Below are 115,343 nucleotides of genomic sequence, written 5' to 3'. Positions count from 1 at the left end.
CGTCGTGCACATTGAGCCGCGCGCGCCGCAGAAATCGGTCGACGAGCCGGCCGCCGAACGAAGTCCGGTCGTAACGGATAAACGGCTCGCTCTTCAGCAACTCACGCCACGAGCGCTTGCCGCGCGCCAGCGCTTTCGGCACGAGCAGCACGAAGGGCTCGGTCACGAGCGTGCGCCATTCCAGTTCCGAAGGCAGCGCGAACGGCGGTTTGATGATGACTGCGAGATCGAGTTCGCCCGAGTCGACCTGTCCGAGCAGGTTCAGCGATACGCCGGGCACGACGCGAATGCGCCAGCCTGGACGGTCCTCGCGAAAGCGCGCCAGGGCGACTGCGAGAAACGACACTTGCGCCGATGCAATCGCGCCCACGCGCAGCATGCCGCTCTCCGCTGCGAGCGCGCCGCGTTCCGAAAGGCGCGCATAAAGCGCGATGATTTCCTCGGCAAGCGCGAGCGTTTCGCGCCCCGCGTCGTTGAGCGTCGCGGAGCGGCCCGTGCGGTCGAACAGCGCAAAGCCCAGTTCGTCTTCGAGGCGTTGCATCTGCGCGCTCACCGCCGATTGCGTGAGACCGATGCGTGCACCCGCCGCGGAAAACGTGCCGTACTGGCTGACGGCAATCAAGGTTCTAAGTTCGGCGAGCATGTTTTCAATTGATCGATTTTCGTGTTGGTCAGCTCAAATATATATCGTTTCCCATCATTTTTACTGGTGGTTAAACTTTGCAGTCACAGCACCGTCATTCATCCATCGAGCACCTACAGCGAGTCCATCGTCATGAGCGCGACCACTACCACCGTCCTGCCGCCGTTCCACCTGGCGTTTCCCGTCCACAGCCTCGCCGCCGCGCGCGAGTTTTACGGCGAACTGCTCGGTTGCCCCGAAGGCCGCAGTTCCGAGCATTGGGTCGATTTCAATTTCTACGGGCATCAGATCGTCGCGCATCTCGCGCCGGACGAAGTCGGGCACAGACAAACGAGCAAGGTCGACGGCGACGCCGTGCCGGTGCGCCACTTCGGCGCCGTGCTTTCCATGGAGCAATGGCAGGTCGCTGCGGACAAGCTGCAAAAAGCGGGCATCGACTTCATCATCGAGCCGCATGTGCGTTTCAAGGGCGAAGTGGGCGAACAGGCGACCATGTTCTTCCTCGACCCGTCGGGCAACGCGCTCGAATTCAAGGCGTTTGCCGACATGTCGTCGCTGTTCGCAAAGTAAAACGCACAGAAAACGTGTAGGACAATTGAAATAAAAGCGGCGGCTCGCGCAAGGCAGCGCCGCCCTGCAACGCTTTTTCCTTACGATAAGCTTCCTGACAATTCCGCCATTTTCGCGCCATGCAGGTGTTGGGGCTGGCGATCTAGCATAAGCGCCAGTTAATCTACCCTCCAGCTGCTCGCAGCGGTCTCCCGCACTTAACTCAGGCGCGTTTCATGTGGATTGTCAACGTTGCGCTTAAGCGGCCCTACACGTTCATCGTGATGGCCATTCTGATCGTGCTGGCGACGCCTTTCGTGCTGTTCACCACGCCGGTCGACGTGCTGCCCGAAATCAACATTCCGGTCGTCAGCATCATCTGGACTTATAACGGCCTGTCCGCCGAGGACATGGCTCACCGGATCGCCTCCGTCAACGAGCGCAGTCTCACGACCACGGTCAACGACATCGAGCATATCGAGTCGCAATCGCTCGCGGGCATCACGATCCTGAAGGTGTTTCTGCAGCCGAATGCGAACATCCAGACCGCGATCGCGCAAACCGTGGCCGTCGAGCAGGCGCAGCTCAAGCAGATGCCGCCCGGCGCGACGCCGCCTCTCGTCATCAGCTATTCGGCCTCGAGCATTCCGGTCATTCAACTGGGATTGTCGAGCACCAAGCTCTCGGAGCAGCAGCTCAACGATACCGCGCTCAACTTTCTGCGCCCGCAGCTCGTGACTATTCCCGGCGCCGCCGTGCCGTATCCGTATGGCGGGAAGTCGCGCCTCATTTCCGTCGACCTCAACACGCGGGCGTTGCTCGCCAAAGGGCTGACGCCGCTCGATGTGGTCAGCGCGTTCAACGCGCAGAATCTGATTCTGCCCACCGGCACGGCGAAGATCGGCCCGAGGGAATACACGATCAACATGAACGGCTCGCCGTCGACGCTGGAGGGGCTCAACGATATTCCGGTGCGCACGGTCAACGGCGCCACGACGTATCTGCGCGAAGTCGCTCATGTGCGCGACGGTTTCTCGCCGCAAACGAATATCGTGCGGCAGAACGGCCATCGCGGTGTGCTGATTTCAGTGCTCAAAAACGGCAGTGCGTCGACACTGTCCATCGTCAATACGCTGCACGGGCTGCTGCCGGCCGCGCGCGCGGCATTGCCGCCCGACCTGAACATCACCGCGCTCTTCGATCAGTCGGTGTTCGTGAAGGCCGCGGTGGAGGGCGTGCTGCGCGAGGCCGTGGTCGCCGCCGCGCTGACGGCCGCGATGATCCTGCTCTTTCTCGGCAATTGGCGCAGCACCTGCATCATCGCGATCTCGATTCCGCTGTCGATTCTCTCGTCGCTGATCGCGCTGCATGCGCTCGGGCAGACCATCAACATCATGACGCTCGGCGGCCTTGCGCTTGCGGTGGGTATTCTCGTCGACGACGCGACCGTGACGATCGAGAATATCGAGCGGCATCTGCATATGGGCACGAATCTGCACGATGCGATTCTGGAAGGTGCCGGCGAAATCGCGATTCCCGCGCTCGTTTCCACGCTGTGCATCTGTATTGTGTTCGTGCCGATGTTCTTCCTGACCGGCGTGGCGCGCTACCTGTTCGTGCCGCTCGCGGAGGCCGTGGTGTTCGCGATGCTGGCGTCGTACATTCTGTCGCGCACGCTCGTGCCCACGCTCGCCATGCTGCTGATGGGCCACGCGCACAAGCCGAAGCCCGATGTCAGGCCGAGTCTGTTTCAGCGCCTGTACCGGCGTTTCGACAATGGCTTCGAGCGCATGCGCGCGGCCTACATTGTGATTCTCAGCAGCCTGCTGGTGCGCCGCGGCCGTTTCGGCAGCCTGTTTCTTGGCTTCTGCGTGGTGTCGATGGGACTTGCATTCGTGCTCGGCGAAGACTTTTTCCCGAGCGTCGACGCGGGCAATATCCGCCTGCACATGCGCGCGCCGACCGGCACACGTATCGAGGAAACCGCGCGTCTTGCCGACGAGGTCGAGAAGGTGATTCGCGAAGTCGTGCCCGAGAAAGAGCTCGGCACCATTCTCGACAATCTCGGGCTGCCCTATAGCGGCATCAACCTGTCGTACAGCAATTCAGGCACGATCGGCACGCTCGACGGCGAAATCCAGATCGCGCTGAAAGAAGGCCACGAGCCGACGCAGCGCTACGTGGAGAAGTTGCGCGCGCTGCTGCCGCAGCGCTTTCCGGGCGTCGAGTTTTTCTTCCAGCCCGCCGACATCGTCACGCAGATTCTCAACTTCGGCCTGCCCGCCGCGGTGGATGTGCAGATTGCCGGCGCGGACCAGTTGGGCAATTTCGACGTCGCGCGCAAGCTGTTGAAAGAAGTGCGCCAGATTCCGGGCACGGTCGATACGCACATCCAGCAGAAGCTCGACGAGCCCGCCATCAACCTGCAGATGGACCGCACGCGTTTGCAGCAGCTCAACCTGAGCGCGAGCAACGTTGCGCAAAACCTGCTGGTTTCGCTATCGGGAAGCTCGCAGACGTCGCCGGGCTTCTGGTACAACGACCGCAACGGCGTCGAGTACAACGTGGCGGTCCAAACGCCGCAGTACCGTATTTCGTCTATCGACGACCTGTTGCGCACGCCGGTGTCGGCCTCTTCGACAGGACCGACGCAACTGCTCGGCAATCTCGTGCGCGTGTCGCCGCAAAACCAGTTCGCGGTGGTCACGCACTACAACATCCGGCCCGTGATCGATCTGTACGTGAGCGTCGACAAGCGCGATCTGGGCAGCGTCGCGAACCAGGTCGACAAGCTCGTCGAGAAAGCGCGCGCAACGCTGCCGCGCGGCAGTCAGATCACCGTGCGCGGCCAGGTAGAGACCATGCGCACGTCGTACTTCGGTCTCGGCCTCGGTGTGGCCATGGCGATCGTGCTCGTGTATCTGCTGATCGTGGTGAACTTCCAGTCGTGGGTCGATCCGCTCATTATCGTGAGCGCTTTGCCTGCGGCGCTCGCCGGCATCGTGTGGATGCTGTTTCTTACCGGCACGCATCTGAGCGTGCCTGCGCTCACCGGCGCGATCATGACGATGGGCGTCGCCACGGCGAACAGCATTCTGATGGTCGCGTTCGCGCGGCAGCGGCTTTCCGCCGGTGCGCCGCCGCTGACGGCAGCGCTGGAGGCGGGAGCGAGCCGTATACGCCCGGTGCTGATGACGGCGTTCGCGATGATCATCGGCATGATTCCGATGGCGCTCGGTCTGGGCGAAGGCGCCGAGCAGAACGCGCCACTCGGCCGCGCGGTGATCGGCGGATTGCTGTTTGCAACGGTATCCACGCTGTTTTTCGTGCCGGTCGTGTTTGCGGGCATTCATACGCGTCTCGCGCGTCGTCATCGAAACGAACACGAAGACCACGAAAGCGGCAGCACCGGCGAACCGGCATGAGCGCTGGACCCATGGATTGAGAACGTGAAGAAAACGGCTACCTCGGACCGACCGGGCTAGCTCACCAGAATGGCTAACTGAGATGACCGAAAAAACTCATGCATCGCTGGCAATTCCGTCTCGAGAGACGGAAAGCGGCCACGCCCTGCCGCCGCGCAATCGCGAATGGAAGCGCGCGAAGATCGCCATCTGGATCGTGCTCGTGTTGCTCGCGCTCGGCGCGCTGCGTACCGTGGTCGCGAATCTGATGCAGAACCGCGCCGTCGAGCAAACGACCCGGCAGAACGCCACGCAATATGTCGATGTGGTGAGGCCGACACCCGCCGAAGGCGGCGGCGTCACCACGTTGCCGGGCACCTTGCGCGGCAGCGTCGAATCGCCGATTTATGCGCGCTCCACCGGTTATCTGCTGCGCTGGTACGTGGACATCGGCGCGCGTGTGAAGCAGGGCCAACTGCTCGCGGAACTCGATACGCCCGAAATCGACCAGGAACTCGCGCAGGCACTGGCGCAGCGCCAGCAGACCAGTTCCAGTCTCGCGCTGGCAAAGAGCTCGCTCGAGCGCTGGCAGCAGCTTCGGCAACGGGACGCGGTTTCGCAGCAGGAACTCGACGAGCGGCAAAGCACCTATACGCAGGGCGTTGCCAACCTGGCCGCCGCCGATGCGAACGTGCAGCGCCTGCGCCAGCTCGAATCGTTCAAGCGTATCGTCGCGCCGTTCGCAGGCGTGATCACGCAACGCAATGTGGATGTCGGCGATCTCATCGACGCGGGCAGCGGCACGAGCCGCGCGCTTTTCGCGCTTGCGCAATCGGACCCGCTGCGTGTCTATGTGCAATTGCCGCAGGCGTATGCGCAGAACGTGTCGGTGGGGCAGAAGGTCGTTGTTACGCAGGCCGAACTGCCGGGGCAGCAGTTTCATGGCACCGTGACGCACATTTCGGGCGCCATCGACGTGCCCACGCGCTCCCTGCAGGTCGAGGTGACGCTGCCGAATCCCGACAACACGCTGCGTCCCGGCGCCTACGTGCAGGTCGCGCTGCCTTCCGTCGCCCGCGCGCAGTGGATGGTGCCCGGCAATGCCTTGCTGTTTCGCGCGGAGGGGCCGCGGCTTGCCGTAGTCGACGCGAAGGGCGACGTGCAGTTGCGCAAGGTCGTGATCGCGCAGGACCTCGGGCAGACGCTCGAAATCGAAAGCGGAATTGACGGCAACGACAGAATCATCATCAATCCGAGCGATTCCATTGCGGACGGCGATCATGTGGAGATCGCCGCACCGCAGAAGAGCGCGAAGGGGGCGTCGTGAAGCAGCCATGCTCCGGCCGCGTCGTGATGACGTGTTTAGCCGCGGCGAGCGCGGGCATGCTCGCCGCCTGCACCGTGGGGCCCGACTATAAGCGGCCGCAGGCCGAGGTGCCGCCGGCATGGAACACCGACTCCTACTGGCGCGTTGCCGCTCCCTCGCATGCGCCGATGGACCCGGACTGGTGGAACGTCTATCACGACGCCACGCTCGCCGCGCTGGAAACGCAGGCGCTCGCGCAAAACCAGACGCTCGTCGCGGCCAGCGCGCACTATGCGCAGGCGAAGGCGACGCTCGCGAACACGCGCGCGCAGCAAATTCCCGAAGTGGACCTCGCGGCGTCGGCGTCGCGCTTTCGCATTTCGCAGGACAGGCCGCGCACCAACTACGCCACGCCGACCGTCTCGACCGTGCAGAACAATCTGCAGCTCGGTCCCACCGTCAGCTACGACACGGACCTGTTCGGCCGCATACGCCGTCAGGTGGAAGGCGCGACGGCTTCCGCGGAACAGTCGGCCGACGATCTCGCGAACGCGCGGCTCATTCTCACGACCGAGGTCGCAAGCGATTACTTCTCGCTGCGCGAACTCGACACCGAAATCGACGTGCTCGATCAATCGGTCAAGCTGCAGCAAAAAGCGCTGGACTACGTGAATGCCGAACACGAACTCGGCGCGGTATCGGGCCTCGACGTCTTGCAGCAGAAATCGCTGCTCGACACGACGCGTGTGCAGGCGCAACTGTTGTTGAACCAGCGCGCGCAATACGAGCATGCGCTTGCCGCACTCGTCGGCGTGAGCGCGCCGCAGTTCGCGATCGAACCGAAGGTGTTGACGTTTCAGGTGCCCGCCATTGCGCTCGGCGTGCCGAGCGACCTGCTGCAGCGGCGGCCCGATATCGCCTCGGCGGAGCGCGCGATGGCGGCGGCCAATGCGCAGATCGGCGTCGCGAAGGCGGCGTTTTTCCCGAGTCTCACGCTCACGCCGGGCATCGGCTGGGAAGCCACGCAGTTCGCGAGCTTGCTGAGCGCGCCGACGCTCATGTGGACGCTCGGCGCGGCGGCGGGCCAGGTGCTGTTCGACGGCGGGCGCCGCGCGGCCAATGTGCAGTACGCGAGTGAAGGCTACAAGGCGACGGAGGCCAACTATCGGCAAACCGTGTTGAACGCATTCCAGCAGGTGCAGGACGGCATCACGGGTCTTGCGGTGCTCGACGGCGCCGCGAAGCAGTCGGAAGAAGCGGTCGCGGACGCGCAGCGCCTGCTCGGGCTCGCCAACGACCGCTATTCCGGCGGTCTTGTCGCGTATCTGAACGTGATCACCGCGCAGCAGTCGCTGCTTAACAGCAGGCGCCAGGACGCGCAGATTCGCGGTCAGCAGATGACGCTTTCCGTCGCGCTCGTGAAGGCGTTGGGCGGCGGCTGGGACGAGGGCGCGGCAGCTGTCACTGCTGGACCGGGCGGGTCGCAACAGAGCATGCAACCGAACAAGCAACCGACCGCGCAGCCGAACACGCAACCGCACTCGCAGGCAGACGGCGCGATTCAAACGCGCGCTGCCGCGCAGTGAGACGCAGCGCGGTCGCGGACGCCATCCACCCGTGGGAGAAGCCATGCAAGGCCTTTCGTATAATGCAGACACTAGGGGATGCGCATGAAATTGCTGATTGTTGAAGACGAGCACAAGGTGGTGGACTACCTGCGCTCCGGTTTGACAGAGCAGGGTTGGGTCGTGGATGTCGCGCTCGACGGCGAGGAAGGCATGCATCTGGCCACCGAGTTCGATTACGACGTCATCGTGCTCGACGTCATGCTGCCCAAGCGCGACGGCTTCAGCGTGCTGAAGGCACTGCGCATGCGCAAGTCGACGCCCGTCATCATGCTCACCGCGCGCGATCATGTGAACGACCGCGTGCGCGGCCTGCGCGAAGGCGCGGACGACTACCTCACCAAACCTTTCTCCTTCCTCGAACTGGTCGAACGCCTGCACGCGCTCGCGCGCCGCACGCGGTCGCAGGAATCGACGCTGATTTCGGTCGGCGATCTGTTTGTCGATCTGATCGGGCGGCGCGCGACACGTGACGGCGTGCGGCTCGACCTGACCGCGAAAGAATTTCAGTTGCTGAGCGTTCTGGCCCGCAGGCAAGGCGACATTCTGTCGAAGACGGCCATCACCGAGCTGGTGTGGGACGTCAACTTCGACAGTCATACGAATGTGGTGGAGACGGCCATCAAACGATTGCGCGCGAAGCTGGACGGCCCGTTTCCGTCGAAGCTGCTGCATACCGTGCGCGGCATGGGTTACGTGCTTGAAGTGCGTGAAGAGGCGGAGCCGTCATGAACCGTTCCATCGCGCGGCGCCTTGCATTGATGTTCGCGCTCGTCGCGCTGTTTGTGTTTACGCTCGTCGGCGCAGGGCTCTTTGCGGTGCTGCGCTCGCAGCTGGAGAGCCACTTGCGCGAGTCGCTCGACGACCGCGCGCAGATCGCGCGGCTCATCTGCAATCATGGGCTGACACCCGACAAGTGGCGCATGTCGCGCGAAAAGCTCACCGACATGACGCCGCCCGACCGCAGCACCGTGTATGCGGTCACGAGCATCGAGCCGTCCTACAACTACGGCAAGCCGATAGAAGGCACCATTATCAAGACCCTGCCCGGCGGCTACGCGCGCGTGAGGCCAGTGGGCGGCGGTGCAGACATGCTCACCACCACCGTGTCCATTCCCGGCTATTCGACGCGTCCGCCGATGCAGCTGCAGGTGGCGTCGAGCTACATGCCGAATATTCGCACCATGCGCGTATTCGGCTTCGCGCTCGCCGCGCTGTCGGCGCTCGGCAGTCTGGCGGTGCTGCTGCTCAGCTACTCGGTCACGCGCATCGGGCTCGCGCCGCTCACGCGCCTCACGCGCGACGCGTCCGCCGTCAGTCCCAACAATCGCTCGCAACGGCTCAATACCGCGTCGCTGCCGCACGAGCTGAACGATCTGGCGAATTCGTTCAACGGCGCGCTCGAGCGGCTCGACGGCGCGTATTGCCGGCTCGAGTCGTTCAACGCAGACGTCGCGCACGAATTGCGCACGCCGGTGACGATCCTGATCGGCCAGACCGAAGTCGCACTGACGCGCAATCGTTCCGTAGACGATCTGCGCCACACGCTGCAATCGAACCTCGAAGAATTCGAACGCATGCGCGCGATCATCAACGACATGCTGTTTCTCGCGCGCGCCGACCAGGGCGAGCGCGCGACCGGGCTCATGGAAGTCTCGCTCGCGGCAGAAGTCGCGCATACGCTGGAGTTTCTGGAGATTCCGCTCGAAGAAGCCCGCGTGCAGGCGCGCCTTCAGGGCGACGCCGTCGCGCATGTCAACCGCTCGCTGTTCGGCCGCGCCTGCACGAATCTGTTGATGAATGCGATCCAGCATTGCCAGCCGGGTGCGCAGATCAGCGTGAGGATCGCGCGCGAAGCGGAGCAGGTGCGAATCGAAGTCGCGAATCCCGGCGAGCCGATCGAGCCCGCGGTGCTCGAACATCTGTTCGACCGGTTTTATCGCGTTGAAGCCTCGCGCACCAATAGCCGCGAGAATCACGGGCTGGGTCTTGCCATCGTGAAGGCGATTGCGGAGATGCATCGCGGCACGGTGTCGGTGCAGAGCGCGAACGGCGTAAACACCTTTGCTTTTTCGGTGGCCGCTTCGCGTGTCGAGGGCGTTGGGCAGCCGCCGCGTGCGAATGTGCCGGAGAGTGCGGCTGCGAATGCGCAGAACGCCTCCGTGCCAGGCGCGGCTTCCTATTCGTCGCTCGTGAAGGGCAAGTCTGCCTGAACGGGGAGACGCCGCTGCGGCGGCTCAGCGCTCGCGAGGCTCAGCGCGCTCACGCGCACGCCGAGCAGCCGCAGCTTGCGGTTGAGCTCGACGCGCCGCAGGCATTCGGTGGCCGCGCGGCGTATTTCCGCGGCGTCGGCGGTGGGCGCCTCCAGCGTCAGGTCGCGCGTGACGGTGCGGAAATCGTCATAGCGCAGCTTGATGCCGACGGTCTTGCCGACATAGCCCTTGCGCACCAGGTCTTCCGCGACCCGCACGCACAGGCCGGTAAACGAGCTCGATAACGCCGGCCGGTCGTGGCGCGGATGCAGGTCGCGCTCGAAGGTCGTTTCGCGGCTCATCGATTTCGGTTCCGATTCCACCACCACGGGCCGCTCGTCCTCGCCTTGCGCGACACGCATGAGCCACGCCGAGTAACTGCGCCCGAAGTGGTCCTGCAGCAGGCCCGCGTCCGCCGCGGCCAGATCGCCGACGGTCGCAATGCCGAGCGCCGTGAGTTTTTCCGCCGCCTTCGGGCCGATGCCGTTGACCTTGCGCACGGGCAGCGGCCACACGCGCAGCGGCACGTCAGCAGGCGTGAGAAGGGTGAGGCCGTCGGGCTTGTCGAGTTCGGAGCCGATTTTCGCGAGCAGTTTGTTCGGCGCCACGCAGATCGAGCACGTGAGGCCAGTGGCCTGATTCACCGCCTGCTTGATGCGCGCGGCGATGTCGCGCGGCTCGCCCGGGAGTTCCGTGAGATCGATATAGATTTCGTCGATGCCGCGGTCTTCGATACGGTCGGTAAAGGTGGCCACCGCAGCCTTGAAGAGCCGCGAGTAATGACGGTAGGAGTCGAAGTCCGTGGGCAGCAGGATCGCGTCCGGCGCGAGCACGGCCGCCTTCATCATGCCCATGGCGGAAAACACGCCGAGTGCACGCGCTTCGTAAGTGGAGGTGGTCACGACGCCGCGCCCTGCGTAGTCGCGCAGCTTCGCAAAACGGCGGCTGCCGTCTGCGAGTGTTTGCGGCGCGCCGTTGCGGCCGCCGCCTATCACCACGGCCTTGCCGCGCAGTTCCGGATAGCGCAATAGCTCGACGGACGCGTAAAACGCGTCCATGTCGAGATGCGCGATACGGCGGCTTGCTGAACTCATGGAAGGCGGAAACGAATGGCACCCGTAATAGTACCTTGCTCCGCCTTCGCGGGTGCCGTCTAGAAGCGGTAGCTCACGCCGAGCTGCACGACGGGATAGATCTTGTAGCGCTCCACCTTGTCGTTGATCTTCTGTTCCTGCTCGTCGATGTTCGCCTGCGTCGTGAACATCGAGTAAATGGCGGGCACGTTATAGTGCGTGCGCGGGCGGCCATAGGCGACGCCGAGGTCGAACGTGAGGCCGAAGCCCTTGGAGACCGGCTTGTGTCCATAGCCGATGCCGACGTAAGGCATCACGCGCGGCAGCGTGACGGTGGCCGACGGTGCCGGACCGACGGCGGGCACGAAGTCGTCGCCGATCTTGTAGTTGCCTTGCGCATTCGGCACGGCGTGGGCGGACAGTTCGTCGTCGTTGATGAGCGCGCCGGCCGTCAGGCGAAAGCCGCTCGAATGGAATGGGAACACGTCCATGTACAGGCCGCCTTGCAGCAGCTTCAGGTGGCCGTCGTACTGGTTGTCGTTCACGTTGACCGAGTGCGAGAAGCCGAGCCCCTCGAACTCCGCATGCACGCCCGTCCAGGAGTTGAGCGGCAACGCGGCGCCGATGCCCGCGCCCAGCGTGCCGCCGTGTACATAGACCTCCTGCGCCTGCGCCGTGCCCGCTAATGCAGCCAGCGCCAGCGCAGCCATCGCGGCCGCAGCCGCACTTTTTACTTGCCCTTCGAACTTCACCACCGCTTGTCTCCCGACAAAAATCAATTGCGTGGGGGTGACTTTACGGTTCGGGCGTGCGGTTCAAATGCGGGAACAGCGGGCAATTCCGGCGGCTCTTCCCACTCCATTCGGCGGCGGCGGAAAAAGCGGAAATATCGCCCTGTAATTTGTGCCGAACGCGCGTCGCGTTCGGTCTGGGTCAACCGAATAGCCCTGTTTTCAAGGGCCATTCGGTGAATCGGCCTGGGCGGCGTGCTTCGATCATGTCTTCATGGAAGAGCACCTCGCCGCGCAGGCGAGCGCGGCCGCCATGACATTTACTGCTTGATGCCTTCGGCCTGGATGTGCAGCACGGTTTGCATCTTGAAGCCGTACGTCTTGCCGAAGTCGACGCCGAAATCGTCGCGATTGAACGTCGCCGTCGATTCCGTGCCGCACACTTCGCGCTTGAGCATCGGGTTCACGAAGCACTTGAACGACTCGATCTTCAGATTCACCGGCTTCGTCACGCCATGCAGGGTCAGCGTGCCGATCACTTCCACGGGCTTGTCGCCGTCAAAGCGAATCTGCGTGCCCTTGTAGGTCGCGGTCGGGTACCTGGCCACGTCGAAGAACTTCTCGCCGACCAGTTCCGAATCCAGCTTGTCATTGCCGATATCCACCGAGCTCATGTCGATCGTCACGTCGACGGTGCCGGTCTTGGTCGCGCGGTCCAGCACCACGCTGCCGCTGCTTTTCTTGAACTTGCCGCGCCAGATCGACACGCCGCCGAAGTGGTCCGCCTCAAAGCTCGGGGCCGTGTGCGTCGGATCGAGTTGATAGGTGTCGGCAGCCATTGCGTTGAACGACAATGCGGCGGCCAGTGCGCCCGCGGCGAGCAGGAATTGCTTCTTCAAGATGTTCTCCAGGTTTAAAAAAGGATGATGACGCTTGGACGTTCTGCCGGGATATCGGCAATCACTTCTTCGAGGCGACGAGGTGGAACTTGATGACGACTTCATCGGCGACGACCGACGTGTCTTTCCATTCGCCCGTGCCCACGTCGAACTGCGAGCGCTTGATGGGCAACGAGCCGTCGAAGGTCTGAGTCGAGCCCTGGCTAGCAATGGTGACCGGCACGACGACGGTCTGCGATTTGCCCTTGATGGTCAGCTTGCCGGTGATCTTGTACTGGTTGCCGCCCGCCGGCGCGATTGCGCTGGATACAAAGGTCGCCGCCGGATAGGTGGCGCTGTCGAACCATTCCTTGCCTTGTGCCTGCTTGTTGTAATCGTCCGCGCCGAGGTCGTAGCTGCCGGTATCGATCGACACGTTCGCGCTGCCCGCCGTCGGCTTGGCCGGGTCGAACGACAATTGCGCCGAAAACTTCCTGAACTTGCCGTCGACGGGCACGTTCATCTGTTTCGTGGTCGCGATCACGGTGCTTTTGCTCGTGTCGATGTCGGCATGCGCGAGACTCGCCCCGAGCAGCGAAAGGGCGGCGACGCCCGCGAGAATGGAGTGATGGAGTGTGGTTTTCATGGTGGTACGCATCCTATCGAACCCACGCGCGCTCATTGCACACAGTGGGGAATTTGATTGCCAACAGGCCGTAGCGAATCCGCGCCCGGCAGGAAACGCGGTGACTGCGCATGGTAGGCATGCCGATAACAACCGAATAGCCGTACGCGCGAGAACACATCGTTCTACTGGTGACGCCAATGCGGGCCGGGCTTGCGCATTGCATCGAAGCGGGCAGAAAGAAAGCGCCGCTCACGACTTGGGTTATGCTGCGCACCGGGCGTTGCCCACGTATAACTCTCCATTCAGGACGTTCGTTGTGACTTCGATTTTCCTTTCATGGGGTATCGCCGCGTGTGCGACCGCCGGCGTCATCACCCGTCCTTTCAAATGGCCGGAGGCGGTGTGGGCCGTGGCCGGCGCCGTACTGCTGGTCGCGCTCGGACTGTTGCCGCTCGATCTCGCGATCGAGGCCGTCGGGAAAGGCACCGACGTCTATCTGTTCCTGTTCGGCATGATGCTGCTCTCCGAAGTCGGGCGCCGCGAGGGACTGTTCGACTGGGTCGCCGTGCTCGCGGTCAATCATGCGCAGGGCTCGCCGCGCAAGCTCTTCATGCTCGTCTATCTGGTCGGCGTGGTAATCACCGCGTTTCTCTCGAACGACGCCACCGCAGTCGTCCTCACGCCTGCCGTGTTTGCCGCCGCGAAGAAAGCCAGGACCGATCCGTTGCCGCTCCTGTTCGTCTGCGCGTTCATCGCGAATGCGGCCAGCTTCGTGCTGCCCATCTCCAACCCTGCCAACATCGTGCTGTACGGCAACCACACGCCCGCGCTCGGGCCGTGGCTCGCGCGCTTCGCATTGCCGTCGCTGCTGTCGATCGGCGCGACCTATGTGCTGCTGCGCTGGACGCAGCGCGAGGCGCTGGCCGGCACCTGCGAGGCGAATCTGGAGCCGCTGCGGCTGTCGTCCAGCGGCCGCGTGGCGCTGGCGGGCATTGCAGTGACGGCCGTCGTGCTGCTCGCGGTTTCGGCGTTCGACGTGCCGCTCGGCCTGCCCACCGCGATCCTCGGCGCGCTCACTGCCATTGTCGTGCTGATCCAGGAGCGCAAATCGCCGGTGCCGATGATCCGCGAAATTTCGTGGAGCGTATTGCCGCTCGTGGCTGCGCTCTTCGTGCTCGTTGAAATGCTGGACCACACCGGCGTGATCCGCATGCTCGCCGCGTTGACGCAAGCCGGCGCGGCGCACCATGAAGCGAGCACGGCAGGCTGGGCCGGCGCGGCGATCGCGATCGGCAGCAATCTGATGAACAACCTGCCCGCCGGGCTGATCGCCAGTTCCACTGTGATGCAGGCGCACAGCCCCGAGCGCGTGATCGACGCGCTGCTGATCGGCGTCGACCTCGGACCGAACCTGTCGATCACCGGTTCGCTTGCGACCATCCTCTGGCTCAACGCCATTCGCCGCGAAGGCGAGGACGTGAGCTTCATGCGGTTCCTGAAGGTGGGCGCCGTCGTGATGTTGCCCGCGCTCGTGCTGGCGCTCGGCGCGCGCATTCTGATCGGCTGATGCCGGGCGCGTTATGGCGCCGCGGCGCGCACGATGCGCCGCGGCCCGGTATGTTGGCGCGCGTCAGCGGGGACCGTTGATTTCCGGCGCAATCGCCGCGTGATTGAGGAGCGCGACGAGCGACATGCCGCCCACCGTATTACCCACCAGCGTCGGCACGAGAAAGCGTAGAAAGTAGTCGCCCAGGCTCGCGTCGCCGCTCATCACCGCATAAGCCACTTCCGTCGATCCGGCGATGATGTGCGAAAGATGGCTGACGGCCACCACATAGGTGATCAGCAGCACGGTTAACAGGCGCCCCGAGCGGGCGCTCGGCAACAGCCACACCATCAGCGCGATCAGCCAGCCGGCAAAAACCGCCTTCACCATGGTCGGCAGCATGTGCTCGGAGCCGACGGCCGCGCGCGACACGTCGCCGAATGCCCCGACCACCGCGGGCGCGAAGACATCCGGAATGCGCAGCATGGCGGCGAAAACCCACGTGCTCACCAGGTTGAAGAACAGCACGATGGCCCATAACCGCATGGCTTTTGCGAGTGTGCCGGGATCGCGCCGCGTCAGGACGGGCAGGACGACGGTCAGCGTGCTTTCGGTAAAAAGCTGCTGCCGCCCCATGATGACGAGCACGAAGCCCATCGAGTAGCCGAAGCTCGACACGTGATGGCGCCACGCGGTATCCGGCATGCCGGCTTCGAGCACCGCCTGCGTGAGGAACGAAAACCCCATGGAAAGCCCAGCCGCGAGCGACGACCAGATCAACGCGCCAATGGTCCGCTCGAGCGCCGCTTCGCCCTCTTCACGGACGATCTCGTGCAGCACCAGCGCGTGAGGCGCGGTGTGGTGCGCCGCCTGGTCCTGCTCGCCCTCGTTCAGATGCGGCGAATCCGCGCCGGCGTCCTCGGCGCGGGGCGCTTCGTTTTCCTTCGATCCGGCGGACGGCTGCCGTTGCTTCTCGCGTGTCGCTTCGGTCATGAGCGCACATCCTTCCAGCGCGGGCCGGGTGTTTCGCACACTGCTTCATCGGACTCCCGCAGTGCGGCAAGCGTGGCTTCGAGGCGAGCGAGCCGCGCCCGTTGCGTCGGCACGAGCTGCGCGCGCGCCAGCATGCGCAGGCGGCTGTCCCAGTACGAAAGCGGGATGGGGTCGTTCACCGAGATCCGCCCGAACACCAGTTCGAGATGGGCGATCTCCTTATCCAGGTTCTGGTAGCTCATGTGACGTGTAGAGGAAGAAACCATCAAGCAGAGGGAGACCCTGAGGCAGGTGCCGGAAACCGGCTCTGGCACTCGATTCATGGGGAGCAATCGGCGTTCCCCGATTCGTCAGGACAACGGGAATTCACCAGGCGTGGTTGCTCCCGCCATGTCCTATCCTCCAGCAAGGGCAATGGCTGCGGACGGAACCTGGCCGGATCGCATCTGACGCTTCGCGCGCGGCACGGCGGGCGGGCATTTCATGACATCGAACGACATAAATCTGCAATTGCCTTGCGGCAGCGGTTCAACAAGAATTCGACCTGTCATTGAACGGATCGCGGCACACGCAGGCGACGCTCGGTGGCTCTATCGAAGGAGTCAGTCATGAAAAAGTTGCTCGCCGCCCTCGTGCTGTGCTGCGCGTCCACCGTTACGTTCGCTCAGGCCGCTCCGCAGGCCGCCAATCCGCAGCGTGTCGAGCGCATGGTTCAGCAGCTGCAATCGCGTTTTGCGAACGCCAACACCACGCATGACGGCAAGCTCACGAGAGAGCAGGCCGCCGCCGGCATGCCGATGGTCGCGAGCCATTTCGACGAAATCGACACGCAGAAGACCGGCTACGTCACGCTGGCGCAGATCGAGAACTACATGCGCGAACGCGCCGCCGCGCGCTAAGCGGCACGCCATGCGGCCGCCTCTGCAGCACGCCGGCGCCGCGCCCGACTTCGTTTTCAATCAACACTTACCAAGCCCCTGACGCCCGACACGCGCGATGAAACCCGCCACGTCCCGCCGTTTGCGTAGTGCAGGCGCATCGATCGTCATATCGATGAGCGCGGCGCTGGCCGGTTGCGCGAGCGTCGGACCGGACTTCAAGGAACCCGAGACCACGCTGGAAAAGCAGTGGTTCGAGAGCTTGCCGCCTGCCGCGCAGGCCGCGCCCGCCGCCGAGGCCGCGTGGTGGAAAGCGTTCAACGACCCGGTGCTCAGCGCGCTCGAACAGCGGGCCTACCAGCGCAATCTGTCGTTGCAGGTCGCGGGTCTGCACATCTTCAAGGCGCGCGCGCAACTCGCAAGCGGCGTAGAGAATCTGCTGCCGCAGACGGGCAGCGTCTCGGTCGGCGCGAACCACATCAACACGAGCGGCGTCGGACCGCTGCCGCCCACGCATTTATGGGCCGAGCATTTCCACGCGAATGCCGGCTGGGAACTCGATTTCTGGGGCAAATACCGGCGCCAGATCGAATCGGATCGCGCCCAGCTACGCGTGTCCGAAGCGGCCTACGACAACGCGCTGGTGTCCATGTTCGCCGACGTCGCCAACGCGTACATCGATCTGCGCGCGCTCGAGCAGCGGATCGTGGTGGCGCAGCAGAACCTCAAATCGGTGCAAGACAGCCTCGCGCTCACCAAGGCGCGCTACACACGCGGCGCATCGAGCCAGCTCGACGTCGAACAGGCCGCCACGCTGGTTGCCGAAACAGAGGCGCAGATTCCGCCGCTCATCAAGGCGCGCGCGCAGGACCGCGACACGCTCGCGGTCCTGCTTGCCGATCCGCCGGACGCCGTGGACGCGCAACTGAAGGGCAGCAGCGCGGTCCCGGTTGCGCCGACGCAGATCGACGTCGGCATTCCCGCCGATCTACTGCGGCGCCGGCCCGACGTGCGCCAGGCCGCGCTCAATGCTGCGGCGCAGTCGGCGCTGATCGGCGCGGCCAAGGCCAAGCTCTATCCGTCCTTTTCGTTGACGGGACTTTTTGGGCTGTCGTCCGGGGAACAGCACGGCATCGGACTGTCGCAATGGGGCAGCAAGACGATCGGGTTCTTTTCGGCGGGCGTTTCACTGCCGATTTTCGACAGAGCACAACTGCAGAATGCGGTGCGCATTCAGGACGCGGCGTTTCAGGAAGCGGTGCTCGATTATCAGAACACCGTGCTGCAAGCGCAAAAAGAAGTCGAGGACGCGATTGCCGCGCTGCGCACGTCGCTCGATGCGCTCGCGGCGTCGGCGCGCGCCTCCGACGCGTCTCAGCGCGCGTTGCGGCTCGCCAACGCGCAATACCGGTCGGGCTCGGTCACCTACGACTCGGTGCTCGACGCTTCGCGTTCCGCGTTGCGCGACGGCGACTCGCTCGCGCAAAACCAGGGAATCGCCGCGCTCGCGGCGGTTTCGCTGTATCGCGCGCTCGGCGGCGGATGGGAAGTGGCACAGGGGCAGCAGGTCGTGAGCGAACAGATCGCCGACGAGATGGCACGGCGCACCGACTGGGGGCGTCTGCTCAATCCGCCGGCCAACTCGGCGTTGGCGCGCGCGGGCACGAGCGCGCCGCCGGACGGCAAATGACAGTGCGGGAATAAGAACATGGCCACACTAAAAGGAACCGGCGGGCGAACGGCGCATGCCGCGCTGCACGAAGCGTTGCGCGCGCTCTGCTGCGTTGCATGGCTCGCGGCCTTGAACGCATGTCACGAGAGCAATGCGCCCGCCGCGGAAAATGCACCGTTGCCGCAAGTCAGCGTGGTGCGTCCCGAGCCGCGCGAGGTGCGCGAGCAACTGGATCTGATGGGCAGCGTCGCGCCGTCGGCCACGGTGACGCTGGTCGCGCGCGTGCAGGGCGTGCTGAAAGACATTGGTTTCGCGGACGGCGCCCACGTGAAGCAGGGACAGGTGCTGTTTCGCATCGAGCCGGACACGTATCGCGCGCAGCTCGTCTACGACCAGGCCGCACTCGATAACGCCGAGCAGGAACTCACGCGCCAGAAGCAGCTGACGTCGGATAACGCGACGTCGGAATCGTCGCTGCAAAAAGCGCAGACCACGCGCGACCAGGCGCTCGCAAAACGCGACATGTCGCGCATCAATCTGGGCTACACGGAAATACGCGCGCCGTTCGCGGGCCGCATCGGCGCACGCGCTTTCGACGTCGGCAATGTGGTGGGCGGATCGGACTCGACGAAGCTCGCCACGCTCGACCGCATTCAGCCCGTGTACGTGAACTTCACGCTGAACGAGCGCGACGCGAACCGCATCGGCCTCTTTACGCAGGCACCGCACACCGTGCGCGTGAACGTGCCGGGCACGACCCCGCAGCAAGGCGAAGACGCCGCGCTCGAATTCGTCGATACGCGAGTCGACCCCGCCAGCGGCGCGATCAAACTGCGTGCCGATGTGGCCAATCGCGACGCGCATCTGATTCCCGGCATGTCCGTCGAGGTGCATATTCCCGCGGGCGCGCCGCAAAACGTGCTGCTGGTGCCCGACACCGCGTTGCTGCGCGAGCAGGCCGGCGCGTCCGTGCTGATCGTGAACGCCGGCAACGTGATCGAGAAGCGCAGCGTTGCGACGGGAGGCCTGCATGGGTCATTGCGCGCCATCACGGCCGGGCTCGCTCAAGCGGACCGCGTGGTGACGGGCGGCGGCCTTTCGGTGACGCCCGGCATGAAAGTGCAGACAGTCGACGCCGCCGTGCAGGGCCGCTCATGATCCGCTTCTTTGTCGAGCGTCCGGTATTTGCCAATGTCATTGCGTTGATCGTGATGCTGCTCGGCGCCGTCGCGCTGATCAATCTGCCGGTCGCGCAATATCCGCCGATCACGCCGCCCACCGTGCAGGTCGTCGCGCACTTTCCGGGCGCGAGCGCAGCGACCGTGATCGACCGCGTGGCGTTGCCGATCGAGACACAGGTCAACGGCGTGGAAAACGCGCTGTACATGCAGTCGACCAGCACCAACGACGGCACCTATACGCTCACCGTCACGTTCGCGGTGGGCACCGACGTCGACAAGGCGCAGGTGCTCGTGCAGAACCGCGTATCCGCCGCGACCGCGCAATTGCCGCAAGCGGTGCAGCAGCAAGGCGTAACCGTGAGAAAGCGCTCGACGGCGATTCTGCAGCTGTACACGCTGCAATCGCCGGATCCGAAATACGATTCGCTGTTTCTCAGCAACTACGCGGTGATTTATCTGCGCGACACGCTCGCGCGCCTGCCGGGCGTGGGCGACGTGACGGTATTCGGCACCGGGCAGTACAGCATGCGCGTCTGGCTCGATCCGCAGAAGCTCAGTGAGCGCAACCTTACCGCCGCCGACGTGATGCAGGCCATTCAAAGCCAAAGCAAGGACGTGAGCGCGGGCCAGCTTGGTTCCGAACCGAACGCGGGCGGTCAGGCATTCCAGCTCACGGTGACGATGCGCGGCGCACTGTCCACCGCGCGCGAATTCGACGACATCATCGTCAAGGCCGATTCTAATGACGGCGGCCACTTCGTGCGCATTCGCGATGTCGGGCATACGGAGCTCGGCTCGTCGAGCTACGGGCAGTTCTTTAACCTGGACGGCAAGCCGGCCGCCGGCATCGCCATTTATCAGTTGCCCGAAGCAAATGCGCTGGAAGTCGGCGATGCGGTAAAGGCGACCATGGCGCGCCTCGCGAAAGACATGCCGAAGGGCGTCAGCTACCAACTGCCGTTCGACACCACGATCTTCGTGCGGCAATCCGTGATCGACGTGTACAAGACGCTCTTCGAAGCCGCATTGCTCGTGCTCGCCGTGATTCTGCTGTTCCTGCAGAACTGGCGCGCCATGCTCGTGCCGGCCACCACCATACCCGTCACCATCATCGGCACGTTCGGCGCGATCTACATGATGGGCTTCTCGATCAACCTGCTGACACTCTTTGCGATCGTGCTCGCCATCGGCATTGTCGTGGACGATGCGATCGTCGTGGTGGAAGGCATCACGCAACATATCGAGCAGGGCAAGACGCCGAAGCAGGCCGCTATCGACGCGATGCACGAACTGCTCGGCCCGATTGTCGGCATCACGTTGGTGCTGGTGTCGGTGTTTCTGCCCTCGGCATTTCTGGGCGGCGTGACGGGTCAGATGTACCGGCAATTCGCGCTTGTCGTGGTCGCGACCACCGTTATCAGCGCGATCAATGCGGTGACGCTCAAGCCCGTGCAGAGCGTGCGCTGGTTGCGGCATCAGCGGCCCGGCACGCCGAACGTGGTGTATCGCGTGTTCGATCGCGCGTATGCGCGCGTCGAAAAAGGTTACGTGGGCGTGGTGTCGTGGTTCGTTGCGCGCTGCAAGCTCGCGCTCGTGATCGCGCTGCTGCTCGGCGGGGCGTCCGCCTATCTGCTGACGCGCGTGCCGACCAGCTTCATTCCGCTGGAAGATCAGGGCTATATGCTGATCGCCGCGCAAATCGCCGATGCGGCCTCGCTCGGCAGAACGCGCGAGGCGAGTACGGAGATCGAAAAGCGCATCGGCGCGATTCCCGGCGTGAGTCATGTGGTGTCGATCGGCGGGATTTCGCCGCTCGATAACAATGCGTCGTTGGCCAATGCCGCGCTCATCTACGTGACGCTCGACGACTGGAGCGAGCGTGGCAAGGGCAAGGACCTGCGCTCGCTCTATCAGCGCATGAACAGCGAACTGGCGAAGCTGCCCGACGTGCGCTCGGTCGTGATCGTGCCGCCGCCCATTCAGGGGCTCGGCAACAGCGGCGGCGTGCAGATGCAGGTCATGCTGACCGACGGCTCGCAGAACTATCAGCGCCTGCAAAGCGCCACGGACGCGCTCATTGCGGGCGTGTCGAAACGTCCTGAATTGCAGCGCGTTTTCAGTCCGTTCCGCGCGGCGGTGCCGACCGTCGAACTCACGCTCGACCGTGCGAAGGCCGAGTCGCTGCAAGTGCCGGTCGGCAATGTCTTCGACCTGCTGCAGGACTACGTCGGGTCGAGCTATGTAAATCAGTTCACGACGTTCAATCACACGTTCCCGGTTTTCGTGCAGGCCGACGGCGGCTTTCGCCGCGACACCGACGACATTCGCCGCTTGCAGATTCGCAGCAACAGCGGCCACATGGTCGAGCTCGGCACGTTTATCGATGCGCACACGAATGTCGGTCCGGCAGTCGCCGCGCTTTACAACCTCGCGCCGGCGGCGGCCGTCAACGGCAATCCTGCGAGCGGCTACAGCACGGGCGACGCCATCCGCGCCTTCGAGCAAGAGGCCGCGCGCATTCTGCCGGCCGGCGTCGGCTATGAATGGACCGCGATGTCGTATCAGGAGAAGCTCGTCGGCAATTCCGCTTACTGGGTGTTCGCGGTGGGCGTGCTGCTGGTGTTCTGCGTGCTCGCCGCGCAATACGAAAGCTGGCTGCTGCCCGCCGCCGTGGTGCTCGCAGTCCCGCTCGCACTGCTCGGCACGGCGGGCACGCTTGCTTTACTAGGCATAGCGAACAATCTGTATACGCAGATCGGCCTCGTGCTGCTGATCGCGTTGTCCGCGAAGAACGCGATTCTGATCGTCGAGTTCGCGCGGCATTTGCGTCTGCAAGGCGTCGGCATGACGGAGGCCGCCATTGAAGCGGCGCGCCTCCGTTTCCGGCCCATCATGATGACGTCGTTTGCGTTCATACTCGGCGTGGTGCCGCTCGTGATCGCAACCGGTGCCAGTGCGAGCGCGCGCCGCTCGCTCGGCATTGCGGTGTTCTCCGGCATGCTCGCCTCGACCTGCATCGCCGTGCTGTTCATTCCGTCGTTCTATGTGCTGCTGCAGCGCATGGCCGAACGGCACGCCGCGCGCAAGGCACACGGGGAACAAAAGGAAGCCTGAAACCAGGGAGTTTTCGCATGGATCGCCCCGCGAAGATCATCGTGCTCGACGACGAAATCGAGCTGCGCAACATGCTGCAGCGTTTCTTGCGCGGTCAGGGCTTCGACGTGCGAGTCGCAGAAGACGGCAAGCGGCTCGACCGCTATCTCGAGCGCGAGCCGTTCGACCTGCTGGTGCTCGATCTGATGATCGGCGAGGAAGACGGACTCGCGATCTGCGCGCGGCTGCGCGCGCAAGGCCAGACCTTGCCGATCCTCATGCTGACGGCGAAAGGCGATCCGCTCGACAAGGTGCTGGGACTCGAAACCGGCGCGGACGACTATCTCGCGAAGCCGTTTCTGCCGCGCGAACTGGTTGCGCGCATCAATGCGCTGTTGCGTCGCCAGAAGATCGCTTCCGGCGATGTCACCGTCACCTCGCAATGCGTGCGCTTCGGCGACTTCACGCTCGATGTGGTCAAGCAGCAACTCACGCGCGGCGGCGCCGTGCTCGACATTCATTCCGCGCAGATGCTGCTGCTCGTCGCGCTGGCGTCGTCGCCGAACCGGCCGGTGAGCCGCGACAACCTGCTCGCCCGCGCGCGAGGCCGCGACCACGACGCGCTCGATCGCAGCATCGACGTGCAGGTGCTGCGCCTGCGGCAGATCGTCGAGAACGATCCGTCCAAGCCGCGCTTCATCAAGACGGTGTGGGGCGTCGGTTACATGCTGGTCGCGGACGTCGACTCATGACGCGCCCGCTGCTGCGAAGCGTATTGCCGCGCACGCTGCTCGCGCGCAACATCGCCTTGCTGATCGCGCTCGTCGTGTTGAGCCAGGTGTGCTCGCTCGGCGTGCTGCTGCATTACGTGCAGCGGCCGCGCGTCGAGCGTGCGGCCGCTGTGTTCGCCACTTATGTGACGACGCTCGACAGTCTGCTGCAAAGCACGCCGGCCGGCGCGCGCGACGCGCTGACCGCACGGCTCGACGCGCGGACGCGGCTTCCTGACAGCGCGCAAGCCGAGCCGCCGCCAAGTGTGCTGCGGGCGTATCGCAACTATCAGCGCAGGGTGTTCCTCGATAGTTTGCGAAAGCATCTTCCCGCCGACATGGAGGCGCGCTGGCAGACCGAAGGCGGCCAGCGGCTGTGGATTCGCCTGCATGCGCCGGCCGCTGCGTCGGGCGCCGCGGCGCCTCGCGCGCCCTACTGGATCGCGCTGCCGATTCCCGAAGACGCGCAGGGCAATGGGCTCGACGCGGCGATTCTGCTTTCGCTCGGTCTCGCCGCGCTCGCGGCCCTGACCGGCTATGCGATCCAGCTTCACCTGAACCGGCCGCTTCAGGAATTGACTCACGCGGCGCGGCGCCTGAGTGCCGGCGACACGCCGCCGCCGCTGCCCACCGACGGTCCAGTCGAAATCGCCGCGGTAAGCAGCGCCTTCAACCAGATGACAGAGGCGCTGAAACAAGCCGAGGCGACGCGCGCGCTGATGCTCGCGGGCATCTCGCACGATATCCGCACGCCGCTCACCAAACTGCGTCTTTCGATGGCCATGGCGATGCCCGACGGTAGCGACAGCAGCTTCGTGGTGGCGGCCGAGTCGTATCTCGATCAGATCGAAACCATCTTGCAGCAGTTCATGGATTACGCGGGCAGCGGCGAGCGAGAGCCCGCCGAGCCTGGCGATCTGAATGCGTTGGTCGAACGGCTGGCCGGCGACTTTGCCGGACTGGGGCATGAGTTCGAGCTGTCGCTCGCGCGCCTGCCGCTCGTCGACTACCGGCCCGTGAGCATGATGCGGCTCCTGATGAACCTGATGCAGAACGCGATCGTGTACGGCGGCAGCGGACTCGCGGTGCGCAGCTGGGCGACCCACGACGCGGTGTATGTAGCCGTCGGCGACCGGGGCAAGGGCTTATCGGCGGAGGAGCTGGAGCAGCTCAAGGCGCCGTTCCAGCGCGGCCGCAATGCACGGGCGCATAGCGGCGGCACGGGCTTGGGACTCGCCATTGTCGAGCGAATTGCGCGGCTGCACGGCGGCAGGGTGGAATTCCACGCGCGCGAGGGCGGCGGGTTGGAGGTGTGGGTGGTCTTGCCGGCCCGAGCCGGCTAACGCAGGCTTGCCGCAGAGGCGGCGCGGTTGGCGCGCTGATGGCCGCGCTCCTGGCACGTCCCTGGCCCGCTGCAGCAACGCGTTCAGGTCGACTCGCGATCCAGCCACGCATCCAGTCCCACACGGAACGCCACGCCGGCAATTACCGGTACGGTAAGCATCAGAATGATGCCGAAGTTAGGAACCGGGTCGCCGTAAGCGATCGGCTCATACAGCACGACGCCCGCGACGATCGCGAAAACGATGACGCCGACGGCTACCATCAGAAGATTGCGCGCCGTGATGGAGAGCTCTTTGCGCCCGGCCTTGGCGGGGCTAGGGCTGGCGGCGGGGGCGGGGTCGTGTTGGGCAGGCATGATGGCTCTCGTGACAGAAACGCGGCGCGGGCTCACGCGCGCATTCGGCGGCAAAACAGGGCGCGCCCGGCATCATACCCGGGCGCGGACGGGCCGCGCAGTTCGCCGCGTGCGGTTGCACCGATATCAACCAATATATGCCGCATTGCGCGCCATGGGGCCAAAAGCGCATACGCGGCAACGCTGCGCAGCGTTACCACGACGCGGCTATCGGATCGACCCATTCCGCGAGCTCGCGCCGCAATTGCGCGAGGTCGAACGGTTTGCCGAGTATCCGCGCGCCGGGAATGGGCTCGCCGATCGGCGCGTGCGCGCCGTAGCCCGACACCAGCAGCACGTGCACGTCCGGCTGCTCGTGCCGCACCGCGCGCGCGAGGTTGTCGCCCGACATGCCGGGCAAGGTGATGTCGGTGCAGAGAATGTCGTAGCGCTGCGCCGGCACGAGCGGCAGCGCTTCTTCGGCGCTCCCGACCGGCGTGCAGTCGAGCCCCAGCGCGCCGAGCAGCAGGCTCAGCGCCTCGCGGGAATCGGCGTCGTCCTCGACGAGCAGCACATGAGGCGGCGTGCGCGCCGGCGCTGCGTTGGGCGCGGCGTCAGGCTCGGGCGCGGGTTCGCGCTTGCGTGCGGCGCCGCCTGGCGCAGTGGGACTGCCCTGCGTGTCCGCGCCCGCCGGGTCATAAGCGCCGCTCGGCACGCACGCGGCGATTTCCCGGTCGGTCATCTTGCCGACGGACGCCGCACAGGCCGCTGGCACATGCGCCGCACGCAGCACGCTGCGCACCTTGCGGGCGAGGTCGTCGCGGCGGTAGGGCTTCGACAGCAGCGTGATACCGGCGTCGAGCTTGCCGTGATGGACGATCTCGTCGCGCGTGTAGCCCGAGGTGAACAGCGTCGGCACCGCGGGCACGCGCGCCGCGGCGCGGCGCGCCAATTCGACGCTCTTGATCTTGCCGGGCATCACCACGTCGGTGAACAACAGGTCGATCGGCACGTCGCTGTTGATGAAGTCGAGCGCCGCGTCGCCGCTCGAAGCGGTCAGCACCTTGTAGCCGAGCTGCGCCAGCATTTCCACGACGGTCAGGCGCACGTCCGCGTCGTCCTCGACCACGAGGATGGTTTCGCCGCCGCCTGCCGGCGCGCTGGTTTCGTCGGCGGTTTCCGCGGTTTCGGGCTCGCAGCAGCGCGGGAAGAAGAGCGACACGGTGGTGCCGCGTCCCACTTCGCTTTCGATCAGCGTATGCCCGCCGCTTTGCCTCACGAAGCCGAACACCATGCTGAGGCCGAGACCCGTGCCGTGACCATGCGGCTTGGTCGTGAAAAACGGCTCGAACGCGTGTTCGAGCACGTCGGGCGCCATGCCGGCGCCCGTATCGGTGACGGAAAAGACCACGTATTCACCCGGCGACAGCTCCGGTTTGTCGCTGCAAAACGCTGCGTCCAGCACGCGGTTCGCGGCGCACACGGTGAGCGTGCCGTCGGCCTTCATCGCGTCGCGCGCGTTGATGGCGAGGTTGAGCAGCGCGTTTTCCAGCTGGTTGCGGTCGACCTGCACGTGCCACAGATGCTCGCTCAGCACGGTTTCGATCCGCACGGTTTCGCCGAGCGCGCGATGCAGCATCTCGCTCATGCCGGCGAGCAGGCGGCGCGGATTGAGCACGGTGGGCGAGAGCGGCTGGCGCCGCGCGAACGCGAGCAGATGGGCGGCCAGCTTCGCGCCGCGCTTGACGGCGTCCGTCGCCGCGGACAAACGGCGCAACGTGGCGGGATTGTCGCCGGCGTCGGCGGCCATCATCTGCAGATTGCCGTTGATGACTTGCAGCACGTTGTTGAAGTCGTGTGCGACGCCGCCTGTGAGGCTGCCGATCGCTTCCATTTTCTGCGACTGACGCAACTGTTCTTCAGCGAGCGCGCGCGCAGCGACCGCATCGGCGACGCGCTGTTCGAGCGTTTCCGTCAACTGACGCAGCGACTGTTCGGCGATCTTGCGCTCGTGGATGTCGATCAGCACCGCCGGAAAGCGCATGGGCTGCCCGTGTTCGTCGAACTCGCACCGGCCGTTTGCCTGCACCCACGCATATTCGCCGTCGGGCCGCCGGATCCGGTACTCGGCGCGAAACGGCACGCCTTCGCGCAGTGCGTCTGTCCTCAGACGTTCGAGCAGCGACTGGTCGTCCGGATGGATCATTGTGGTCGCGGCGCTGTGATCGACGCCCTGGGCGGCTTCTTCCACGCTAAAAGAAAAGGTGCGGGCAAAGCGCTCGTCGCCGGTAATCTTGCCGGTCTGCATGTCGACGACGCAGGTGCCGAGCACCGCGCCCGTATTGAGCGCGAGTTGCAGACGTTCGTTGGTCTCGTGCAGCTCGGCTTCGGCGCGTTGCCGCCAGCGCTCGGTGAGCACCCGCCCCGTGGTTTCGACCACGACGGCGAGCACGCCCGCGGGTGCGCCGCTGTCGTCGGCGACCGGGCTGTAGTAGAGATCCATCCACACGTCCTCGGGCTTGCCCTCGCGCAGCAGCACGAGTTCCTTGTCGCGATACGAGAGCGTGCCGCCGGCGAGGCACGTTTGCATTACATGACGGTTGAAGTCGGCGACCTCGGGCCAGCCTGCTTCGACAGGACATCCCAGCAGATAGGGATGGCGTCCGCCCGCGAAAACGGCGTACGCGTCGTTATAGATCATGTAGCCGGATTTGCCCCACAGCAGCACGAGCGGCACAGGCGAAGCGAGCAGCAGCTGCACCGTCGCGGTCAGGCTGCGCGGCCAGTCCGCAATCGCGCCGATGCCGGTGGCCGACCAGTCGAACTCGCTGATGCGGCGCGCCATTTCGCCGCTCCAGCCTGGACAGCCATGATCTTGTGCCGGGAATGGCATGCAGCGCTCCACGTAAATCGCGTTGACGAGTGGGTCTCCAGTCTGCCGTTTAGCATTCTCCACGTAAAGGGCCGATACGCGGCGTACGCGCATTCGTTGCGTGCGCACCGGAGTGCGCGCAACTTTTACCTGCGCCGTTCGCGCACGCGCTTCAAAAAGCGGCAATAAGCGCGTGCCCGCGTCCTTACAGAATGCTTCGCGCGATAGGCTCGATTTCTGCTGATTGTTCATGCATGGCCCGTGCGTGTGACGATGCACGCGACGGGCGCCGGCGACGACGCGTGTCGCGCCGGCTTCGCCTATCGATAAGAGCGGACCGTACGATGTCGAAAAAGCCCGTCGCAACCAGCAAGCAGTCGAAGCAACCCGCCAGCCGGCGTCCAAAGAACGTTCCTCGAGCCGACGGGCGTCAGCGGCTCCTCACCGCGCGCCGCAACGCGCGAATGGCGCGCTCCGCGCATGCGTACGTGCGCGGCAGCACGAGCAGGTTCTACGAATGGCTCGACGGAATCGAGGGGCACGCGCTACCCGAAGGCCCGGCGGTGTGGATTTGCGGCGATTGCCACACCGGCAATCTGGGGCCGGTCGCCGATTCGTATGGGCGCGCGACGGCGCGGCGGCGGACGGCGGCGACCCGTGCCTCATCGACATCAAGGAAGCCGCGCAGGCAGCGGCGCCTCGCTATTCGGGGGTGAGAATGCCGCGCGATAACGCCGAGCGTGTGGTGGAAGGCGCATGGCATCTGTCGCCGTCGCTCGGCGAGCGGATGCGCTCGGCGCGTCTCGCGGACCGGCCGGTCGTATTGCGCGAGCTGCTGCCGCAGGACATGAAGCTGACCATCGAGCAACTGACGCGCGACGAAGCGACGAAGGCGGCGCGCTTTCTTGCGCTGGTGGTCGGCAAGGCGCACGCGCGGCAGATGGACCTCGCCGAACGCAAGGCATGGCTTGGCGAGCTGCGCAAGAACCGCTCGAAGACACTCGACGCCCCGGGCTGGCTGTGGAAAAGCATCGTGCAACTGGTGAGCAGCCACGCGGCCGGCTACCTCGAGCATTGCCGCAAGTATGCGACCGGCGCGGGGGAGGATTGACGCGCCCTGCATGCGGCCGGGGCGCCATGCGCGACCCGGCCGGAGAAGGCAAATGCAGACGCCGTTACGCTAGTTCGACAGCGACAGATACGGCGAGCTGAGCGGCGTCGGCGGGAAGGGCTGCAGGCCGGTCTGTTTCGTGAAGCTGTAGCGCATGTAGACAGCGGCAAGCCACTCTCGATATTGATAAGCATTGCCGAGCGACGCCGTTGCCCCGAACGCCAGTTGCGGCGCGAGCTGATATTCGCCGACGGCGCTAAGCGAATACGAGACGCCGGTCTTGCTTTGGCCGGGGTACTGGGCGTTGCTGTCCACGCTCGTGCCGATCAGCGCGGCGTTCGCCGCGGCCGCCGCCTGCATCCCGCCCGAGTCGCCGAGCGGGAAGTAGTTCGACGCGTCCTGCCGGTAATGCTGCACGCCGATTGAGCCCTTCACGTCGTACGTGAAGGCGCCGTTGCGGCCGGTCCATTCGATCGGCAAATTCAGGATCACATACTGTTGCGGGCTGAAGTAACCGCCTTGGCCATACGTGAAGTACGACAGGTTCTTGTTGTAGCGCATGAGCGTCGTATTCACGCCGATGGTGAACGTCTGGTCCGCGTCCTTGAAGAGACGCGTATAGACGCCGCCGCCGCCCTTCACCGCGTTATTGCTCGCGACGTGATGGCCCTGGTAGTACTGATACGCGGCGTTCACGTAGAGCCCGTTGGTGCCGTCGTCCCAGGCGAGGCTGGCGAGCCCGCCCGTCGACGTCACGCCGCCCCATTCGAGACCCGACGCGGCGTCGCGCGTGCCCGCGTAGGAGAGCAGGCTGTCCGTCACCGCGCGCCGCGCGACGGCCAGCGAATACGATACCTTGTCGGTGATGCCGCCGTTGTACTGTCCGCCGCCGACAATGTTTGTTTCGCGAAAGCCGATCGGCGTCACGCCGATATCGCCGGAAAGCGAGCGGCCCTCGTAGCCGACCGAGAGGCCCACGCCGCTCGCCGTCTGGCTGCCGTAGTTGTTGGTGCCCGCGACCGCCGCCGTCGCCGACGAGCTGTTCGAGAGCCCCGCGCCAAAGCGCGCGAGCGTCGAGACGTTGCCGCTCGCCGTGCCCGCATCGAGCGTGACGGGCGTCGCCGTCACGACGACATGACCGTTGCCCGCCTTGATGCGGCCCTGGATCGGCGCCTCGATGTCGGTCAGCGTGGACAGGCCGTCCTCGCCGCTGCGATTGCGAAACACGATGCCGGCCGAGATCGTGCTCGCCTGCTCGCGATTGACTTGCGCCAGTTCGTCGGCCACGCCGAGCGTTTGCGCGTTGGCGACATTGCCTTGCGCGTAGTTCGCGCCATTGCCGCTCATGCCCGGTTGCTGCGGGTAATACGCTTGTGCATAGCCGGTGGGCGGCTGCGGGATATACGGTTGCTGCTGCGCGTAATAGCCCTGATTGCCGTAGTTTGGCTGCTGCTGCGGATAGGGTGGATAAGGCTGCTGAGCGTAGGGCTGCTGGCCATACGGTTGTTGCTGCGAATACGGCTGATAAGGCTGCTGCCCATAACCCTGCGGTCCGTAATACGGCTGCTGCTGCGCGTAACCTGCCCAATTGCGGGTGGTTCTCGACGCGCTCTGCTTTTTGCTCGCGCTGCGCTTGCCGTTGGCGGCGGCTCCCGTCGCCGAGCCGTAAGGCTGCATCGCGCCGGCGTTGGCCTGCGCCTCGCGCGCGGCGGGCGACATCGGCCACGGGGTCGGCGCGTAGCTGTCCGGCGTGCCGTACTGTTGCGGCGGATACGGCGCCGGCTGACCCTGCTGCGCATAGGCCGGGTCATACGGCTGTTGCATCGGTTGCATCGGTTGCATCGGCTGCATCGGCTGCATCGGCTGCATCGGGGCGGACGCCGGCATCTGCGGCAAGCCGGCCTGGCCGCCTTGACCACCCTGTCCGGGATATGGCTGCAACGGCGCGCCGGACTGGCTCGAACCGTAGCTCTCCTGACCGTAACCGCCGGCGTCGGCGCTTTGGCGAGGCGTGTTGTACGGCAGCGCGGCCGGCGCGCTGTTCGGCGCCTGCGGTTGCGCCTGCGGTTGCGCATAAGGTTGCGTGTAGGGCTGCGCACCTCGCTGCGGATACGACGGTTGATACGACTGCGGATACGACTGCACTCCGGGCGCCGTATTCGGCTGAACGTACGGAGCAACATACGGCGCGGGCTGCGGGGGCGGCGGATAGTTCGGCACGGTCTGTGTCGGCAATGAAGACTGCGAGTACGGAACGGAGGCGCGCGCGGCATTCGGCAGAGCACTGAAGCCGAGCGCGGCGTTATCGGCTTCGGTCGGCGCGACCGTCGCGGTTTTCCCTTCGAAGGGATTGGTGCCGGGCAGCGGCGTCGCACCGATCCGGCGCATCGCGATCTCCCAGCCGCGCGGCACGTTGCTCGCGGCGCCGTTGCGCGGCGCATTCGCCATGAGCGGCGTATTGGCGGCGACGAGCGAGCGCTGCAGATACGTCGACGCGAGCGACAGTTTGCCTTGCGCGCGGTACATACGGCCGACGGTCGCGAGCACGCCGGGGTCGTTGGGTGCCGCATTCAACGCCTCTTTCGCGAGCGATTCCGCGTAGCTGAACTGCTTCGCACCGGACGCCGCGGAAATGGCGGCCTGCAGCAGGTTGAGATCGTCCGGTTTGCGCCGCAAGGCGACGCGATAGCTTTCGAGCGCATTGCGGTCGTCGCCGGCCGTCGCATACAGGCGGCCGAGTGCCGCTTGCAGGTCGGGATTGTCCGGCATCGCGGCGAGCCACGGCGCGATCACGTCGTAGGCGCTCGCGAGATCGCCGCGCTGACGCACGAGATCGCATTGCTTGATGACGATGCCGAGATTCAGGTTGCCGAAGTCCGCGCGCTGCTGCGGCGTCAACTGCATCGACGCGAGCCGCCGCATCACCATGCCCAGTTCGGACTCCTGCCGGGTCGCGGCGAGAATGCCCGCGTATTGCAGCAGGAGGTCGGTGTTGCCGGGCGCCGCGCTCATCGCACCGCGCACGAGGGACAGCGCACGGTTCGGGTCGCCGGCCTGCTGGTAAGCGCCTGCGATCACGCCGACCAGTTCGGGGCTGTTGCCCGCGACCGGCTCGGCAGCCCGCAGCGTCGCGAGCGCCTGCTGCATCTGGCCGCTTTTCGCCATGCGCGCCGCCAGTTCCGCCTGCTGATGCACCCAGAGCCGATGCTGCAACGACGCCATCGCGTCGGTGCGCTGCGCGGCCGGAATGCGTTCCAGTTGCGCAAGGCCAGTCGACCAGTCCTGGGTTTCCGCCGAGAGCAGGGCGCTCGCGTAGAGTGCATCCGTCATGTCGGGATGCGCGGCGAGCAGCCCGTCCATCATGCTGCGCGCGTTGGCGACGGCACCCTGGCGCACGTAGATGCGCGCAAGGTCGAGGCGCAACCACGGGTCGTCGGGCGTGTTGAGAAGCGCGTCTTCAAAGAGACTGCGCGCGCTGCCCAGGTCGCCGCGCGCTTCGGCGGCGCGCGCCTGCGCCGCCTGCGCTTCGCCTCGCAGACGGTTGATGCCGCCCGCCTTCGACTGCTGCTCCGCGTTCAACTGGTTGGCGAATTGCAGCGCTTCGTCGCCGCGGCCCTGAGCGGCGAGCGCGCCGACGAGCCCGCGAATCGCGTCCGGGTTGTCGGCCTGGCGGCGCAGCGCCATCCGGTACGCCTGTTCGGCGCCGGCCGCGTCGTGGTTCGCGAGCAGCATTTCGCCGAGCAGCACCTGCGCCGTGACGTCGGACGGATTCATTGCAATGGCGCGTTCGAACAGCGACTTCGCCTTCGCGAGCTCGCCGTTGCTGCGCGCGCCGATCGCGTCGCTCGTGTAGGTCCAGTAGGTGGCGCTGTCGAGCGCGGTCTTCCAGCGCGCCGGATTGCCGTTGCGCGACGCCCGCTCGAGATAGTTGCGCGCTTCCGCGAAATGCTCCTGCTTCAGCGCGGCGATGCCCATGCCGCCGAGCGCGTCGGTATCGTTCGGACTACTCGCTAGTACCGACGAAAACTTCGCGCGCGCGGCGGCGGGGTCGTTGCGGTCGAGCGCGGCGAAACCGTCGGCGATCAGGCGGCCGCGCGCATCGACGGCGGCGTTTTCCTGCGCGCGCTCGCGCGTCGAGCGGTCCTGCTGCACCATCGAATCGAAACGCGCCTTGACCGCGGCGTCGTCGCCCGCGCTTTGCAGATACGCCTGATACAGCGCCGAGTCCGAGGGGCGCGCGTCGAGCCAGAGCAGCGCCTGGCGCCAGCTCTTTTTCGCCGACGCGCCCACCGTGCTGTCGCCCGCGAGCTTCTGCAGCCGCGCAATGCCGTCGCGGCGCGTGACGTCGCGATAGGTCAGATGCTGCGCGTAGGCGAGCGCATAACGCGGATCGTCGGGATTGTCGCGCGCGAGCTGTTCGAGCCCGCGGCGCGCCTCGTCCCAGCCTTGCGGCGTGGCCGAGAGCGCCTGGTAATACTCGAGCTGCAACTCGGGTGTGGCCGGCTTGCCGCTCAAGGCCCGCTGATATTCCTGCACGGCGCTCGCGCTCTGGCCGCTTTGCGCGAGCCGCCGCGCGTCGTTCACCGTCTGATCGCGCAGGCTCGATTCGCCGAGCCGCCGGCCGAGGTCGTCGAGGCGCGGATAGTTGGGCGCCACTGCCTTCAGGCGTGACAGATACTGCTGCGCGCCCGCGCCGTCCTTGCGGTCGGCGAGCACCATGCCCATGCCGAAGAGCGCATCGGGCTGCTTGGGGTCGATGCGCAGCACTTTCTGCCAGGCCTGCTCGGCGAGGTCGCCGCGCTGATGCGACTGCCAGTACTTGCCCTGGTCGATCAGCACGCTCATCGGATCTTTGGATGCCTGCGCCAGCGCGTCGGGCGCGGCGGCCGCCATGCAACAGGCGAGCGGCATGCTTAGCGCGACGCGTAGCGACAAGGTAAGGGCGCTCAATCGCATGCGTTTCTCCAGCCCGGCACGAGACGGCCGCTTTCGTCAAAGCGATAGCGTCCGTCGACGAAACCCGTGCCGAACAAGCCCAGCACCCTGTCGTAGTACACCGGTTCGCGGCCCGGCACGCCGGCGTCGAGCGCGGCCAGATGTGTGCGCGCGAGGCCGAGGCCGTGCGCGTCGCCGAGCGCCTTGAAGTACGGCGCGAGCGCGCCCCAGTAGCTGAGCGGGCCTTCGCCGCTTGCCGTGCCGTTGGTCGACGACACCTTTTCCGGCGGATAGCCGTTTTGCTCGACTTTCGCGCGCATGCCGCCCAGCGCGGCGAGCCACGGCTTCGCGAGCGGATCGGCGGGCGAGGCGAGACCGGCCCACAGGTAGACGCGGATCGCGTCGTAGCTGCCGATGTCGCCGTTCTTCGGATCGACCACGAACTGGCCGTTCTGCCACGCGGCCCAGTCCGCCGCGAAGCCTTGCGGCGAGGTCGTTTTGACGAGCTTGTAGGCGCTTTCCGCGAGCTTGGCCCACGGGCCGCCCGGCAGTTCGTGGGCGAGCGCGCGCAGCACGGGCAGCGGCAGATAGCTCGGATTCAGACGCGTGACGCCGCCGTCCCTGAAACCTTGCGGCCCCGGCAGCAGCATCGGACCGACGCCCGGCAGGCTCGTCGTCTCGTCGCGGACAATGCGCGCCGCGAGCGCCTGGCCGAGCTGCGTATAGGCGGGTTCGTGCCACAGGCGTCCGGCTTGCAGCAGGTCGTAGGCGATCCACAGGTCGGAGTCGGATGCCGAATTGGGATCGAGCACGCCATACGAGCCGTCCGCCTTTCTGCCCCATAGCCACGCCGGCAGGCGCAGGTTCTGCGGATCGAACTGATTGGCCGCGAGATTGGCGCGCGTCCAGTTCAGCAGGCGGTCGAAGGTCGCGCGGTCGTTCGCGACGAGCGCAAAGAAGAGGCCGTACGACTGGCCTTCCGACGTGGTCTGCTGAGTCGGCGTCGAGTAGTCGATCACGCGGCCATCGGCCTGCACGAAGCGTTCGACGAACGTGCGATAGGCGCTCCAGTCGCCGCATGCGCCGGGCGCGGCGGCCGGCTGGGCGGCCTTCGCGAGCCGGGCCGATCCCGCCGATGCCGCGAGTCCGAGCGTCAGGCCGAGCGCCACCGCGAGGCCCTGTTTTCTGTTGATTCCAAACCGCATATCAGTCCTGTGAGTCCTTCAAACGGCGCGCCGCGATGGAGCGCAGCATCCGGTAGAACAGCCCGGCGATGATCAATGCCGCGAGCACGCCGCCCAGCATCAGCAGTAGCGGATGCGACGACAGCGCCCAGCGCAGATATTCCTGCGGCGACAAATGGCCGACATAGTACGCGTCTCCGTTCGAGGCGATGGTCACTGTGCGGCCGTGAATCACGGCCATCGCGCCTTGAATTTCCGGCAGCATGTCGGCGTCGAGCAGCGCCGAGGACAGATCGGCGTCCGACTGGCCCGCCGCGCTGATCAGCGCGACGGCGCTGCGGCCCTTCCTGAGCGGCGACTCGAAGCCGGTGAGAAGCGCATCGCCGTTCGAACTCACAAGCGTCAGGTCGGCCCGCGCGGGCAGGCGCTCGACCCCGCGCTCGCCGTGCCACCAGTCCTCGAGCTTGAAGACGATGTCGGAGATCTGGAAGGTGCGCGAGTCGCCGTTGCTGGAGAAGGGCATCGACTTGGCCCAGCGTTGCAGCAGCGGCTGCTTGCCCGGCGCGCCGAAAATGAGCAGGTCCTTGTCGGCGTATTGGTCGACGTCGTCGGGAGTGCCCACCGTCACGCCCGCCACCGGGTAGCCGGTCGACGCGCCCATGCGGCCCATGGTCAGCAGATACAGGCTGTAGTCGCTCGAATCCGCGTCGTTCGGCAGGATCGCCGCGGTCTCCGACAGGTCCGCCATGCGCGTGAACGGAAAACCGCTGTTGGCGAACGCCGCGAGGTCGGGCAGCGCCATGTAGTGTGGGAACGACGACAGGTCGATCGTCGAGTTCGGGTCGACCGCGCCGATCACGTTTTCGAGCAGGCGGCCGTGGCATTCGCCGGTATTCGGAATGTCATAGTAGAAGTGCAGACGCAGTTGCGCGCGCGGCGTCAGCAGCAGCGGCGGAATGTGCACGGTGTGGCGCGCCTCGGCGGTCTTGTCCGGCAACACGCGCGCGAAGTAGCGGCTCAGCTCGAACACCGAGTCGGACTCGACGGGAATCGGCAGCGACTGCACGAAGCCCTTGTTCACGCTTATGTTCAACGACGAGCGGTCGCGCTGCGGCCGCACCGTGTAGCGGTAGCGCAGGTCGATCGGCGCGCCCTTGGTGTGCCACATGAAGAGATCGGGCGGCACGCGCAGGTTCACGTGGACCGCGTCGGCGTCGTAGCCGCTGACGGTCAGGTCGCTCGCGTCGGCGAGTTCGCCGAAGCGCACCGGGCGGTTGGTCGGCAGCCAGTTCGGCGCGTCGTAGGGCGTGCGCTTCGCAAGTTCGGTCAGGCCCGTGATGGTCGCGCTCTGTCCTGCGAGCATGTTCCGGCCGATGCCGAGCGCGCGCGCGGCGATCTTCAGTTCGGCGTCGTTGCGTCCCATGACGAGCAGCAGCTTGCCGCGCGCCGGCGCGTCGCGGTCGACCACGGCCACCGTCGGCCCGGAGATTGCCGGCGTTTGCACGCCGGCGGGGCGCTGGTCGCCGCTCGCAAACACCACCGCGTTGCCCGACAGCGGCACATTGTCCTGCTGCGCCGGGAAAATCGCGCCGCGATAGCCGGCGAGCGCGCCGAACCACGAGGCCACGATGCCGCCGGCTTCGAGCGTGCCGGCGCTCGGCTTGTGCGGAAACACGAACGGCAATTCGAGGCGGCGCACGTCGCGGCGGTCGAAAAACGGCTGCGGCAGCGCCGCGAGATCGGGCTTGCTGGCAAGCGACGCATAGGTCAGATCGAGCGAACTCGCATTGCTCACGGTCGCCCACAGCGACGAGTTCGCCGGGTCTTCGCAGTTCGTCGTGTAATGGCCGATCAGCTGGACGTTCAGGTGATTGAATTCGGTGACGAAGCGCGGATCGATCGACACGTCGCGTGCGACCAGCATGCCGGCCTGCTCGCGCGGCACGGGCAGCGTGGCGGCGACCTCGCCGTTCACCAGCACCTTCAGTTGCGAAAGATTCGGCAGCAGCGCGGGCGAGTAGCTGTAGACGAGATGCAGGATCGCGCCCGTCACCACTTCGTCGCCGCGCACGGAGAACGCCACGCCGTTCTGGCCGTCGGTGCCGCGCAGTTGCAGCGGGTCGAGCGCGCCCAGGTCGGCGAAGGTCAGCGTCTGGCGGCGGCCGCCCGGCACGAGGGTGCCCGGCTCCGCGGTAGTCGGCGCCTTGACGCCCAGCGCTTTGACCGCAGACGGGCCGAGCGCCGGAGTCGGCGTGGCGAGCGGCGCCTGAGCGATCATGGCGGCGTCGTAGGGGGCGGCCGGGCTCGGGGGCGGGACGTTGCCGGTGCCGGTGGCCGCGAGGTTGGCTCCGCCTTTCGCGGCGCTGTTGGCCGCCGGGTTGGCCGCGCTATTGGCTGCCGGGTTGACCACCCCTCTCGCTAGAGTATTTCCCGTGTTGCTGCCGACGTTGGTCGCCGCTGCTTCAGCCACCGACGCGAGCGGCGCCGCGAGGGCCGTCTGCAACGCGAGCCAGCAGGCTGTGCCGCGCGCGAGTCGCGAAGCGCGCGGCCTCAATGCACCCCACGGTTGCAAGTCTGTGCCAATGCGAATGTCGCTGCGTGTGTCACTGCGTACGTCGCTGGGCTCGTGCTTCGAGCGTTCGGTGCTTCCCTTCGCCATCCTGTTGCGCATAGATCAGTCTTTGGTTTTTAGCTTTTCGACGTCCACCGGACGGCTTTTCAGCGAAGTTCGCAGGTCGTTGTAAAGATGCTCGAAGAGCCCGAGGATGCCGCGCGCGCCGACCGACAGCACATGCGAAAGGCCGCGCAGCGGCGTGTCCTGCTGGCGTCCTTCGGCCCAGCCGGTCCAGGCGTCGGCGCGTGCAAAGGTGGTCTTCACGAACTCGTATTCCTGCTCGCGTGTCATCGCGGAGAAGCGCAGGCCCACGCGGCCCGGCGCCGTGAAGCCGACGGTGGCGGGGAACGCGTATTCCTCGTCGCCGCGAAAGAGCGACACGGTGACGCGCTCGTGCATCGGCACCTGAATCGCGGCCGGCAGCGCGACGCCCACGCCGCCTTCCGAGTAGTCGATGGTCTTGCAGGCGAGCGTGCGGCCCGTCGAGAACTTCAGCATGACCGGCATTTCCATCGCCACGCGGTGCACCGCGCGAATCTGCCGGCGCTCTCTCGCGGCGGCCACGCTCGCGCCGAGAATCAGCATGTTGTAGACCGTCCAGCCGAGGTTCAGGAGCGTGGTCTGCACGATGCTGCGCGTGTGCCAGTTCAGATAGATATGCACGATGCCGACGCAAAAGCCGATCAGGTTCAGCAGCAGCAGGAACAGGTACGGCCGCGAGATCGCCCAGTCGAAGTAGTTCTTCTCGATCTGCCCGCCCTTGGCCGTGACGTTGAACTTGCCGAGCTTCGGGTTGATCAGCGCGAGCAGCGTGGGCGCGGTGATGTACGACGCCAGCACCGACTCGTACACCTCGGCCCAGAACGAATGACGGAACGAGCGCTGCATGCGCGAATTGGTGATGCTGGCATGCATCATGTGCGGCAACGCATAGATCGCGATGGTGCTCGCGGCGGCCTCGATCACGTGCGCGCCGAAGAAGAGATACGACAGCGGCGCCGTCAGAAACACGAGACGCGGGATGCCGTAGAAGAAGTGCATCATCGCGTTGAGGTAGCACAGCCGCTGGCCGAACTTCAGGCCTTTGCCGGTGAGCGGATTGTCGATGCGGAAAATCTGCGTCATGCCGCGCGCCCAGCGGATGCGCTGGCCGATGTGGCCCGACAGGCTTTCGGTGGCGAGCCCCGCGGCCTGCGGAATCGCGAGGTACGCGGTGGTGTAGCCGAGCCGGTGCAGCTTGAGCGCGGTGTGCGCGTCTTCGGTGACGGTTTCGACCGCAATGCCGCCGATCTCCTCCACCATCGAGCGACGCAGGAGCGCACACGAACCGCAGAAGAAGGTCGCGTTCCACAGGTCGTTGCCGTCCTGCACGAGCCCATAGAACAGCTCGCCTTCGTTCGGCACTTTGCGGAACGTGCCGAGATTGCGCTCGAACGGGTCGGCGGAAAAGAAGTGGTGCGGGGTTTGCAGCATCGACAGCAGCTTGTCGCGCAGGAACCAGCCGAGGCCGATTTGCAGGAACGAGCGGGTCGGAATGTGATCGCAGTCGAAAATGGCGAGGTATTCGCCGTTGGTGATCTTGAGCGCCTCGTTGATGTTGCCGGCCTTCGCGTGGCGGTTATGCGTGCGGATCGTCCAGTTGACGCCGACTTCTTCGCAGAACGCCTTGAACTCGGGACGGCGGCCGTCGTCGAGCACGTGAATGGAGAGCTTCTCAGCCGGATAGTCGAGCGCGAGCGCCGCGTAGATGGTCGGCTTCACCACCGAGAGCGGCTCGTTGTAGGTCGGAATGAAGACGTCGACGGTCGGCCACGCGTCGCGCGAGGCGGGCAGCGGCATGGGCTTGCGCTTGAGCGGCCACGCGGTCTGGAAGTAGCCGAGCATCAGCACGAGCGTCGAATAGACTTCGGCGGACACGAGCAGCAGGCCCCACGCGGCGTCGAGCGGATGCTCCCAGTACGTGGTTGCGGTAAGCCGCCAGTACATATAGCGGCCCGACGTGACCACCGAGAGCATGATCATCACCATCGTCGCGTAACGGCCTTGCAGGCGGCGAAACAGCAGCGCGGTGAGGAAGCAGCAGGTGGCAAACGTCAGTTGCTCGTAAAAAGCGAGCGGCACGGTGAACACGAAATACAGCGTCACCAGCGCGAACAGCGTGACGAGACCAGTGACGATGCGGCTATTCCAGAACGGCGCGTCGACGAGACGTTCCAGGCGCGACGGTTCGATCGCTTCAATCGGCTCCGATTGCGGCGTGCTCATACGACGTTCCTCGGCGTGACGGCGATCGCGTCGACTGCCGCCATGAGCCAGGTGCCGCACGCGCGGAAGTCGGCGGCGGCCTGGCTCAGCGGGTCGTAGTGGATGAGCGTGGTGTCGCAGGCGAGCGCCTCGCTTACGCCTTCGTCGAGATGGATCACGCCCGGGAACAGCTTCTCGCCGAGCATCTGGCGCAGAACCTTGAGAACGTCTTTGGTCAACTGGCGCGACTGGTCGATCTGGTTCACCACGTAGCCGACGCCGCCGAACTCGGCGCGCGGCGCGGCGTAGGTGTCGATCAGCCGCTCCATCTGCGGAATCGCCGCGTACGAGGCGGCGTCGGCGAGCACCACGTTCAGCGCGAAGGTGGCCGCGCACAACGCGGCGCGCGCATAGGCGGACGAACCGGGCGGCGTGTCGACGATCACGACGTCGGACGCATCGAGCCGCAAGGTCCGCAGCGCGTGCGCAAGCCACAGCGGGTCCTGGTCGACGTGCGCCTCGAAGCGGCGGCGGTCTTCCTCGAGCACGGCGCCGTAGGGCAGCACGGTCACGCCGTCCACGCCGTCGAACATGACCGACTGCCACGGGTCGCCGGTCAGCGTGGCGCGCGAGAGGCCGTCAATGCTGTCGAGCGGCACGCCGAAATGCAGGCGCAGCGCGTTCTGCGGATCGAGGTCGAGCGCGATCACGCGGCGGCCGCCGGCGGCCAGCACGGAAGCGAGATTGGCGGCGAGGGTCGTTTTGCCGACGCCGCCCTTGGCGGACACTACTGCAATGACTTTCATGAGCGACGCGGCCCATTGACGAGCCACGAGTTCGGCGCGGCCTGGCCGGCGGCGCCGCGCGGCGTGCCGCGCAAGCGGTCGAACAGCGACTGCAGCGCGACGGGTTCGGCGGCCGCCGCGCCCGACGCGCTGGCGCGGGGTTGCTCGGCTTCGGGCTGGCGGTTGAAGAGCTTGCCGAGGATCGAGCCGGATTGGGGCGCGGGTGCAGGTACGGCTGCAGGTGCAGGTGCAGCTGCGAACATCGGCTTGTGGATGGGCGCGGCGGCCGGTGAGACAGGCGGCACGGCAGCCACTGCAGCCGCACCCACCACCGGCGGCACAGCCTTCTCCAACGCGGCAGCGGACGTGGTCGCGATCTTGCCGGCGGTCTCAGCCACGCCGAAGCGCCCAGCGCCACGCGGCACAACAGGCGGCGGCGCCGGGACGACAACCGGCGGAATGTCGCGCCGAGGGGATCGCGTGAAAAGCGGCGCTTTCGCGCGCAGGACCGAGGCGACGTCTTTCGGCGCGGCCTCGTCGCGTTCGGCTGCGGACGAAGCAGCGGCGGGCTCGTGCCCGGCCGCGTGCGCTGTCGCCGGCTGCTGCCCATGCGGTCCGATAGCCGGAATCGACGGCTGTCGCAGATCCAGCGTCACGAGCAGCGGCCAGCGCGTACGCGCCGTGTGGGCCTCGTTCTCGCGGCCGATTTCCTGGTACGCGTTGGCGTCGCCGCCGAAATGATCGAATAATTTTTCGATGTCGCTCGATGAACTCATGATGCCGCCATTCTTGTCATGACCTGCCTGACCCGGTCCCGGGTTGTCCGTCCTTATGCACAGCCGCCGCCGAAGACCCCATTCCCCACTGACTCGCTCGCGCGCACCGGTCATGCGCGCGGCCAGCCTCTATCGTTGTTGTGTTACAGCGCGTGACGGCCGAGGCGGAACTCGAGCGCCGTGTCGGCTTCATACTGGCCCGTCTGCACGACCGACAACCCCTGCGCGCCCAGCGCGCTCAGCCATGTCTGGTACGCGCCCTCGAGAAACGCCGGCGTCCAGGCGAGCGCGCTCGCGCCGAATGCCGGCAGCGGCGCGCAGTAATGGACAATGCGCAGCGACTCGCGCTCGTCGGCCAGTTCCACATAGCCCCAATCGATTTCCTGCCAGCGCGCGTTCAAGGTCCGCGCGAGATCCGCGGTCGAGTCGCAGGCAGGCAGCGGGTGCGCGGCCGCAAAGCGGCTGCCGACACGGTGCATAAGCTGACGCAGTTCGTCGTGGCCAATCTGCCCCTCGAACTCCGAGGCGAGAGCGGACAGCATGCCTCGCCATTGCGGCGACAGTTGACGGTCCAGCAGGTAATCCAGGATTGCAGCCATGTTGTCTGGGAAATGGCCGTCGTACGCAACCGCTCAAAGCGGCCAAAGACAGCCGGGTGCAGGGAAGGTGTTCGTTGTAAATCGCGCATTGCACGCGGCGCAGGGGCGTAGGTCAGTGCAGGTTAGTTTTCCCGCATTAACCAGACGCTTCCGCACATGCCGGTGCAGTCTACTGAAGACATTAACTTTTAGCCACTTTCCGTCACCTGTCCGATACGCGCGAACGCTTTGTCCGACGAAAGAAGCCGCTGCGGCCGTGCGGCGACTTCGATTTGACTGCCCAAGCAAACCGGAGAGCGCTGGCCGTATTAACGGCACGCGGGGCGGTGTTTTTAGCCTTTCGATTCCTTTCGGCCCCGGCCTCAACTGCGTCCCGCCGACAATCAGGGCGCAATAATACAGCCGGAATTTATTGCCGAACCCGTCCTCTATGATCTTTAACAATCCGGCCGCCTTCGGGAAAACGCGTGTCGGATTCGTGACACAACCCTGCCCATTCGCACGCCAAATAGAGGACGGGTATTAATTGCCGAATAATTGTCGAGCAGGCTAAATATTTGTCAGATGTTTGCCGATATACATGGATAGAGTGACCGGACCCGCCCGCTAGCCATCCCTATGCTCCTCACCTCGCCGCAGCACTTAGCCGATGCCGGCCTGCGCGAGCGCTTTCACCGGCGCTCGCTTGAACATCAGCGTCCGCTCTCGACGGTCACGATGGCGTTCACGGTCGTCGCTTTCCTGTGTCTCGTGGCGGCACGCGGCCTCGCGGGCGGTGCGGCCGCGCCGCTCGTCTACCGGCTCGGCTGCGCCCTCGTGCTGGCGCTGCTCGTGGTGGCCATTCCGCGCACGAAATCGACGTGGACATTCGGCGCGATCGGCGTGGCTTTCTCGATCACGCTGGTGGTCGGTCTTGCGCTGAATGTCGCAGGCGCGCAACAGCCGCTCTTGTGGATTTTGCCGGCGATGGTCGTGATCCCGGTTTGCGCTGCGCCCTTGTGGCTGACGCCGACGCATTTCTTCGTCGGCAGCGCGCTGTTCTATGCGACGGCGATCGGCTTGCTGCTCGGCGCGCCACGCACCGCGGACGTGGATATTGTCGTGTGGATGTGGGTTGCGGCGATCGGCATGCCCACCGCCGTGGTCTTTCATTTCGGCTTCTACGCATTCCGGCGCAATCACTTCCTGCTCGAGGATCAACTGGCGCAACTCGCCGCAACCGATCCTCTGACCGGCCTGCAAAACCGCCGCGCCTTCGTCGCCCAGGCCGAGCGGCGCCTTGCCGACGTCGCGCGCGGCGGCCAGGTCAGCGCTATTTTTGTCGACATCGACAATTTCAAGTCACTGAACGACCGGTTCGGTCATGCGGTGGGCGACCTCGCGTTGCGGCAGGTCGCGCAGGTTCTGCTCGACGGGACCACGCACGGCGACAGCGTGAGCCGGATCGGCGGCGAGGAATTCGCGGTGCTGTCGGGCGAGGACCTCGCGGGGGCGCTGCGCCTTGCCGAGCGGTTGCGCGGCGCGATCGCCGCGCTCGAACGCCCGGACGGCAATCTGACGGCCAGCTTCGGCGTGGCGGAGCACCGTGGCGGCGAAAACATCATGGTGCTGCTGGATCGCGCCGACGAGGCGTTGCTGCGCGCCAAGCACTCCGGTCGCAACCGCGTGTGCGCGGAGCGCCCGCTGCCCGACGCGCCGCTGCAACTGCTGATCGAGGACGCCTGCGGCGCAGCGGGCGCGGCGGGCTCGCGGCATCGATGGGAAGACTATTACCTGACCTCGCACTTTCAGCCGCTCTTCAGCTTGTCGCATCAGAAACAGGTCGGCTTCGAGGCGCTGCTGCGCGGCGAACTCGACGACGGCACGCTGCTGCCGCCGGCTGTGCTGTTCGCGCCCAAGGCCTCCAGCGACGAAGGCGTGCTCGACCGCGCGAGTCACGCCGTGCATCTGGCCAACGCGCGCGCCTCGCTGCCCGCGGACGGCTGGCTCTTTCTGAACATCCTCCCGGCCACCTTCGTCGCCGAGGGTTATGCCGACGAGCTTGCCGGCATCGTGCGAAGGGTGGGGCTCGCGCCGGGGCAGGTCATTCTCGAGATCCTGGAATCGCACGGCGGCAGCGTCGACGAAATGTCGCGCGCGGCGGCCCTGTACCGCGAGCACGGGTTCCTCATCGCCGTGGACGATTTCGGCGCGGGCCAGTCGAATCTGGACCGGCTGCTGCGCATCCGTCCGGACATCGTCAAGCTCGACGGCGAACTGATCCGCGCAACGGGGCACGGCACCGGGCAGCCGATTCTGCCGAAACTCGTGTCGCTGCTGCATCAGGCCGGCATGCTCGTGGTGGTGGAGGGAGTCGAGACGACCGAGGAACTGATTCTCGCGGTGGAATCGAATGTGGACTTCGCGCAAGGCTATCTGCTGGGACGTCCTGCAGCGGAGATCGCGCCGCCGAGTTCGGTGCATCTGCGTATCGACGACGCTTTCGACGTGATCGCGCAAGGCCGTGCGCATCAGTATGCGTTGTTCGAATCTGTCGTGGAGCCGTACCGCGTTGCGCTGCTCGAGGCTGCGGACGCATTGCGCGCGGGCGCGGAGATGAAGTGCGCCTTCGCGTCGCTCGCGACGTTCGAGCATTGCGTGAGCTGCTTCATTCTCGACGACGCGGGGCGGCAGGTTGGCGCCGAAGTGCCGGGGCCGGCGTGGAGCAAGGAAAGCGCGTCGCTGCATCCGGTGGCCAATCCACGCGATGCGCGCTGGGACCATCGGCCGTACTATCGCAATGCCGTGCTGCTGCCGGGTGTGGCAATAGCCAGTAATCCTTATCTTTCGCTCGCGAGCGGCAGGCCGTGCATTGCCGTCACGCTCGCCGTGCAGTTCGAGAAAGAGCGCTCTGTGATCGGCGTGGAGCTCGACTGGTCGGCGCAAGGCTTGCCGTGGCCGGCGGGGGAATGACGGGCCGCGTGGCGATGGTCCGTGCATGGGTGCGCTTTCAATAGCTGCCCTTCACGACAACATGAGCCTCGACATCGTCCTTATATGACGCGGCGAGATCCGCCGCCGCGCGACTCAGCAAACCGGTATCGGTTCCGACCGCCACAAAACTCGCGCCTGCCGCGAGATATTCCTCTGCAATCGCGCGATCCGGCGCGAGCACGCCCGCGGCCTTGCCCGTGCGCCGCACGCTCGCTATGCCGCCGCGAATCGCCTCGCGCACGCTGGCATCGCCCGGCTTGCCGAGCAGCCCCATCGACGCGCTCAGGTCCGAAGGGCCGAAGAACACGCCGTCGACGCCGTCCACCGCGGCAATGGCAGGCAGATTGTCCATGCCTTGTACGGTTTCCACTTGCACGAGCACGCACAGTTCGTCGGCGGCCCGAGCGAGATAGTCCGGCACGCGGTTCCAGCGGGACGCGCGCGCCAATGCGCTGCCGACGCCGCGAATGCCATGCGGCGGGTAGCGCGTAGCGGCGACGGCATCGGCGGCCTGTTCGGCGGTGTCGATCATCGGCAACAGCAAGGTCTGTGCGCCGATGTCGAGCAGCTGTTTGATCACGGCGCTGTCGCTTCGCACCGGACGCACGACAGGATGCGATGCGTAGGCGGCGACCGCCTGCAATTGCGCAAGCGTGCTGCGCACGTCGTTCGGCGCGTGCTCGTTGTCGATCAGCAGCCAGTCGAAGCCGGCCGTGGCGAGCAGCTCGGTGACATAGGCGTCGGCAAGCGCGGCCCACAGGCCGAACCGCGGGGTGCCTTCGCGCAGCGCGCGTTTGAAGGGGTTGGGCGGCAAAGACATGAGCACACTCAAATGAAATTCAAAGCGATGCCGCCGAGCGGGCCGTAGTCGACATGGAATGTGTCGCCGGCCTTCGCGGCAATGGGACTCGTAAACGAGCCGCTCAGGATCACGTCGTTCGCGTTGAGCATTTCGTCGTACGGGGCGATCTTGTTGGCGAGCCACGCAACGCCCGTGGCGGGATGATTGAGCACGGCCGCGGCGAGTCCGCTTTCCTCGACTGCGCCGTTCCTGTAAAGCAGCGCGCCGACCCAGCGCAGGTCGACATCGAGCGGACGCACGGGCCGGCCGCCGAGCACGATGCCCGCATTGGCCGCAAAGTCGGAGATCGTGTCGTAGACCTTGCGGGGCGCGCGCGTCTCGCGGTCGAACTGCTCGATGCGCGCGTCGATGATTTCCACCGCGGGCGTGACGTAAGCCGTGGCGTCGAGCACATCGAACAGCGTGACGCCCGGGCCTTTGAGCGGCTTGTTCAACACGAACGCCAGCTCCACCTCCACACGCGGCGCAATGAAGCGATCCGCGCGAATGTCCTGGCCGTTTTCGATAAACATGCTGTCGAGGAGCGGCGCGTAGTCCGGCTCGTCGATCTGCGACGAACGCTGCATCGCGCGCGACGTGAGGCCGATTTTGCGGCCCTTGATCACGTGTCCTTCTGCGAGCTTGAGTTTGACCCACTCGCGCTGGATGGCGTAGCCGTCCTCGACGGTCATGTGCGGATACGCAGCCGAAAAGTGGCGCAACTGCGTGCGCGTCTTCTCGGCCTCATCGAGCTGCGCCGCAAGCGCGCGAATAGTTTGCTGATCTAACATAATGAGTTCTCTATGGAGCTGCCATGAGCATGCCCGGGCTGGCTACTGTGCTTTGAGCCGCGCGTGGAGGTTGTTGTGTTTCCACGTGCCGGCTTCGCTGAATTCGTTGATTTCCAGCGACAACGCGAGACCGCTGCGTTCGAACTCATCGGCGAAGTGCTCCTTGATGCGCGCGAAGAGCGCCTCGCCGGTGGCCTTTTTAGTGGCGTCCGAGCGGCCCGCGGCGATCTTCAGGTTGGCGTGCAGAAACGCTGCGTCGGCGCGTCCATCGGCAATGCAATAGTGTTCGCAACGCAACGCGCGCACGCGAATGCCGCCGAGCGGATAGACAGGCCGTTCCTGCTCGCGCTGTTCGGCGAGGCATTGAGCGAGCGTATGGCACAGGCGGCCGATAAGCTCGCTGTCGGCGAGATTCGCGCTGTACTCGAGTGTCAGATGCGGCACGATAACCTCCTCAGAGTTGATTCACGCGGGCAGCGGTGTGACCGGAAAAATCGCATTGATCTGGCCGGTTCCCGAGCTGCCGAAATACGGCGTGATGACTTCCACCTTGCCTTCATAGCGGTCCCAACCCAGCGCGCCGAGCAGCATGGCCGTGTCGTGCATGCCGCCTTCGCCCCAGCATTTCTCGTTGTAAAGCGGCAGCATTTCGCAGAAGGTCTTCCAGTCGCCGGCTTGCCATAGCTCGACCACCTGGCGGTCCATTTGTTCGAGAAAGGGATTCCAGACCTTGTGCATGAACTGCTCGGCCGTACCGTTGTCGGCGAAATGGTGACTCAGCGATCCGCTCGCAAGAATGGCAACGGTGCCGTCATAGCGCTCCTCGATCGCCTTGCGCACCGCGAGGCCAAATCGCGCACTGGTTTCCAGTTGATGCCACATGCACCAGCCGGCCACCGAAACCGCTTTAAAATGCTGATCGCTATTCATATAGCGCATGGGCACGAGCGTGCCGTATTCGAGTTCGAGCGTGGTCTCGCTATGTGCGCGGCTTTTTACGCCCATTTCGTTGGCGACCTCCGCAATCAGATTGCCGAGTCCCACATTGCCGGGGTACGCGTACGGCATGTTCCTGATGAAGTGCGGCAATTCGTTGCTCGTGTAGACACCCTCGAACTTCGGCGCGCAATTGATGTGGTACTCGCTGTTGACGAGCCAATGCACGTCGAACACGACGATCGTATCCACGTCCAGTTCGCGGCAGCGCCGGCCGATTTCATGATGGCCGTCGATCGCGGGCTGACGGCAACCCTGATGCGGCCCGTCGAGCTCCGACAGATATAACGACGGCACGTGTGTCACTTTTGCTGCCAGCGCGAGCTTGCCCATCGCGGTCTCCTTCGGTCTGTGCCGCGAGACGCGCTGCGTCCCGCGTGGAATAGGTGCAGCGCGTCAGACGCCCCAGCGCGGAATGTGATGCGAACCGAGCGAGACGCACACGTTCTTCGGTTCGAGGAACACTTCGTAGCTCCACGTGCCGCCTTCGCGCCCCACGCCCGATGCTTTCGTGCCGCCGAACGGCTGCCGCAGGTCGCGTACGTTCTGGCTGTTGACGAAGCACATGCCGGCTTCCACGGCGGCCGCGACGCGATGCGCGCGGCCGGTGTTTTCCGTCCAGATGTAGCTCGACAAACCGTATGAGATGTCGTTGGCGAGGCGGATTGCGTCGGCTTCGTCGTCGAAGGGAATCAGGCACGCGACGGGGCCGAAGATCTCTTCCTGCGCGATGCGCATGCGGTTGTCGACGTCCACGAAAACCGTGGGCATCACAAAGTTGCCTTTGCGCATGGCGTCGGGCAAAGCCGGCGTGTCGAGACCGCCGCACGCAAGCGTGGCGCCTTCTTTCGGCCCCAGTTCGATATAGCTGCGGACCTTGGCCAGATGTCCCTGGCTGATCATCGGCCCAATGATGGTGCTGTCGGCAAGCGGGTCGCCGACCGCGAGACGCTTCGCCCGTTCAACGAAGCGTTCGGCAAACTTTGCATAGATGGATTTCTGCACGAGAATCCGCGAGCCGGCGGTACAGCGCTCGCCGTTGTTCGAGAAGATCATGAAGACGGCGGCGTCGAGCGCCCGTTCGAAATCGGCGTCGTCGAAAATCACGAACGGCGACTTGCCGCCCAGTTCCATCGAAAACTTCTTGAGGCCGGCGGTTTGCACAATGCGGTTGCCGGTCGCGGTGGAGCCGGTGAACGAAACCGCGTGCACATCCGGATGCGCGACGAGCGGCTCGCCGGTTTCCTTGCCGAAGCCGTGCACCACGTTCAGCACGCCGGCGGGAATGCCGGCTTCCAGCGCGAGGTTGCCGAGCGTCGAGGCGGTGAGCGGCGACAGTTCGCTCATCTTCAACACAGCCGTATTGCCGAACGCGAGGCAGGGCGCGACTTTCCACGTCGCCGTCATGAACGGCACATTCCACGGCGAGATCAGCGCGCACACGCCGACCGGATGAAACAGCGTGTAGTTGAGGTGCGTGTCCGTCGGATAGGTGTGGCCGTCCACCCGCGTGCACATCTCGGCAAAGTAGCCGAAGTTGTCGGCGGCGCGTGGCACGAGTTGCTTGCGCGTCTGGGAGATCGTCTGGCCCGTGTCTTTTGTTTCGGTTTCCGAAATATCAGGTACGTTTTTTGCGATCAACTCGCCGAGCTTGCGGATCAGTTTCGCGCGTTCGGCCGCAGGTTTGGCCGCCCATGCGGGAAACGCTTCTTTTGCGGCGCGCACCGCGGCATGGACTTCCTGTTCGCCGCCGCGCGCGACTTCGGCCAGCACTTCCTGCGTCGCCGGATTCACGGTTTCAAAGTAGTTTTTTGCACCGACCGTCTTGCCGTCGATCAGATGTTCGATTCGCATTGCGTTGTCCTTTACTGTTTTCGCGCTTGTTCCTGCGGCGCTCAGCCGCGGCCGAAATCCGCGTCGGAGGCAATCGTGTTGACGAGGCGCCCGAGGCCGTCGATCTCGCACACCACTTCGTCGCCCACGTTCACGTTGACGATGCCTTCGGGCGTGCCGGTCAAAATCACGTCGCCGGGTGCGAGCGTCATGAAGCCGCTCAGGTATTCGATCAGCGCGGGAATATCGGTCACGAGGTCGCGCGTATTGCCGCGCTGTTGCAGCGTGCCGTTGACGAACGTGCGTAGCTCCAGTTGCGTCACGTCTTCAACATCGGCTGCATCGACGAACCAGGGGCCGAGTACCGTGGCGCCGTCGCGATTTTTCACACGCAGGTTGGGGCGGTAATAGTTTTCCAGGTAGTCGCGAATCGCGTAGTCGTTCGCAATCATGTAGCCGGCTACGTGCTGCATGGCGTTTTCGCGCTCGACATTGCGCGCAGTCTGGCCGATCACGACGGCGAGCTCGCACTCGTAGTGCATGAAAGCGACGTCGGCGGGGCGGCGAGTCGAGCCGCGATGACCTATCACGGTGCCCGGTCCCTTGAGAAATACGAGCGGCTCTTCCTGCTTGTTGAACTGCAATTCCTTCGCATGCTCGGCGTAATTCAGGCCAAGGGCGAAGAGGGTGCCCACTTCGACAGGCGCGAGCCAGACAAGCTCTTCTTCGCGGCGCACGCGTCCGTCTGCGAGTTGCACGCCTTCTGCGTGCGGATAGGCTTCGTGGATCGCGCCTGCATACGCTACACGGCCGCGCATCATGGCTGTTCTCCGTCGGGTTGCGTTGCGCCGACGAACGACACGCCAAGCGGCGGCAGTTGTCCAATCGACAGGACGGCCTCGTCGCCGATATGCGCGACCGGCGAGCCGTGCGGCACACCAAGTGTGATGACGTCGCCGGGCGCGAGCGTCATGAAGTCCGTGACGTCCGCAAGCAACCGGGCGACATTGCGTACCGACGACCCCGTGTTCGCCGTGAATGCAGGCGCACCGTTCAGCGAAACCGCGATGGCGAGGGCGTCCGGATTCGCGACATGGCGGGCGGCGACCACTGCCGGGCCGATCACGCAAAACCCGTCGCGCGCCCGGAATCGTACCGAGGGCCGGTACACGCTCGCATGCGGCACGCTGAGATCGGCCACGAGGGTGTAGCCCGCGATGTAATGGAATGCCCGCTCGATACTCACGCGCGTCGCCGTGCGGCCGATTACGATGCCGAGCGACGCGCCCACCTCCACGCCCAGTTCGTTGTCGGGCACGAGGACTTTCGCGCGATGCCCCGTGAGCGTATTGCGCGGCTTCAGATAAAGGACCGGCGCTTTCGGCGGCGCCTTGTAAGGCGCGGCGTGCACGGCATCACCCAGCGCGTCCACCGCGGCACGGTCGTTCAGCAAGGTCCCGTAGACCGCGCCGCTGACGGGCGGCCGGCACGCCACGCCGCGTGCGAGCAGCACGGCCGCGGCGTGTGCATCCACGTCGCGCGGCAACGCGTCGCCTTCCGGGTGCAGCAGATGATCGGCAAGTGCAAACATGAAGTGGCTATGCCTCGGGAGAAGGGCTCGACACGAATACTAACATGTTAGTAGTATTGCGCTTGATATGATCCAGGGTCAATAGCCAGTCGGCTGATCGCGGGTTTTCCCTTAAGCTTCGACGGCTGCTTTCAATCATCGTCCACTATGTCTTCGTCCGCTTCCACACGAGTTTTGCACCGCAACCTGCCGATGCTGCTGCTGCGCGCCAGAGAAAAGATGATGGAGCGCTTTCGTCCTTTGATTACCGCGCACGGCTTGACCGAGCAGCAATGGCGCGTGATTCGCGCGCTCAATGAGCACGGGCCGATGGAGCCGCGCCACATCTCGGACATCTGCACGATTTCGAGCCCGAGCATGGCGGGCGTGCTCGCGCGCATGGAGAGCATGGAGCTGATCACGAAGGAGCGCTTTGCGGAAGATCAGCGCCGCGTGCTGGTTTCGCTCACCGATGCGAGCGTGGACCTCGTGCGTGTGATCTCGAAGGATCTGGAAGCGCAGTACCGCGAACTGGAGCGCAAGGTCGGCCCGGAGATCGTCGAGCGCGTTTATCGCGCCGTCGACGATCTGCTCGCCGGTCTCGCGGAAGAGGACGAGTGAACGCGTCTTACATCCGTCACACATCGAGCAGTTTGAAACCCACCGAAACCAATTGAAGAGAGTCCGATGCCGTTGTCACAAGAGGCCGACGCCGCACCCAAAAGTGCCCTGAAACAGGCAGTATTTCTGCACACGGGCTGGCGCAGCGCGGGCACGTGGGTGTGGTCGCGTCTTCGCGCGCTCAACACCGTGACGGGTTTTTACGAGCCGCTTAGCAACGTGCTCGCCGATCTAAGCAAGGCCGAGGTCGCCGCGAGCCGTCCCACGCTGACGTCGGGGCATCCGCCGCTCGAGGCGCCTTACTTCGACGAATACAAGCCGTTCCTGCAAGAAGGCGTGCGCGGTGTGACCGGATACCGCAAAACCTTCGGCATCGACCGTTTCGGCGACGTGCCGGACGCGGAATTCCCCGCGCTAGCGGCCTATTTGCGCAGCCTTTGCGAAGACGCGGTCCGGCAGGGCCGCGTGCCGGTGCTCAAGTTCTGCCGGTCGACAGGACGATTGCCCTGGCTCAGGCACGCGTTTGCCGATGCCATGCATGTGGGCGTGCTGCGCAATCCCGCGTCGCAATTCGCTTCCGGCTGGCTGCTTAATCAGCAGTGGCGCAACCCGTTCTTTGTGGCGGCACCGTTTCGGGTGCTCGGTTTGAATCGCACCGAGCCGTTGGTGAAGCACGTGATCGACGTGTGCGACGTGAAATTGCCGCCGGCCGTGCCCGCTTCCGACGACGCTTACGCCATGGCGTGCGAGCAGTATGCGCGCAGCGCGGAGGGTAATAATGCGTACCGCGCGTTTGTCGCACTATGGATTCTCGGCGCGTGCCGAATGGGACAAGGCGTCGATCTGCTCGTCGACATGGATCTGCCTGGACAGTCGCGCGACTATGCGGCGAGCCTGCGAGCTGGCTTTGAAGTGCAGTGCGGGCTCTCGCCGGATTTCAGCGGCGCGCGCGATCTGGTGGAGGAAACGCGGCGCAGCGCTGCGCGCATCGGCGGAATAGACGGTGGAGCGACGCGCGCGGTTCATTCGGCGGCGCTCAAGTTTCTGAAGGCGCAAGGCGGCGTGGACGCGGCCTTTGTCGAACGGGTGCGCGAAAAAATGGTGCTTGCGAACGAGTTGACCGCGCAGTGGCGTTAGTTCGCGCACAGTGGCGTCAAGCTGGCGCCTGCCAGCCGCGCTGCTGCGTCAAGCGCCCGGAAAGTGGCAGCGCGCTAGGACGTCACGGCCTTTTTCGACTCGGCCAGGGTCTCGGCCCTCAACCGCTCATAGCTGGGTTTATCGAGCGGTACCGCGTCGGGCTGCCCCAGATCGCTCAGCCTGACACGGAAATTTTCGCGTGCGCTCCACGCGGTAATCGCCGCGATGATCGTAATGGCGAAGGTAATCGCGCCGATGGTGACCGGAACGTTGTGCGATCCCGGCGGCGCGACGTAAGCGAACAGGGCCGGCAGCAGCGCGGTAATCGTAGTGCCGACGTTCTGCCCAATCGCCATCGCGGAGACGCGTGAACGCGTGGGGAAAAGCTCGGGGTAGAAGCTCGGGAATGTCGCGTTATAGCCTTGGTAGATCACGCCCCACATGAGGATCGACATGACGATCGCGAGCGCCACGTTGTGAATGCTGATGGCGTACAGATACGCGAACGACAGCAGCCCCGCACCCAGTGCGCCGACGATGATCGGCAGGCGCCGCCCGATCCTGTCGGACAGGTTGCCCACATACGGAATCACGAGCACGGCAACAATATTGCCGATCACCGGAATCCACAGGTAGACGCTCTTCGAAAAGCCGATGCCGTACGACGCCTGTACCGCATACGCGGCGCCGAAAATGGTCGCGACGACCGGAATCACGTTCATCAGCGAGCAGCCCACGACACGCAGCATGTCGGGCCAGTTGTAGCGGAAGGCCTCGGCAATCGGTGACTTCGGCACGCCGCCGCTCGCGTCCTCTTTCGCGAAAGCCGGCGTTTCCTCGACTTCGCGGCGGATGATGTAGCCCGCCACCAGCACGAGCGCGCTCAGTAGAAACGGAATGCGCCAGCCCCACGAATTGAAGGAGCTTTCCTCCATGTAATAGGCGAGCGGCAGGAACACGGCGGCCGCGAGAATCTGGCCGGCCTGCACGCCTTGCAGCGTGAAGCTCGCGTAATAGCCGCGTCGTCCGAAGGGGGCGTGTTCGAGAATCATCGAACTCGCGCCCGAGATTTCTCCGGCCACTGCGAAGCCCTGGATCAGACGGAGTACGACGAGCAGCGTCGGTGCGAGCAGCCCGGCGTGCTGGTAGGTCGGCAGGAGGCCGACGGCCATCGTCGAAAAACCCATCATGAACATGCATAGCAGGAGGACGTTCTTGCGGCCGTGCGTGTCGCCCCAGTGTCCGAGCACGAATGCGCCGATGGGCCGCGCGACATAGCCCACGCCATACGTGGCGAGCGAGGCGACGATCGCGATCTTCGGATTGCCGGATGGAAAGAACAGCTGCGGGAAAATCAGCGCCGCGGCCTGCGCGTAGATGAAGAAATCGTAGTACTCGAGGGCGGAGCCGATCCAGCCGCTGGCGGTTGCCTTGCCAGCCTGTCCGCGATGCTTGCGGCCACTCGCCGTTGCGTTCGTTGCCATGTCGCGCCTCCTCACCGAAATGCGGTGACCCGCCCCGTGCGGCTGCTTCATTTGGCGTCCGGCGAGCGAACTATGCAACCCAGGACTTACACGGCGACGGACAGGGCGCCGGCGCATGCTGCGATGCGTCACAGCCGCCCCGCATCCGCGCGTTTTCGTGAGAATTGGCGCGGCGATCCAATACAGTTGCTGCGCAAAAAACAATACAGTGAGGCGCGGTTCTGTTTGGCTGTATCGGGAATAAGCGGCGCCGCGTCGATACAGTTGGCGGGTCTCGAATCCGTCTACCCGCCCGGCGCCTAACGCCTGGCCTTTCCCGAACGCGAGGGTTGAAATGAACGCAGCAAACGAGCAGGACAAGCTGTCAGTGCAGCAGTTGGGCCACTACATCGGCGGCGCGGCGGTTGCGCCCACCAGTGGCCGCTTCAAGGACGTGTTCAATCCCGCGACCGGCAAGGTGACGAGCTCGGTGGCGCTCGCGTCGGTCGAAGAAGTGGATGCCGCCGTGAAATCGGCGAAAGCGGCATTCCCGGCATGGAGCGAAACGGCACCCATCAAGCGCGCGCGGATTCTCTTCAAGTTCAAGGAGCTGCTCAACCGGCACCACGACGAGCTGGCCATGCTCATCACGCGCGAGCACGGCAAGGTGTTCACGGACGCGCAAGGCGAGGTGGTGCGCGGTATCGAAGTGGTCGAGTTCGCGTGCGGCATTCCGAACCTGTTGAAGACCGATTTCACCGACCAGATCGGCGGCGGCATCGACAACTGGAACCTGCGCCAGGCACTCGGCGTGGTCGCCGGCATCACGCCGTTCAATTTCCCCGTCATGGTGCCGATGTGGATGTTCCCTGTGGCGCTCGCTTGCGGCAACACGTTCGTGCTGAAGCCCTCGGAGCGCGATCCGTCGGCGTCGCTGCGCATTGCCGAACTGCTGAAGGAAGCCGGTCTGCCCGACGGCGTGTTCAACGTGGTCAACGGCGACAAGGTCGCGGTCGACGCGCTGATCGACCATCCGGACGTCGCGGCGCTGTCGTTTGTCGGCTCCACGCCGATTGCGGAGTACATCCACACTGAGGCGTCGAAGCGCGGCAAGCGCGTGCAGGCGCTCGGCGGCGCGAAGAATCACCTCGTCGTGATGCCTGACGCCGATCTCGATCAAGCCGTGGACGCGCTCATCGGCGCAGCGTATGGTTCGGCCGGCGAGCGCTGCATGGCGATTTCGGTGGCGGTCGCAGTGGGCAATGTCGCCGACAAGCTGATTGAAAAGCTGGTGCCGCGCGTGAAGTCGCTCGTCATCAAGAATGGCGAACATCTCGACGCCGAAATGGGTCCGCTCGTGACGGCCGAGCACAAGGCGAAAGTGGCCGGTTATATCGCGTCGGGTGTGGAAGAGGGCGCGAATCTCATCGTGGATGGCCGCGCGCATCCAGTTGCAGGCGAAGCAGGCTTCTTTATCGGCGGAACGCTGTTCGACAACGTCGGCACGCACATGAAGATCTACAAGGAAGAGATCTTCGGCCCGGTGCTCGCGGTAGTGCGTGTGCCCGATTTCGCGAGCGCAGTCGAATTGATCAACGCGCACGAGTTCGGTAACGGCGTGTCGCTGTTCACGTCCGACGGCGGCGTGGCGCGCGCGTTCGGCCGGCAGATTCAGGTCGGCATGGTCGGCATCAACGTGCCCATTCCGGTGCCGATGGCATGGCATTCGTTCGGCGGCTGGAAGAAGTCGCTGTTCGGCGATCACCATGCCTATGGCGAAGAAGGCGTGCGTTTCTATACGCGCTACAAGAGCATCATGCAGCGCTGGCCCGACAGCATCGCAAAGGGCGCCGAATTTACGATGCCGGTGGCGAAGTAAGCGGTACTGATCTCTTTACACGCCGGAAGACGATTCTTCTTCCGCCTCGTCGAGCACCGCATTTTGCACGGCGATGGCGGGACTCACATAGGGCGGCGCCTGACGCGGGTCGTCGATGCTGTAGCGAAGGCGCCCCGCGTCGATAAACACGCGCAGGCCGCGGTATTTGACGAGATACAGCAGGCCGACCAGCGCGGCCGCGAACCCCGAGGCCGCGCCTACGCCCAGCGCCCAGCGCGGGCCGAAACGATCCGCGACCCAGCCGACCACCGGCGCGCCGAGCGGTGTGCCGCCCAGCGCGATGGCGAGCAGAATCGCGATCACGCGGCCGCGCATCGCGGGCTCCGTGGAGAGTTGCACGAGGCTGTTGGTAGACGTGTTGAAGGTTTGTGTCGACACGCCGATAAAGGCCAGCACGATGCCGAACAGCACGTAGTTCGGCATGAGCGAAGCCGCCGTGCAGCCCACGCCGAATATGGCCGCTGCGGCGAGCAGCAAGGCCATGCGCGGTCGCGCGCGGCGTGCGGCAAGCAGCGCGCCCGTCACCGAGCCCACCGCCATGGTTGAACTCAGCACGCCGTATTCGCCCGCGCCTGCATGAAACGCGGTGACGGACATCGTCGAAATGAAGATCGGGAAGTTCAGTCCGAACGTGCCGATCAGGAACTGCATGAGAAGCGCGGCCTTCAGGTCGGGGCGCTTCCACACATACCTGAAGCCTTCCACGAAGCTGCCGCGTGAGCGTAAGGCAAGCGGTTTCGCATGCAGTTCGCGCGCGCGCAACATGCGCAACGCGCCCAGCACGGCAATGAAAGAGAGCGCGTTGATCAGAAACACCCAGCCCGTTCCCACCGAAGCAATCAGCAAGCCGGCCACCGCCGGGCCGATCATGCGCGCCGCGTTGAACGACGTCGAATTCAGCGCAACAGCATTAGCCAGATCGCCTTCGCCGACGAGATCGGATACGAAGGTCTGACGCGCGGGCGAATCGAAAGCCGTCACGCAGCCGAGCAGTCCCGCGAAAACATAGACGTGCCACAACTGCACGAGTCCGGTGATGGTCAGCAGGCCGAGCCCGAGCGCGAGACTGCCCATGGCCGCCTGCGTGACGAACAGCAGCTTGCGGCGGTCGAAGTGATCCGCGGCATAGCCGGTCAGCGGCAACAGCAGCATTTGCGGTCCGAACTGCAGCGACATGACGATACCCACGGATGTCGCATTGTGCTGCGTGAGTTCGGTCAGCACGAGCCAGTCCTGCGCCGTGCGTTGCATCCATGTACCGACATTCGAGACGATGGCGCCGCTCGCCCACATGCGGTAGTTGAAGTTGCGCAGCGAACGGAATGTGCTGCTCACCAGGTCTCCTTTCGCGCCGGCGCGCAACTGATGTGTGGCTCGCGGCGCAGACTCATGCGCGGGTTCGCTCCAGCACGTCGAGCACTTCCTGCGTGGTGCCCGTTTCGCCGAGCCGCGGGAAAATCCGCGTCAGACTGTTCGTGTGAGCGTCGAGGTGCAGGTCGGTCATCGCGTCGACGGCAAAGGCGATGTTCAGGCCGAGCTCGTGCGCGAAACGCGCCGTGGATTCGACACCGATACTGGTGGACACGCCCGCCAGCACGATCTGCGTCACACCCTGCTCACGCAGATACGCTTCGAGATCCGTGTTGGTGAAGGCACCCCACGTCCGTTTCGTCACCAGATGGTCCGATGCCTCTTGCTTCAGTTGGGGCACGAGGTCCGCGAATCCAGGTGGAAAGTTGCCGGTGGGGCGCGCCTGTTCTGCCCGTCCGGGTGCGCCGCCCGCCACATTGACGAGTACGACGGGCAGCGCGTGGCGCCGGAATGCATCGGCTAAAGCGGCGGCGCGCCTGATGACGTCCGCTGCGGGGTGAACGGTGGGCATCGCCACGATGCCTTGCTGCAGATCGATCACGACCAGTGCGGTCTTTGCATCGAGTGTAGTCAGTGCCATGCGTGCTCCTGCGAAGGTTTGTCTGACGGATTACGAGTCGATCAGGCGTTTGAGCAATTCGACGCCGGTGGCGAGCTGCTGCTGCTCGGCCGCCGAAAAGCGTGTCTGGATAGTGCGAAAAAGCCAGTCTTCGCGTGCGGCGCGGCTCGCCTTGATCTTCTTGCGGAAGGCCGGCGTGACGCTCAGCACGGTTTGCCGGCCGTCGTTCGGATCGGGCGCGCCGCTCACGAGGCCCGCGGCCTTCAGCACGGAAAGTGTTTCGCTCATGGATTGCGGGCGCATGCCGTGGGCGCGCGCGAGTTCGGACACGGTGGCCGAGCCCTCGCGCTCCAGCAAACCGAGCACCTGTATTTGCGAAGGCGTGAAGTCGCCGAGATGCGCCTCTTCGCGCAGACGGCGGCGCAGCTTGCCGTTCAGCACGCGCAGCTCTTCGGCCAAGGCGTGCAGGGAGTCGGAGTCGAGCGGCGGATCGTTCCTGCCCATGCGAAGGTAGATCCTATATGAAGGTTACCTGTGTAGGTTACCTTCATATATCGGCGGGGTCAAGCTGACATTCAAGCGGGCATTCCAGCAGACAGTCAGGCGGTCGGCGCGCGTTGCGGCCGTGTTCGAAGCGGCGCGCGGTGGCTGACGCGCCTGTCTTCGTCTTGTGCGTCTTCCGCGCGAATGATGGCGAGCAGTTGGTCGAGCGACATGGGGTGGCCCGTCAAAAAGCCCTGCACGACGTCGCAGTGCGCATCGCTGAGCCATTCGAGTTGCGCCGGATATTCGACGCCTTCCGCGACGACCAGCAGGCCGAAGCTATGCGCCATCGAAATGATGGCGGTGACGATGGGTTGCCCGCCGTTCGGCAGCGGGCAGATGAAGCTGCGGTCGATCTTGATGCTGTGCACCGGGAAAGATTGCAGGTACGACAGCGACGAGTAACCGGTGCCGAAGTCGTCGAGCGAGAGACGCACGCCGGCTGCGCGCAATTCCTGCATGGCCTGAATGCCCACTGACATGTTGGACATCAACTGGCTTTCCGTCAGTTCGAGTTCGAGCAGCGAGGCGGGCAGGCCGCTTTTTTTCAACGCGTTGCAGACTTCGTGGGTGAAGCCCTCGGCCCGCAGTTGCCGCGCCGAAATGTTCACGGCCACATGCACGGCCGCGCTGCGTCCGGCGTTCCAGCTGGCTGCGTCGCGGCACGCACGCCATAGGACCCAGCGACCGAGCAGCACGATCAGGTCACTGTTTTCGGCAATCGGCACGAATTCGGCCGGCGAAATAGGCCCTTCGGACGGATGCGTCCAACGCACGAGCGCCTCCGCGCCGAGCAGGCGTCCCGAGAGGCAGTCGAATTGCGGCTGATAGACGATATCGAGGCCATCCTGGTCGACGGCCTTGCGCAGTTCGGCCTCGATACGCGCGCGGCGCTGCGCCTCCGCCGTCATCTCGCTCTGAAACTCGACGGCAATGCTCTTGCCTCTGCTTTTCGCCGAGTACAGCGCGATGTCCGCATTGCTGACCAGCTCGGCCATTTCCACGGTGTCCTCGGGATAGACGCTGAAGCCCACGCTCGCCGTCACGGCAGAATCGCTGCCGTGCAGGATGAACGGACGTGACAGATTGCGCGCGATGCGGCCGGCGGTCGCGCGTGCGCGGACACGGCTCGCGTCAGGCCCGATCACCACGGCGAATTCGTCGCCGCCTATGCGGCTCACGAGGTCGCTCGGCCGCACCACATTGCGCAAGGCCTCCGCGACCTGCTTGAGCAGTTCGTCGCCCGCGCCGTGACCCAGCGTGTCGTTGACGATCTTGAAGTTGTCGAGGTCGACCATCATCAGCGCGACGCGTTTGTCGGCGGCATTCGCCTTGTGCAGGCGCGTTGTCAATTCGTCGTAGAACGCGCGGCGGTTGGGCAGGTCCGTCAGCGGATCGGTCGAGGCGAGATATTCGAGGTCCTTCTCCACGCGCGTGACGCGCTCGCGCATGCGCCGCATGACGAGCGAGGCGATCCACACCGAACACAACGATGCGCCCACGAGGAAGCAGCCGTATTGCGCGAGCTGCATTTTGATCGCGTCGGTCGTGGCCACGATCACGATGCTGCCGAGCAGCTGATCGTTGTGCATGATCGGCGCCGCGACGAAGATATCGGCGAGCGAGAGCCGCGGCGTGCTGCCGACCTGTGAGAGCGTGCCTTCCTGGGACTCCTTGCGATTAAGCCCCGGGCGCGTGTAGCGTACGAACAGGTCGCCGCTCGGCGTATAGACGGTGGCGCTTTCGACGTGCGGAACCTTGCGCAACGAGCCGAGCACTTCGGCGGTGGCGTCGCGGTCGCCGAACATCGCCGAGGCGGTCAGGTTCTCGGCGAGCACCGAAGCCTGCATGCTGACGTCTTCGGTCAACGACGTGCGCAGCGAAAGCGCCTGATACACGAGCAGCACGACGCTCGAAATGAGCAGTGCAATGGCGACGCCGACGAGATTCACGTGTTCGCGCGGCCATGCAAGGATGCGCCAGACCGGGAAACTTTTCATAAGACCGTCCTTGCTAGCCGCATGAGTTTCGAGCTGAGCGTAATGCGCCGGCGTGAAGCCTCGGTCACATTGATGTCGAACTTCAGATGTTCGCCTTCGCGCACGAGGCGAATCACCCAGCCCTGGTCGGCGGCATCCGCTTCGCTCACGATCACGACCGGCGCGTCCGAAGCGAGCAAAGCCTTGATCGCGGCGCTCACCGTGGTGCCCGTCGTCAGTACCGCCAGTTGGCAATCCGCTGCTTTTTCCACGCGCGGCAGCGGGCGAACGCGCCACGCCTGCTTGCCGCCGTGCTTGCCGTCCAGTCTCGCAAGTGCCTGGCCGAGCGGGCTGTCCGGATCCGCACAGACCGACAGAATGTTGTCGGCGGCGCGGCCCGCAGGCCAGTCGGTGAACTGCGCGAAGTTGAAGATGTACGCGGCCTCGAGCGCGGGCAGATCGACTTGCGCGTCGACGGATGTCTGTACGACGAGCGGGGACGCGAACACCAAACACGCCGCAATGATCTGGATGCGAACGCGATCCATATCAGAACCCGTAGACGGCCTTGAAGAGGAAGGTCCGGCTTTGCTGCGCAACAGTCTCCTGTGTAAAGCCGGGGCCCACTGGGTCGGCGTACCGTTTGTCGGTCAGGTTGTAGATCGAGAAAGACAGCTCGGCTCCGTGAATCAGCCGGCGTGTACTGAGCGTGAGGTTCGCAAGACAGAAGCCGCCGGCCTCGCCGACGGCCGCAAGACGCGACGACGTGCATTGCACTTCGAGTCCCGTCATCAAGGCATCGGCAAAAAAGGGTGCGGCGAGATTGAGCTTCGCGAGATGCCGCGGCGAATTTTGCAGCGCGGCGCCGGTGTCGGAGTCGTGAACCATCTGATAGGAATAGCTTGCGCGCAGACGCGCGAGCGCAAACCGCTGTTCATAAGCGAGTTCGGCACCGCGCGCGGTTGCGCGGTTGACATTGCGGAACATGAAAAGGCCCGATGCGTCGGGTGTCTCGCTGATCAGATCGCGCGCGTTGTACTGAAACAGTGAAAGCGTGGCGCGCCCCGTGGCCGATACGGCTCGCTCATAGACGAGCTCGGTCGTCGAGATATGCTCGGCCTTCAGCGATCGATTTCCCAACTGGCCGTCCGGGCCGCTGATCGCGTAGTACATCTCGTACGCATTCGGCGCGCGATAGGCCTCGCCGTACAGCAGTTTGAAGGTGTCGCGCGGCGTGAGCTTGTAGATGAGCCCGATGCGCGGACTCAGGTTGCCGCCCGCGGCCGTCTGCTGGTCGTAACGCAAGCCCGCATTCAGCGTGAAATTCGCGGGCAGCGTGATTTCATCCTCGATATAGACGCCGGCGCGGTTGCCGCTGTGATGGTCGTCGAGGATCTGCGAGTACGGGTCGACGTTGTAGTTGTACTGATCAAGGCGCGCGTCTCTCGCGAAGTCCGTGCCGATCACGATGCGATGCTTTGCAATCGACGAGATGGTCGCGTGTACATCGGCTCCATACCAGAGCGCATGGCTTCCGTCGACGTTGACCACGTAGGGTTGCGGACCGTTGATTGCCGGCATCCGATAGTCGTAGCGGCCCCAGTAAAGCTGCGATGCCAGCATCACCCCATCGGAGAGCGCATGCTGGTAGCTCAGGTCCAGGTAGCTATGCGTGTCCGAGACGCTGAAAGGCGCATTGAATACCGCGCCGTACGGCGCGTCGGGAATACCCTTGGTCCGGTTGCCGTAGATAAAGCTCAGCCGGAAATCGCCATAGGCTGCTTTCGCGAGAAAGTCCTGTGCGCGGTCGTAATCGAGCCGGTTCGCGATGCCGTGATTCTGGTCCGGCGTGTCGAACTCCGGGTAATAGAGGTCCTGGCCATTGCGTCCATATGCTGTTGCCGAAAGCAGAATGTCGGCTCCGTGCGCACCATGCCAGCCGTATGACGCACGCGCCTTCTTTTCGCCAAAGCTGCCCGCCGCGACGGCGGCTTCCGCGCCCGCCAGATCGCTGCCGCTCTTCGTAATCACGTTGATGACGCCAAAGAGCGCGTTGGCGCCGTACACCGACGAACCCGGGCCCGGCACATACTCGATGCGCTTGACGAGGTCCATGTCGAGCGGAAAGTCCGAGCCGATCGGCGCCTGGTTATACACGCCGTCGTTCGTGCGAATGCCGTCGATCAGCAGCAGGAAGCGGCTGTTGTAGTCGCCGGGTCGCTGGAAGCCGCGCGCGCCGAGGTATTCGTATGAGCGATCGTTGGTGACATACAGGCCGGGCAGCGAGGCGAGCGCGTCCGCCAGCGTGCGCCAGCCGAACTGGCGGATGTCGTCGGCGCTCAGCACGACCACGGCGGCCGGGGCGTCGGTGACGGACTGGTCGAAACGCGACGCGGTATTGACTGTCACCTCCATGAGTGCTTCAAGCGGCATTGCGGCCAGCTCGGCCGTATCCGGGACCGGCGCCATGCCGCCGGCGATCTTGTTGTCGGCAAATGCGCCGGGCGAACAGAGCGTCGCCAGTCCAGCGACCGAATAAACGACCAGGCGGTGCGTAATGGAAGAGTGAGCGCGCGTAATGGGAGCCATGACAGCCGATAGATCTGGGGGAACGCTCCTCGAAATGGATCGTCACCTTTTTGTTATCGGCTGACGAAGGCGAAGCTTGATAGCGGCACGGCCGGCGCCGTAACGCGTGGCGCGGCCACGAAGCGTATGTGGCGGGCGAGACGATTGTAAAAAGGGGCATGGCGAGGGCGCTTTTACGCGACGCAAAAGGCGTGTGAAAGCGAGACGGCGGTGCGCTTCTGATGCGCTTCACATGCGTTTTTAGCGCGCCCCGCATGGGTTTCGGCGGTATTGGACGGCTCACCTGAGTCGGTCCGGCACGGCGCTTGCTGCTTACGTTATTTTTACTGCTGCCCGCCACGTCCATGCGACAGACTTTCTCACCTCAAGCCCTCGGCTCCATGCGACAGGCGATGATCGAACGAGATCTCGCCCATATTGAACACGTGCTGCTGCACTCGCATGCGAGCGCGCGCGACAACTCCGCTTTGCCTCTTAGCTACTGGCACGACCGCTTGCGCCGCATCAAGGACGGCGGCCAGCTGTGGGGCGTGCATCTTCGCAAGATCGACAGCTTGCAGCGTATCCTCGACGCCGAGCTTTCGCCGGGTTAACCCTGTCTTCGTGAATTCTTTCGACACGGCTTGAGCGCGGCTTTTAGAGCGCATCACCGTGTGTCGTGAATTATCCTGGTTGCGCGAATGCGTTCATTCGTGCATTCGCGGGTCGCGGGGTATTTGCGTTTTTGCTTTTCGCTTTTGCCCTGCGCTTTTGCGTCGCGTTCGGCCTCGCGTGCAACGCGCGGGTCTTACTTCATCGTTTCTCTTCTCTTTAGTCGTTCACTTCTCCACTGCTTTTCTTTCGCGCGCGCCGGCATGACTCGCGGCATTGTCACGTGCTGATGAGGCGGCTCTTCCTCACGCGTTCGCGCGGCGCGCTTCTTGCGGCGTGACGGCAACGCATGCCGGAGCTCCGGCTGCGCGGCCAGTGCCGTGCACCCTCGTGCGCGCAAACCACGGAGAGCAGACATGGAAACAGGGAAAGTAGAAGGAACGGTGAAGGAAATCGGCGGCAAGCTGGAACAGACGGCGGGTGAAATGCTCGGCGACACCGGCACGCAAATGGCCGGCACCGCGCGGGAACTCGGTGGCAAAGCTCAGCAGGTGTGGGCCGATCTCGCGGACGTCGTGCGCGAGACCACCACCGAGCGGCCCTTCACCGCGCTTGCCATCGCGGCTGCCGCGGGTTTCATACTCGGCGCGCTGCGCTCGGCGACTGCGCGCGATGTGCGCGATAGGGAATACCGTTAGATACGGTCGGCACAGAGCCGATTGCATCGTCCGATGAAGCGCTCGCCGCCGGCCGGCACATCCGGCGGCGAGCGCGCGCGACGGCAACTGCTGGCGGGAGATACACGATGTCGATACATACCAAGGTGAGCCAGTGGCGCAACGTGGCGCGCTTCTGTTCCAGTCGAGCAGTCGACTACGCCGAACTCCTCGCGCTCGAACTGGACGAGGCCAAAGCGCGGCTGGTACGCGAGGTGATCGCGATGGTGGTGCTCGCGGTGGCCGGCATGTTCACCCTCTCTTTTCTTTGCGTGGCCATCATCGTCACGGCGTGGAATACGCCCTACGTCGTGGCCGTCGCGTGGGGCGTCGCCGCCGCGTGGCTGGTCATTTCGATCATCACCTTCGCGATGATGAAGACGCAAAAGCCCGCCGAGCCGCTACACGTGCTGCGCGACGAAGTGTCGAGCGATCTCGAAGCCCTGAAGGATGCCCTGAAATGAAACACGATCCACGCTGGCATCAGGAACACCGTGCGGCCATTCTTCAGCGCATGGCGACATCGCGAGCGCAATTGCTCGCCGCGAATCTCGCGCTGCGCACGCCGCGTCGAGCGATGAAGGCCGGCGTGCCGGCCGTCAACGTAATGACCTCGCTCGCCGATACGCCCTACGTGGCGCTGGTGCTGGCGGCCGGTCTCGCCGCCGTGCTGCTCGGACCGCGCAAGGCGATCGGAACGCTGGCACGCACCAGCGTGATGGCGTGGCTCACCAGGTCCGCGCGAAGCGTGTTCCAGCATTGACCCATGACGCGGTGCGTCGATACGGGCGCCGCGAATTTACACGCGCGATGTAGCAACGGTCGCGCGACGCCGTTCGCGCGGCGCGCTCCTGCTTATGCGCAGTGTCCGGAGCCCGCCCGGGAGCACATCAACCGTACAGTGCGGAGGAATATATGAAGGCGCTCAGGTGGCATGGCAAGAAAGACATCCGGTGCGACACCGTGCCGGATCCGAAAATCGAACATCCACGCGACGCGATCATCAAGGTGTCGAGCTGCGCGATCTGCGGCTCTGATCTCCATTTGTACGACGGCTTCATGCCCGGCATGGAATCCGGCGACATCATGGGTCACGAGTTCATGGGCGAAGTGATGGAAGTCGGCAAGGAGAACACGGCGTTAAAGGTCGGCGACCGCGTGGTCGTGCCGTTCACGATCATCTGCGGCGAATGCGATCAATGCAAACGCGGCAACTTCTCGGTATGCGAGCGCAGCAATCGCAACAGGGACATCGCCGACAAGATGTTCGGCCACACCACAGCGGGCCTTTTCGGCTATACGCATCTGACGGGCGGCTATCCCGGCGGGCAGGCCGAATTCGTGCGCGTGCCCTACGCGGATAAAACGCATGTGAAGATTCCGGACGGCCTGACCGACGAGCAGGTGCTGTTTCTCGGCGACATCTTCCCGACGGGCTGGCAAGCGGCGGTGCAATGCGATATCGAACCGACGGACACGGTCGCGATCTGGGGCGCGGGGCCCGTCGGGCAAATGGCGATCCGCAGCGCCGTGCTGCTCGGCGCGAAGCAGGTCATCTCGATCGACTGCGTGCCCGAGCGCCTTTCGATGGCGCGTGCGGGCGGCGCGGTCACGATCGACTTCAAGGAAGAGAGCGTGCTCGAACGGCTGAAGGAACTGACAGGCGGCAAGGGTCCGGAAAAATGCATCGACGCCGTGGGCATGGAATCGCACGCCACGCGCTCGCTCGACGCCATGTACGACCGCGCGAAACAGGCCGTGATGCTCGAAACCGACCGCCCGCATGTGCTGCGCGAAATGATCTACGTGTGCCGTCCCGCCGGAACATTGTCGGTGCCGGGCGTGTACGGCGGCTTGCTCGACAAGATTCCGTTCGGTGCGTCCATGAACAAGGGTCTCACCTGGCGCATGGGACAAACGCACGTGAACCGCTGGACCGACGACCTGTTGCGACGCATCCAGGAAGGGCAGATCGATCCGTCGTTTGTAATCACGCATACGGTGTCGCTCGATGAAGGTCCGCGCATGTACAAGACGTTTCGCGACAAGGAAGACGGCTGCATCAAGGTCGTGCTCAAGCCTTGAGTGCCTGTTCGGTCGGACACGCAGACGTGCTGCACTTTTGACTACCGGAGCGGCCTCGCGCGCCGCTCTTCACAACGAAGGTGATGTGAATGGAATCTCGTAACGACTCGAAGCAGGAGGGCGCTCGCGCGCTGAAGGACAAGTTGCCGCAGCCGGATTCGGTGGCGCGCGGCCTCGGCTGGTTCAGCATTGCGCTGGGTGTCGCCGAGCTCGTCGCACCGCGCATGATGGCGCGCGTCGCCGGTGTGGAGACAGGAAGCGGTGCCATGCGTTTCTACGGACTGCGTGAGATCGCGTGCGGCGTGGGCATTCTGGCGTCGCGCAATCCTCGGCCGTTCTTATGGGCGCGTGTGGGCGGCGACGCACTCGATCTCGGCACGCTGGCGCTATCGTCGAAGCGGCTGAGCGCGCGCGACCGGCAACGCGCGAGCGTCGCGGCCGCCAACGTTGCCTGTATCGCGGCGCTCGACGTCTACGCGGCGAAGTGCACGGCTAACGCAGCGAGCGTGCCGCCGGTCGACTATAGCGACCGCACGGGCTTTGGCCGGTCGCCGGATGCCATGCGCGGCGCCGCGCTCGCGGACTTCGAAACGCCGCGCGACATGCGCACGCCCGAGGCACTGGCGCCCTACACGCGCGGCGAGCCGTCGTCTGCGCTAACGGAAGCGGGCCGCATGGGCAGCGCCAACAACGGCGCATGAGGGCGCATGAGGGCGAAGAGCGTACCCGTCAGCGCAACGGGTACGCCACGCATGGGTTCACGCGGAGAGGTCATCCTTACCCGTGGGATGACCTTTCGCGCCGCCCGGTTCGAGATCCGGATCGACGTGATCGTGCTCAGGCGTGTAGGGCCCTTGTGACGGGTGGTCTTTCCCCTTCGGGATGAGCGTGGCGTCCATGTTGCCATGCGGGCGCTGTTCGACCGTGCCGTCGGACTTCACCTTGACGTCGCCCTCGCGCAGTGGTTCGCGCCGCTGGTCCGCGCGTTCGACGGGATCGGACGGTTCCTGATTCATCGCTTTCTCCTTTTGGTGGGTTCACGCATTCGTTCATGCACATGACGAATCGAGCAAGCGCGATACCCGCGGCGTGCGTGCGGCCATGCCTGCCCACGAGTGCTGCACGTGAATTGCTGTACTGAAGATACGCTTCGACTCCTCTTTCACCTCACCGCAGGCAACTGCCTGCAAGGACGCCCCCTTCCAACCATGACAGTCGACCAACGGCTTCGCAGCATGCGCAAGACCATGCGCGACATGTTCGGCATCGCCCGTTTGCGCGCGGGCCAGGAGGACATCATCCGCAGCGTGTTGCAACACCGCGATACGCTCGCCACGATGCCGACCGGCGCCGGCAAGTCGCTGTGCTATCAGTTGCCGGCGCTGCATCTGGACGGCATGACGCTCGTCGTATCGCCGCTGATCGCGCTGATGAAGGACCAGGCCGACAAGCTGCTGGCGGCGGGCATCGACTGCACGCTGGTCAACAGTACGCTCAGGAGCCGCGCCGAGCGCGAAGCGCTGCAACGGATCGCAGCGGGCCACAGCGGCATTGTGTTCGTGACGCCCGAGCGTCTTGCGCAGCCCGCGTTCATCGAGACATTGCGTGCGCGGCCGGACAATCGTGTCGGCCTTGTCGTGGTCGATGAAGCGCACTGCGTGTCGCATTGGGGACACGATTTCCGCCCGGCGTTTCTGGAGATCGCGGCCGCGGTGAAGGCGCTGGGCGAACCGCCCGTGCTCGCGCTGACCGCAACGGCGACGCAACGCGTGATCGACGATATCGTGCATTCGCTGGCGTTGCGCGACCCGCGCGTGGTTCGCACGGGCACGTATCGCGAGAATCTGCGCTATCGCGTCGTGCAGGTCAGCACGGCGGGCGGCAAGGACGGCGCGGCCCGTGCGATGGCTGCGAAGCGCGAGCAGTTGTCGAAGCTCATTGCGTCCCTTGCCGGCGGGGGCATTGTCTACGCAGCGACCGTGCGCGACGTCGATCGCATCTACGGCTGGCTCGCGGAAGCGGGCGAATCGGTCTCGCGCTATCACGGCCGGATGGCGGCCGCGGCGCGCGAGGAGGCGCAGGAGCAGTTCATGTCGGGCGCGACCCGTTTGATGGTCGCCACCAACGCGTTCGGCATGGGCATCGACAAAGCGGACATACGCTTCGTGATTCATTATCAGATACCCGGCAGCCTCGATGCGTACTATCAGGAAACGGGCCGCGCGGGCCGCGACGGCGAGCCCGCCGACTGCGTGCTGCTCTTCGATCTGAACGATAAGCGCATTCAGCAGTTCTTTCTGGCGGGGCGCTACCCGAGTGTCGAACTCGCACAACGCGTGTATGACACGTTGGCGGCGCGGGTTCGCGAAGAATCCAAAGGTGTCACGCTGAAGGCGCTCAAAGACGCGTTGCCTGACGTTGGCGCAGGCAAGCTGGAAGTCGCGCTGAACATGCTGGTCGACGCACGCGTGGCGGGCCGCGACCGGCAGCGCCGCTATCGTCTGCGGACTCGGGACGACACGCGCGAGTCCGCACGCGACACGGTGGAGAAGGCCGCGCAGCAGTTCGAGCAGATGAGCGCGCACGACAGGGAAACGCTGCAGGCGATGCTCGACTACGCGCAAACCGGCCAATGCCGCTGGCGCGCCATTCTCGACTATTACGGCGACAGGCCTGCTGTGGAGCGCTGCGGCGTGTGCGACAACTGCGTGCGTCCGCCACAGATCGATATGGCACCGGACGCGATCGTTGCGGGCGCAACTTCAGCGCACGAGGCCGCGCCGCGCAAGAAGAAAGAGCCGGAAAAACCGCACGTCTGGGCACCCGGCGATGCAGTGCGCGTGCCGCGTTACGGCGCCGGCGAGGTCGCGCTCGCGAGCGGCGAGCAGGTGGCCGTGCAGTTTCCGGACGGCAGCACGCGCACGTTTCTCGTGAGCTACGTGAGAGCCGGCCGCTGAGCCGCGGGAGCGCTTGCCGCGCCCGCTTCGGAGCTTGCTTCGATCCGCGCGCGGAAGTAGCGCGCGGTTTGCTCGAGACCGTCGTCAAGCGCGGTGTGCGGCTGCCAGCCGAGCAGCTCACGGGCGCGCGAAATGTCCGGCTGCCGATGCCATGGGTCGTCGGTCGGTAACGGGTGCAATTCCAGCGGCGAGCTTGAGCCCGTAATCGCGACGATTCGCTCGGCAATCTCGCGCATGCTGACTTCGTGAGGATTGCCGAGATTGACCGGTCCCCCCGGGTCTTCGTCCGTGTTCATCAGGCGGATGAACGCGTCGATCATGTCGTCCACATAACAGAAGGAACGCGTTTGCGAGCCGTCGCCATAGAGCGTCAGCGGCTCGCCGCGCAGCGCCTGCATCATGAAGTTCGAGACGACGCGGCCATCCGCGGGATGCATGCGCGGCCCATACGTATTAAAGATTCGCGCGATACGGATCGACAGGCCATGCTGACGGCGGTAGTCCATGAAGAGCGTTTCCGCGCAGCGTTTGCCCTCGTCGTAGCACGAGCGCGGTCCGATCGGGTTCACGTGACCCCAGTAATCTTCTTTCTGCGGATGCACGAGCGCATCGCCATACACCTCGCTCGTCGACGCCTGAAAGATCTTTGCCTTCACGCGTTTGGCGAGGCCCAGCATGTTGATTGCGCCGTGCACGCTCGTCTTGGTGGTTTGCACAGGATCGTGCTGATAGTGAATGGGCGACGCAGGGCAGGCCAGGTTGTAGATTTCATCCACTTCGACGTAAAGCGGAAATGTCACGTCGTGACGCATCAGTTCGAAGTTTGGACAGTCCAGCAAGTGCGCGATATTGTCCTTCGTGCCGGTGTAGAAGTTGTCCACGCACAGCACGTCGTGGCCCTGCGTTACGAGCCGCTCGCACAGGTGCGAGCCGAGAAAGCCGGCGCCCCCTGTGACGAGAATCCGCTTGCGGGTAAGTTCTTTCATGTTGCGTCGTCCTTATCGATGATTCGGCGCAGGTCGTCCTGACCCGACGCTCATGCGGTGACCTGCAGCAGGGCGTCGTGCCAGTCCTGCGCGAAGCGGTCTATATGAAATCGCTCCAGCGCCGTGCGACGCGCGCCTTCGCCAAGACGCCGGGCTTGCGCAGGATCGCGTAGCAGTTCATGCATCGCGTCGACGAGCGCGTTGACGTCGGTATGCACGAAGCCGTTTTCGCCGTTGCGAATCACCGTGGCGAGTTCCGTGGTCGCAAGGCCGACAATCGGCATGCCGATCGTCATCGCCTCCACAATGGCGAGACCGAGGCTCGTCCAGCGAATCGGATTGAAAAAGAAGCGGTAGCGCGCGGTAAACGCAGCAAGATCCAGATTGCCGACTTCGCCGATGCCGTCGAGCCGTTCCGCATCCATGCCGACCAGATCGAGCGGCACGCGCGTGCGCACGTCGGCAAACACGTCGGCGCCCAGACGCCGTCCGCGTTGCGCAAGATGATTGACCACCACAATGCCGCGTTCGAGCTCGCCGGTATAGCGCACGCCTTCGGGCACCACCACGCCGTGTTCGATCACTCGCGTGGGCGTCACGCCGCAATCCCACATCAACTGATTGAAGTGCGTGACGTGGACCAGCAACGTGTCCGGGTCGTCGACCCAATGCCATTGCTGAAACGGATTTTCCTGCGGCGGATCATGCTCGATATAGACGCGCGGCAGACGCCGCTGCGCTTCGCTCAGCACGTGTTCGCGGTCATATTCCCAATGTGTTTTTTGTTGATACAGGATCACGTCGAATTCCTGATCGGGCACGTCGTCCGCATTGATTTCGTGGACGTTGTCGCCCCACGGCAGCAGGCCCACCTTGCCTGCATAGCCGGGCGGATGGCCTGGTTTCGTGACCAGATAGAAGTCGTGCGGCGCCTGGGTCAGGTAATACAGATAGTTGCCGTGGACGTGCCATGTCAGCACACGCAGACGGCGGCAGTTACGCAGCATGATGCAACTCCTCGAAAGGGCCCGTTTCGGCCTGCGTATGCAATGCATACGGACCGGCGGGGCGAGCGTCCTGAACGCCGGCCAGTTGCGCGCGTGCCGTCTCGACCACGCGCTCGACGCTGATGTTGAGCGCGCAAGGATGACTGTACGGACACTCGCGGAACATGCAAGGCCGGCACGGCGGATAGTCCGCGAGTACGCGATGCCGTGCATGGTCGAGCGGGGCCCAGCGCTGTGTGTCGCTGCCCGACGCGATCACGACGGACGCGGTCGCCATGGCAGCCGCGATATGCGAAATGCCGGTGTCGTTGCACACCACCAGCCGCGCTTGCGCAACCAGTGCAGCGAGTCCACCGAGCGACGTCGCGCCGGCCAGATGCAGGGCGGGCGCGGTCATTGCGCCAAGCACCTCGCCGGTCAGGGAGGCCTCCGCGGCGGTGCCGGTGATCGCAATCTGCCAGCCGTCGGCGGCAAGACGGTCCGCGACTTCGGCAAAACGCGCGGCGGGCCAGCGTCGCGACGGCAATTGCGCGCCCGGATGGATCAGCACGAGGCGCTCCGCCTCTATACCGTGTGTAGCCGCGAGTGACGCGTACTCTTCACCGTCGCGGTCGCTGAGCGGAAAAGATAAGTGCCGGTCGTGGATGTCGGCGCCGAGCGCGCGCATGAGCGCAAGGTAGCGCTCCGACTCGGGCAGATCGTCCGGCCAGCCGATGAACAGGCCATCGCGCGGCGCTTCCTCCGGCTGGACGAAGCCCGCGTTAGCACGCGCGCCGAACTGAAGCAGCAGGTCGTTGGCCACGCCGCCGCTGCCGTGCAACTGGATCGCGAGATCGAAACGTTGCGCGCGCATCGATTCAGAAAACGCAGGCAGGCCGTCGTTCGATTCACGCTGCTCGGGGAAGCCTTCCGCGCCGGGAAAAACAATCAGCTCGTCGACGAGATCCGCATAGCGTTCGACGAACGACTGCGCCCACGGCAGGCCGATCAGTGCGATATGCGCCTGCGGCGCGGCCTTGCGCAGTGCCCGCAGCGCGGGAACCGAGCAGAGCATGTCGCCGAGTTGCAGCGCCCGAAAAATCGCGATGCGGCGAGGTGCGAGTGACGCGAGGAGCGAGCCTGCATTCATAGAAAGAGCACCTTGTAACGGATGGCGCCGTAGAGCCGCCAGTAGATCGACAGAAACGGAATCGGAATGGACGTCCACGCCATTTCGGCGATGTGCCGCCAACTGCGGTCGCGCCCGCGCAAACGCACGACGCAGAAATAGGCCGTCAGTACAAACCACGCGAGTAAGCCGAGCGTGAAAGTCGTGCCGTCTCCCACCAACGCCCCGACGAAGGCGGCCAGCACGGCGCACAGAATCAGGTAATACAGAAACGGCGGTGACGAGCGGATTCGCGTCCTGAACAGTTCGGGGTGCTTCTTATAGAGCAGCGCGTCGAACTGGCTCTTTCTCTGCTGCGAAATGCTGACGCCCCAGCGCGCGGGTCGGACCGGATGCACGACCACCGCATCGTTCGCGCGCACGATCTTGCCGCCCGCCTGCAGCAGCGTGAACTGCAGGTCGGAGTCCTCGCGCCACGCCGATGTAAAGCGTTCGTCGAAGCCGCCCGTCATCGTCAGAAAACTTCGGGCTACGAAGACATTCGCCGTGGCGAATTCGGCGCGCTCCAGACCGCTCGCATCGGCCTCGTAGTCGGTCGGCGATGCGGGCAGCGGCACGACGATTTTGCCGGCCGCCGCAGCCGCGCCCTGGCGAATCGCCGCGAGTCCTTCTTCGAGCCAGCGCGGGTCCGGCAGTGTGTCGTCGTCGGTGAAGGCGATCACCGGCGAGCGTGCCTGCTGCCAGCCTGCATTGCGCGCACCGGCGGGGCCTTGGGTGCGAGTCACCGGCACGTAGCGCACAGCGAGTCCACGCGTCGCCTGTTCCGCGGCGATGCGCGCGACGCAGGTGCGCGTCGCCTCGTCCGGACCGTCGTCGCACACCACGATCTCGTAGCGGTCGGCAGGAAAGTCCTGCTCCGTCAGTGCGCGCAGGCACGCGGCGAGCATGTCGGGCCGCCGGTAGGTCGGCACCACCACCGAGACGTCGAGGTGCGCGAGCAGCACGCCGGGGTAGCCCGCCGCAATCGGTTCTGCCTCGCTATGCGGATGGCTGAAGCTGCCTCGTACGTCGAGGGGTCCCGTTGCGGATGGACTCATGCGCCGCCCCCCGCTTTCTCGACGAGAAACGGTCCGATCACGAGCGCGTCGAGCGGCGAGGTCCAGAACGACTCCACGGCGTCGCGCGGCGAATTCACCATCGGCTCACCGCGCGTGTTGAACGACGTGTTGACGAGAATCGGCACACCCGTGCGTTCGTTGAACGCGGCGAGCAGATCGTAGTAGAGCGGATGCTGCGAACGGTTCACCGTCTGCACGCGTGCGGTGCCGTCCACATGCCGCACCGCAGGAATGCGCTCGGCCTTGTCGGCGCGCACGTCGAACACGAACAGCATGAACGGCGCGACGCCCCCGTTCACGAACCATTCGCTCGCGTGCTCTTCCATGACGACGGGCGCGACCGGCCGGAAGTCCTCGCGATCCTTGATCTCGTTGAGCTTTGCCTGCATGTGCGGATCGACAGGCGAGGCGAGAATCGAGCGCGCGCCGAGCGCGCGCGGACCGAATTCGGTGCGGCCCTGATACCAGCCGATGACCTTGCCGCTCGCGAGCAGATCGGCCGTTTCGCCCGCAATGTCGTCGAGCCGCCGATACGGCACCTTGGACCATTTCAGGAATTGCTCGACTTCTTCTTCCGGATACTCGGGGCCGAGGTACGCGTGATCCATCGTCCAGTGACGCTTGCGGTCGCCGCGTTCGCTCCGTTCGCGATAGTCGATCCAGAGCGCGGCGCCGAGCGCGGTGCCCGCGTCGCCGGCGGCAGGCTGCACCCAGACTTCGTCGAACGGGCCGGCGTCGCGCAGCTTCGAATTCATCACGCAGTTCAAGGCGACGCCGCCCGCCATGCTGAGCTTGCGCAAGCCGGTCTTCTCGTGCAGCCAGCCCGCCAGTTGCAGCACGGTTTCTTCGAGCACGCGCTGCAACGAATGCGCGATGTCGAAGTGCCGTTGCTCGAGCGGACCGCCGCGTTCGCGCGCCGGGCCGAAGCGTTTGACGAGGCGCGGGGCGTCGACGGTATAGCTGCCGTCGCCGCGATAACGCACGATGTCGCGGAACACGTCGACATACTCGGGCTTGCCGTAGGACGCGAGCGCCATCACTTTGTACTCGTCCGACGAATGCAGGAAGCCGAGCCAGTCGGTCACGGCTTCATAGAGCAGGCCGAGCGAGTGCGGCAGCTCCACTTGTTTGAGCCGCGTGTACTCGCCGTCGACGAATTGGCCCATGCTGGTCGTCACGCCTTCGCCGCGCCCGTCCATGGTGAGCACGGCGGTGTTGTCATAGGGCGCGGCGAGGAACGCGCTCGCTTCGTGCGCGAGGTGATGCTCGACGAAATGCCACTTGAAGCCGTTGTCGCGGTCCACGCCCTGAAAGCGCTTGCGCAGATGATGCGGCGCGCCGTCGAGCAATTGTCCCTTGGCATACGCGATATAGCTCAGAAAGAGCGGATCCCACGGCGACGCCGACGGATCGGTGAGGCGCGTGTTAGCCGGGTCGAACGGTAGTTCGATGGTCGCGCCGGGGCGCTTCGGCATGCCGCTGAACAGGCCCGGGTCGTACGAGTAGGCGACATGATCGACGTCTGCGAGCGTGATGCCGGCCGCTTTCAGGCAGTAGTCGATTGCATCGAACGGCAGTTGCCAGGTGGAGAAGGGCACGGGGCGCTTCGCGTGCTTGACGTGCGTGAAGCGTTCGTCTTCGGCGGCGGCGAGCACCACACCGTCGCGCAGCAGGGCTGCGGCGCTGTCGTGATAGACGGCATTGATTCCGAGTGTGTACATGAGCGTTCGCAGTAGGAGTGGGTTGTCAGGGCACCACCGGCTGATCGGCGAGCGGCGGCGCCGCGTCGCTGGGGTGGGCGTGGGATTCGTTATAGGAAGATGCGGAAGAACAGTGCGCGCGTTCGCGCGCGGACGCGGCGCGCGGCTGCGCCTCGGCGCGCAACTCGAGCGCGGCAGTCACGACCTCGGCGGGCGTGACGCCGAGCAGGCACGCATGATGATGCTGCGGACACACGCTGCGATAACACCAGCGGCATTCGACATCGCGAAACAGCACGCGATGCGGCGTTTGCCACGGCGTGTGCTGCGGATTTGTCAGTGCATACAGATCGACCACCGGCGTCGCGAGCGCGGAAGCGAGATGCACCGGCCCGCTGTTATTCGACACCAGCACGCTGGCGTGTTCGATCAATGCCGCCAGTTCGCCGAGCGAGAGCGCACCGCTCATGTCGTGCAGTTGCGCGCGAACACGCGGCGCGGCGGCGGCAATCACGGCTTGCGCGAGGGCGCGTTCGCTCGCGCTGCCGGTAATCAGAATGGGCGCGCCCGTCTCTGTGGCGAGCCGCGTCGCCACCTGGCCGAAGCGCTCCGGCGGATAACGGCGCGAGGCGGCGGTTGCACCCGGGTGCAGCACGATGCAGCGCGGGCTTTTGTCCACGTCGACGTGTAGGCCGCGTGCGGCGAGTTGCTGTGCCAGGCTGCGCCGATCGGTCTCGCGCACCGCGAAACGCATGCGGGTGTCGGGCGCTTGCGCGCCGACCTGGCGCACGAGATCGAGCTGACGCTCCACTTCATGACGCGTGCGCTGTTGCGGCTCGGGTTCACGCAACCAGTCGGTGAGCAATGCATACGGATTCTCGCGGCAATGCGCGAGTCGCCGCGGAATGCCCGCGAGATAGCACAGCATGGCGGCGGGCAGCGGGCTCTGGCTGTACACGGTGAAGATCACGGCCGCGTCGAAGCCGCCGTGCCGCAGGCGTTCCTGCATGCGTTGATCGTCGGCGAGCGAGCGCGAACTCGCGGCCGGACTCGCGACCCACGGCGCTTCGTATTCGATGACGTCGTCGACATCGTCGAGATAGGGCGCGAGCGCCACGCCGCTGCGCGACGCGAGCAGCGTGATATGGCGGCCCGGCCCGGACTCGCGCAACGCGTGCAGCGCGGGCGTGGTCATCAATACGTCGCCGAGGTTGTCGAGCCGCACGCACAGAATCCGCTTGATGTCCTCGCCCCACTGCGCTAGCTGCGGGCTGTCGGGCACGCGAGCGTGAGCGAGCGTGGGTTGAGCGATGAGAAGCGGCGCGTTCATTGAGCGGCTTCCTCGCCGGCGGGTGCGGGCCGCGACGCGGCTTCCCCATGGGCGGCTTCGGCTTGGCGCACGACAATCTGCGCAGCCTCGTGCAGGTCGGCGGCGCGCGCGGCCGGCACGCGCTGCGGCCCCTCGATCCACTCGGTCTCGTGGCCGTTGTCGAGCAGAATCGTGCGGCATCCGGCGCGATTGCCCGCTTCGACATCGTCGAGAATGTCGCCGATAAACCAGCTGCGCGCGAGATCCAGCCGATGCTCGCGAGCCGCGCGCAGCAGCAGGCCGGGCGCCGGCTTGCGGCAGTCGCAGGCGGTCGCATACGGCGCCACGCTGCCCTCGGGATGATGTGGGCACCAGTACGCGCCCGAAAGCGTCGCGCCGCATTCGGCGAACATTCGCGCGAGCTCGGCCTCGACGTCCTTTAACGCCGCGCGCTGAAACTTGCCGAGCGCGACGCCGGGCTGATTGCTGATCACGAAGAGCGCAAACGGCTGGCTCGCGAGCAGCGTCAACGCTTCGCGCGCGCCGGGGGCGAGGCGCATGAGCGTTGGCTCGATGTTGTAGGGCACGTCGTCGAGCAGCGTGCCGTCTTTGTCGAGAAAAACCGCGGGTTGCAACATGATGGGGACGGTGCCGAAAACGTGGACGATTCGCCGGAGGCGGACGGTGCGTCCACCCCGGCGTGACGAAACAGGCTGCGCTGGCTGGCGCTGCAATGACGCGTGGCGTGCTACCGGAACGCGGCGCCGGCTGCCGCGCGCATTCGTACCTCCACGCGTTCTTCCGCGGTTTTGGCGGGCACGAGCCGGGCGGTGCGCATATAGATCTGCGCAAGTGCTTCGCCCACGCCGCGCCACGTGAAGTGCTGGCGCGCGCGCTCCAGACCTGCTTCGCCCATCCGGCGCGCTAGCGCCGGATCGCGCCGCAGCTGGTCGAGGCGCGCAGCGAGCGCGGCCGGATCGCGCGGCGGCACGAGAAAGCCGGTGATGCCGTCGGCCACCGAATAGCGGATTCCGCCGACGTCCGCGCCGATTACCGGCGTGCCGCATGCCATTGCCTCGACGGGCGTGATGCCGAACGGCTCATACCACGGCGTGGTCACGAACACGTCGGCGGCGCTGTAGAAGTAGCGCAGTTGCGCCCGCCCGCGCCGCCCGACGAAGTGGGTCTGCTCGGCCACGCCGCATTCGCGCGCAATGCCGCGCAGGCGCGCGATTTCCGGCGTGGCCTTTTCATTCGGCGCGTCCGAGTTGCCGCCCACCACGTAAAGTTGCGCGGAAGCGCCGAACGCCTTCTTCAGCACGCCCACACCGCGCACGACGTTGTCGATGCCCTTGCGCTCGACAAGGCGGCCGAGTTGCAGCACGGTGAACTGATCCTGCTGCCAGCCGAGCGCTTCGCGCGCAGCGGCGCGATCCATCGGATGAAACTCGTCGGCGTCGAAACCGCACGGCACGGTCTGGATACGCGCGGGATCGGCCTGGTAATGCTCGATCAGATCGGCTTCGTCCTGCGGACATTCGGCGATCACCACGTCGGATTGCGCGACGAGGTCGTCTTCGATCGCGAAACGCTCGTCGGGAAAGCCGTCGTTCGCGCCCTGATGAATGCGGCGCACGCGGCCGAGCGCATGAAACGTCGTGACGAGCGGCACACCGAGCGCCGCTTTCACCTTCATGGCCGCGAGGCCCGACATGAAGAAATTGGCGTGCATCACATCGTACGGCTTCTTCTCGCGGCGGAAGAACTCGATCAGGAATGCGGCGAATTCGTCCATGAAGGGCAGCAGCTGTTCTTTCGGCAACTGCATCGGCGGCCCCGCCGGAACGTGGATGACGCGCACGCCCTCCATGTCCGAGACGAGCGGCAGGAGCGCGCGATCGCGCCGCGTGAACACATCCACTTGATGGCCCATCTCTGTGAGTTCACGCGCAACGTTCGCGACGTAAATGTTTTGTCCTCCGCTGTCGACGCCTCCGGCGACGGCGAGGGGCGAGGCGTGTTCACTGATGAGGGCGATCTTCATTGACATTCCTTCGCGAGATAGGCATTGGCAGGGCGTGTCTCGCGCGCTTTGCTGAGCACGCTTATGCAATTTCGCGCGATACGACGCTGTTACCTGGCGACAGCATGCGGTGTGCCTATGCGTGTCAAGGCGCCGCGCGAGCGTTAATGTGGCGGTGGGTACGGAGAAGCGCTGTAGCGTTCCCTTTTTATCGCGCGAGAAGCGGTGTGGCGTTCCCTTTTTCTACACGCTGCCATGTAAATTGGAGTAGCACTTCGGGGAAAAGCGCGAATTTTTTTCTCTGCGATGCGAGGGGAATGAAGCCTGTCGTTCACCTGCCGCGTGTGCTAACTTTTGTCGGACAGCGGGCGTAGCGCTTGCTCATGACTGGCCTCGGCGCACAGTCGAACCTCTTCGACGCCTATCGACGTGTCGCGCCGAGCGTCGCGCCGCCTCGCGAATCGCGTTGTGGAATCTAACGTCCGCCAGCAGCTCGCGCTGCGGCGGCCTCACAGGGACCCCATGCCGAACCCCGCCACGCTGCCCCGTTCCCAGTTGACCCGCCGCATTGCCGCCGACCTCATGCGCGCGGTCTGGCGCTATCGCAACCAGACGCTCGCCGCCTTGCTGCTGATGGTGTCGGCCAAGCTCTCGACCGTGCTGATGCCGCTCGTGCTCAAGCATGTGGTCGACGAATTGGGGCACCCCGTTGCGCAGGCGCTGTTTCCCGTGTTTCTCGTTCTGACCTATGCGTTGCTGCGTTTTCTCGGCGATGCGTTGAACGAAGCGCGCGACGTGGTGTTCAGCATCGTCACGCAGCGTACGGTCGCGGCTTTTACCGAGCGGACCTTCGCGCATCTGCATCGCATGAGTGCGCGTTTTCATGCGAAGCGCGAGACCGGCGCCATCGTGCGCGATGTGCAGAAAGGCGCCGACGGTATCGGCTTTCTGCTCGGCGTCGCGCTGTTCACGATCGTGCCGACCGCGTTCGAGATCGTCACCATTGTCGCGATCATGGTCCACAACTACGCGCGCGAATTCATGATCGCGATTGCCGCGACCTTCGTCTGCTATGGGGTGTATACGTTCATCTTCACGCGGCGGCGGGTCGGGTTCCAGCGCGCGGTCAATGCGCTGGAGGCACAGTCGGACGGCCGGCTCGTCGATAGCCTGCTCAATTACGACACCGTCAAATACTTCGCCACCGAAGAGACGGAAACGCAACGCCTTTCAGCCGTGCTGGAAAAGTGGGTGCATGCGAGAACCGCTAACCAGCGTGCGCTGACGGCGTTGCACGTCGGACAAAGCGCGGTGATCGCGTTCGGCATTGGCGCAATCATGCTGCTGGCCGCGCAGCATGTGGTGGCGGGCAGCATGACCGTGGGCGATCTGATTCTGGTGAACGCCTACATCATCCAGATCTGCATGCCGCTCAATACGCTCGGCTTCGTGTTCCGCGAGACCAACGACGCGATGGTGAACGTCGAGCGCATGTTCGAGATACTCTCGGCGCGCGGGCGCGTGGGCGAAGATATCGACGAGCCGGCCGCGAAACCGCTGATGGTGAGCGCCGGGCAGATCTCTTTCGAGCACGTGGATTTCGGCTACGACCCAGCGCGGCAGATTCTGCGCGACGTCGATTTTCATGCATATCCGGGCAAGACGCTCGCGATAGTCGGCGGCAGCGGCTCCGGCAAGTCCACGCTCGTGAAGCTGCTGTTTCGCCTGTATCAGCCGACCAGCGGGACGATTCGCATCGACGGGCAGGACATCGGGCAGGTGACGCAGAAGAGCCTGCGCGAAGCCATCGGCATCGTGCCGCAGGATACGGTGCTGTTCAACGACACCATTGCGTACAACATCGCCTATGGCCGGCCGTCGGCCACGCGCGCGGATGTCGTGCGGGCGGCACGCGCTGCGCAGCTGGATGAATTCATCGAACGACTGCCGGATCATTACGACACGCGCGTCGGCGAACGCGGCGTGCGGCTTTCGGGCGGCGAGCGCCAGCGCATTGCAATTGCGCGCGCCATTCTGAAGGATCCGCGCATCATCGTCTTCGACGAGGCGACGTCCGCGCTCGACACCCGCTCGGAGCGTGCGATACGAACGGAGTTGACGCGTCTCGCGCAGGGCCGCACGTCGATTGTGATCGCGCATCGTCTGTCGACCGTGGTCGACGCCGACTGGATTCTTGTGATGGAACATGGGCGCGTGGTCGAGCAGGGCACGCATCGCGAACTGCTCGCGCGTGAGGGCGTGTACGCGAAGATGTGGTCCCTGCAATGGCAGCAGGGCGAGTTGGAGCACGCGCAGCGCAAGCTCACGGCGCAGTCGGTCAGTCTCGCGGCGCTGATGGCGGGTGTTATCGACGCGTTGCACGACGAGATTGCGGCGCAGCGCGTGACCTTGTATCCGCAGATCAGCGACAACGACCTGCGCGTGACCGGCGACCCGAGTGTGCTGCAACCGCTGATCGCCGAGTTGTGCCGCAATGAGATCGTGCACGCGAAGCCGGGGCAGCGCATCGAATTGCGCGTCGAGCGGCATAACAATCAGGTGTGGGTGACCGTGCTCGGCATGGGCGAGAAGCCCGCCGAATTGTCGCAAGCAGCGGCGCGCTATATGGAAGACGCGCTCTCCGCCGCCGGCGGCAGCTTCACGCTGATGCCGCTCAACGGCCGGCTCGCGTATGTGGCCATGTTGCCGCTGCGTCCCGTGGCCGATGCCGGTTCGACCCGCACGGAAGTCGCGGCCCCCGCCGCCGACGTCGACGGCGCGGCGCCGCTCGAAGGCCTCTTCGTGATGGCGATCGACGATCAGGAAGACGCGCTGGACGCGCTGGAAGCCGTGCTCACGTCGAGCGGCGCGCGCGTGCAAACCGCGTCGTCGGGCAAGGCGGCGTTGGACTGGCTCGCGCGCACGCCGACGGCGCAATGGCCGCATGCGCTGCTATGCGACATCGTGCTTGCCGACGATGAAGACGGCTACGACGTGCTGCGCCGTTTACGGCGGCTCGAAGCCGAGCGCCAGTTGCCGTTGCAGGACCGCGTGCCGGCCATTGCCTTGACCGGCTACGCGCAGGGCGAAGACCGCATGCGCGCGAAAATGGCTGGCTTTCAGGCGCATTTGACGAAGCCGGTTGCACCTGAAAAGCTGATCGGCGAAATTCGCAATCTTGCAATGGCGTCTGCGCGCACCGGCGTGTAATGCTTTAATGCAGTTGCAGCAGGGGCAGATGGCGCTCGCGGTTCACGTGCGCGCGTCCGCCTTGCTCACTGCAGGTTCTGCGCGAGCACCTTGTGCGGGCGCTGCCATCTGTCGTTCGCCGCTTCTCACGCGTTCGCGCAGATTCAGCACATGAGGTGGCACAGGCTTGCGGTTTCTCCATGCCCATGCAAGGCCGCGCAGGAGAGGGAGGCCGTCGCGGGCCAGTGTGCCTTCGCGTGAGAAGGTGGCGAGTGCCTGCGCCGTGGCGCGGCACGCTTCGGGCCAGGGCAGACGCAGCCATGCGATCCACGCCGCATTCCGTGCAAGGGTGCGGCGCCGCAATGCGCTGTCTCGCGACGGCGAAGGATGATGATGCACGGTCAATTGATCGCAATAGACAATGGCGTGCCCGGAGGCGAGCACATCGAGCGCCACCAGTTCTTCTTCACCGCCGATGAATAGCCGCGGCTCGTAGCCGCCCAACTCGCGGAACAGGGCCGTGCGAAACACGCACGCGCCCGCCATGTAGCCGATCAGCGCCGGGCCGGGCAGCCCTTCGCTGCCAAGCGGGCTCGCGCGCATCACCGAGCACATCGGGTCGGTGACCTTATCTTCGCCGACCACGACGCGCCCGCTCAATATGCCGACATTGGGCCATGCATCGAGCAACTGCACCGCGCGTTCGAGTGAGCCTGGTTCCCACCAGGTGTCGTCGTCGCAGAAAGCGACGTAGTCGGTGCCGACGCAGGCCGCGGCGCGATTGCGTCCCGCCGCGCCGAGATTCGCCGCGCATTCGACGATGCATACGGTCGGAAAAAGCGTCTTCACCAGCGCGACGGTGTTGTCGTTCGAGCCGTTATCCGCGACGAAAATCGGCGGGTTTTCCGGAAGGGCGAGTAAGCGCTCGAGAGTGGCCACAAGCTCGTCGGCGCGGTTGTGTGTCAGAACGACGACCGAAATGCGCCGGGACAGCGGTTTTTTTTCCATGCTGTTATTTGTTCTCAATGAGACGATGCCCGGGTCAAGCAAACGATGTGCCGTTCGCTTTCAACTGGCTTCACGTTGGTCCGGCTTACTGGTCCCGTTAGTGGGCCTGCTTCAGCTCCCAGTACTTTTCCGTCGAATAGAGCCTTGTTTCGGCGTCGGGACCAAATGCGCGCAACTGGCTCGCGTAGGCGGCGATGGCTTCGCGTTTCATCTGTTCATGCGAAGCGGATTCGCGCGTGGTGGCGGGCAAATCCTCTGCGGGTGTCAGCACGTAGCCGCGATTCCTCAGTTCTTCAATGCGTTCTTGAACGGCCTGTTCCATTTTTCTGTACGGGACATCTTCATAGGCATGAAAGGCCATGCCGCGCATCTCGGTGATGAGCGAAAGACAGGCATCGGATACGAGCGTGTGATCCGAATGAAAGAGGCCGAGCGGGATCAGCACCTTGTCGGGTGTGTGCGCGAGGAGCGTGTGGCGGAGTGCTTCGGTCAATGCCTCGGGCGCAGGCGTGTCGCGGTACTGCGCGTCGCGAAATGGCAAATGAATGGGCTGTGCGTGGAGCATTTGAAGCGCTTCGGTGTCCTCCTGCCGGCGGGCACTCATGGCTTCGAATGCGTCGTTGAAGCCTGCCTGGCGGTCCCAGTCAGTAGACATATTTTCGCGCGGTGGCGCCGTGAAAACCGTGCAGACAATGGCGGACGGATTAGCGGTGAGTAGCAGTCCGCAGCTCAATACTGCATCGTCCAGGTGCGGGGAAACGACGAGCAGGCGCGCGTGTGATTGCATCATTTCGTGATGGATTTATTCGAAAGAAAGGCAAACGATGTAATGAGCAAGAGACGGACCTGGCGTCTGCGTCGATTTCTCATGCCGCAAGGAATGCGCCTTGCTTGCTGGAGGCCATACCGTTTTACGCATGACATCTCGTGAGCGAAGCGAAGAAGCCTTCTATAGCAGCCGTGCCCGTTGAAGTTCGCAGAGGGCAGGTCACCGAGCAACTTTCGCGTGAAGTGTTTCGCGAGCGCTTCATGGCGCGCTTCTACGATCCGGCATTTCGCGCTGAAGATGAAGCGCTCGCGAGGCTCGAAGCCATTGCGTGGGACGCCTATTCGCATTCGCGTAAAGCGCCCATCACGGCGAAAGCCGGCGCGGGTTATGCCGATCCCGATTACGATCTGTCGGTCGAATGGCGCGCGGCGAGCGAGCGCATCAAGGCTGCACAAAGCCGGCAACGCGACCCGGCTACCCGTTCGCGTGTGTTGATCGTGAATGCGTCGTCGCGAAACGACTATACGTGCCCCAGCGAAATGTCGAAAAGCTACCGGCTCGCGAAGATCGCGCAGGGTGTGCTGGAGCGGCTTGCGTTCGACGTCGACCTGCTCGACCTGTCGCGCCTGAATTCCGACCGCGATTTGCATATCCATCCCTGCAAGGGATGTGTTTCGACCGCGATGCCGCTTTGCCACTGGCCATGCAGTTGCTACCCGAATCATTCGCTCGGCCTCGTCAACGACTGGATGAACGAGATCTATGAGCGCTTTGCGGCCGCGCACGGGGTGATTTTCGTCACGCCGGTCTACTGGTATCAGGTCACGAGCCCGCTGAAACTGCTGATGGATCGTCTCGTTTGCGCGGACGGCGGCAATCCCGATCCCACCTCCACGCACGGCAAGACGCCTGAGGAGGCGAAGCACATCGAACTGGCGGGATGGGATTATCCGAAGCACCTCGCGGGCCGCGCCTATGGCGTGGTGGTGCACGGCGACGTGGCAGGGATTGAAGGATCGCGCCGCGCGCTCGCCGACTGGCTCGGCTGGATGGGATTGATCGAGTCTGGTCAGAACTCGCAGCTCGATCGCTTTATTGGCTACTACGAGCCCTACGCGACGAGCCACGCGGCGCTCGACCGCGACGAGGACATGCAGCAGGAGGTCGTCAACGTAGCCAAGGCGGTGGCTGAATGCGTCGATCAGATCCGCGGCGGCTACAAGCAGCCCGGCGACGCATTGCACACGCCGCGTGCGAAATAGTCGAGTGCCGCACTGCGGGGCGATCCTCGTGTAAGGAATCGCCGTGGTTTTTCATTAATGATTTAAACGCAAGAGTGAAGGACAAGCATGACAGACAAGGAAGCGGCCGAACGGCGCCGGCTTGGTGGCTGGCTGCCGAACAGCGAAGAACATCTCGCGCGATATCGCACGGACCTGGCCGAAAAAGCGCGTGCCCGCGCGGCGCACGCGCCGCGCACGGCAGCGGTGGAACAGCTCGCCGCGCTCCTGGACGGCGATCCCGTGCTGCGCATGAATATGACGCGGGCCATCAACCAGGCACGCGACGAAGGCTATGTACTCGGCTATTCGTCGATAGGCGAGTTGATGGACATCGTCGACTATCTGATGACCTACGCGCCGCCGTTCAGCGAAACCAGTCTGATTCACTGCCCGTTGAATGCGGTGCTCGACTGGCCGATGTGCATGCCCTCCGGCTATGCGCTCTTTCGCGACGCCGCCTTCAATCAGCAGATCAAGCAGGTGCTGAACTGCTGGTGTGCGTTTCTGAGCGGGCCGCATTCGCGCGAACATCTGAACACGTCGTCGCCGAACGGCTGGTTTTCGCCCGAGGCGGACAGGAAGATCGGCTTCTCGCAGTTCGTGTGCGAGCCGGACAAACCCTACTGGGGCTTTCTTTCATGGAACGACTTTTTCACGCGCCGTTTTCGCGATGGCGCGCGGCCGGTGGACCAGCCGGATAACGACAAGATCATCGTGAGCCCCTGTGAGGCGGCTCGGTATAACATCCAGACAGATGTCAAACTGACCGACAGCTTCTGGATCAAGGCACAGCCCTATTCGCTGCTGGACATGTTTTCAGCCAGCCAGCGCGAGCTCGCGCAGCGTTTTGTCGGCGGTTCGATTTACCAGTGCTATCTGAGTGCATTCGATTATCACCGCTGGCATGCGCCCATAAACGGTGTCATCAAAAAAGCCTACGCACTGGACGGCACCTACTATTCCGATACCGACGCGGAAGGCCGCGACGCAGGCGGTCTCAATGACTCGCAGGGCTACATCACCGCGCTCGCAGCGCGCGCGGTGATCGTGATCGAAAGCGACGATCCCGCTGTCGGTCAGGTCGGCTGCGTGTTTGTCGGCATGGCCGATGTGTCGTCGTGCATCATTGAAGCGCTGCCCGGACAACGCGTCGCAAAGGGCGACGAAATCGGCTACTTCCAGTACGGCGGCTCGACCTGCTGCCTCGTGTTCGAACCGGGCGTGATGCGCGGTTTCGTTCCGCAGCCTCCATTCGACAATGCGCCGGCAATCAAAGTGAAAACGCATGTCGCGACGGCTAGGTAGCGCGGCCTCAATCTCGCTGGTTAGCCGTTCACAAAAGGGCGTGCCCGACGTTCAGATCACGCGGAGTGCAACGCGCTCCGCGGCGATCTTTATAAGCGAAGTCCCGACAAGCAGTGGCTAAGAAGTTAGCCGGGTTGCTTGCCCGAGCCGAGATCCGCCCCCGTCACGGGATCCGTCGTAGCGTCGGACGCAGTGCGAGAAGCCAGCGCGCCGAGTACTTCGACATCCGCCTGCGTCACGTTGACAGACGGCAGGCCGTCACCGCCGTCCACCGCCGGTTGCGGCGCTTCCACAAATTCCCATTCCGGCCCTTCGTTCCATGGGCCGCGCGCATCGCCTTCGCCGGCCGACATGTTGTAGTACACGTTGGTAAATTCCGGAACGCCCGGCAGCTTGCCCTGCGGGAAGTTCGGCTGGATGGAATGCAGTGCTTTTTCGAACGACTTCTGGTGCGCAATTTCGCGCGTCATCAGAAAGCCGAGTGCTTCCTTGATACCGGGATCGTCGGTCAGGTTCAGCAGGCGTTCATAGACGATCTTGGCGCGCGCTTCAGCCGCGATATTCGAGCGCAGGTCGGCGGTCGGCTCGCCGATCGTGTCGATATACGCCGCGGTCCACGGCACGCCTGCGGAGTTGGTGAGCGCAGGTCCGCCGCCGTACAAGAGCGCGGTGGTGTGCGAATCGTTGCCGCCGCCTGTCAGCGATCGATACAACTCGGCCTCCTGCTCGACGCCCTCGGCCAACTGGCCTTTGGCGCCCTTGTTCAACATCGCGACGATCGAGCCGATGACTTCCAGATGGCTCAGTTCTTCCGTGGCAATGTCGAACAGCATATCCTTGCGGCCCGGGTCGTCTTCGGCAACGGCCTGAGTGAAGTACCGGCACGCGGCCGCCAGCTCGCCCTGCGGCCCGCCGAATTGCTCGAGCATCAGATTGGCAAGGCCCGGATTGGGCGCTGCGACACGCACGGTGTATTGAAGTCGCTTGTTGTGAACGAACATTGGCTTCTCCGTTGAGTATGGTTGGAAAGCTTCGGACTGCACGGCTGTCTGCGCATGCGCCGTACCCGGTGCGAATGCGAAGCGCTACGATCTGCGAGGCATGTGCCGGTTTTGGCGGGCACATCCGTTGCGCGATGCAAGGCTCCTGACCACCCCCTTTGGGAGTTGCATATGACACAGCGAAAGACTATCGACGATCTGTTCGTTCACATGCTGTCGGATATCTACAGCGCGGAAAAGCAATTGACCAAAGCATTGGCGAAGCTCTCGCGTGCCGCATCCGATCCGCAACTGAGCGAGGCATTCAAGATTCACCTGGAGGAAACGCAGGGACAGGTGGAAAGAATCGATAAGGTTGTAGAAACGAGTGGCGTGAGGTTGAAAAGAATGAAGTGCGTCGCGATGGAAGGCCTGATCGAAGAAGGGCAGGAACTCATCGACGAAATGGAAAAAGGCCCGGTACTCGATGCGGGTCTCGTCGCCGCCGCGCAAAAGGTCGAGCACTACGAGATCGCGGCATATGGCAGCCTCTGCGCAATCGGCAAGCAACTGGGCTTTACCGAAGCCGTGAATCTGCTGAAGGAAACATTAGAAGAAGAAAAGGCGACGGATCTCAAGCTCACCGAATTTGCCGAACGTGCCGGCAACGAAAAGGCTAAACAGCAGAAGTGAGTGGACCGGATGTTGACGTGTTGATATAGAGAAGCCCGCCCCGTTTGAGGGCGGGTGTCCATGCGGTTATTTGAGCGGGCGACGGGCCATGCATCGCGCACGGGCGCGCAGCCGGAAGAGGCATCAGGTTTTGTCGCCGACGGCGCGGCTTCCCACCTGATCCAGCTTGCTTTGCAGTTCCATTTTTCGCTTCGCGATTTTCTGGCCAAGCGACTTTGAGTCCAGATTGGCTTTGCGCAATTCAGGGAACAACTCGCTCTCTTCTTCCTCGACGTGGTGTTGCACCATTTCGCTCATGACCTTGAAGGTCGCGTCAAAACCCTTGTCGCCCGCCTTCAGCGTTTCGAACTTGCTGATCAGCGTTTTCACGAGAAAGTGCTCGACGTAGGCTTCTTCCACGTCGACCACATCGCTTGAAGGCAGCGCTTCGCTCGCGGCGGGATAAAGCAGTTCTTCTTCGATGATGGTGTGAATGGTCAGTTCTTCGCAGGCGCGTTGCGCGAGCGTGGCCTTGGCTTCGAGGTCGTCTTCCCGGGCTTCCTTGAATGCGGTGAAAAGCCGTTCGACCGCGCGATGATCCGCCGTGAGCAGTTCGAGTGCGTCGTCGGTGTTAGGGGTCGGTTGTTTTTCTGGCATGTCGCTCTCCATGTTGAACGCCGCCGCGCGGCGGCACGTTTGAGAGAGGCACCGCAAACACCGTGCCCGTTCGCAGGCGGCTCAGCTCCTGCTCTTGCGCGGGGCCGCTGCGTTGACGAGCGGATTGAACGCGGCTGATCGCGTCGGTTTTTGTGCGGGTTTTCGTGCGGATGTGCTGGCGTCTTTCGTCTTTGCGGCGCTGCTTCGGCGCTTCGCTGACTTACCTTGCTGGCCGCCGGACAATTGCCTCGCCAGTTCGTCGCTGTCGTCGTCTACAGCGGGCGGCTCTTCGTCTTCCTCATTTTCGACCTCGCTCGACTGGCGGCTTGCCCCGGTTGTTTCAGCCGCGCCGGCGATATGCTCGATGACGGATGCAAACGACTTGTGCGCCGCGCGCAGCGATTCCCCAGGCAACATGGTGAGGGCAACGACTTCATGAAGCGACCGTCCGTCGACGGTGCGCTCGGTCGGCTCCGTGTCCCAGTCGGGCTTCGCCGTGGCGAACGCGGCGAGTAGCCGTTCGAGGACGGCGGGCGAGAGCACGCCGCCGTCATACAGGCCGATGATCGCCCGTTCGGCGAGCGCGAAAGGCGTGGCGGAAGTCTTCGGCACCGTTCTCGGCTCCTCGCCTGAGCAAAGCGCGGCAGTTCAGCTGTTCTGATTAGATGGGCTGTCTGGCTTCACTGCCTTTTAGCTCGCCGTGACGGTGCGCGTGGGTGGCCGCATACTTGAGCTCGAAGTGCGCACCTTTGCCGCTGCGGGTCGGCGGAAAGTGTTCTCCCTCCACGCAGGTTACTTCGAAAGTGTCTTTCCCGTCGTCTTTAACTACTGAATAGATACCGGACGTCCTGACGATTTCGCCGGGCTTGAAAGAGTTATCTCCTGCCATTTTGAAACTCCGTGAGTGAAGTACGCGACAAGCATGGCTATGCAACGCTTGTGCCACGCGGGTGTCACGAGGCCGACTCGTGCGCGACGCACACTCTCGCACTCATGCGCAGGCACACTCACCTACGCTCGAACACGCGCAATGGGCTCGACCTTCGGGCAGGCCCCACCGGGCTGCTTTTTCCCAGCAGTACCTGAACGATCCCGCGCGTGGACACGCTGACCCATGCGGAATGGATGTCTTTCGCGCGGATCCAGCGGCATCGGCTGATTTCATGGCTCGGGACAGGTTCGATATGCTCGGGGACTCGCGCGGCGAATACATAGTGGCGAGTGCGCGCCCCCCAGAATTCAAAAATGTAGTGGAGCGCGACATCGTCCAGTTGCGTTTCTTCCACCAACTCGCGAATGGCGGCGGCAGACACGGATTCGCCGACCTTGCAGCGGCCGCCGGGCAGCGCCCATCGTCCGTTCGATCTCGCGACGAGCAGAATGCGATTGGTGCGCAGGCACAGGACGGTGGCTCGGTGCTTCATGACAGGGTGCACAAGTAGATGCGAGCTTACAAAGCATGCGTTATGCCTTCTCCCAGCAGGTCCGGGAACCGCAAATGCTACTCGCAGGGCAGCGCCTTCCAGCTCTGCCCAGGCGGGCTATTTTTGCAATTCAATTTGAATCTTTGTCTGTAGAGGTGGCGAACATGTCGAAGCCGCATCGGTTTCCCCCCGCGCTTGCGGTCCCCGCTGTCGTATTCATCCTTATCGGTTTAGCATTAGCCGCGGGCGGAGTCCCGCTCGTTACGCTCGGCGGCTCGTGGTACTACGTGATCACGGGGATCGCCATTGCGCTGACGGGCGTGCTGCTCGCCATCCGCAGGCGCTCGGCGCTCTTGTTGTTTGCCCTCGTGCTGTTCGGCTCGACGATCTGGGCCGTGACGGAAGCGCGCTTCGACTTCTGGCAATTGCTGCCTCGTTTGTGGGTCTGGCTCGTGCTCGCGTTGTGGCTGCTGTTGCCGCCCGTCACACGCAAGCTGGTGTTCGGACCGCCGGCCGCGCATCGCGAGGGTGTCGTGCCGTTGGCGGCCGCCGTCATCATTACGGTGTTGCTTGGCATCGGCACGGCATTCAATCATCCGTACGATCACCCGGGCACGCTGGCGTCGACCGCCGCTACACCCAGCCCGGCGCTTCCCGGCGACGCCAACCGGCAGGCGGGCGACTGGACCGACTATGGCGGCTCGCCGCTCGGCCAGCGCTACTCGCCGCTCACGCAAATCACACCGCAAAATGCAGGGCAACTGAAAGTTGCCTGGCAGTTCGAAACAGGCGACAAGCCGGGCCCGGGCGACCCAACTGAAACGACCGACGAAAACACGCCCATCAAGGTCGGCAACAAACTCTTCCTCTGCACGCCCCATAGCATTGTCATTGCACTCGATCCCGCCACGGGCAAGGAGTTGTGGCGATACAACCCGCATATTCAGAGCCCCGTCGGTTTCAAGCACTGGGAACATATGACCTGTCGCGGCGTGTCGTATCACGACGACGCCCTGTACCCTGCCAATGCGACGGTCGCGGCTGCGGACAATGCCGCGGGCGCGTCGGCCCCGGCGGCAAACGGCGGCGAGAATTCCGCAGCGAACGCGGCTTCGAATGTGACAGCCGCAGCAGCGCCGGGTAGCGAGACGTCCGCTTCGGCGCCCGCTGCTGCGTCTTCTGCGGCGTCTTCCGCCGACACCGCATCGGCGAGCACGGAGGCCGGCGCATCCGGCGCGGCTGCCGCCGCGCAACCCGCATCGGCCACGATTGCCGCGAGTGAAGCTTCCGCAGCGACGCAGCAGACAGCCAACGCGGCCGCGAGCGCCGAGTGCCCGCGCCGCATTTTCCTGCCGACAGCCGATGCGCGTCTCATTGCGCTGAACGCCGACACGGGCCAGCCCTGCACGCATTTCGGCAATAACGGTCAGATTGACTTGCGCACGAACATCGGTCCTTTCACGCCGGGCGGTTATTACTCGACGTCGCCGCCGGCGGTCACGCGCGATCTCGTCATTATCAGCGGCCACGTCACGGATAACGAATCGACCAATGAGCCTTCGGGCGTCACTCGCGCGTTCGACGTGCATGACGGCCACCTCGTGTGGAATTGGGACGCAGGCAATCCCGACGCGACGCAGCCGATCGGCCCGAATCAGACCTATGTTCGCAATTCGCCGAATATGTGGTCCGTCTTCAGCGTCGACGAGAAGCTCGGCATGGTCTATCTGCCGCTCGGCAATCAGACGCCCGATCAATGGGGCGGTCTTCGCACGCCGGCTTCCGAAAAGGTGGCGGCAGGCATCGTCGCGCTGGATCTCGCCACCGGCAAGATGCGCTGGAATTATCAATTCGCGCACCACGATCTGTGGGACATGGACGTGGGAGGTCAGCCTTCGCTGATCGATCTGCAGACGGCGAGCGGCGTGCAGCCTGCACTGATTGCATCGACGAAGCAGGGCAGCATTTACGTGCTGAACCGTGAGACAGGCAAACCTATCGTGCCCATCACGGAAGAACCGGTGCCGCAGGGCGCCGCGAGCGGCGACCATACGTCGCCGACGCAACCGTTCTCCGCGCTGAACTTCAAGCCGCCGAAAGTGCGCGAACGCGACATGTGGGGCACGAATCCTTTCGACCAATTGTGGTGCCGCGTGAAGTTCAAGTCGCTGCGTTACGACGGCATGTTTACGCCGCCTTCCGAGCAGGGATCGCTTGTTTTCCCGGGGAATTTCGGGGTGTTCGACTGGGGCGGCGTGGCGGTCGACCCGGTACGGCAGATACTCATCGCAAACCCGAGCTACATGGCGTTCACGTCGAAGCTGATACCGCGCTCGCAGATTCCGTCCGACAACGGCGACAAGAAGGGCAGTGAGACGAGCGGCATCAAGCTCGCGCGGGGCACGCCGTATGGGTTCGAGTTGAACGCGTTTCTTTCGCCGCTCGGCATTCCGTGCCAGGCACCGCCGTGGGGCTATGTCGCCGGCGTGGATCTGCGCACCAACCGGATTGCGTGGGAACACAAGAACGGCACGATCCGCGACAGCGCGCCCTTGCCGATTCCGATGCCGCTCGGCGTGCCGAGTCTCGGCGGAATGATCACGACGGCGGGCGGCGTGGCCTTCCTCTCGGGCACGCTCGACTATTATCTGCGTGCGTACGACGTGCACACCGGCGACCGTTTGTGGCAGGCCCGCTTGCCCGCAGGCGGCCAGGCGACACCGATGACGTACGCCGACAGCAGCGGCAAGCAGTACGTGCTCGTCACGGCCGGCGGCCACGGCTCGCTCGGGACCAAGCAGGGTGACTATGTGATCGCCTACACGCTGCCCTGAAAGACGGCCGCGCCAGGAAAGTAAGCGCGCCGGCCAATGCGGGAATCCCTCGCATTGGCCGGCGCGCTTTTAACTGGCTCGTCGATGAAAGTAAAAGTTGAAAACGTTACGCGTCAGCGAGCAAACATGTCGGCCGACACAAAGGGGCTCACCTTTTTTGGAACCGATCAGTGCGTGGCCGCGTGTAAGACAGCTTTCAACAGGCCTGCTGCCAGGCCTACGGTCGCCACGCCGAGCACCCATAGGCCCACAAACCATGCGAAGCGTCGCCACATGTCAGTGATACCCCTCGCCTGGACGCATCTTGCCTTTGAAGACGGAGTACGCGTAGATCGTGTAGCCGAGAATCATCGGCACGGTAATCGCGGCGCCTACGAGAAGAAACAGCAGGCTCGCGTGCGGCGCGGCGGCATCGCGGAAAGAAATGCCGGGCGGCACGAGATTGGGATAAAGACTGATCAGGATACCTGCATAACAAAGAACGAAGATGCCGTATGCAAACAGCAAGGGCAGACCATGACGCCGTGATGAAAGACTGCGCCAGAAGCCCACCGCGAGAAGAACCAGCAGGACCGGCACGGGTGCCGTGAATGCAACGGCGGGCCAGCGGAACCAGCGCTCGGCAAGCGCGCCTTGCAACATCGGCGTCCATAGGGTGACGACCACGATCAGTGCAAGCACCGCGACTGCCGTCGTGCGCGCGTGACGCCGGCAGCGCTCGTGCAGCGCGCCTTCGGTGCGCCAGATCAGCCAGCACGCGCCGAGCAGCGTATAGCCGACGACGACCGCAAGCCCGCATAAAACGGTGAAACCGGTGAGCCAGTCCCACCAGCCGCCGGAATAGGACACGCCCACCACATGGATGCCCTGCAGGAGTCCGCCCAGCACCAGCCCCTGGCAGAGCGCGGCCATGGCCGAACCGGAGAAGAATGCGACGTCCCACCACGCGCGGCCCGAGCCTGTCGCGCGAAAGCGGAACTCGAAGGCGACGCCGCGAAACACGAGCGCGAGCAGCATGGCAATGATAGGCGGGTACAGCGCGGGCAGGATGATCGAATAGGCAAGCGGGAAAACGGCAAAGAGCCCGCCGCCGCCGAGCACGAGCCATGTTTCATTGCCGTCCCAGACCGGCGCGATGGAATTGACCATCAGATCGCGGTCATCGCGATTGCGCTCGACGGCGAACAGGATGCCCACACCCAGATCGAAACCGTCGAGCAGCACGTAGGCGAGCACGGCAAACGCGAGAATGGCGGCCCAGACGAGCGGCAGATCAATCGTGGCGGCGGTCATGGCGCGAGTCCCGTGAAAGAGCGTTGTCCGTGGTGGCCGAAACGGCTTGCCGCTGCGCGGGCCCCGGCGTGATGCCCGCACTGCGATGCGGCTTATCCTTCGCCGGCCCCTCGGTGGCGAGCGACGGCGGCCTCGCCATGAGCCGCAAGAGGAACACCATCGCCGCGCCGAACACGATCATATAGACCACACCGAATGCCGCGAGCGATGTCGCGACACCCGGCGCGGCGATGGGCGACACGCTGTCCACCGTGCGCAAATGGCCGTACACGGTGTACGGTTGACGGCCGACTTCGGTGACGGTCCAGCCGCACAGCAGCGCAATCAGGCCCGCAGGTCCCATTGCAACCATGAGCCGATGCAGCCAGCGTGCGCGGTAAAGCGAATGCCTTGCGCGCAGTGCGAGACTCGCAAAGCCGGTCAACGCCATCAGCACGCCCAGGCCGACCATGATGCGAAAGGCCCAGAAAACCAGTGGCGAAAAGGGACGGTCGGCAGGCGGAAACTCTTTCAGGCCTTTAATCGAGCCGTTCCACGTGTGCGTGAGAATCAGCGCGCCCAGATGCGGAATTTCGACGGCATAGTCCGTGGTTTCCGTTTTCATGTTTGGCATGCCGAACAATATGAGCGGCTGCCCGGGTTTCGATTCCCAATCGCCTTCCAGCGCCGCGATCTTGGCGGGCTGATGCTTGAGTGTGTTGACGCCATGCTGGTCGCCGGCGAGTATCTGGATCGGTGCGACGATGCACGCCATCCATAGCGCCATGGAAGCCATCAGCCGCGCGGGCTCGTTACTCGCGTCGCGCAGCAGGTGCCACGCGCCGACCGCGCCCACTATGAATGCCACGCTCAGGTAGGCAGCCAGCACCATATGCACGAGCCGATAGGGAAACGATGGATTGAAGATGATGCTCAACCAGTCGGCGGGAAAAAAGCGGCCGTCCACCAGCGCGAAACCCTGCGGTGTCTGCATCCATGAATTGACGGCGAGAATCCAGAAGGCGCTCGTCAACGTGCCGATGGCCACGAGCGCCGTCGCGAGAAAATGCAGCTTCGGGCCGACGCGTTTCATGCCGAACAGCATCACGCCGAGAAAGCCGGACTCGAGGAAAAATGCGGTGAGCACCTCATAGCCCATCAGCGGACCCACGATGGGACCGGCGCGATAGGCAAAGCCCGCCCAGTTGGTGCCGAACTCGTACGACATGACGAGGCCCGACACCACGCCCACGCCGAATACCACGGCGAAGATGGTTAGCCAGTAGCGAAATACCGCCAGATAGACCGGCTTGCCGGTGACGAGCCATGCGCCTTCCAGGACCGCGAGATAGCTGGCGAGCCCGATCGACATCGCCGGGAAAATAATGTGAAAGGCGATGGTGAAGCCGAATTGCGTCCGGGCGAGAAAGAGAGCGTCAGCCGAGGGTGACATCGCGTACCTCGAGTAAGGACCTGAAAGGAGGCGGGAGGAGGAGGCCGTTTTGCACTGCAACGCAGCTCATGAAGGGTAGCAAATACGTGGCCTGATCGCCGTGATTTCTCGCGCCCGGCACGGTCGCTCAGGGCGGCCGTAACCCGATTGTCAGCAGTACGCTCGCGTCGATTCAACAGGTACGTGCATTGCTGCCCGCTGATACCTTGATGACCGCGAGGAGACGGCGATGAAAGAAAAGGATACGACACGTGACTACCCATTCGCCCCCGGAGGGTGGGGATCATTGAAGGCGGTCACGACGATTCTCGCGCAGGAGCATGTCGGCGTGAAAGACAGCGCGGCGCTGCGCAAGCAGAACAAGCCGGACGGCTTCATGTGCGTGAGCTGCTCGTGGGCCAAGCCGGCCGACCCGCACGTGTTCGAGTTCTGCGAAAGCGGTGCGAAGGCGACCGCGTGGGACCTGACCTCGAAGCGAATGACGCCGGAGTTCTTCCAGCTGCACACGGTCACCGAACTGCTGTCATGGCACGATCACGACCTGGAGGAAGCAGGACGGCTCACGGCGCCTTTGCGCTACGATCCCGCCACCGACAAGTACGTGCAGGTGGAATGGCAACAGGCATTCGACGAAATCGGGCGCGAGCTGAATCAACTCGAGCCCGACAGCGTGGTTTTCTATGCGTCGGGCCGCGCATCGCTCGAAACGTCGTACATGTATCAGCTTTTCGCGCGCATGTACGGCACCAACAATCTGCCGGACAGCTCGAACATGTGTCACGAGAGCACGAGCGTCGGCCTGAAGGAGGCGATCGGAGTCGGCGTCGGCACCGTTACGCTCGAAGACTTCGAGAAAACGGATCTGATGTTCTTCTTCGGTCAGAATGTCGGCACCAATAGTCCGCGCATGCTTCACCAGTTGCAGGACGCGCGCAAACGCGGCGTGCCGATCATCACATTCAATCCGCTTCGCGAGCCGGGACTCGTGCGCTTTGCCAATCCGCAGTCGCCGGTGCAGATGCTCACGCCGGACAACACGCAGATCAGCACGCAGTACCATCAGCTGAAGACTGGCGGCGATACCGCGGCAATTCTAGGCATCTGCAAGGCGGTGATCGCGGCAGACGACCTGGCGATCGAAGAGGCGCGGCCGCGCGTGATCGACGTCGATTTCATTCGCGAGCACACCACCGGCTATGAGGCGTTCGCGAACTATGCGCGCGAGGCGTCATGGGCGGAGATCGAGAAAGTGAGCGGCTTGCCGCGCGAGGCACTCGAAGCTGCCGCCGACGAATATATGAAAGCCAACGCCGTCATGATTCATTACGGCATGGGGCTCACGCAGCACAGACTGGGCGTACAGAATGTCCGCATGGTGTGCAATCTGCTATTTTTGCGCGGCAACATCGGCAAACCGGGAGCCGGGCCGTCTCCGGTGCGTGGTCACTCGAATGTGCAAGGTCAGCGCACGGTCGGCATTACGGAGAAGCCCGAACTCGCCCCGCTCGACAAGCTGGCCAGTCAGTTTTCATTCGAACCGCCACGCAAAAAAGGCCTGAATACGGTCGAAGCATTCGAGGCGATGCTGAAAGGCGAGGTGAAGGGCGTTTTCAATCTGGGTGGCAATCTGGTGCGTTCCGTGCCGGACCGCATGCGCATAGAGCCTGCGTGGCGCGGTTTGCGGCTCAATGTGAACGTTGCGACGAAACTCAACCGCAGCCATCTCGTGCACGGCGAGATTTCGTACATTCTGCCGTGTCTGAGCCGCATCGAAATCGACCGGCAGGCAGGTGGCGAGCAGGCTGTTTCAATGGAGGACAGCACCGCCTGCATGCACGGCTCGCGCGGCGTGGCAGAGCCCGCGAGCGAGCACATTCGCTCCGAGCCTTACATTGTGGCGGGCATTGCGAAGGCGACGCTGGGCACTCGTTTCAACGTGGACTGGGACGCGTGGCGTGACGATTATTCGGTGGTGCGCGACGAAATCGCGAAGACGTACCCCGAGATCTTTCGCGACTTCAACCAGCGCATGTGGACGCCGGGTGGATTTCACAAGCCTTTGCCTGCGCGCGAGCGGCAATGGAAAACGAAGAGCGGCAAGGCGGAGTTCATCGTGCCGAAGGCGCTGGGCGAAGACCCCGACATGCCCGAGCGTGAACCGGACGCCTTGCGGCTCATGACACTGCGCTCCGACAGCCAGTTCAATACGACGATTTATAGCCTCGAGGACCGCTTTCGCGGCGTGAAAGGCTCACGCATGGTTGTGCTGATGAATAAGGACGATATGAGCGCGAGCGGTCTTTCGGAAGGCGACAAAATCGGCTTGCAGACCATTGCCGACGACGGCTTCGACCGGCGCGTCAATGGATTGAGCGTCAAGGCGTACGACATTCCGCGCGGCTGCATCGCCGGATATTACCCCGAGTGCAACCCGCTATTGCCGCTTTGGCATTACGCGGAAGAGAGCAAAGTGCCCGGCGCCAAATCGATTCCGGTGAGAATCGTCGACAAGCCGGCTGTGCGCGCTTCGGCGTAAAACGAAAGGCCCGGCGAAAGGCCGGGCGACAGGCCGGGCCCCGACGGCCCGACAATTCTTCTTCGAGTGGCATGCGCCGCCGCTAATCGGCGTAGCGCATTCTGCGCGATTTCGGCAGGCAATGCGTCGCGCCGATCACAAGCAGCGAGCCGAGCAGGAAAGTCGCAATCGGGAAGGTACCGGCGGTATTCACGGCGATTTCACGCGGACGTTCGCCGAGAAGTTGCAGTCTGCGGCGCGTCATCTGCGCGCCTAGCGAACGCAACTCGCTCTTCAAGGCGCGCTCCGCGGCGGGCAGCAGCACGGTTTCTTCATCGGCGACATGGTGCATGACTTCGCGCATCAGTTGCTGGAAGAGGCCGTCATACGCTGCGTCTTCCGGACCCGTTGCGCGCAGCTTCGCAATCGTCGCGCGCATTTCGTCGTGTTCGGGGCGGCTCTTGTCGAGCGTCTGATCGCCGCTCAGCACGCCGCGCAATGCCGGATAAAAGATCTCTTCTTCCAGTTGCGCGTGAATTTCGAGCGCGGCGCAGACGGAATTGACAATCGCGCGCTTGCGCCACCATGCAGTGTCCGCATGGTAGCGATGGAACGCGGTGAGTACATGCATATGATCGAGCCGGATCATCGCGGTGATGGTGGGAGACATCGAGGAATGGCTATCGGGCATGGCAGTTCTCCAGAATGACGCGGCGCCGCGCGTCGGTATTGGGGATTGCCGGCATGCGCAAGTGAGCATGCGGGCGCTCGCGGATGCGCGAGGTACCGCATTCCGCATTCCTGCAACGCCTCGTCTAATCAGGAATGTTGGCGATGTCCTGCAGCCAGACGGTGGCCTCGCTATCGCTCGGCGCGCGCCAATCGCCGCGCGGCGAGAGCGAGCCGCCGGAACCTACTTTCGGCGCGTTGGGAATGCACGAGCGTTTGAACTGGCTGATGCGGAAAAAGCGTTCGGCGAAAATCGCCAGATTGCGTTTGATGTCGGCCAGGGTGTATTCGTTGCGAGTAACGTTTTTTCCTGCCGGCCAGATACTGCGCTCGCGGTCGGCCCACGCGCTATGCGAAAGAAACGCGACTTTCGACGGACTGAAGCCGAAGCGCAGCAGGTAATACAGGTTGAAGTCCTGCAATTCGTACGGGCCGACAATGCTCTCCGTCTTCTGGTCGATGACTTTGTCGACTTTCCCGGGCACCAGTTCGGGGCTGATTTCCGTCGCGAGAATCTGCTCCAGCACATGCGAGCCGGCCTCGCCGACCTGGCCCGATTCGGCGACCCAGCGCACGAGATGCGTGATCAGCGTCTTCGGCACGCTCGCGTTCACGCTGTAATGCGACATGTGATCGCCGACGCCGTAGGTGCACCATCCGAGCGCCAGTTCGCTCAGGTCGCCGGTGCCGATCACAATGGCCTGATGAAAATTGGCGAGCCTGAAAAGGTGGCTCGTACGCTCGCCTGCCTGAACGTTTTCGAAGGTGACGTCGTACTGCTTTTCGCCCGCTGCGAAGGGGTGATGCAGATCCTTCAGCATTTGCATGCAGCTTGGACGTATGTCGATTTCCTCCATCGAACAGCCCACGGCCTGCATCAGATCTTTGGCCTGCTGGAGCGTGCGGCTGCTGGTCGCGAATCCCGGCATGGTGTAGCCAAGAATATGCGAGCGCGGCAGTTTTAGCCGGTCCATCGCTTTCGCGCAGACGAGCAGTGCCTGCGTGGAATCGAGCCCGCCGGAAACGCCGATCACTACCTTGGAGATGTTGGCCGCGCCCAACCTCTGCAGCAGCCCCTGTACCTGAATGTTGTAGACCTCGGCGCAGCGTTCGTCGCGCGTGGCCGGATTGGACGGCACGTAGGGAAAGCGGTTGATTGCCCGCATGAGCGGGAGATGCTCCGTGTCCGGCAGCGCCACCGGCACGCTGACCGCCTGGAACCGGGCGACCTCGCCGGCGTGGCGGCGCGTGGACTGCGCAAACGTGGTTTGCCGCATCCGCTCGCGCGATAGGCGTTCAAGGTCGACGTCGCCGTAAATGATGTGCGAGGCATCGAGAAAACGCTCGGATTCCGCCAGCAGTTCGCCGTTTTCGTAAATCAGCGCCTGGCCGTCCCACGCGAGGTCGGTGGTGGACTCGCCGCGGCCTGCCGACGAGTAGAGATACGCGGAGAGGCAACGCGCGGACTGCTGCCCAACCAGTTGATGCCGGTAGGCCGACTTGCCGATCACAATGTTCGACGCTGAAAGATTCACGAGCACCGTCGCGCCCGCCAGCGCGGCGAACGAAGAAGGCGGCACCGGAACCCACACGTCCTCGCATATTTCAATGTGAAAGCGAAACAGCGGCGCATGGGGAACGTCGAAGAGCAGTGACGCGCTGAACGGCGCCTGCTGTCCGCACAGCGTCACATGTGTGGACGAGGCATTCTCAGCTGCGCTGAATTGGCGTGCTTCGTAGAACTCGCCGTAGTTCGGCAAGTAGCTCTTGGGCACCACGCCGCACAGTTTGCCGTTGGAAATGACGAGCGCGCAATTGAAGAGCTTGTGTTCGATTTTCAGCGGTGCGCCGATCACGAGCACGGCAGGAATATTGGTGGACGCCGCAACGATCTCGCCGATTGCCGTCTCGCACGCATCGAGCAGCGCGCGCTGATGGAACAGGTCGTCGCACGTATAAGCGGAAATGCCGAGTTCAGGAAACACGACGAGCACGGCGCCTTGTTGCGCAGCTTCCTGCGCGAGCCGCAGCGTTTCTTTCGCGTTGAACTGCGGATCGGCGACGCGGCACACCGGGACCGCAACCGCGACGCGCGCGAAATCGTGGCTGTATAGGTTGAAAAATGATCGCGTCATGATGGGCAGCGCCTCGTTGGAAGAGGCCGGACGCTCGCCTCGCCGGCCCGCATTGAACACAGCCCGTTGCAGCGTCTTGCACCCTGCTCAGGCGGAGGGCGAGGCGCGGCGCCTCGCGTTCGGCAACTCATTGAAATAATGTTCTATCCGCGACAATGCGTAAAGCGCTGCGTTCTGCCGGATCGTCGTGCGGTCGCCGTCGAACACGCGCGTCTCGCTGAACATGAATTCGCCGTCGCGGCGCCTATAGCGCCACGCGAAGCATTGCGTGCCCGGCGCGAGATCTTCGCCTTGCGGCGGCGGCCCGGCAATCCCCGTATTGGCGACGACGATATGCGCCGAGCAGGCTTCAAGCGCGAGCGCGCCCGTGGCCATCTCGCGGGCGACTTCCTCGCTCGTCAAGCCGTGCTCTTCGATGGTCTGCGCCCGCACCTTCAGCAAGCCGCACTTGCCCGGGGGCGAATAGACCACGAGCCCCATGTCGAGGCATGCGCCGCTGCCCGGCACATCGGCGATCAGCGAGGCAATCAGGCCGCCCGTGCACGACTCGGCGGTGGCGATCACGAGACCGCGCGACGACAGAAATCCAACCACGCTGCGGGGAATATTCATTTTTCCGTCCTCGTTCATTCAAGGTAGGGGCACGCGACTCCCTGTGACTGTCTGCAAGCAAGTGCAATACCCGTTGCACCCGCATGTTAATCGGGCGGCACGCCGATTGCTCTCTACGATGGTCCCGTCAGCGGGACGCCATGGTTGTTTGTTCGGTTAGGCCCGCCAGCTCGGCGGGCCTTTTTTTGGAGAGCGGTGACCTTGGGCAAACCAGCGCCGAGCCGTCTGGCCGATCGGTACAGCGATTGCTGTTTCCTGTGTGCCATGCGATGGCATGCGATGGCATGCGACGACACGCGACGGTAGACACCCACCTACGGGAGGCGACGCCCATGATGTTTCCCACAATCGTTATCAACCGCGAGGATCCGTCTTCGCTGGATTCACAGACGCTGCTCGACGAATTGACGGCCACGCTCGCCGTGTTCACCGGCGATGGTGGGCAGAGCCGTTTCTCGATCCGCGACGTCACGCTCGAATGCTCGCGCTTTCTGGTCGCGCGCAGCGACTGCGCGACGCCGCTCGGCTGCGGCGCATTCCGGCCGCTCGGCGAGCATATCGCGGAGATCAAGCGCCTCTATGCGCGTCCCGGCGCGGATGGTGTGGGCAGCGCAATCCTCGCGCGGCTCGAGAAAGAAGCGGCGGAACTGGGCTATCAGGCGTTGTGGCTCGGCACCCACCTGAACAACCGCCGCGCCATCGAGTTCTACGAAAAGCATGGCTTTCATCGCATTGCGCCGTATGGACCCTACGTCAGCAAGGCGGACGCGTGCTGCTATGAGAAGCGCCTCGACCGACAGGCGCCCGACAATCAGCGCAAGGAAACCATGCGCGATGCCTGACGCACGACACGCGCCGCGGTATGGAATGGCGCGTCTCGGGCGGTGCTATTTGTGCAGCTTCTGACGCAACGACTGGATGTCGTTTGCGGTGATGGGGCGAGCGTCGTTGCCCCAGGACGTGCGGATCCACGACAGCACATTGGCCATTTGCGCATTGGTGAGCGTTTGAGCAAAGCCGGGCATGGCCTGACGCGGCGGCCCGCCGATCGTCGCGGGGCTGTTGCCGCCTTCCACCATGAGGCGGATCAACGAGGTGGTGTCTTCTGTGATCACAGCCGGATTGCCCGCCAGCCGCGGAAATACGTTCGGCACGCCCGTGCCTTCCACGCCGTGACATTGCGCGCAGAAAGAAAGGTAGACGCGCGCGCCGACCGCTTGGGGCGCATCGACGCGATTGCCGTTACGCGTCGGCAGATCCGGCTGGGCGTGCGGCTCGTAGCCGCCTGACGGCTTCTGCGCAGGCAGCGACTTGAGATACCGCGCCATGGCGAGCGCGTCTTCGTCGGTCAGATACTGCGTGCTGTCTTCCACCTGCTCGACCATGGAGCCGAACGCCGCGAGGCCCGCACCGTGGCCCGTCTTCAGAAACGCCGCGAGATCTTGTTCGCCGATGCGCCCGAGCCCCGAGCCCGGGTCGCTCGTCAGATTCGGCGCGAACCAGTTGTCGTTGACGCCGCCCGTGAGGTACATGGGCGACGACTCGTCGTAGCCGCGTTCCTGAAAACCGGGCCCGCGAGGCGTGTGACACGCGCCGCAATGCCCCGGGCCCTGCACGAGAAAAGCACCGCGGTTCCATTGCGCGTCGCGTCCGGGCTTCGGCCGATACGGCGCCTTCGGTGCAAAAGCCTGCTGCCAGAAATACAGCACCCAGCGCTGATTGAACGGAAACGGCACCTTGGTGGGCGGCGCGGGTTCGGGCACCGGCTTCACCGCGTGCATGAAATACGCGTAAAGCGCGCGCATGTCGTCGTCGGACATTTTGGAGAACGACGCGTACGGCATCGCGGGATAGAGCCGCTTGTTGCCCGGCGAAACGCCTTCGCGCACGGCGCGCGAAAACTCTTCATAGCTGAATGCGCCGATGCCGTAGCGGCGATCCGGCGAGATGTTGCTGCTCATGATGGTGCCGAACGGCGACGTGAGTCCGAGTCCGCCGCCATACGCAGGGCCGCCGACGGCTGTGTGGCAGCCCGCGCAATCGGCGGCTTTCGCGAGATAGTCGCCGCGCGCGACGAGCGCGGCATCCGCTGCAGTCGGCTGCTGTGCGTACGCACCTGTGGCCGGCGCGATGCAGAGCGCCGCCGTCACGGCCAGTGCGAGATGTTTGAGGCGCGACGTCATGAGTTGCTGTCCGGGGGCGCGGCGAGCGTCGTCGGCATGAGCGACGCGGGCGCGCGATGCACCAGCCAGCGTGCGCCGGTTGCGAGCGCCGCAAGCAGATAGGCGAGACCGGCCGGCACCCACATCACGAGCCCGCCCAATTGCTGATCCTGCAATGGATCGATGCCCAGCGCCGAAGTCGGCTCGATGTACGCCGGATACCAGAGGCCGGGTGCGAGCGTCAGCAAGGCGCCGAGTGCGCCGGTGTGGACCATCGTCGTAAAGAGCGACAACATCGCATAGCCGCTCTGGTCGCGCCGCGCGCCTTCGCCGAAAACGGCCCACCAGAAGAGCAATGCGCTCAGCAGAAAACTGGCGTGCTGAAGCGTATGAATAGCGGACGACGCGAGCGCCGCTTCGAAGAGACGCGGCATATGCCAGGCCCACAACGCGGCGGCATGCAGCAGCCACGCGACGGCCGGCGCGCACAGCGTTCGCCAAAGGCTGAGCCATGCCGGCGTGCGCACCGCCGCGGCTATCCGGTGACGCGCTCGCGGGGGGAAGGCCCACAGCCATACGGCGAGGGGCCGGCTCAGCACGAGCAGTGGAGCGGCGACGATCATCATCAGTTCATGCTGGATCATGTGCGCGGAAAAGAGCGCCGCACTCAGTGCATCGAGCGGCGAATCGAGTGCGGCGACGAGCGTCCCCCATCCCAGCACGAATGCGCCTAGCTGCCGCACGCGAATGCGGCGGCCGCGTCTGCTGCGCGCACACAGGCGCCGGTAGCCGGCCACATATAGACCGAGACTGACAAGCAGCAAGGCGACGACCCACGGCTCGAAGGTCCAGCGCAGCCAGGGCGGCGCACCGCGCTCCGCGGCGCTCAGTACATGCGCCTGCGCGCCGGCACAGGCGCAAGCCGCAGCCGCGGCGACGAGCCAGCGTGTCGATTTTTTCATTGCACGCAGGGTGAGATGAGCCATTGCGGAATCCACATTGCGACGAGCGCGAGCGTCGAGATCATGCCGACCCAGGTGGCCGCACAGGCGAGCATGGCAGGTCGCGCGGGCAGGGCAGGCGCGCTCGCAGGCGCAACTATGCCCGCTTCGCGCCAGCGGTGCCAGGCGAGCAGCGTGGCGATAATCGCAAACAGCAGCGCGGTGCCGGTCACGCTGCCGAGCGGCAAGAGCGTGCGCCACGCGCACGCGGGCGTGACGAGCGCATAGTCGGCGCTCAGCGCGGCGAGGACCGCTGAGGGTGCACCGAGCAGCGCAAGCCAGGTTCGCATGGCGACCTCCATCACAAGCGTGGAGCCAGATAGATCACCGCATAGATCGGCAACCAGCTCAGGACGACGAAATACCAGTACATCGCGTTCTCGCTCACATCGACGAAACGCTTTCCTTCAAACGGACCGGTGAAGAGCAGCACGGCGAGCACCGCGGTGTCCACGGCATCGGTAATCAGGTGGGTCGTGTGCAAACCCAGCAGCAGCCAGACCACGGAGCCGTACGAGTTGGTGTACCAGCTCACGTTCAGCGCGGCGAATTCGAAGGCGCGCAGTACGAGAAACGCCAGGGCGAACAGCAGGCATACGGCGAGCCACAGGCGCGAGCGGGTGCGGTCCTGACGGTCGGCGGCCCGTTTCGCCAGCTGGTTCGGCCACATGCTGGCGAGCAGGATCGCCGTGTTGGCGGTGCCCCACAGCAGTTGCGGCGGCGCGGCATTGAGCGGCCAGCTTGCCGTCAGACTGCGCAGATAGAAATACGCCATGGCAGCGATGGCGAACACCGTGCCCTCGATCAGCATGAGGCACATGGTGCCCCACCACATCAGGCTGCGATGCCCGAAGCCGAAGCTCGGCAGATGGCGCACGTCGAGCATCAGGGCGGGCGCCGCGCCGTTCTGATCCGATGCGGCACCGCCGGGCACTTTGCGCAGTTCCGTCATGGCCGTTGCTCCAGTTGCAGCGCGCGTTTGTTCTGCCCGCGGTTGGGCCAGAACCAGCCGATCATCGCGACGATGACGGGCACCGAGCCCCAGACGACGGCCCACGGCGAGAAAATCGAGCCGATAAACAGCACGGTGGTCGCGACCGCGCTGAGAAACGGCCAGATGGACGGGGACGGAAAGAGCAGACGCAAATCGGGCAGCGCATCGAGCGTGGTGGTGGACAGCACCTCGCGCGATTCGGCCGCGAGGCCGCTGACATACGCGGGCTCGCCGCCGGGTTCCCACAGCGGATCGCGTCCGTGAACCACCGGCAGCGCGTCGAAATTATGCGGCGGCGGCGGGCTCGCGGTGCTCCACTCGAGCGTGCCCGCGCCCCACGGATCCGCGCCTGCCACGGCGCCATGCCGGTAGCTATGCAGCACATTGACGATAAATACGAGCACGCTCACGCCGATAGTGAGCGCGCCTATCGTCGCCGTGAGATTCAGGCCGTCCCAGCCCATTCCGGGCGGATAGGTCCACACGCGGCGCGGCATGCCGTGCAGGCCGAGAATGTGCATCGGAAAGAACGTCACATTAAAGCCGATAAAAAAGAGCCAGAATTGCAGGCGTCCCAACGTCTCGTTCATCAGGCGGCCGGTCGCTTTCGGATACCAGTAATAGAAGGCGCCGAACAGCGGGAACACCCCGCCGCCGAGCAGCACGTAATGCAGATGCGCGACCACGAAGTAGGTGTCGTGCACTTGCAGATCGAGCGACACCGAACCGAGCATCACGCCCGTCATGCCGCCCATCACGAGGATGAAGAAGAAGCCGAGCGCGAACCACAGGGGAGTCTTCAGGTTGAGGCGGCCCGTCCACAGTGTGGCGATCCAGCAGAAGATCTGCACCCCTGACGGTATCGCGATCATGAGGCTCGCGGCGGTGAAGAAGCTCTTGCCGAGCGCCGGAATGCTGGTCGCGAACATGTGATGCACCCACAGGCCGAACGCGAGAAACGCGGTGGTGATGAGCGCGAGCACCATGGCGGGGTAGCCGAATATCGGGCGGCGCGCAAAGGTCGGAATAATCGACGACAGAAAGCCGAGCGGCGGAATGAAGATCAGATACACCTCGGGATGGCCGAAGAACCAGAACAGGTGCTGCCACAACAATACGTCGCCGCCGCGCGCGGGGTTGTAGAAATGCGTGCCGACCAGACGGTCCAGAATCAGTGCGGTACTGCTCAGCATCACGGCGGGCATCGCGAACAGCACCATGAACTGCGTGATCAGCGTGGCCCACACGAAGAGCGGCATGCGGTTAAGCGACATGCCCGGCGCGCGCATCTTGAAGATGGTGGTGATGAGCACCACCGCTTCGAGCAGGCCGGAGAGTTCGGTGAAGGTGATCATCTGCGCCCAGATGTCGACGCCTTTGCCCGTCGAATAATCGGGGCCGGCGAGCGGCACGTAGCTGAACCAGCCGGCGTCCGGTCCCGCGCCGAGCAGGAACGCGACATACAGCGTCGCGCCGCCGAACAGGAAGACCCAGTATGCGTAGGCGTTCATGCGCGGAAAGGCGACGCTGCGCGCGCCGATCATCAGTGGAACGAGCCATCCGGCGACGGCCTGCATGACCGGCACGGCGAACAGAAACATCATGGTCGTGCCGTGAATCGTGAAGAGCTGGTTATACAGCTCCGGTCCGACGAGGCGATTGCCGGGCCGCGCGAGTTGCAGGCGCATGGCGAGCGCGAGGAGGCCCGCCAGCAGAAAGAAGACGAAAGTGGTGATCACGAAGCGCCGCGCGACGGTCTTGTGGTTGATCGCCGACAGCCGGCCGATCCAGCCCGGCGGGTCGCTCCAGGTGCGGGCCAGCGCCTCGACAATCCCGGGGCCCGCGGCGGGCCCGTCGACAAGATGCTCGATGGACCGCCCAGAGGGAGAATGACGTTCGCTCATTGAAGGGTTCCGATCCATGCGACAAGGGCATTGAGGTCCTGCGCCGACAACTGGCTGGCAGGCATCGTGGTGCCGGGCTTCATGCTGCCGGGCGCCTTGATCCACGACTCCAGATTTGCAGGGGTGTTCTCAAAGGTGCCGGCGCCGAGCATCGGGCGGCTCATCACGTGCGTGAGATCGGGCCCGAGCACGCCGTGCGCCGAGGTGCCGCGCACCGTGTGGCAACCGGCGCAGTTGCCGGTCGTGAAGAGGCGCTCGCCCTGCGCCTGCAGCGCGTTGGCGGGCTGGGGCGCGGGCGCGCGCTGCCGCGCCACCCAGGCGTCGTATTGGGCGGGCGGCTCGGCCACCACGGTGAAGGCCATCAGCGCATGTTCGAGGCCGCAGAATTCCGCGCATTGGCCGCGATAGGCGCCGGCGCGGTCGGCGCGAAATTCGATGGTCGATTGGCGCCCCGGAATCATGTCCTTTTTGCCGTGCAGATTCGGGACCCAGAAGGTATGAATGACGTCGTCGGCCTTCAGCGCGATGACGACGGGCCGGCCGACCGGAATGTGCAGTTCGTTCGCCACAGCGAAGCCGCTGCCCGGCGCGTCGTCGGCGTAACGGGCTTCCCACCACCACTGGTGTCCGGTCATCTCCAGATGAACGGCGTCGGCGACGGGCAATCGCGACAGCGCGCGGTCGGTCGCAACGTCGGCGAGGAGCAGGCCGAACAGCAGCACGACCGACACGGCCGCCGCCCCGCCCACCACGCGGCCCACGCGTTTTTCCGGGCGCTCCAGCGGGCTGAGATCGGGCCGCGCGTCGCGGTTCGCGCGCGGCGCGCGCGTCATCGCGACGAGGAGCGCGATCAGCACCGCCGCGAACACGAGAGAGCAGACCGTCAGCGTGAGCGTCCAGAGCGAAAAGATATGGGACGCCTGCACGCCCGCCGGACTGAGCGCATCATGGGCAGGTGCAGCAGAAGCACCCCGCGCATGCCACGCGAGCCCGCAGCACGAAGCCGCCGCAATCCGCAGCCGCGGCGCGCCGCGCAGCGGTTTTCCGGCAGGGCTCTCGTGCCGGCTTCGAGGGACTGGGCCTGGGTGCATGCTTCGACGAGAGGCGTGAGTGGTGGGCGTTTGCGAGTGGTTAGCAAGCGCTGTACCTTCCCGGAATTAGCCGGCACACGGCCTTGCGCTGACAATTTGCGCAAAGTCTTTCAAACACTTACACCCGTTTGAGGCCGTCTTCGCTCACAGCGCTTCATCTCGCTTGCGTTCGCTAATAAAATGTCACGATGCGCATAAAGCCGCAAAGGACCGGCTTTTCCGGGGCTTTACGTGCGAGAGAAGGTCAATCAGTAGAAGACAATACGTGGTGCGCCGTCGCGCCGCGCATTAAATCGCAGATAGGTCCTCGGCCTATTTTCCATGGAGCATCTTGATGGCGCAGGCATACGAGCCGGATGACATCGTTCAGAATTGGGCCAATATCTGGCTTCAATCCTTGCGCGACTACGCCGTGACCGGGCTGTCCGAAGACGGCCGCATCCGCTCGTGGAATCCGGGCGGAGAAGCTATTCACGGCTTTCGCGAGGAAGAGGTCATCGGGCAGCCGCTGGAGGTCCTATATCCGGCCGAGGAGCGTGCAAAAGGGCTCCCGCACACCGCGCTCGCCGCGGCGCGGCGCGAAGGGCGTTTCGAAGGCGAAGGCTGGCGTCTGCGCAAGGACGGCAAGGTGTTCTGGGCAAGCGTTGTATTGACGGCGCTGCGTTCGCCCGACGGTACGCTCGTCGGTTTCGGCGAGATCGTGCGCGATATGACCGACAAGAAGACGGTGCACGAGGCGGTGCTGGAAAGCGAGCGGCGTTTCCGGCTGCTCGTGGACGGCGTGACCGATTACGCAATCTTCATGCTGTCGCCCGAAGGCAGGGTGACCAACTGGAATTCGGGCGCGCGCCGCATCAAGGGCTATGCGGCGAGTGAAATCATCGGCTCGCATATTTCGCGCTTCTATACGCCGGAAGACGCCGCGAAGGGACTCCCGCAGCGCGGCCTCGCAGCGGCGGCGCGCGACGGCCGCTTCGAAGCGGAAGGGTGGCGCGTGCGCAAGGACGGCACGCGTTTCTGGGCGCACGTGGTGATCGACGCGATCCGCGACGGCGGCACGCTGGTCGGCTTCGCAAAAATCACGCGCGACATTACCGAGCGAATGGAAGCAACGCGGCTGCTCGAAGAGACCCGCGTGGCGCTCGTGCAGTCGCAGAAAATGGAAGCCATCGGCAAGCTCACAGGCGGGGTTGCCCACGACTTCAACAACGTCATGCAGATTTTGCGCGGCAATCTGGAATTGCTGGAAAGCCGCCATAAGCGCGACGGCTGGACGCGCGAGCGCCTCGACAAGGCAATCGACGCAGTCGAGCGCGGCGCGAAGCTCGCCTCGCAGCTGCTCGCGTTCGGGCGCCAGCAGCCGTTGCGGCCTATCGTCATCAATCTGGCGGCCGCGATTCGCGGCATGGACGACCTGCTGCGCCGCGCGCTCGGCGAAACCGTCGAGATCGAAACCGTGGTGGCGGGCGGACTGTGGAATACGCTCGTCGACGTGCATCAGTTGGAGAACGTGATCCTCAATCTTGCGATCAATGCACGCGACGCGATGAAAGAAGGCGGCAAGCTGACCATGGAAGTGTCGAACGCCATGCTCGACGACCAGTACGTGGTGGGCTTTACGGACGTGCCCGCGGGCCAGTACGTGATGCTCGCCGTGACCGACACCGGCACGGGCATGCCGCCCGAAGTCGTGCAGCGCGCGTTCGATCCTTTTTTCACGACGAAACCGGAAGGCGAGGGCACGGGCCTCGGGCTCAGCATGGCCTATGGCTTCGTCAAGCAGAGCGGCGGCCACATCCGGATTTACAGCGAAGTGGGCCACGGCACGACGGTCAAGATCTATCTGCCGCGCTCCACGGAAGAAGCGGTCGAGACGCCGGCTCCGCAGCCCGTCACGCTGCTCGGCGGGACAGAGACGATCCTCGTCGTGGAAGACGACAAGGAGGTCCAATCCACCGTGGTCGACACGCTGTCCGGCCTCGGCTACAGCGTGCTGAAGGCGAACGACGCGGAACAGGCTCTCGCGGTAGTGCGCAGCGGCGTGCATATCGACCTGTTGTTTACCGACGTCGTGATGCCGGGGCCGTTGCGCAGCCCCGCCATGGTCGCGCAGGCCGTGCAGTTGTTGCCGCGCCTGAAGGTGCTTTTTACATCGGGCTACACGCAAAACGCGATTGTGCACGGCGGGCGGCTCGACCCCGGCGTCGAACTGCTGAGCAAGCCCTATAGCCGCGAGCAACTCGCGTACAAGATACGGCAGATACTCGGCGTGCCGCCGCTCGCCCGCAGCGCTGCCGCGGAGGAAACACGGCCCGCGCCAACGGCTCACGGGAGTCTGCGTCTGCTCCTCGTCGACGACGACGTGGAGACGTCGGAGGCGGTCGGCGAATTGCTGAAGCTCGTGGGCCATGACGCGACGACCACGGGTTCGCCGCAGGAGGCGTTGCGCCTGCTGGAGGCAGAACGGTTCGACGTGCTGATCACGGATCTCTCCATGCCGGCCATGCCCGGCCTCGAGCTGGCCCAACGCGCCACGCAATTGCGGCCCACGCTACGCGTTATTTTTGCATCGGGCCATGAAATGCCCGCCGTGGAGGCATTGCCGTTTCGCTGGGGCGCACTTCGCAAGCCGTACAGCATCGACGAACTGGACGCAATGCTGCGCGGCTTCGACGAATGACGGCACGTCGGGCCGCGCTGTCAGGGCCTGCCTGAACCGCCGGCAAATTTGAAATGCGCGACCGCCGCAGCGGCGTCGCGTTTGCCGCGGTGCCGCAGCTCTTCCGCGAGAAGCTGCTGGAACAGCGCCACTTGCGCGTCCCCATACACTTGACAGAACTCGGCGAGGGTTTCGGCAATCGCGCGCTTTTCGCTTTCCGGCGTCAAGGTGCTGCCGATATGCGAAGAGCCGCGCGCCAGTTCCAGCAGGTACGCAAGGCGGGCGCTGGCTGCAGCGGCGCCGCCGGATTTTGCCTTCGGCATAGAGGTCTCTCAGGCTTTTTTATTCATGTACGGCGAGGCTGGCTCGCCGGTATTGTGTGGTAACAGACGTTGCCTGGAATTTATCGCGCGATGCTGAAGGAAATCTTAAGGCTGCGCGCGAGCCGCGAGGCCGCCGTGTTTCGCGTCTGCTGCAAGATGGCTCGTATCGGACAAGCCGCGGGGGCGGTCCACGTCCTCTTGCGCAGTCCGTCTGATGGGCGGCAATCCGCTGATCTTTTCGGCCAGCATCCGCTCGTACACGCCGAAATGCAGATCCACTTCCTCCTGCGTCACCACCGTCACGAAAATGCGCACCTGTGACGGCAGCAAGCCGAGCACCGTGGCAATCGCCGCTTCCAGTTGCGGGGCGCACAGGCGGTCTTCGGCGAAGGTGGTGCCCACCGAGATGTCGTACGCTTTCTCTTCTCGCACCGCAACATCCACGAGGCGCGCGCGAGCGCTCATGTTGTTCTCGATGGCAATGCGTATCACGTCGACGGCGGTGCGCATGCCCTCGGTGGGAAACCCTCTTGGCGAGCGCAGGCACACGCGGTGCCGTCCCAGAGTCAGCCAGTCCGAATCGAATTCCATGCCTTTCTCCGACACTTGTTTGATCTCGCACGACTATGTGGTTTCGCCTCTATTTTTCAAGGGCAAAAATTTGCAGGAAGGGTCTTGAAATCGTGTTGGGCGGATTTATTTTAGATTCCGCTCAGTGAGTGTTCCGGGCACGTAGAGAAGTAGACACGCCCCTTCCGGCGGCGCGCTGCATGCCCGATTTGTCTGTCAGCGGGTGCGGGCAGGCGGAGCGGAGCGCGTTGTCCCCGTCCGTCTCCTCGCCCCGGCACTACCGAGGAGGAAACGATCATGAGTGACCTTTACTTCGCGACCGACCTGTTCAGTCAGTTCGACCGTCTGCAGCAGCAGATGTCGGCGCTGTTCGGCGGTTTCCCTTCGAGCATCCGCTCCGGCCGCCTGCCGGCCTTTCCGCAAATCAATATCGGCACCACCGACGACTCGATCGAGATTGTCGCGTTCGCGCCGGGCATCGATCCGTCGCAACTCGACGTGTCCATCGACAAGGGCTTGCTGACGATTGCCGGCGAGCGCAAGCGCGTCGCGCCCGAGGGCGACGAGTCCACGCGTCAGTACGCGCAGGAGCGGTTCACGGGCTCTTTCCGCCGCGTGATCGAACTGCCGCAACAGGCCGATCCCGACAAGGTCGAGGCACGCTACTCGAACGGCTGTCTGTCGATCAGCGTCGGCAAGCGCGAATCGTCCAGGCCTCGCGCCATCGCCATTCAGTAATCATCAGCCGTGATGGAGGGAATCATGAGCGATACGACTCAAGTCGTTCAGAAGGATCAGCAGCCGGTGGCACGCGGCGAACGCGAGCAGGCTGAGCCGCGTGCGACGCTTACGCCGCCCGTCGACGTGATCGAAAACGCACATGGCGTCACGCTGTGGGCGGATTTGCCGGGCGTGTCCAAAGAGAAGCTGGAAGTGCGCGTGCACGACGGCAATCTGCATATCGAAGCGGAGGCAAGCGTGCCGACGCGCGCGGGCCTGCGTCTGCAGCATGCGGAAATCCGGGCGCCGCATTTCAAGCGTTCCTTCACGCTGGGCGCGGAATTCGACACGTCGAAGATCGAAGCCAATCTGCAGGACGGCGTGCTGAAACTCGTCATTCCGCGACGCGAAGAAGCGCGGCCACGCCGAATCGAAGTGAACGTCGGTTGATGCCGTTTGCCACGGCCCCGTTCTTGGGGCCGTGGTTTTGTCACGCCGTGATCGAGTCCGGCGATTCGGCGAGCGATTTGCCGGACGTTTAGCCGCATACCTGTGCATCGGCGTCGCTATCGGACGCCGGCACTGCCGCGCGCATGCCCGTTCCCGCGATGAGGCGCTCGTACACGCGCAGGTAATCGTCGGCCATACGGGTCGCCGTGAAGCGCGCTTCAAATGCGCGGCGGCATTGCGCGCGATCTATGTCGCCGATGCGCGCCACGGCCCACACGGCCTCTTCCACGTTATCGACGATAAAACCGCTGACGCCGTGCTCCAGAACTTCGGGGACCGCGCCGCGTCCGAACGCAATGACCGGCGTGCCGCAGGCCATTGCCTCGATCATCACCATGCCGAACGGCTCGGCCCATTCCACAGGAAAAAGCAGTGCCCGCGCGTGGCGCAGCAATTCCTTGCGCAGCGTTCCGCCGACTTCGCCGAGATAGTCGGTGAAATCGCGCGACCGCTGGAGCAGCGGTTCGATCTGTTTTGCGAAATATTCGCGTTCACCGGGATGCAGCTTGCCCGCCATCTTCAACGGAAGCCCCGTGCGTCTTGCGATGTCCACCGCCAGGTCGGGCCGCTTGCCGGGCATCAGACGGCCGAGAAACAGCAAATAATCGTCGGGCAGCGGCTGGAACTCGAATTCGTCGCGCGGCAGGCCGTGATGGACCGTCGCCAGCCAGTTCGCGGACGGCACCGGCTTGCGCTGATCGTCGGAGATCGAGACGAGCGGCGCCGCGGCGAATTCGCGAAAGAGCGGCCCATGATCCACCGGCAGTAACTGGCCGTGCAGCGTCGTGAGCGACCTGCACGGCAGCGACCGCGCGAGCGGAAAATGCAGCGGGTCGCCGTGAAAATGCACGACGTCGAACTCATGTGCGAGATGCGCGACGCGCGCGAGCTGCCGTACATGATGCGTGAGCGTGTCCCACACGGCCGTGTCGCGCCATAGCCCCCGCTCGCAGATCGGCACGAGCCGCGCTGCGGTGCTGGAGTCGGCCGTGGCGAACAGGGTGACGTCGTGGCCGCGTCGAACGAGTTCTTCGGTCAGGTAGGAAACCACGCGCTCGGTCGCCCCATAGGCAAAGGGCGGAACGCTTTCGTACAGGGGTGCGACTTGAGCGATTCTCACAGGCTATCGTGTGTTGAGGTTGAATGGCGGCCGCGTCCGCGAAACAAGGCGGGCGCGGCCTTCGCGGCAGGCTTCAGGACGGCAGGCTTCAGGACTTGTCGTTCTTCACTTCGGACAGGTCGCTTTCCTTCACTTCCGCTTGACGGACGGTGGTGCCGTCATCACCGGTTTCGGACACGTCGGTTTCGAATGTCCGTTCGCCGGATTCGCCACCGGCTTCGTTTTGCGTCGACTCGTCGGGACCTTTGGGTTTCGTAGTCATTGCGTTCTCCCTCTGTTTGGTTGGAAGGCAAAGGCAACCAGCAAGGGGCGGTCCCGCAGCCGTGCCCGCGTTCGAGCGCGAGCACATAAAAAAACTTGCTCGCGTGACGCGGCGCGGCATGCGGGTTGCTGCGCCTTCAGTGTCGCAACGAACGTTGCGCCACTTCGCTACCCGTTCGAACTTCAGTGAGGAAACGCATGAAGAAGATGACAGTCATTGCACTAGCGTGCGGTTGTTTCAGCCTCGTTCCGGTCGCTGCGAACGCGCAGACGGAAGCCGCCTCGACCACTGCCGCCAACCCGCTCCCGCAGGTGGACAAAGACTTCGTGCAGGCGGCCTCGATGTCTTCGTCGACGGAAATCGACGCTTCCAAACTGGCGACCAAAAACTCCAGCGACAAGGAC

At 64.4% G+C, this 115,343-nt stretch carries 96 protein-coding genes and 1 pseudogene (2 of these 97 running past the window's edge); 36 read left to right on the top strand and 61 right to left on the bottom strand.

Annotated elements, in window-relative coordinates:
- Positions 1-643 carry the 5' portion of a LysR family transcriptional regulator gene (locus tag ACEN8U_RS11135; RefSeq protein ID WP_310109243.1) on the bottom strand. The gene continues 233 nt to the left of window position 1, outside the view, so only the first 643 of its 876 coding nucleotides appear in the window; the start codon lies at positions 641-643; its stop codon lies beyond the left edge, outside the window.
- A gap of 132 nt (positions 644-775) precedes the next feature.
- Here ACEN8U_RS11135 and ACEN8U_RS11130 point away from each other — a divergent pair, with 132 nt between their 5' ends.
- From ACEN8U_RS11130 to ACEN8U_RS11105, 6 genes are all read left to right on the top strand, one after another.
- Positions 776-1,213, top strand: a complete 438-nt coding sequence (locus ACEN8U_RS11130) for a VOC family protein (protein WP_310109242.1) — start codon at positions 776-778, stop codon at positions 1,211-1,213.
- Positions 1,214-1,428: 215 nt separating this feature from the next.
- Complete coding sequence (locus ACEN8U_RS11125) at positions 1,429-4,617, top strand: efflux RND transporter permease subunit (RefSeq protein ID WP_310109239.1); 3,189 nt, start codon at positions 1,429-1,431, stop codon at positions 4,615-4,617.
- A gap of 82 nt (positions 4,618-4,699) precedes the next feature.
- Positions 4,700-5,923: an efflux RND transporter periplasmic adaptor subunit gene (locus tag ACEN8U_RS11120; protein WP_310109237.1), complete on the top strand. Its 1,224-nt coding sequence runs from the start codon at positions 4,700-4,702 to the stop codon at positions 5,921-5,923.
- 26 nt (positions 5,924-5,949) lie between these two features.
- A complete protein-coding gene (locus ACEN8U_RS11115; protein WP_310109636.1) occupies positions 5,950-7,488 on the top strand; it encodes an efflux transporter outer membrane subunit in 1,539 nt (512 codons plus the stop codon).
- Positions 7,489-7,572: 84 nt separating this feature from the next.
- On the top strand, positions 7,573-8,259 hold the full coding sequence (locus ACEN8U_RS11110) for a heavy metal response regulator transcription factor (RefSeq protein WP_013591770.1): 687 nt from the start codon (positions 7,573-7,575) through the stop codon (positions 8,257-8,259).
- Positions 8,256-9,740 carry a heavy metal sensor histidine kinase gene (locus tag ACEN8U_RS11105; RefSeq protein WP_310109235.1) on the top strand — a complete coding sequence of 495 codons (1,485 nt, stop codon included), beginning with the start codon at positions 8,256-8,258 and terminating at the stop codon, positions 9,738-9,740. The genes ACEN8U_RS11110 and ACEN8U_RS11105 overlap by 4 nt, the downstream gene beginning before the upstream one ends.
- On the opposite strand, the gene dinB is transcribed toward ACEN8U_RS11105, so the two are convergent.
- From dinB to ACEN8U_RS11085, 4 genes are all read right to left on the bottom strand, one after another.
- Positions 9,707-10,873, bottom strand: a complete 1,167-nt coding sequence (dinB, locus tag ACEN8U_RS11100; RefSeq protein ID WP_310109231.1) for a DNA polymerase IV — start codon at positions 10,871-10,873, stop codon at positions 9,707-9,709. The two genes, ACEN8U_RS11105 and dinB, sit on opposite strands and share 34 nt — an antisense overlap.
- Positions 10,874-10,932: 59 nt before the next feature.
- A complete protein-coding gene (locus ACEN8U_RS11095; RefSeq protein WP_014973055.1) occupies positions 10,933-11,607 on the bottom strand; it encodes a hypothetical protein in 675 nt (224 codons plus the stop codon).
- Positions 11,608-11,903: 296 nt separating this feature from the next.
- Positions 11,904-12,482 carry a YceI family protein gene (locus ACEN8U_RS11090; protein ID WP_310109228.1) on the bottom strand — a complete coding sequence of 193 codons (579 nt, stop codon included), beginning with the start codon at positions 12,480-12,482 and terminating at the stop codon, positions 11,904-11,906.
- 61 nt (positions 12,483-12,543) lie between these two features.
- Positions 12,544-13,107 (bottom strand): YceI family protein, encoded by a 564-nt coding sequence (locus ACEN8U_RS11085; RefSeq protein WP_310109223.1) that lies wholly within the window; start codon positions 13,105-13,107, stop codon positions 12,544-12,546.
- 298 nt (positions 13,108-13,405) lie between these two features.
- Between ACEN8U_RS11085 and ACEN8U_RS11080 the strand changes: the two genes are divergently transcribed.
- Positions 13,406-14,656, top strand: coding sequence for an arsenic transporter (locus ACEN8U_RS11080; RefSeq protein WP_310109220.1), 1,251 nt, complete (start codon positions 13,406-13,408; stop codon positions 14,654-14,656).
- A gap of 63 nt (positions 14,657-14,719) precedes the next feature.
- Here ACEN8U_RS11080 and ACEN8U_RS11075 read toward each other — a convergent pair whose 3' ends face one another.
- Both ACEN8U_RS11075 and ACEN8U_RS11070 read right to left on the bottom strand, forming a co-directional pair.
- A complete protein-coding gene (locus ACEN8U_RS11075; protein WP_310109217.1) occupies positions 14,720-15,628 on the bottom strand; it encodes a formate/nitrite transporter family protein in 909 nt (302 codons plus the stop codon).
- Complete coding sequence (locus ACEN8U_RS11070; RefSeq protein WP_013591778.1) at positions 15,625-15,870, bottom strand: hypothetical protein; 246 nt, start codon at positions 15,868-15,870, stop codon at positions 15,625-15,627. The genes ACEN8U_RS11075 and ACEN8U_RS11070 overlap by 4 nt, the downstream gene beginning before the upstream one ends.
- Positions 15,871-16,236: 366 nt before the next feature.
- On the opposite strand from ACEN8U_RS11070, the gene ACEN8U_RS11065 reads away from it, so the two are divergent.
- The 6 genes from ACEN8U_RS11065 (at position 16,237) to ACEN8U_RS11040 (ending at position 24,565) form a co-directional block, all read left to right on the top strand.
- Positions 16,237-16,527, top strand: a complete 291-nt coding sequence (locus ACEN8U_RS11065; protein ID WP_014973058.1) for a hypothetical protein — start codon at positions 16,237-16,239, stop codon at positions 16,525-16,527.
- A gap of 97 nt (positions 16,528-16,624) precedes the next feature.
- The gene (locus tag ACEN8U_RS11060) at positions 16,625-18,196 is read left to right on the top strand and encodes an efflux transporter outer membrane subunit (RefSeq protein ID WP_310109214.1); all 1,572 of its coding nucleotides are present in this window, start codon (positions 16,625-16,627) and stop codon (positions 18,194-18,196) included.
- 18 nt (positions 18,197-18,214) lie between these two features.
- The gene (locus tag ACEN8U_RS11055; RefSeq protein ID WP_310109211.1) at positions 18,215-19,336 is read left to right on the top strand and encodes an efflux RND transporter periplasmic adaptor subunit; all 1,122 of its coding nucleotides are present in this window, start codon (positions 18,215-18,217) and stop codon (positions 19,334-19,336) included.
- Positions 19,333-22,473, top strand: coding sequence for an efflux RND transporter permease subunit (locus tag ACEN8U_RS11050; RefSeq protein ID WP_310109208.1), 3,141 nt, complete (start codon positions 19,333-19,335; stop codon positions 22,471-22,473). The genes ACEN8U_RS11055 and ACEN8U_RS11050 overlap by 4 nt, the downstream gene beginning before the upstream one ends.
- 17 nt (positions 22,474-22,490) lie before the next feature.
- Positions 22,491-23,204, top strand: coding sequence for a response regulator (locus tag ACEN8U_RS11045; protein ID WP_013591783.1), 714 nt, complete (start codon positions 22,491-22,493; stop codon positions 23,202-23,204).
- Entirely contained in the window at positions 23,201-24,565 is a 1,365-nt protein-coding gene (locus ACEN8U_RS11040) for an ATP-binding protein (protein ID WP_310109205.1), read from the top strand. The genes ACEN8U_RS11045 and ACEN8U_RS11040 overlap by 4 nt, the downstream gene beginning before the upstream one ends.
- An 83-nt stretch (positions 24,566-24,648) precedes the next feature.
- Here ACEN8U_RS11040 and ACEN8U_RS11035 read toward each other — a convergent pair whose 3' ends face one another.
- Together ACEN8U_RS11035 and ACEN8U_RS11030 are read right to left on the bottom strand one after the other, a co-directional pair.
- On the bottom strand, positions 24,649-24,921 hold the full coding sequence (locus ACEN8U_RS11035) for a hypothetical protein (protein ID WP_310109202.1): 273 nt from the start codon (positions 24,919-24,921) through the stop codon (positions 24,649-24,651).
- A 193-nt stretch (positions 24,922-25,114) separates the two neighbouring features.
- Positions 25,115-27,793, bottom strand: coding sequence for a response regulator (locus ACEN8U_RS11030; protein ID WP_310109199.1), 2,679 nt, complete (start codon positions 27,791-27,793; stop codon positions 25,115-25,117).
- Between the two features lie 323 nt (positions 27,794-28,116).
- On the opposite strand from ACEN8U_RS11030, the pseudogene ACEN8U_RS11025 reads away from it, so the two are divergent.
- A pseudogene (locus tag ACEN8U_RS11025) lies at positions 28,117-28,883 on the top strand (DUF2252 family protein).
- Positions 28,884-28,952: 69 nt separating this feature from the next.
- Here ACEN8U_RS11025 and ACEN8U_RS11020 read toward each other — a convergent pair.
- The 7 genes from ACEN8U_RS11020 to bcsD are packed head-to-tail and all read right to left on the bottom strand — an operon-like array spanning position 28,953 to position 42,020.
- Positions 28,953-33,839, bottom strand: coding sequence for a cellulose synthase subunit BcsC-related outer membrane protein (locus ACEN8U_RS11020; protein WP_310109196.1), 4,887 nt, complete (start codon positions 33,837-33,839; stop codon positions 28,953-28,955).
- Complete coding sequence (gene bcsZ, locus ACEN8U_RS11015; protein WP_310109193.1) at positions 33,830-35,023, bottom strand: cellulose synthase complex periplasmic endoglucanase BcsZ; 1,194 nt, start codon at positions 35,021-35,023, stop codon at positions 33,830-33,832. Before bcsZ ends, ACEN8U_RS11020 begins: the two co-directional genes overlap by 10 nt.
- 1 nt (position 35,024) lies before the next feature.
- Positions 35,025-37,673 (bottom strand): cellulose biosynthesis cyclic di-GMP-binding regulatory protein BcsB, encoded by a 2,649-nt coding sequence (gene bcsB, locus ACEN8U_RS11010; RefSeq protein WP_310109191.1) that lies wholly within the window; start codon positions 37,671-37,673, stop codon positions 35,025-35,027.
- A 3-nt stretch (positions 37,674-37,676) separates the two neighbouring features.
- Entirely contained in the window at positions 37,677-39,881 is a 2,205-nt protein-coding gene (gene bcsA / locus ACEN8U_RS11005) for a UDP-forming cellulose synthase catalytic subunit (protein WP_310109189.1), read from the bottom strand.
- Entirely contained in the window at positions 39,878-40,666 is a 789-nt protein-coding gene (bcsQ, locus tag ACEN8U_RS11000) for a cellulose biosynthesis protein BcsQ (protein ID WP_014973069.1), read from the bottom strand. The genes bcsA and bcsQ overlap by 4 nt, the downstream gene beginning before the upstream one ends.
- Entirely contained in the window at positions 40,663-41,535 is an 873-nt protein-coding gene (bcsP, locus tag ACEN8U_RS10995) for a cellulose biosynthesis protein BcsP (RefSeq protein ID WP_310109186.1), read from the bottom strand. The genes bcsQ and bcsP overlap by 4 nt, the downstream gene beginning before the upstream one ends.
- A gap of 29 nt (positions 41,536-41,564) precedes the next feature.
- Positions 41,565-42,020 carry a cellulose biosynthesis protein BcsD gene (gene bcsD, locus ACEN8U_RS10990; protein ID WP_310109183.1) on the bottom strand — a complete coding sequence of 152 codons (456 nt, stop codon included), beginning with the start codon at positions 42,018-42,020 and terminating at the stop codon, positions 41,565-41,567.
- Between the two features lie 618 nt (positions 42,021-42,638).
- Here bcsD and ACEN8U_RS10985 point away from each other — a divergent pair.
- Positions 42,639-44,972, top strand: coding sequence for a bifunctional diguanylate cyclase/phosphodiesterase (locus ACEN8U_RS10985; protein WP_310109181.1), 2,334 nt, complete (start codon positions 42,639-42,641; stop codon positions 44,970-44,972).
- Between the two features lie 37 nt (positions 44,973-45,009).
- Here the strand turns inward: ACEN8U_RS10985 and hpaI are convergent, their stop codons facing one another.
- The 7 genes from hpaI to ACEN8U_RS10950 form a co-directional block, all read right to left on the bottom strand.
- Positions 45,010-45,813: a 4-hydroxy-2-oxoheptanedioate aldolase gene (gene hpaI, locus ACEN8U_RS10980; protein WP_310109180.1), complete on the bottom strand. Its 804-nt coding sequence runs from the start codon at positions 45,811-45,813 to the stop codon at positions 45,010-45,012.
- Between the two features lie 8 nt (positions 45,814-45,821).
- Positions 45,822-46,625 carry a 2-oxo-hept-4-ene-1,7-dioate hydratase gene (gene hpaH / locus ACEN8U_RS10975; RefSeq protein ID WP_309586257.1) on the bottom strand — a complete coding sequence of 268 codons (804 nt, stop codon included), beginning with the start codon at positions 46,623-46,625 and terminating at the stop codon, positions 45,822-45,824.
- 42 nt (positions 46,626-46,667) lie between these two features.
- Positions 46,668-47,069 carry a 5-carboxymethyl-2-hydroxymuconate Delta-isomerase gene (locus ACEN8U_RS10970; RefSeq protein ID WP_310109175.1) on the bottom strand — a complete coding sequence of 134 codons (402 nt, stop codon included), beginning with the start codon at positions 47,067-47,069 and terminating at the stop codon, positions 46,668-46,670.
- Positions 47,070-47,090: 21 nt separating this feature from the next.
- Positions 47,091-47,954: a 3,4-dihydroxyphenylacetate 2,3-dioxygenase gene (gene hpaD / locus ACEN8U_RS10965; protein WP_310109173.1), complete on the bottom strand. Its 864-nt coding sequence runs from the start codon at positions 47,952-47,954 to the stop codon at positions 47,091-47,093.
- 63 nt (positions 47,955-48,017) lie between these two features.
- Complete coding sequence (gene hpaE / locus ACEN8U_RS10960) at positions 48,018-49,475, bottom strand: 5-carboxymethyl-2-hydroxymuconate semialdehyde dehydrogenase (protein ID WP_310109171.1); 1,458 nt, start codon at positions 49,473-49,475, stop codon at positions 48,018-48,020.
- Between the two features lie 41 nt (positions 49,476-49,516).
- Entirely contained in the window at positions 49,517-50,275 is a 759-nt protein-coding gene (locus tag ACEN8U_RS10955; RefSeq protein WP_310109169.1) for a fumarylacetoacetate hydrolase family protein, read from the bottom strand.
- A complete protein-coding gene (locus ACEN8U_RS10950; protein ID WP_310109167.1) occupies positions 50,272-51,045 on the bottom strand; it encodes a fumarylacetoacetate hydrolase family protein in 774 nt (257 codons plus the stop codon). The genes ACEN8U_RS10955 and ACEN8U_RS10950 overlap by 4 nt, the downstream gene beginning before the upstream one ends.
- Before the next feature lie 192 nt (positions 51,046-51,237).
- Between ACEN8U_RS10950 and hpaR the strand changes: the two genes are divergently transcribed.
- Positions 51,238-51,645, top strand: coding sequence for a homoprotocatechuate degradation operon regulator HpaR (gene hpaR, locus ACEN8U_RS10945; protein ID WP_310109166.1), 408 nt, complete (start codon positions 51,238-51,240; stop codon positions 51,643-51,645).
- Between the two features lie 66 nt (positions 51,646-51,711).
- Entirely contained in the window at positions 51,712-52,782 is a 1,071-nt protein-coding gene (locus ACEN8U_RS10940) for a hypothetical protein (RefSeq protein ID WP_310109164.1), read from the top strand.
- A gap of 74 nt (positions 52,783-52,856) precedes the next feature.
- On the opposite strand, the gene ACEN8U_RS10935 is transcribed toward ACEN8U_RS10940, so the two are convergent.
- Positions 52,857-54,266 (bottom strand): MFS transporter, encoded by a 1,410-nt coding sequence (locus ACEN8U_RS10935; RefSeq protein WP_310109162.1) that lies wholly within the window; start codon positions 54,264-54,266, stop codon positions 52,857-52,859.
- Between the two features lie 334 nt (positions 54,267-54,600).
- Here ACEN8U_RS10935 and ACEN8U_RS10930 point away from each other — a divergent pair, with 334 nt between their 5' ends.
- On the top strand, positions 54,601-56,124 hold the full coding sequence (locus ACEN8U_RS10930; RefSeq protein ID WP_310109160.1) for a CoA-acylating methylmalonate-semialdehyde dehydrogenase: 1,524 nt from the start codon (positions 54,601-54,603) through the stop codon (positions 56,122-56,124).
- Between the two features lie 15 nt (positions 56,125-56,139).
- On the opposite strand, the gene ACEN8U_RS10925 is transcribed toward ACEN8U_RS10930, so the two are convergent.
- The 6 genes from ACEN8U_RS10925 to ACEN8U_RS10900 form a co-directional block, all read right to left on the bottom strand.
- Positions 56,140-57,480, bottom strand: coding sequence for an MFS transporter (locus ACEN8U_RS10925; RefSeq protein ID WP_310109158.1), 1,341 nt, complete (start codon positions 57,478-57,480; stop codon positions 56,140-56,142).
- 52 nt (positions 57,481-57,532) lie between these two features.
- The gene (locus ACEN8U_RS10920) at positions 57,533-58,096 is read right to left on the bottom strand and encodes an isochorismatase family protein (protein WP_310109156.1); all 564 of its coding nucleotides are present in this window, start codon (positions 58,094-58,096) and stop codon (positions 57,533-57,535) included.
- A gap of 30 nt (positions 58,097-58,126) precedes the next feature.
- Positions 58,127-58,579, bottom strand: coding sequence for a MarR family winged helix-turn-helix transcriptional regulator (locus tag ACEN8U_RS10915; protein ID WP_309586252.1), 453 nt, complete (start codon positions 58,577-58,579; stop codon positions 58,127-58,129).
- A gap of 95 nt (positions 58,580-58,674) precedes the next feature.
- Complete coding sequence (locus ACEN8U_RS10910; protein ID WP_310109153.1) at positions 58,675-60,618, bottom strand: putative bifunctional diguanylate cyclase/phosphodiesterase; 1,944 nt, start codon at positions 60,616-60,618, stop codon at positions 58,675-58,677.
- Positions 60,615-61,145, bottom strand: coding sequence for a YfiR family protein (locus ACEN8U_RS10905; RefSeq protein ID WP_310109152.1), 531 nt, complete (start codon positions 61,143-61,145; stop codon positions 60,615-60,617). The genes ACEN8U_RS10910 and ACEN8U_RS10905 overlap by 4 nt, the downstream gene beginning before the upstream one ends.
- A 1-nt stretch (position 61,146) precedes the next feature.
- Positions 61,147-63,186 (bottom strand): TonB-dependent receptor, encoded by a 2,040-nt coding sequence (locus ACEN8U_RS10900; RefSeq protein WP_310109150.1) that lies wholly within the window; start codon positions 63,184-63,186, stop codon positions 61,147-61,149.
- A 392-nt stretch (positions 63,187-63,578) separates the two neighbouring features.
- Here ACEN8U_RS10900 and ACEN8U_RS10895 point away from each other — a divergent pair, with 392 nt between their 5' ends.
- From ACEN8U_RS10895 to ACEN8U_RS10870, 6 genes are all read left to right on the top strand, one after another.
- On the top strand, positions 63,579-63,779 hold the full coding sequence (locus tag ACEN8U_RS10895) for a hypothetical protein (protein WP_238558580.1): 201 nt from the start codon (positions 63,579-63,581) through the stop codon (positions 63,777-63,779).
- A 414-nt stretch (positions 63,780-64,193) separates the two neighbouring features.
- Positions 64,194-64,475: a CsbD family protein gene (locus tag ACEN8U_RS10890; protein ID WP_013591814.1), complete on the top strand. Its 282-nt coding sequence runs from the start codon at positions 64,194-64,196 to the stop codon at positions 64,473-64,475.
- A gap of 107 nt (positions 64,476-64,582) precedes the next feature.
- A complete protein-coding gene (locus ACEN8U_RS10885) occupies positions 64,583-64,957 on the top strand; it encodes a phage holin family protein (protein ID WP_310109148.1) in 375 nt (124 codons plus the stop codon).
- Positions 64,954-65,256 carry a hypothetical protein gene (locus ACEN8U_RS10880; RefSeq protein ID WP_013591816.1) on the top strand — a complete coding sequence of 101 codons (303 nt, stop codon included), beginning with the start codon at positions 64,954-64,956 and terminating at the stop codon, positions 65,254-65,256. Before ACEN8U_RS10885 ends, ACEN8U_RS10880 begins: the two co-directional genes overlap by 4 nt.
- 152 nt (positions 65,257-65,408) lie before the next feature.
- Complete coding sequence (locus tag ACEN8U_RS10875; protein ID WP_310109147.1) at positions 65,409-66,578, top strand: zinc-dependent alcohol dehydrogenase; 1,170 nt, start codon at positions 65,409-65,411, stop codon at positions 66,576-66,578.
- An 89-nt stretch (positions 66,579-66,667) separates the two neighbouring features.
- Positions 66,668-67,279 (top strand): hypothetical protein, encoded by a 612-nt coding sequence (locus ACEN8U_RS10870; protein ID WP_310109145.1) that lies wholly within the window; start codon positions 66,668-66,670, stop codon positions 67,277-67,279.
- Positions 67,280-67,336: 57 nt separating this feature from the next.
- On the opposite strand, the gene ACEN8U_RS10865 is transcribed toward ACEN8U_RS10870, so the two are convergent.
- Positions 67,337-67,594: a hypothetical protein gene (locus ACEN8U_RS10865; protein WP_310109143.1), complete on the bottom strand. Its 258-nt coding sequence runs from the start codon at positions 67,592-67,594 to the stop codon at positions 67,337-67,339.
- Between the two features lie 192 nt (positions 67,595-67,786).
- Here ACEN8U_RS10865 and ACEN8U_RS10860 point away from each other — a divergent pair, with 192 nt between their 5' ends.
- Positions 67,787-69,535 (top strand): ATP-dependent DNA helicase RecQ, encoded by a 1,749-nt coding sequence (locus ACEN8U_RS10860; RefSeq protein WP_310109141.1) that lies wholly within the window; start codon positions 67,787-67,789, stop codon positions 69,533-69,535.
- Here the strand turns inward: ACEN8U_RS10860 and ACEN8U_RS10855 are convergent.
- The 8 genes from ACEN8U_RS10855 to ACEN8U_RS10820 all read right to left on the bottom strand — a co-directional run bounded on the left by ACEN8U_RS10855 (position 69,514) and on the right by ACEN8U_RS10820 (position 78,807).
- Positions 69,514-70,521 carry a UDP-glucuronic acid decarboxylase family protein gene (locus ACEN8U_RS10855; RefSeq protein ID WP_013591821.1) on the bottom strand — a complete coding sequence of 336 codons (1,008 nt, stop codon included), beginning with the start codon at positions 70,519-70,521 and terminating at the stop codon, positions 69,514-69,516. The two genes, ACEN8U_RS10860 and ACEN8U_RS10855, sit on opposite strands and share 22 nt — an antisense overlap.
- Before the next feature lie 50 nt (positions 70,522-70,571).
- Positions 70,572-71,528, bottom strand: a complete 957-nt coding sequence (locus ACEN8U_RS10850) for a glycosyltransferase family 4 protein (protein WP_310109139.1) — start codon at positions 71,526-71,528, stop codon at positions 70,572-70,574.
- The gene (locus ACEN8U_RS10845; RefSeq protein WP_310109137.1) at positions 71,518-72,657 is read right to left on the bottom strand and encodes a glycosyltransferase family 9 protein; all 1,140 of its coding nucleotides are present in this window, start codon (positions 72,655-72,657) and stop codon (positions 71,518-71,520) included. The genes ACEN8U_RS10850 and ACEN8U_RS10845 overlap by 11 nt, the downstream gene beginning before the upstream one ends.
- On the bottom strand, positions 72,654-73,733 hold the full coding sequence (locus ACEN8U_RS10840; RefSeq protein WP_310109134.1) for a glycosyltransferase: 1,080 nt from the start codon (positions 73,731-73,733) through the stop codon (positions 72,654-72,656). Before ACEN8U_RS10840 ends, ACEN8U_RS10845 begins: the two co-directional genes overlap by 4 nt.
- Positions 73,730-75,475 carry a carbamoyltransferase gene (locus ACEN8U_RS10835; protein WP_310109131.1) on the bottom strand — a complete coding sequence of 582 codons (1,746 nt, stop codon included), beginning with the start codon at positions 75,473-75,475 and terminating at the stop codon, positions 73,730-73,732. Before ACEN8U_RS10835 ends, ACEN8U_RS10840 begins: the two co-directional genes overlap by 4 nt.
- A 25-nt stretch (positions 75,476-75,500) precedes the next feature.
- On the bottom strand, positions 75,501-76,784 hold the full coding sequence (gene waaF, locus ACEN8U_RS10830; RefSeq protein ID WP_310109129.1) for a lipopolysaccharide heptosyltransferase II: 1,284 nt from the start codon (positions 76,782-76,784) through the stop codon (positions 75,501-75,503).
- Positions 76,781-77,401: an HAD-IIIA family hydrolase gene (locus ACEN8U_RS10825; RefSeq protein ID WP_310109126.1), complete on the bottom strand. Its 621-nt coding sequence runs from the start codon at positions 77,399-77,401 to the stop codon at positions 76,781-76,783. Before ACEN8U_RS10825 ends, waaF begins: the two co-directional genes overlap by 4 nt.
- A gap of 110 nt (positions 77,402-77,511) precedes the next feature.
- Positions 77,512-78,807, bottom strand: coding sequence for a glycosyltransferase family 1 protein (locus tag ACEN8U_RS10820; protein ID WP_310109123.1), 1,296 nt, complete (start codon positions 78,805-78,807; stop codon positions 77,512-77,514).
- Positions 78,808-79,308: 501 nt separating this feature from the next.
- Between ACEN8U_RS10820 and ACEN8U_RS10815 the strand changes: the two genes are divergently transcribed.
- Positions 79,309-81,996 (top strand): ATP-binding cassette domain-containing protein, encoded by a 2,688-nt coding sequence (locus ACEN8U_RS10815; protein ID WP_310109121.1) that lies wholly within the window; start codon positions 79,309-79,311, stop codon positions 81,994-81,996.
- Positions 81,997-82,038: 42 nt separating this feature from the next.
- Here ACEN8U_RS10815 and ACEN8U_RS10810 read toward each other — a convergent pair whose 3' ends face one another.
- Both ACEN8U_RS10810 and ACEN8U_RS10805 read right to left on the bottom strand, forming a co-directional pair.
- The gene (locus tag ACEN8U_RS10810) at positions 82,039-82,983 is read right to left on the bottom strand and encodes a glycosyltransferase family 2 protein (RefSeq protein ID WP_310109118.1); all 945 of its coding nucleotides are present in this window, start codon (positions 82,981-82,983) and stop codon (positions 82,039-82,041) included.
- Between the two features lie 97 nt (positions 82,984-83,080).
- Entirely contained in the window at positions 83,081-83,770 is a 690-nt protein-coding gene (locus ACEN8U_RS10805) for a PIG-L deacetylase family protein (protein ID WP_310109634.1), read from the bottom strand.
- Positions 83,771-84,012: 242 nt separating this feature from the next.
- On the opposite strand from ACEN8U_RS10805, the gene ACEN8U_RS10800 reads away from it, so the two are divergent.
- Positions 84,013-85,014: a flavodoxin family protein gene (locus ACEN8U_RS10800; RefSeq protein WP_310109633.1), complete on the top strand. Its 1,002-nt coding sequence runs from the start codon at positions 84,013-84,015 to the stop codon at positions 85,012-85,014.
- Positions 85,015-85,101: 87 nt separating this feature from the next.
- Entirely contained in the window at positions 85,102-86,340 is a 1,239-nt protein-coding gene (locus tag ACEN8U_RS10795) for a phosphatidylserine decarboxylase family protein (RefSeq protein ID WP_310109116.1), read from the top strand.
- Between the two features lie 125 nt (positions 86,341-86,465).
- Here the strand turns inward: ACEN8U_RS10795 and ACEN8U_RS10790 are convergent, their stop codons facing one another.
- Positions 86,466-87,341 carry a manganese catalase family protein gene (locus ACEN8U_RS10790; RefSeq protein ID WP_013591834.1) on the bottom strand — a complete coding sequence of 292 codons (876 nt, stop codon included), beginning with the start codon at positions 87,339-87,341 and terminating at the stop codon, positions 86,466-86,468.
- A 171-nt stretch (positions 87,342-87,512) separates the two neighbouring features.
- Between ACEN8U_RS10790 and ACEN8U_RS10785 the strand changes: the two genes are divergently transcribed.
- The gene (locus ACEN8U_RS10785; RefSeq protein ID WP_013591835.1) at positions 87,513-88,013 is read left to right on the top strand and encodes a ferritin-like domain-containing protein; all 501 of its coding nucleotides are present in this window, start codon (positions 87,513-87,515) and stop codon (positions 88,011-88,013) included.
- A gap of 123 nt (positions 88,014-88,136) precedes the next feature.
- On the opposite strand, the gene ACEN8U_RS10780 is transcribed toward ACEN8U_RS10785, so the two are convergent.
- From ACEN8U_RS10780 to ACEN8U_RS10765, 4 genes are all read right to left on the bottom strand, one after another.
- Positions 88,137-88,649, bottom strand: coding sequence for a hemerythrin domain-containing protein (locus ACEN8U_RS10780; protein WP_310109113.1), 513 nt, complete (start codon positions 88,647-88,649; stop codon positions 88,137-88,139).
- A gap of 81 nt (positions 88,650-88,730) precedes the next feature.
- Positions 88,731-89,261: a hypothetical protein gene (locus tag ACEN8U_RS10775; RefSeq protein WP_310109112.1), complete on the bottom strand. Its 531-nt coding sequence runs from the start codon at positions 89,259-89,261 to the stop codon at positions 88,731-88,733.
- A 49-nt stretch (positions 89,262-89,310) separates the two neighbouring features.
- Positions 89,311-89,538 (bottom strand): hypothetical protein, encoded by a 228-nt coding sequence (locus ACEN8U_RS10770; protein WP_310109109.1) that lies wholly within the window; start codon positions 89,536-89,538, stop codon positions 89,311-89,313.
- 118 nt (positions 89,539-89,656) lie between these two features.
- Positions 89,657-90,073, bottom strand: coding sequence for an NUDIX hydrolase (locus ACEN8U_RS10765; protein WP_310109106.1), 417 nt, complete (start codon positions 90,071-90,073; stop codon positions 89,657-89,659).
- A 164-nt stretch (positions 90,074-90,237) separates the two neighbouring features.
- Between ACEN8U_RS10765 and ACEN8U_RS10760 the strand changes: the two genes are divergently transcribed.
- Positions 90,238-92,907, top strand: a complete 2,670-nt coding sequence (locus tag ACEN8U_RS10760) for a membrane-bound PQQ-dependent dehydrogenase, glucose/quinate/shikimate family (protein ID WP_310109105.1) — start codon at positions 90,238-90,240, stop codon at positions 92,905-92,907.
- A gap of 276 nt (positions 92,908-93,183) precedes the next feature.
- On the opposite strand, the gene cydB is transcribed toward ACEN8U_RS10760, so the two are convergent.
- A complete protein-coding gene (cydB, locus tag ACEN8U_RS10755) occupies positions 93,184-94,200 on the bottom strand; it encodes a cytochrome d ubiquinol oxidase subunit II (RefSeq protein ID WP_310109103.1) in 1,017 nt (338 codons plus the stop codon).
- The gene (locus ACEN8U_RS10750) at positions 94,181-95,632 is read right to left on the bottom strand and encodes a cytochrome ubiquinol oxidase subunit I (protein ID WP_310109102.1); all 1,452 of its coding nucleotides are present in this window, start codon (positions 95,630-95,632) and stop codon (positions 94,181-94,183) included. The genes cydB and ACEN8U_RS10750 overlap by 20 nt, the downstream gene beginning before the upstream one ends.
- Before the next feature lie 229 nt (positions 95,633-95,861).
- Here ACEN8U_RS10750 and ACEN8U_RS10745 point away from each other — a divergent pair, with 229 nt between their 5' ends.
- Complete coding sequence (locus ACEN8U_RS10745) at positions 95,862-98,168, top strand: FdhF/YdeP family oxidoreductase (protein WP_310109099.1); 2,307 nt, start codon at positions 95,862-95,864, stop codon at positions 98,166-98,168.
- 82 nt (positions 98,169-98,250) lie between these two features.
- On the opposite strand, the gene ACEN8U_RS10740 is transcribed toward ACEN8U_RS10745, so the two are convergent.
- From ACEN8U_RS10740 to ACEN8U_RS10730, 3 genes are all read right to left on the bottom strand, one after another.
- Positions 98,251-98,838: a hemerythrin domain-containing protein gene (locus ACEN8U_RS10740; RefSeq protein ID WP_310109096.1), complete on the bottom strand. Its 588-nt coding sequence runs from the start codon at positions 98,836-98,838 to the stop codon at positions 98,251-98,253.
- 124 nt (positions 98,839-98,962) lie between these two features.
- Positions 98,963-101,011 (bottom strand): NAD(+) synthase, encoded by a 2,049-nt coding sequence (locus ACEN8U_RS10735; RefSeq protein WP_310109094.1) that lies wholly within the window; start codon positions 101,009-101,011, stop codon positions 98,963-98,965.
- 87 nt (positions 101,012-101,098) lie between these two features.
- Positions 101,099-101,623, bottom strand: a complete 525-nt coding sequence (locus ACEN8U_RS10730; protein ID WP_310109092.1) for a CinA family protein — start codon at positions 101,621-101,623, stop codon at positions 101,099-101,101.
- Positions 101,624-101,955: 332 nt separating this feature from the next.
- Between ACEN8U_RS10730 and ACEN8U_RS10725 the strand changes: the two genes are divergently transcribed.
- A complete protein-coding gene (locus ACEN8U_RS10725) occupies positions 101,956-102,465 on the top strand; it encodes a GNAT family N-acetyltransferase (RefSeq protein ID WP_310109089.1) in 510 nt (169 codons plus the stop codon).
- A gap of 45 nt (positions 102,466-102,510) precedes the next feature.
- Here ACEN8U_RS10725 and ACEN8U_RS10720 read toward each other — a convergent pair whose 3' ends face one another.
- From ACEN8U_RS10720 to coxB, 6 genes are read right to left on the bottom strand one after another with little or no spacing between them, the layout of a single operon-like run.
- The gene (locus ACEN8U_RS10720) at positions 102,511-103,806 is read right to left on the bottom strand and encodes a cytochrome c (RefSeq protein WP_310109087.1); all 1,296 of its coding nucleotides are present in this window, start codon (positions 103,804-103,806) and stop codon (positions 102,511-102,513) included.
- Positions 103,803-104,771: a cytochrome c oxidase assembly protein gene (locus ACEN8U_RS10715; protein WP_310109084.1), complete on the bottom strand. Its 969-nt coding sequence runs from the start codon at positions 104,769-104,771 to the stop codon at positions 103,803-103,805. Before ACEN8U_RS10715 ends, ACEN8U_RS10720 begins: the two co-directional genes overlap by 4 nt.
- The gene (locus ACEN8U_RS10710; protein ID WP_310109081.1) at positions 104,744-105,076 is read right to left on the bottom strand and encodes a hypothetical protein; all 333 of its coding nucleotides are present in this window, start codon (positions 105,074-105,076) and stop codon (positions 104,744-104,746) included. Before ACEN8U_RS10710 ends, ACEN8U_RS10715 begins: the two co-directional genes overlap by 28 nt.
- An 11-nt stretch (positions 105,077-105,087) precedes the next feature.
- Positions 105,088-105,738 (bottom strand): cytochrome c oxidase subunit 3, encoded by a 651-nt coding sequence (locus tag ACEN8U_RS10705; protein WP_310109078.1) that lies wholly within the window; start codon positions 105,736-105,738, stop codon positions 105,088-105,090.
- Positions 105,735-107,684 (bottom strand): cytochrome c oxidase subunit I, encoded by a 1,950-nt coding sequence (gene ctaD, locus ACEN8U_RS10700; protein ID WP_310109075.1) that lies wholly within the window; start codon positions 107,682-107,684, stop codon positions 105,735-105,737. Before ctaD ends, ACEN8U_RS10705 begins: the two co-directional genes overlap by 4 nt.
- The gene (gene coxB / locus ACEN8U_RS10695) at positions 107,681-108,775 is read right to left on the bottom strand and encodes a cytochrome c oxidase subunit II (RefSeq protein ID WP_310109072.1); all 1,095 of its coding nucleotides are present in this window, start codon (positions 108,773-108,775) and stop codon (positions 107,681-107,683) included. Before coxB ends, ctaD begins: the two co-directional genes overlap by 4 nt.
- A gap of 334 nt (positions 108,776-109,109) precedes the next feature.
- Here coxB and ACEN8U_RS10690 point away from each other — a divergent pair, with 334 nt between their 5' ends.
- Positions 109,110-111,455, top strand: a complete 2,346-nt coding sequence (locus tag ACEN8U_RS10690; protein ID WP_310109070.1) for a PAS domain S-box protein — start codon at positions 109,110-109,112, stop codon at positions 111,453-111,455.
- 20 nt (positions 111,456-111,475) lie between these two features.
- Here ACEN8U_RS10690 and ACEN8U_RS10685 read toward each other — a convergent pair whose 3' ends face one another.
- Positions 111,476-111,757, bottom strand: a complete 282-nt coding sequence (locus ACEN8U_RS10685) for a hypothetical protein (RefSeq protein ID WP_310109068.1) — start codon at positions 111,755-111,757, stop codon at positions 111,476-111,478.
- Between the two features lie 105 nt (positions 111,758-111,862).
- Complete coding sequence (locus tag ACEN8U_RS10680; protein WP_310109066.1) at positions 111,863-112,348, bottom strand: hypothetical protein; 486 nt, start codon at positions 112,346-112,348, stop codon at positions 111,863-111,865.
- A 276-nt stretch (positions 112,349-112,624) separates the two neighbouring features.
- Here ACEN8U_RS10680 and ACEN8U_RS10675 point away from each other — a divergent pair, with 276 nt between their 5' ends.
- Together ACEN8U_RS10675 and ACEN8U_RS10670 are read left to right on the top strand one after the other, a co-directional pair.
- Positions 112,625-113,065, top strand: a complete 441-nt coding sequence (locus ACEN8U_RS10675) for an Hsp20/alpha crystallin family protein (RefSeq protein WP_310109064.1) — start codon at positions 112,625-112,627, stop codon at positions 113,063-113,065.
- Positions 113,066-113,089: 24 nt separating this feature from the next.
- Entirely contained in the window at positions 113,090-113,497 is a 408-nt protein-coding gene (locus ACEN8U_RS10670) for an Hsp20/alpha crystallin family protein (RefSeq protein WP_013591859.1), read from the top strand.
- Between the two features lie 88 nt (positions 113,498-113,585).
- Here ACEN8U_RS10670 and ACEN8U_RS10665 read toward each other — a convergent pair whose 3' ends face one another.
- Both ACEN8U_RS10665 and ACEN8U_RS10660 read right to left on the bottom strand, forming a co-directional pair.
- A complete protein-coding gene (locus tag ACEN8U_RS10665) occupies positions 113,586-114,677 on the bottom strand; it encodes a glycosyltransferase family 4 protein (protein ID WP_310109061.1) in 1,092 nt (363 codons plus the stop codon).
- Positions 114,678-114,765: 88 nt separating this feature from the next.
- The gene (locus ACEN8U_RS10660; protein WP_310109058.1) at positions 114,766-114,939 is read right to left on the bottom strand and encodes a hypothetical protein; all 174 of its coding nucleotides are present in this window, start codon (positions 114,937-114,939) and stop codon (positions 114,766-114,768) included.
- 197 nt (positions 114,940-115,136) lie between these two features.
- Here ACEN8U_RS10660 and ACEN8U_RS10655 point away from each other — a divergent pair, with 197 nt between their 5' ends.
- Positions 115,137-115,343 carry the beginning of a DUF4142 domain-containing protein gene (locus tag ACEN8U_RS10655; RefSeq protein WP_310109055.1) on the top strand. It continues 336 nt past the right edge of the window, so the window shows 207 of its 543 coding nt (coding positions 1-207); its start codon is at positions 115,137-115,139; its stop codon lies off the right edge, out of view.

The sequence above is a fragment of the Paraburkholderia phenoliruptrix genome (genome assembly GCF_047325075.1).
In the GTDB taxonomy this organism is placed as follows: Bacteria; Pseudomonadota; Gammaproteobacteria; order Burkholderiales; family Burkholderiaceae; genus Paraburkholderia; species Paraburkholderia phenoliruptrix.
Note: the sequence above shows the minus strand (reverse complement) of the source record. Positions and strands in the feature narration are given on the sequence as shown.

Coding starts and splice junctions, on each gene's coding strand:
- ACEN8U_RS11075 (WP_310109217.1), bottom strand. CDS start 15,628: ATGACCGAAGCGACACGCGAGAAGCAACGGCAGCCGTCCGCCGGATCG.
- ctaD (WP_310109075.1), bottom strand. CDS start 107,684: ATGAGCGAACGTCATTCTCCCTCTGGGCGGTCCATCGAGCATCTTGTC.
- ACEN8U_RS10760 (WP_310109105.1), top strand. CDS start 90,238: ATGTCGAAGCCGCATCGGTTTCCCCCCGCGCTTGCGGTCCCCGCTGTC.
- ACEN8U_RS11045 (WP_013591783.1), top strand. CDS start 22,491: ATGGATCGCCCCGCGAAGATCATCGTGCTCGACGACGAAATCGAGCTG.
- ACEN8U_RS10985 (WP_310109181.1), top strand. CDS start 42,639: ATGCTCCTCACCTCGCCGCAGCACTTAGCCGATGCCGGCCTGCGCGAG.
- cydB (WP_310109103.1), bottom strand. CDS start 94,200: ATGACCGCCGCCACGATTGATCTGCCGCTCGTCTGGGCCGCCATTCTC.
- hpaD (WP_310109173.1), bottom strand. CDS start 47,954: ATGGGCAAGCTCGCGCTGGCAGCAAAAGTGACACACGTGCCGTCGTTA.
- waaF (WP_310109129.1), bottom strand. CDS start 76,784: ATGAACGCGCCGCTTCTCATCGCTCAACCCACGCTCGCTCACGCTCGC.
- ACEN8U_RS10790 (WP_013591834.1), bottom strand. CDS start 87,341: ATGTTCGTTCACAACAAGCGACTTCAATACACCGTGCGTGTCGCAGCG.
- ACEN8U_RS10850 (WP_310109139.1), bottom strand. CDS start 71,528: ATGCTGCGTAACTGCCGCCGTCTGCGTGTGCTGACATGGCACGTCCAC.
- ACEN8U_RS11055 (WP_310109211.1), top strand. CDS start 18,215: ATGGCCACACTAAAAGGAACCGGCGGGCGAACGGCGCATGCCGCGCTG.
- ACEN8U_RS10855 (WP_013591821.1), bottom strand. CDS start 70,521: ATGAAAGAACTTACCCGCAAGCGGATTCTCGTCACAGGGGGCGCCGGC.
- ACEN8U_RS11115 (WP_310109636.1), top strand. CDS start 5,950: ATGACGTGTTTAGCCGCGGCGAGCGCGGGCATGCTCGCCGCCTGCACC.
- ACEN8U_RS10685 (WP_310109068.1), bottom strand. CDS start 111,757: ATGCCGAAGGCAAAATCCGGCGGCGCCGCTGCAGCCAGCGCCCGCCTT.
- ACEN8U_RS10915 (WP_309586252.1), bottom strand. CDS start 58,579: ATGGGCAGGAACGATCCGCCGCTCGACTCCGACTCCCTGCACGCCTTG.
- ACEN8U_RS10805 (WP_310109634.1), bottom strand. CDS start 83,770: ATGCAATCACACGCGCGCCTGCTCGTCGTTTCCCCGCACCTGGACGAT.
- ACEN8U_RS10785 (WP_013591835.1), top strand. CDS start 87,513: ATGACACAGCGAAAGACTATCGACGATCTGTTCGTTCACATGCTGTCG.
- ACEN8U_RS11040 (WP_310109205.1), top strand. CDS start 23,201: ATGACGCGCCCGCTGCTGCGAAGCGTATTGCCGCGCACGCTGCTCGCG.
- ACEN8U_RS10875 (WP_310109147.1), top strand. CDS start 65,409: ATGAAGGCGCTCAGGTGGCATGGCAAGAAAGACATCCGGTGCGACACC.
- ACEN8U_RS10825 (WP_310109126.1), bottom strand. CDS start 77,401: ATGTTGCAACCCGCGGTTTTTCTCGACAAAGACGGCACGCTGCTCGAC.
- ACEN8U_RS10900 (WP_310109150.1), bottom strand. CDS start 63,186: ATGGCTCCCATTACGCGCGCTCACTCTTCCATTACGCACCGCCTGGTC.
- ACEN8U_RS10725 (WP_310109089.1), top strand. CDS start 101,956: ATGATGTTTCCCACAATCGTTATCAACCGCGAGGATCCGTCTTCGCTG.
- ACEN8U_RS11110 (WP_013591770.1), top strand. CDS start 7,573: ATGAAATTGCTGATTGTTGAAGACGAGCACAAGGTGGTGGACTACCTG.
- ACEN8U_RS10810 (WP_310109118.1), bottom strand. CDS start 82,983: ATGGAAAAAAAACCGCTGTCCCGGCGCATTTCGGTCGTCGTTCTGACA.
- ACEN8U_RS11085 (WP_310109223.1), bottom strand. CDS start 13,107: ATGAAAACCACACTCCATCACTCCATTCTCGCGGGCGTCGCCGCCCTT.
- ACEN8U_RS10815 (WP_310109121.1), top strand. CDS start 79,309: ATGCCGAACCCCGCCACGCTGCCCCGTTCCCAGTTGACCCGCCGCATT.
- ACEN8U_RS10865 (WP_310109143.1), bottom strand. CDS start 67,594: ATGAATCAGGAACCGTCCGATCCCGTCGAACGCGCGGACCAGCGGCGC.
- bcsP (WP_310109186.1), bottom strand. CDS start 41,535: ATGACCGGTGCGCGCGAGCGAGTCAGTGGGGAATGGGGTCTTCGGCGG.
- ACEN8U_RS11070 (WP_013591778.1), bottom strand. CDS start 15,870: ATGAGCTACCAGAACCTGGATAAGGAGATCGCCCATCTCGAACTGGTG.
- ACEN8U_RS10770 (WP_310109109.1), bottom strand. CDS start 89,538: ATGGCAGGAGATAACTCTTTCAAGCCCGGCGAAATCGTCAGGACGTCC.
- bcsZ (WP_310109193.1), bottom strand. CDS start 35,023: ATGCGGTTTGGAATCAACAGAAAACAGGGCCTCGCGGTGGCGCTCGGC.
- ACEN8U_RS10745 (WP_310109099.1), top strand. CDS start 95,862: ATGAAAGAAAAGGATACGACACGTGACTACCCATTCGCCCCCGGAGGG.
- ACEN8U_RS10720 (WP_310109087.1), bottom strand. CDS start 103,806: ATGACGTCGCGCCTCAAACATCTCGCACTGGCCGTGACGGCGGCGCTC.
- ACEN8U_RS10910 (WP_310109153.1), bottom strand. CDS start 60,618: ATGAAAAGTTTCCCGGTCTGGCGCATCCTTGCATGGCCGCGCGAACAC.
- bcsB (WP_310109191.1), bottom strand. CDS start 37,673: ATGCGCAACAGGATGGCGAAGGGAAGCACCGAACGCTCGAAGCACGAG.
- ACEN8U_RS11130 (WP_310109242.1), top strand. CDS start 776: ATGAGCGCGACCACTACCACCGTCCTGCCGCCGTTCCACCTGGCGTTT.
- ACEN8U_RS10870 (WP_310109145.1), top strand. CDS start 66,668: ATGGAATCTCGTAACGACTCGAAGCAGGAGGGCGCTCGCGCGCTGAAG.
- ACEN8U_RS11050 (WP_310109208.1), top strand. CDS start 19,333: ATGATCCGCTTCTTTGTCGAGCGTCCGGTATTTGCCAATGTCATTGCG.
- bcsQ (WP_014973069.1), bottom strand. CDS start 40,666: ATGAAAGTCATTGCAGTAGTGTCCGCCAAGGGCGGCGTCGGCAAAACG.
- ACEN8U_RS10660 (WP_310109058.1), bottom strand. CDS start 114,939: ATGACTACGAAACCCAAAGGTCCCGACGAGTCGACGCAAAACGAAGCC.
- ACEN8U_RS11035 (WP_310109202.1), bottom strand. CDS start 24,921: ATGCCTGCCCAACACGACCCCGCCCCCGCCGCCAGCCCTAGCCCCGCC.
- ACEN8U_RS10940 (WP_310109164.1), top strand. CDS start 51,712: ATGCCGTTGTCACAAGAGGCCGACGCCGCACCCAAAAGTGCCCTGAAA.
- ACEN8U_RS10930 (WP_310109160.1), top strand. CDS start 54,601: ATGAACGCAGCAAACGAGCAGGACAAGCTGTCAGTGCAGCAGTTGGGC.
- ACEN8U_RS10780 (WP_310109113.1), bottom strand. CDS start 88,649: ATGCCAGAAAAACAACCGACCCCTAACACCGACGACGCACTCGAACTG.
- ACEN8U_RS10845 (WP_310109137.1), bottom strand. CDS start 72,657: ATGAATGCAGGCTCGCTCCTCGCGTCACTCGCACCTCGCCGCATCGCG.
- ACEN8U_RS11105 (WP_310109235.1), top strand. CDS start 8,256: ATGAACCGTTCCATCGCGCGGCGCCTTGCATTGATGTTCGCGCTCGTC.
- ACEN8U_RS10920 (WP_310109156.1), bottom strand. CDS start 58,096: ATGGCACTGACTACACTCGATGCAAAGACCGCACTGGTCGTGATCGAT.
- ACEN8U_RS10705 (WP_310109078.1), bottom strand. CDS start 105,738: ATGACGGAACTGCGCAAAGTGCCCGGCGGTGCCGCATCGGATCAGAAC.
- ACEN8U_RS10840 (WP_310109134.1), bottom strand. CDS start 73,733: ATGAGTCCATCCGCAACGGGACCCCTCGACGTACGAGGCAGCTTCAGC.
- ACEN8U_RS10905 (WP_310109152.1), bottom strand. CDS start 61,145: ATGGATCGCGTTCGCATCCAGATCATTGCGGCGTGTTTGGTGTTCGCG.
- ACEN8U_RS10950 (WP_310109167.1), bottom strand. CDS start 51,045: ATGTTTGCACTTGCCGATCATCTGCTGCACCCGGAAGGCGACGCGTTG.
- ACEN8U_RS10670 (WP_013591859.1), top strand. CDS start 113,090: ATGAGCGATACGACTCAAGTCGTTCAGAAGGATCAGCAGCCGGTGGCA.
- ACEN8U_RS11125 (WP_310109239.1), top strand. CDS start 1,429: ATGTGGATTGTCAACGTTGCGCTTAAGCGGCCCTACACGTTCATCGTG.
- ACEN8U_RS10715 (WP_310109084.1), bottom strand. CDS start 104,771: ATGGCTCATCTCACCCTGCGTGCAATGAAAAAATCGACACGCTGGCTC.
- ACEN8U_RS10765 (WP_310109106.1), bottom strand. CDS start 90,073: ATGAAGCACCGAGCCACCGTCCTGTGCCTGCGCACCAATCGCATTCTG.
- ACEN8U_RS10935 (WP_310109162.1), bottom strand. CDS start 54,266: ATGGCAACGAACGCAACGGCGAGTGGCCGCAAGCATCGCGGACAGGCT.
- hpaI (WP_310109180.1), bottom strand. CDS start 45,813: ATGTCTTTGCCGCCCAACCCCTTCAAACGCGCGCTGCGCGAAGGCACC.
- ACEN8U_RS10820 (WP_310109123.1), bottom strand. CDS start 78,807: ATGAAGATCGCCCTCATCAGTGAACACGCCTCGCCCCTCGCCGTCGCC.
- ACEN8U_RS10675 (WP_310109064.1), top strand. CDS start 112,625: ATGAGTGACCTTTACTTCGCGACCGACCTGTTCAGTCAGTTCGACCGT.
- ACEN8U_RS10795 (WP_310109116.1), top strand. CDS start 85,102: ATGACAGACAAGGAAGCGGCCGAACGGCGCCGGCTTGGTGGCTGGCTG.
- ACEN8U_RS10690 (WP_310109070.1), top strand. CDS start 109,110: ATGGCGCAGGCATACGAGCCGGATGACATCGTTCAGAATTGGGCCAAT.
- hpaR (WP_310109166.1), top strand. CDS start 51,238: ATGCTGCTGCTGCGCGCCAGAGAAAAGATGATGGAGCGCTTTCGTCCT.
- ACEN8U_RS11020 (WP_310109196.1), bottom strand. CDS start 33,839: ATGCGATTGAGCGCCCTTACCTTGTCGCTACGCGTCGCGCTAAGCATG.
- ACEN8U_RS10835 (WP_310109131.1), bottom strand. CDS start 75,475: ATGTACACACTCGGAATCAATGCCGTCTATCACGACAGCGCCGCAGCC.
- hpaH (WP_309586257.1), bottom strand. CDS start 46,625: ATGTTAGATCAGCAAACTATTCGCGCGCTTGCGGCGCAGCTCGATGAG.
- ACEN8U_RS11120 (WP_310109237.1), top strand. CDS start 4,700: ATGACCGAAAAAACTCATGCATCGCTGGCAATTCCGTCTCGAGAGACG.
- hpaE (WP_310109171.1), bottom strand. CDS start 49,475: ATGCGAATCGAACATCTGATCGACGGCAAGACGGTCGGTGCAAAAAAC.
- ACEN8U_RS10895 (WP_238558580.1), top strand. CDS start 63,579: ATGATCGAACGAGATCTCGCCCATATTGAACACGTGCTGCTGCACTCG.
- coxB (WP_310109072.1), bottom strand. CDS start 108,775: ATGCACCCAGGCCCAGTCCCTCGAAGCCGGCACGAGAGCCCTGCCGGA.
- bcsD (WP_310109183.1), bottom strand. CDS start 42,020: ATGGCTGCAATCCTGGATTACCTGCTGGACCGTCAACTGTCGCCGCAA.
- dinB (WP_310109231.1), bottom strand. CDS start 10,873: ATGAGTTCAGCAAGCCGCCGTATCGCGCATCTCGACATGGACGCGTTT.
- ACEN8U_RS10740 (WP_310109096.1), bottom strand. CDS start 98,838: ATGCCCGATAGCCATTCCTCGATGTCTCCCACCATCACCGCGATGATC.
- ACEN8U_RS10880 (WP_013591816.1), top strand. CDS start 64,954: ATGAAACACGATCCACGCTGGCATCAGGAACACCGTGCGGCCATTCTT.
- ACEN8U_RS11060 (WP_310109214.1), top strand. CDS start 16,625: ATGAAACCCGCCACGTCCCGCCGTTTGCGTAGTGCAGGCGCATCGATC.
- ACEN8U_RS10750 (WP_310109102.1), bottom strand. CDS start 95,632: ATGTCACCCTCGGCTGACGCTCTCTTTCTCGCCCGGACGCAATTCGGC.
- ACEN8U_RS10730 (WP_310109092.1), bottom strand. CDS start 101,623: ATGAATATTCCCCGCAGCGTGGTTGGATTTCTGTCGTCGCGCGGTCTC.
- ACEN8U_RS10800 (WP_310109633.1), top strand. CDS start 84,013: ATGGCGCGCTTCTACGATCCGGCATTTCGCGCTGAAGATGAAGCGCTC.
- ACEN8U_RS10860 (WP_310109141.1), top strand. CDS start 67,787: ATGACAGTCGACCAACGGCTTCGCAGCATGCGCAAGACCATGCGCGAC.
- ACEN8U_RS11065 (WP_014973058.1), top strand. CDS start 16,237: ATGAAAAAGTTGCTCGCCGCCCTCGTGCTGTGCTGCGCGTCCACCGTT.
- ACEN8U_RS10890 (WP_013591814.1), top strand. CDS start 64,194: ATGGAAACAGGGAAAGTAGAAGGAACGGTGAAGGAAATCGGCGGCAAG.
- ACEN8U_RS11030 (WP_310109199.1), bottom strand. CDS start 27,793: ATGCCATTCCCGGCACAAGATCATGGCTGTCCAGGCTGGAGCGGCGAA.
- ACEN8U_RS10680 (WP_310109066.1), bottom strand. CDS start 112,348: ATGGAATTCGATTCGGACTGGCTGACTCTGGGACGGCACCGCGTGTGC.
- ACEN8U_RS10735 (WP_310109094.1), bottom strand. CDS start 101,011: ATGACGCGATCATTTTTCAACCTATACAGCCACGATTTCGCGCGCGTC.
- ACEN8U_RS10955 (WP_310109169.1), bottom strand. CDS start 50,275: ATGATGCGCGGCCGTGTAGCGTATGCAGGCGCGATCCACGAAGCCTAT.
- bcsA (WP_310109189.1), bottom strand. CDS start 39,881: ATGAGCACGCCGCAATCGGAGCCGATTGAAGCGATCGAACCGTCGCGC.
- ACEN8U_RS10710 (WP_310109081.1), bottom strand. CDS start 105,076: ATGCGAACCTGGCTTGCGCTGCTCGGTGCACCCTCAGCGGTCCTCGCC.
- ACEN8U_RS10885 (WP_310109148.1), top strand. CDS start 64,583: ATGTCGATACATACCAAGGTGAGCCAGTGGCGCAACGTGGCGCGCTTC.